The following is a 113332-nucleotide window of genomic DNA, read 5'->3' as shown; positions in this document are numbered from 1 at the left end:
GGCCGAGTCCGACGTCGTCGCGGCGTGGCGCCTCAACGCGCTGGCCCCGGCGATCCTGGCGGCCGCGACCGCCGCCAAGCGAATCCCGCTGGTGCACGTCTCGACCGACTACGTCTTCGCCGGGACCAAGCCCGACGGGGCCTACGCGCCCGACGCGCCGATCGACCCGCAGAGCGTCTACGGTGCCAGCAAGGCCGCCGGCGAGCTGGCGGTGCGCACCGGCAACCCGCGCCACGCCATCGTGCGGACCGCCTGGGTGGTGAGCCCGCACCGGGGCAACTTCGTCAAGACGATGCTGCGGCTCGCGGCGGAGCGCGACGCGCTGACCGTGGTGAACGACCAGCACGGCTGCCCGACCTCGGCCGCCGACCTCGCCGCGGCCCTCGCGACGATCGCGCAGGCCATGGCCGCGGATCCGGAGGCGCCGACCGGCACGTTCCACTGCGTGAACCGGGGCGACACCACGTGGTGCGGCTTCGCCGAGGCGATCGTGGCGGGCTCGGCCCGGCGCGGCGGGCGCTCCGTGCCGGTCAAGGGCATCCCGACCTCCGCCTACCCGACACCGGCCCGGCGGCCGGCCAATTCGCGCCTGTCCACCGACAGCCTCACGGCCGCCTACGGCATCGCGCCGCGGCCCTGGCAGGCGGCGCTCGACAACATCCTGGACCGGCTCGTCGGGCCGGTCTCAGAGGGAGTTTCCAAGCCATGAAGGGCATCGTTCTGGCCGGCGGATCCGGCACGCGCCTGCACCCGGCCACGCTGTCGATCAACAAGCAGCTCCTGCCGGTCTACGACAAGCCGATGATCTACTACCCGGTCTCGGTGCTGATGCTCGCCGGCATTCGCGAGATCCTGATCATCTCGTCGCCGGAGCACCTCGACAACTACAAGCGCCTGTTCGGCACCGGCGAGCAGTTCGGCCTCAAGTTCTCCTACGCCCTGCAGCCGCGGCCGGAGGGCCTCGCCCAGGCCTTCGTGATCGGGCGCGACTTCGTCGGCGACGACGACGTGGCGCTGATCCTCGGCGACAACCTGTTCTTCGGCGCCGGCATGGGCGAGCTCCTGGAGCGCGCGTCGAGCCGCAAGCAGGGCGCGACCGTCTTCGCCTACCACGTCGACAACCCCCAGGCCTACGGCGTCGTCAACCTCGACAAGTCGGGGCGGCCGACGAAGATCGTCGAGAAGCCGCAGAACCCGGAATCGACCTGGGCGGTGACCGGCCTGTACTTCTACGACAACCAAGTGCTCGACATCGCCGCCGACGTGAAGCCCTCGGCCCGGGGCGAGCTGGAGATCACCAGCGTCAACGAGGCCTACCTGCAGCGCGGCCAGCTGCACGTGGAACGCATGTCGCGCGGCTACGCGTGGCTCGACACCGGGACCCACGACAGCCTGCTGGAGGCGAGCGAGTTCGTCCGCACCCTGCAGAACCGGCAGGGCCTGCAGGTGGCGTGTCTGGAGGAGATCGCCTACCTGCAGAAGTTCATCAACCGCGACCAGCTCGTGGCCCGCGGCGAGATGTTCGCCAAGACCGCCTACGGGCAGAACCTGCTGCGCCTCTCCCGCGAGAGCGAGGACGACCTGCGCCTGCGCCGCGGCAAGTAGCGCCGCCGGCGGCGCGGGGTCGCCGCCCCGTCGCTGCCCCCTTATCGGGGGGCGCAGCCGATGCAGATGCCGCGCATGAGCTTGTCGTTCTCCGCCTCGCGCGGCGTCCGCACGCGCCGGTCGTCCGGCGTCTCGGCACCGGCGCCGCGGCTCGGCGGCATGACGCGGCCGACCGACGAGGTGTTGGGGGCGGTCGCCGTGGAGGCGGGGCCGCCGCCGGTGCCGGTCTGGGCCTGAGCCAGCGCGGGGCCGGTCGCCAGGACCGGCAGGAGGAGCGCGAGGCCGAGGGCGGTGAGGGGGCGGGTCATGGGTGCGGAACTCCGTGCCGGGCCATAACGCGGGTGTGACCGTCCGGTTCGATCGGGCCGCGCGATCCCCACCTTTGTTCGCCTTTGCAGACGCGATGCGGCGCCGTATCAGGGGCCGCGTTCCCGCCGCCGCCATCCTGAAGCGTCGAAACTCGGAGCCGCCGCGACGATGCGGGACCCCAACGCGATCGACTTCTGGCGCGGCTTCGCCCTGATCACGATCTTCATCAACCACATCCCGGGCAACACCTTCGAGCGCTACACCTTCTCGCAGTACGGCATCTCGGACGCGGCCGAGCTGTTCGTGTTCCTGGCGGGCTGGTCGATCGGGATCGCCACCCGCGGGCGCGACGGCAACCCGGAGCCGCCGGGCCGGAGCGTCGTGCGGCTCCTCGCCCGCACCGTCGAGGTCTACCGGGCGCAGCTCACCGTGATGCTGCTGGCGCTCGCGATCATCGCGGGCGCGGCGCTGCTGCTCGACAACCCGCTGATCCTCGAGTGGCACAATGCCGGCAATTTCTTCGCGGACCCGATCCAGTCGGTCTGCGGGATGGCGCTGCTGACCTACCAGCTCGGCTACTTCAACATCCTGCCGCTCTACGTGCTGCTGATCGGCATCGCGCCCGTCTTCGTCCTGGTCGGCCGCTTCAGCCTGCTCGGGGCCCTGGGCCTGTCCGTGAGCGTCTATCTCGCGAGCCTCGTCTTCGGGTGGAACGTCCCCTCCTGGCCGGGCGAGGGCGACTGGTTCTTCGATCCGCTCTGCTGGCAGCTCCTGCTCGTCCTGGGCTTCGTCCTGCAGGGCTGGAACCTCCGCTCCGACGCCCTGCGCCGCTGGTCGCGGCGCCTGATCCCGGCGGGCGTCGTGATCGTTCTCCTCGGGATCGTGCTCGCCGTGACGGAGATCCGCCCGGATCCGATGCTCGTTCCGGAGCCGCGCCTGCTGTTCACGTTCGAGAAGACTTACCTGACCCCGGCGCGACTGGTTCATTTCCTGGGGGTATTGTTAGCGTTTGCACCGCTTTACGCGGTGCTCGCCCCCCGAATCGGCCGCGTCGTCGGTTATCTGAGTCAGATGGGCCGGAATTCACTGGCTGTCTTCTCGATGGGCTCGATCCTGAGCCTGATCGGACAGCTCGTGCGTTTCCAGACGGGCGGCGGCGCGCTGATCGATATGCTGGTCGCCGGCTCGGGCCTGGTCGGGCTGGGGTTTACGGCATGGTTCGTCGAATGGCGCAGCCGCAGCAGATCGTCGCGACCCCGCGCATGACGCGGGCCCGGCTCGCCGCGGCGCTGGCCGTGCTCCTGCTGTCGGGCCCTTCCGGCGGCGCGGCCGCGGCCGAGCAGGCCGCCGGCCCCGTGGCGGACGATCCGGCCCTGTCGCAGGAATGCCGGGTCCCGGGGGCGCAGCTCTACAGCGTCGCCCAGCTCGGCGCCGTCAAGGCCGCGCTGGCGGAGAACCGTCCGCTCAAGATCCTGGCGATCGGCGGCAGTGCGGCGCCGGGCGCCTCGGCCTCCTACCCGGCCAAGCTCGAGGCCGCCCTGGAACACGCCCTGCCGAAGGTCGACGTGGTGATCGACCACCGCGGCCTGCCGGGCGAGATCGCCTCCGGGGCCGCCGAGCGCCTGCGCACCATGGTGGCCGAGGCCGAGCCCGACCTCGTCGTCTGGCAGGTCGGCACCCACGACGCCATCGCCCGCGTCGACGTGGACGCCTTCGCGAGCGCGCTGGCCGAGGCCGTGGGCTGGATGCGGTCGCACGGGATCGACGTGGTGCTGGTCGACCCGATCTACACGGCCAGCATGGCGGCCGACGTCGACTACAACCGAATCGTCGAGGCCGTCCGGAGCGTCGCGACCCAGCAGGGCGTGCCGCTGGTCCGGCGCTACGAGGCCCTGCAGTACCTGTCGCGCCGCAGCGACAAGGGCGAGGGTCACATGCTCGGCCGCCAATTCCGGCTCAACGACCTCGGCCTGCGCTGCATGGCTGAGCACGTGGCGCTGACGATCGCCACCTCGCTGATGCGGACGGAGGCGCCCAAGGAGCCCAAGGCGGCCCCGGCCCAGCCGCCCTTAACCGAGCCGCAACGCGCCCCGGGCTAGACCGGGCGGCCAGAGATCGGCCTCCCGCCGAGTTCGGGACCGGCGCGGAGCGTGTAGTGTCAGCCACGGCCCTCCCTGTCCTCGCGCTCCGGCACCTCCGGGCGCTGCGCAGCGGCCCGCAGCGGGCGGCCCTGACGGTCTTCGCGATCCGCGTGGGGTCGGCCGGCTTCGCCTACGGCGCCCAGGTTCTCGCGGCGCGGCTGATGGGCTGGGACGCCTACGGGATCTTCGCGTCGGTCTGGGTCTGGACCGCGATGCTGGGCCACACCCTGACCCTCGGCCTCTCGCAGGGCGCGTGCCGGTTCGTGCCGGGCGACCAGGCGCAGGGCGACCTCGACCTCGCGCGCGGCTACATCCGGGCCGGCGCCCTCGTGACCGGCGGGGCGGCGCTCGCCGTCGCCTGCCTCGGCGCGGCGCTGCTCGTGCTCGAGCCGGACCTGTTCGGCCCCGCCTACAGGGCACCGATCCTGGTCGCGCTCTGCGTGATGCCGCTCTTCGCGCTCCAGGACTACCTCGAGGGTGTGGCGCGCAGCCAGAACTGGGTCGGGCTCGCCATCGCGCCGCCCTACCTGCTGCGCCAGACTCTGATGATGGCCTGCATGGTCGCGGCGATCCTGCTCGGCGCGCCGCCCCGGGCCGAGGTCGCGATGGCCTGCATGCTGGTCGCCGCCGCGGTCGCGATCGCCCTGCAGGCCGCCCTCCTCGCCGCGCGGCTCCGGCGGGAGCTGCCGGCCGGGCCGCACCGCTACCGGTGGCGCACGTGGCTCGGCACGGGCCTGCCGATCGCCGCGATCGACCTCGCCAATGCCGGCTTCACCTTCGTCGACGTGATCGTCCTCGGCGCCCTGGTGAGCCCGGCCGAGGTCGGGATCTACTTCGCGGCGACCCGCATCCAGCAATTCGTGGTGTTCGTGCACTACGCGGTCAGCGCGGCGACGCTCCAGCGCTACAGCGCCGCCCAGGCGCAGGCCAACCGCTTCCTCCTCGCAGAGCTGGTCCGGCGCCAGGGCCGCCTGACGGCGGCCGCGACGCTCGTGGTCGGCGGCGCGATCCTGGCCGTCAGCCCCCTGCTGCTGGCCATGTTCGGGCCGGGTCTGGGCGACAGCGTGCCGATCCTGTGCATCCTGATCGCCGGCAGCGTCGGGGCGAGCCTGTTCGGCCCGGGCGAGGATCTGCTGACCATGCTGGGCGGGGAGCGGCTCTGCGCCGGCATCACGGCGGGGAGTCTCCTCGCCGCCGCCGGCCTGTGCCTCGCCCTGGTCCCGGCGCTCGGGACGCTCGGCGCGGCCGTGGCGGTCGCGGTGGCGAGCGTGGGCCGGGCCGCCCTGCTGGCGCGCGCCGCGGGGCGGATCCACGGGCTGCCGACCCCGGTCTGGGCCGCCGGAGCGGTCCGATGATCGCCGCGAGCCCCCTACGCGCGCCGTCCGGAGCCGTCGTCACCCTCGGCGACGCGCCGGAGCCGGAGGCCTGGGACGCGCTGGTCGCGGCGGGCGCCGCGGCGCACCCGCACTTCTCCCGGCACGTCATCGAGGCCCATCGGACCGCCGGGCTGCTGCCGGCGGCCCTCCGCTACGTCACGGTCCGCGCGGGCGACCGTCTCGTCGGGCTGCTCCCGTACCGTGAGGCCCGGGACCTGACGGGCCTCGGCGGCCGGGTCCTGCGGCCCTTCCTCTCGCCTTACGTGACCGCCACGGCCCCCCTGGTCGCCGACGGTCCGGACCGGGCCGCGCACGCGCTGGCCCTGGTGGCCGGCCTCGAGGCCGCCTCCGGCGGATGCCCCTGGCGCTGGCCGCTGCTGCCGACCGGGGAGGGCGCCGTTCCGGAGATGCTCGCGGCGATGCGCGCGCGCGGCTGGGCCATCGGCACGGTGGCGGGCTTCGACCGCCCGGTCATGGACCGGCGCGCCGACCACGCGGCGTTCCTCGCCGACCATCCCGGCCGGGCGCGCTTCAAGGATCTGCGCCGCCGGGCGCGCCGCCTGTCGGAGACCGGAACCGTCGCCCACGCGTGCGCCACGGGCGGATCGGACCTCGCCCGCCTCGTCGCGGCCTTCCTCGACCTGGAGCGCGCCGGCTGGAAGGGGCAGGCCGGCACCGCCATGGCCTGCCGGCCCGAAGGCGCCGCGCTGGCCAGGGCGCTGTTCACCGCGGTTCCGGGCCCGGTCGCCGTCCGGGCCGACGCGCTGACCCTCGACGGCCGGCCTGTCGCCGTCAGCCTCGCCCTGGTCAGCGGCGGCACCGCGACCCTGCTGAAGACCGCCTACGACGAGGATCTGCGCGGCCACGCCCCGGGCCTGCTGCTCGAGGCCGAGATCGTGCGGGCCTGCCACGAGACCGGCTTCGCCGACCGGCTCGACTCGGCGACGCTGGAAGGATCGGCGCTGGAAGGTCTCTACCGCGACCGGGTTCCGGTCGCCGAGATCATCGCGGTCCCGCCCGGTCGACAGGTGATCTCGCTGGAGCGGCGCCTCCGGCTCGCCCGGTTCGAGCGGGACGCGCGCGCGGCCGCGAAGCGGGCCCTGCGGCGGCGCTAGGGCCGGTCCCGGTCGGGTTCGAGAGCCTGGACGGAGCCGCTGATCCCGGTCGAGACATCCGTGCCGTACTTCCTCTCCATCACGGGATAGGGTCGGGGTGAGGGATCGAGTCTTCCTGGAGAGGTCTTACCCCTCAAGCTGTTCCTCTCCCGCACGCGAGAGGGGACCCACGCCTCGCTCGGCACCGACCCGATCATCGCCGCCGTCGCGCATCGGGCGTGAGCGGGACTACCGGCCCCGGTACAGACCGTCGCCCTGCACCCGATCGTAGACGCCGTGCCCGGTTCGGGCACGATAGGCGCGGCCGGCGATCGCGCCCGGGGTCGGCGGCGTGCCGGGCTGCGCGAAGCTCGTCTCGGGCCGGTAGGCCGGCCCCCAGCCGATCTCCTCGTCGCCCGCGGGATCCTTGCCCGGGAAACCCGTGACGTAGCCCGTGCTCTGCGCGAGCGCGGGCCCGGCGGCGAGCCCGAGCAGGAGCGCCAGCGTGCAGCGGTACGTTGTCCTGGATCGCATCGGCCGTATCCTCCAGTCCGGTCCGCCGGGCGGACCACCTGCGGCGCAAACCCGGATCCGGAACGGAGGGTTTTCCGGCGTGTACTCATGCCGCGGGCGAGACGGCGGGCGGGCTGTTGGGAATTCCGGCCGGCCGCGGGGGCGGGCGATGATCGCGGAGGCGGGCGTCATGGACGACTGGAAGGCGGGGCTCCGGGCGGAAATGCGGGCCATCGACATCGCCACGGGCGAGGCAGCCTCGGCGCAGCTGCCGGACCTGCTGCGACGCCTGAGCCGGCATCAGGCCGGTCTCGGCGGCAACCCGGTCCTGTCGCTGTACCGGCGCTGGCGCATCCGGCGCCTGGCACGCGCCGTCGCAGACGCGCGCTGGCACGCGGAACAGGGCCGCCTCGCACGCCGCGGCGGGCTCGATCCGCGTCCGTGAACGGTCCCGCTCAGGCGGCGGAACGGCCCGCCCGCGGCGCCTCGCGCCTGACAATCGTGGAATCGGCCGTCGCGGAAGGGGCCGAGCCGGCCGGTACGACGGCCTCCGGGCGCTCGGCCGGCGTGGCCGGCAGGCGGACGAGCACGATGGTGCCCACCGTCTCCTCGGAGCGGATCCGGAGCGAGCCGCCGTGGAGCTCGACCATCGATCGGGTGATGGCGAGGCCCAGGCCCGAACCCTTGTGGCACCGGGTCATCTGCCGCTCGACCTGCGTGAAGGGCCGGCCGAGGCGGGCGAGGTCGGAGGTCGGGATGCCGATGCCGTTGTCCTCGATATAGAGGTGGGTGCACGCGCCGGCACGGCGGCCCCGGACGGCGACGCGGCCGCCGGCGGGCGTGAACTTCACGGCGTTCTGCACGAGGTTGGCGAGGATCTGCCGGATCGCCTGCGGATCGGCCAGCAGCTCGAGGCCGGGCACGACGTCGACGCTGACGGTGATCGCCTTCTCGCGGGCGGCCGCCTCGACGGGCGCGAGGGCCGCGCTGATCGCGGTCTCGGCGGAGATCGCCCTGGGGCTCAGGCGCACGCGCCGGGCCTCCAGCCGGGCCATGTCGAGGATGTCGTCGATCATGGACAGCAGGTGCGAACCGCTCTCGCGGATGTCGCGGCAATACTCGGTGTAGCGCGGGGTGCCGAGCGGCCCGAGAACCGCGTTCTCCATCACGTCGGCGAAGCCGATGATGGCGTTGAGTGGGGTGCGCAGCTCGTGGCTCATATTGGCCAGGAACTCCGCCTTGGCCTGGTTGGCCGCCTCGGCGGCCGCCTTCTGGTCGAGGTAGCGCTCGGCGAGATCCGCGAGCTGCTGGGTCTGGAGTTCGAGGGTGCGGCGGGACCGTTTGAGGTCCTTGACGGTCTCGATCAGCTCGCGCTCGGAGGCGAGGAGCTGCTCCTGGTTGCGCTTCAGGCTGGTGATGTCGGTCCCGACCGACACGTAGCCCCCGTCCTTCGTGCGCCGCTCGCTGATCTGCAGCCAGCGGCCGTCGGCGAGTTCCGCCTCGAAGGTGCGGGCCGCCATGTCGGTCAGCGCCATCCCGGCCTCGGGCGATTCCCGCCGGACCTGGGGCAGCACGCCGCGTCCCATCACGTCCGTGTAGCTCCGGCCCGCCTGCGCATCCTCGGGGCTCAGGGCGTGGAGGTGGCGGAATTTCGAATTGCACAGGACCAGGCGGTTGCCGGTATCCCAGAGCACGAAGGCCTCCGAGATCGCCTCGACGGCGTCGCGCAGGCGCATGTCGGCCGCGGCGTTGGTCTCCTCCAGGGCCCGCTGCTCGCTGATGTCGTTGGCGATGCCGACGAGGTGGCGGCCGCCGTCGGCGGCGTCCGCCACGACCTCCGCGCGGGCGCGCAGCCAGACGTAGGCCCCGTCGGCGCCGCGCATGCGGAAGGCGTGGTCGATATGCGTCTGGTTGGCCGCGAGCCCCCGGGCGAGGCTGTACAGGTCGCCGTCGTCGGGATGGACGAGGCCGTTGACGTCGCCGAACGAGAGGTACTCGTGCTGCCGCCTGTAGCCGAGCAGCGTGTACATCGAATCGGACCAGTAGATCCGGCCGCGCGCGATGTCCCAGTCCCACAACCCGCAGGCGCCCCGGCGCAGGGCGGTCTCCAGGCGGCCGCGGATCTGCTCGCGGGCCCGGTCGGCGCGGGCGGCCTGGCGAGTCTGCAGGCCGTAGGCCAGTCCGACTCCGACGATCACGATCGCGGCGGCGGCGATCAGGACGATCTGGTCGCGGGTCCGGGCGCTCCAGCCGCGCAGCAGCGGCTCGATGGGCTGGAGCACCGCCACCTGTCCCGCGCCGCCGGGCAGGCTGTGCACCGCGGCGAGCACGCTCTCGCCGCCGGGAAGCTCGAGGGCCATCGCGCCGGCGCGCTCGCCGAGGCCGGAGAGCGGCTCACTCTCGCCGAGCACCGCCGAGAGGGTCGTGCGGTCGGCCGGCAGCGGCGGATGGGCGGCGACGATGCGGGTGTCGGGGCGGACCACCAGCAGGCGGCGGCCGGGATGCCGCTCGCTCTCGGGCATCAGGGCGCGCAGGTCCTCCGCCACGGTGCCGGCCGGATCCACCGCCCGCGCGGCCAGACGGGCGAAGCCTTCGACCTCGGCCTTCGCGCCCGCCAGGATCTCGGCACGCTGGCCCTGGATATGGAGGGTGGCGAGCCCGACGAGGCAGGCCAGGAACACCGCGAGCGTTCCCGGCACGGCGTAGCGCAGCCAGCGCTCGGCCTGGCCGAGCCGCGGATCCCGGCTCCGCATGGGCCACGAGATCGTGAGACTCGAATCCGCACGCGCGGAGAAGGAAGCGGAAGCCGCCTCCGGCATGGCCGAACCTCGCCCGTGGGAACTGTGATCCGGTGTGGGCACCCGGCCCCCGAAGGCCCCCCGAATCTGACTGAATACAATCACTTCGGGGGGCAGTTTGTCCACGGATTTTTTACCATAAGGGCTTGACGGAACCCAGGTGTTGCCTGGGAGCCCGAGAATCGATTTCTACCGCAGGTTCAGACGGTTAGCCGCCTCCGAGGGTGCGCGCGAGGATGTCGGCTGTGTCCCGGGAAAGCCCCGGGATCGCCTTGATCCCATTCAGCATTTCGACCGCTTTGGCGCCGCGTGATTTTTCCAGCCGGCGCCAGGATCCGAAGGCCGTGAGGAGCCGTGCGGCCACCTGTGGGTTGGTCGAATCGAGCGCCGCGACCGTCTCGGTCACGCGGGCGAATCCCGCCCCGTCCCGCCGGGCGAACTGGGTCTGGTTGCCGAACGCGAAGCTCCCGATCAGCGCCCGCACGCGGTTCGGGTTGGTCATGGTGAAGGCCGGGTGTTCCTGCAGCCGCGCGATCCGGTCGAGGGTGCCGGGCTCCGGGATCTGGGCCTGGAGGGCGAACCACTTGTCGAGGACCAGGGGCTCGTCGGCGTAGCGGGCCGCGAACTCCGCGAAGGCGGCCTCGCGGGTCTCCCCCGGGATCAGCGCCAGCGTGCCGAGGGCGGCGAGCCGGTCGGTCATGTTGGTGGCCTCGGCCAGCCGCGCGGCGGCGCGGGCGGCCCCCTCCCGGGGATCGCCGGCGGCGACCAGGTCGAGGGCCGCGTTGCGGAGCGACCGGCGCCCCGCCGAGGCGGCGTCGGGGCTGTAGGGCGCACCGGCCACCGGCGCGAGCGCCGCGTCGATCGATTCGAGCCGCGGCCGCAGGGCCTGGCCCAGACGCGCCCGCAGGTTGAATCGCGCCCGGTGGATCGCGTCGGGATCCACGTCGGCCGGCACCGCGTCGGCGGCCTCGCCCTCGCTCGGCAGCGCCAGGACCAGGGCCGCGAAGGCCGGGTCGGCCAGGGCTTCGTCTTCGAGGAACTGGCCGAGTGCCGCGGCGAACGCCTCCGTCCGATCGGCGTCTGGCTCGAGGATCAGCCGCAAAGCGACGTCCTGCGCGGCCTGCCAGCGGTTGAAAGGGTCGCTGTCCTGCGCGAGGAGCCGCATCCGCTCCGCGTCGGTCAGGGTGAGGTCGAGCCGCACCGGGGCGGAGAAGTCGCGCAGGAGCGAGGGGACCGGCTCCTCGGCGACCGCGTCGAACACGATCTCGGCCTCGGGGCGGTCGAGCACGTAGACGCCGTCCCGCACGTCCGGGCAGGTCGCGCCCGTCAGCGGCCCGGACGCCCCGACGAGACCGAGGGCCACGGGGATCACCAGGGGCGGCCCGTCGGACTCCGCGCCGCCGCCGGGCAGGCTCTGGGCGAACCGGAGGGTGTAGCGGGCGGCGGCCGGATCGTACGCGGCCGTGACGGCGAGGCGGGGGGTGCCGGGACGCTCGTACCAGCGGGCGAAGGCGCCGAGATCGCGCCCGGTCACCGCCGCGAAGGCCGCCAGGAAGTCCTCGACGGTGGCGGCGCGGCCGTCATTGTCGGCGTAGTACCGGTCCATGCCGGCCCGGAAGGCCTCGGGACCGATCAGCGTCCGCAGCATCCGGACGATCTCGGCGCCCTTGTCGTAGACGGTCGCCGTGTAGAAGTTGTTGATCTCCGCGTAGGCCCGCGGCCGCACCGGGTGCCGCAGCGGCCCGGCATCCTCGGGGAACTGGCGCGCCCGCAGGGAGCGCACCTCGGCGATGCGGTGCACCGGCCGGGAGCGCATGTCGGAGGAGAATTCCTGGTCGCGGAAGACCGTGAGACCCTCCTTCAGACAGAGCTGGAACCAGTCCCGGCACGTGACGCGGTTGCCGGACCAGTTGTGGAAGTACTCGTGCGCGATGATCGCCTCGATCGCCGCGTAGTCGCCGTCGGTCGCGGTCTCGGGACTCGCCAGGACGTATTTGTCGTTGAAGATGTTGAGGCCCTTGTTCTCCATGGCGCCCATGTTGAAGTCGGACACCGCGACGACGTTGAACACGTCGAGGTCGTAGGCGCGGCCGAAGGCGGTCTCGTCCCAGGCCATGGAGCGGATGACGGCGTCGAGGGCGTAGCCCGCCCGGTCCTCCTTGCCGGGCTCGACGTAGACCGCGCAGGTGACGGGGCGGCCCTCCATCGTGGTGAAGCGCGTCTCGACCTTCCCGAGCCGACCGCCCACGAGGGCGAACAGGTAGGCGGGCTTCGGGTGGGGATCGTGCCAGATCGCGAAGTGGCGGTCCGGCCCGGCCGCGCCGGTCTCGACGGGATTGCCGTTGCCGAGCAGGACCGGCGCCTCGGCCCGGTCGGCCTCGATGCGCGTGGTGTAGACCGACAGCACGTCCGGCCGATCGAGGAAGTAGGTGATCCGGCGGAAGCCGTCCGCCTCGCACTGGGTGCAGTAGACGCCGTTCGACCGGTAGAGGCCCATCAGCTTCGTGTTGGCGGTCGGATCCACCTCCGTGACGAGACGCAGCGCGAAGGGCCGCTGCGGCGGATCGCGGAGGATGAGGCCGGACGGCGTCGCCGCGTAGGCGTCGGGCGCCAGCGGCGCGCCGTCGAGCGCGACCGAGACCAGCCGGAGATCGTCGCCGTCGAGGGTGAGCGGCGCCGCCGGCACGCCGGCCGGGTTCGGCCGCAGCGTCAGCGTCGCGTCGACGCGGGTCGCGTGCGGGTCGAGACGGATGTCGAGGTCGACGCGATCGATCAGGTAGTCGCTGGGCCGGTATTCCTCGAGGCGGATCAGCGGCGGCGTCTCGGTGCGCATTCGGCTCACTCCGGGTGCGGGGCGGGCCCGTTCTGGTCCCTCGGAGCGCGCGGCGCAACGATCGGAGCCGTCGAAACGGCCGGCGTGGCGCGGTCCTCGCCCGGCTCAGAGCCCCGGGGCGGGCCGGCCCTCCGCGCGGAGCGGCCGCTCGAGGCCGACCCTGTCGAGCGTGGCGGACAGGCGGGCGCGGACGAACGGCTCGGCCCAGCGCATCACGGCGTAGCTCAGCAGGAGCATGGCGCAGCACGCGGCCACGAGCGCCGCGTAGGGCGGAACCCCGCCGCCGACGAGGCGGTGGATCAGGGCGGCTCCGTTGACGTTGTGCAGGAGGTAGAGCGGGTAGGTCATCAGTCCGAGCCGTCGGGCCAGCGCGCAGCCCCGCTCGCCGAGCCGCGCGCGGAGCCACGCGTTGCCGCGCACGCTGGCCACGATCATCAGGACGCAGCCCGCGAAGACGAGGCGCGGGAGGAGCGGATCCTCGCTGCGGCCCATCTGGAACAGGAACGACCCGGCCGCGTCACCGATCTCGACGAGCGCCCCGACGGCGCAGACGGCGATCACGCAGAGCCGACCGGCCGTCGGCCCCTTGACGAGCGACAACCACAGGAAGACGCCGAGCGCGAAGAAGCAGCCGTGGCGCAGGAGCGTCAGCTCGGCCACGCGGTTCGCCGCCAGGGCGGGGAGGTTCGGCACGGCCAAGGTCGCGACCCAGAAGAGGGTGCTCACACCGCCGACCACGGCGCAGACCGGGCCGATGCTCCGGAATCGCCCGAGCCGCAGCAGCGCGAAGACGAGTGCGTAGAAGGCGATCTCCACGCCGAGGGTCCAGTAGACGCCGTCCAGCCACGGCTCGACCGGAACGAACAGGACGCAGTCGAGATAGGCCCGCAGCACGTGCCGACCGGACCCCATGCGGCCGATGGCGAGCGAGACCAGGGCGGTGAGCGTGGCGCAGATCCAGACCGCCGGCACGAGGCGCAGGATGCGGCTGCGCAGGAAGGCGCGCGCGGTGGCGTGCTCGGCCGAGTAGGCGATCACGAAGCCCGAGATGACGAAGAACAGCTCGACCCCGATCCATCCGAACCACGTCCAGGCGAACAGGCCGGGGTAAGCTGCGGCGGAGTCGAAGGCGCGCCCGGCCGTCGAGAGCGGCGCCTGCCACGCGTAGGCGCCGAGATGAAAGACCATGACCAGCATTGCGGCTAGGAATCGTGCCGTATCGAGACCGATCATCTGTGCATCATGCCTGCCGCCCTCGGATCCCTGCGTCCTCATCACGGCCCCCGACGTTCGAAACCGCTCTCATCATCCCACCGAGTAAGACCAATCCGTCGCAGCTGGGCTACATCTTGCTGGGTGACGCGCCCATACTTTCGGCCGAAGGGTCTCTCCTCCGGCGGATCGGGAGTTCGCGGCGGGGCCGACGGGACGCACGCGGCGCGAGGCCCGCCGCCGGGCCGACGATGTCGGGGGCTGCCGAAACGCCCGCCCGGTCGGCTCGACGGGGTCCGACCGCGCGAACGCCCGGGCCCGATTGTCCCGAGTCTGTATCGGACGGCCTTCTCACCGCCGGACCGGCCGCTAGCTAGCGGGGCGAGTCAGCCGGAGCGGGCCGGTGGTCCGTCTTCGAAGAGAACAGGACAGGATCCGATGGAATTTCTGCACACCATGGTCCGGGTCGCCGACCTCGACCGGGCACTCGCCTTCTACGTCGACACGTTCGGCCTGAAGGAGGTGCGCCGCGTCGAGAACGAGAAGGGCCGCTTCACCCTCGTCTTCCTCGCCGCGCCCGGCGATGTCGAGCGGGCCTCAGCGACCAAGTCGCCCCTGATCGAGCTCACCTACAACTGGGATCCGGAAACCTACTCGGGCGGGCGCAATTTTGGCCATCTCGCTTATCAGGTCGACGACATCTACGGCTTCTGCGCCAAATTGCAGGAGAAGGGCGTCACCATCAACCGGCCGCCGCGCGACGGCTACATGGCCTTCGTGAAGTCGCCGGACGGCATCTCCATCGAGATCCTCCAGAAGGGCGGCGCCAAGGAGCCGCAGGAGCCGTGGAAGTCCATGGAGAACACCGGCACCTGGTAGCGGGCCCGCGCCCTTGACCCGGACGGCCCCGCGGGCGCATCTGCCCGCGGATCAGCCGGCCGGGCGGCCGCTCCGGACGCGCGAGCGTTCGGGGAGGAAAGTCCGGGCTCCATGGAGAGACGGTGCCGGATAACCTCCGGCGGGGGCGACCCCAGGGACAGTGCCACAGAGAGCAGACCGCCCCGGATCCGTCCGGGGTCAGGGTGAAAGGGTGCGGTAAGAGCGCACCGCGGACGCGGCAACGCGGACGGCACGGCAAACCCCACCGGGAGCAAGACCGAATAGGGGCGGCGCGCCCTTCGCGAGAAGGGCAGGCCGGCTCTCCAGGCCAGTCGCCCGGGTTGGTTGCTCGAGGCGATCGGCGACGATCGTCCCAGAGGAATGGCTGCCACGCCGGCGCGCGCGAGCGCTCCGGCCCTACAGAACCCGGCTTACAGGCCGGCTGATCCACTTCCCGATAAGACTTGCACCTGCAGGGCTTTATCGCCTCGCCGGCGTTCCCGCGCGGGCGGCCGGCGCGCCGAAGATTCCGCGGCGGCAAAAACCTTCGGTTAACCTTGCCGGGTTCAGATCGGTCCGCGCGGCAGTGCCAAGCTTGTGCGTTGACGATCCTCCGAGGCCCATGATACCCGGCATCCTCCCGTCAACGGCGTGTATCGGATCGCCGGGCGCACCCTGCCAGCGCGCAGGTCCCGTCCGTGCGCGGCGTCTTGCGCGCTCCGCATCCGGTGCCGTTCCCGTCACGCGCGCCGCGCTCGCGCGGCCCGGCACAGGGCACCATGAGACGCACGAGCCGCATCCGCGCCCGGGTTTCCGGGACGCGCCGACAATCCGCCCATCCGCGCGCGCCACGGCGCGCCGGCGCGTCGAGGCGGCCATGAGCCGGTGCCGCTCCTCTCCCGAGAGTTCGCCCCGCCACGGCGGCGATGCGGCGGCTGAACCGCACGTCCCCGTCCTCCTCGCGGAAGTCGTCGACGCGCTCGGCACCGCGGGCGGGATCGCGGTCGACGGCACGTTCGGTGCCGGCGGCTACACCCGCGCGCTCCTCGCGGCGGATCCGGCCCTGCAGGTCGTCGCGATCGATCGTGACCCCACGGCCATCGCGGGCGGACAGGCGCTCGTCGCGGAGTCCGGCGGGCGCCTGCGCCTCCTCTCCGGCCGCTTCGGCGACCTCGACAGCCTCCTCGCGGAGGCCGGCATCGCGCAGGTCGACCGGGTCGTCCTCGATATCGGCGTCTCGTCGATGCAGCTCGACGCGCCGGAGCGGGGCTTCTCGTTCCGCAGCGACGGCCCCCTCGACATGCGCATGGCCTGCGACGGGCCGAGCGCCTCCGACCTCGTGAACGAGGCCGACGAGACCGTTCTGGCCGACATCATCTACCATTTCGGCGAGGAGCGGCGCTCGCGCGTGGTCGCCCGGACCATCCTCGAGGCGCGGCGCCGCGGGCGGATCGAGACCACCGCGCAGCTGGCCGAACTCGTCGCCGGCGTGGTCCGGACCGAGCCCGGCAGCCACATCCACCCGGCGACGCGGACCTTCCAGGGCCTGCGGATCGCCGTGAACGACGAGCTCGGCGAGCTGGTCCGTGCCCTGCACGCGGCCGAGCGCGTGCTCAGGCCCGGCGGCCGGCTCGCCGTCGTGACGTTCCACTCGCTCGAGGACCGCATCGTCAAGCAGTTCTTCGCGGCGCGCAGCGGCCGCTCCGCGCAGGGCTCCCGCCATCTGCCCGGGGGCCCGGTCGAGACCGTCCGCAGCTTCCGTCCCGTCACGAAGGGCCCGGTCCTGCCGGGCGAGGCCGAGACCGCCCGCAACCCGCGCGCGCGCTCGGCCAAGCTCCGGGCCGCGGAGCGCACCGAATCCGACGTTCCCGAGCCGCTGGCCGCGCTGACCGCGCTGGCGAGCCTGCCCGACGCGGCCCGCGGAGGCCATCGCCGATGATCCGCCTCCTGAACCTGCTGGCGGTGGCCGGCCTCGTCGCCTCGGCGATCTACGCCTACTCGATCAAGTACGACACGCTCTACCAGGGCGGTCAGGTCTCGAAGCTCCAGACCGCCCTGCACAAGGAGCGGCAGGCGATCGCCGTGCTGCGCGCCGAGTGGCAGCTCCTGACGCGGCCCGACCGGCTCCAGGCGGCCGTCGACAAGCATCTCGCCCTGGAGCCGATCGGCACCAGCCACTTGGCGCGCCTCTCGGATCTGCCCGCCCGGCCGGAGCGCGGCGACGAGATCGGCCGTCTGCTCGCCGCCACGGCGACGCCCAAGGACAAGGGCGCGATCGAGCCGCGCACGACCGGCTCGATCACCCGCACCGTCACCACGACCCGCACCCCGACGACGGCTTCGAGGTAAACCCCCGTGTCCGATCACGCCGACGAGACCCTAGACCCGGCGGTCGAGCCCGCCGTGTCGGACCACGAGGCGGCGCTGCTCGAAGCCGCCGCGCTGGCGCATGCCGCCGGCGCGCCGCGCCCCCTGGAGGAGGAGGCGCGCGAGCCCGAGCCGCGCGCCGACCGCGCCAAGGCGCTCCTGCGCAGCATGTTCCGGCTGGCGATCGAGCGCTCGCACCTGCGGGTCGCGATGGTCGGGCTGGTCTTCGTCGGCGTGTTCGGGACGATCTCGGCCAAGCTCCTGATGATGGCGATCTTCGGGGAGCCGCCCAGCCAGGAGCACCGGGTCGCGGCCGCGTCCTCAACCGCCTTCCGGCCCGACATCATCGACCGCAACGGCGAGATCCTGGCCACCGACATCCGCACGGTCTCGGTCTTCGCCGAGCCGGGCAACATCTACGACAAGGACGAGGCGGTCGAGCTGCTCACCGCCGTCCTGCCGGAACTCAACGCCTCCGAGCTGCGCGCCAAGCTGACGCAACGCAAGGACAAGAAGGGCGCGGGCTTCGTCTGGGTGAAGCGCGAGCTGACCCCGAAACAGCAGGCCGAGGTCCACCGGCTCGGCATCCCCGGCATCGGCTTCCTACCCGACCACAAGCGGGTCTACCCGAACGGCGTCGCGGCCGCCCACATCCTGGGCGCGACGAACCTCGACGGCATCGGCATCGCCGGTATGGAGAAGTACATCGACTCCACCGGGCTGCAGGCCCTCAACAGCTTCGGGCTGATCAACAAGCAGGCCGACCTGAAGCCGGTGCAGCTCTCGCTCGACCTGCGCGCGCAGTTCGCCGTGCGCGACGAGCTGGCCTGGGGCATCGACCACTTCAAGGCCAAGGCCGGCGCCTCGATGATCCTCGACGTGAAGACCGGCGAGGTCATCGCGCTCGTCTCCATGCCGGATTTCGACCCGAACGACCCCAAGGACGCGCTCTCGCCCGACCGCATCAACCGGATGAATGTCGGCGTCTACGAGATGGGCTCGACCTTCAAGGCGATGACCCTCGCCATGGCGCTCGATTCCGGCAAGTACAACGTCAACTCGACCTTCGACACCCGGGGCGGCGTGCTCAACTGGGGCCGGCAGAAGATCCACGAGTACCACGGCACGAACCGCGTCATCACCATGCCGGAGGTGTTCACCCACTCCTCCAACATCGGCTCCGCCAAGATGGCGCTCGGCGTCGGCGTGCCCGGCCACAAGGCCTTCCTGAAGAAGATGGGCCTGCTCGACCGGCTGCGCACCGAGCTGCCGGAGAGCGCGGCGCCGATCGTCCCGTCGCGCTGGACCGAGATCAACACCATCACCATCGCGTTCGGCCACGGCATCGCGGTGGCGCCGATCCAGGCCGCGGCCGCGGTGGCGGCCATCGCCAACGGCGGCGACCTGATGACGCCGACCTTCCTCAAGACGACGCCCGAGGCGGCGCGGGCGCGGGCCACGCACGTCCTCTCGGGCCAGACCTCCGAGGCGATGCGCTACATCATGCGGCTCAACGCCGCCGAGGGCTCGGCCAAGAAGGCGGCGGTCCCGTACTACTTCGTCGGCGGCAAGACCGGCACCGCCGAGAAGGTCATCGGCGGCCGCTACATCCACAACCGCCTGTTCACGACCTTCATGGCCGCCGCGCCGATGAACGATCCGAAGTACCTGTTCGTCACCATCATGGACGAGCCGCAGGGCCTGCCGGAATCGGGCGGCTACGCCACGGCGGCCTGGAATTCCGGCGTGGTCACCGGCAAGGTGATCGAGCGCGTCGCGCCGATCCTCGGCCTGCCGCCGCAGTTCGAGCCGCCGGTGAGGCCGTTCCCGCAGATGGTCAAGCTCAACGCCTACCACGTCAACCAGCTGGGCGGCCCGTGAGATCGGATCGATGAGGGTGCAGCGATGAGCGCGCGGCTCGCCGACCTCTTCCCCGAGGCTGCTGGCCCCGCCGCGGACCTGACCGTCTCGGACCTCACGGCCGACAGCCGGCAGGTCGCGACCGGCACGGTGTTCGTCGCCGTTCCCGGCTCGAAGGCCGACGGCCGACGTTTCGCCGCGCAGGCCGCGCAGCGCGGCGCCGCCGCGGTCGCCGGGGAGGGGACTCGTCCCGCCGACCTGCCCGACGCGGTCGCCTGGATCCCGGTCGCCGACGCGCGCCGGTCGCTCGCCCTCGCGGCGGCCCGCCTCGCGGGCCCGCAGCCCGAGACCGTGGTGGCGGTCACCGGCACCGCCGGGAAGAGCTCGGTGGCCGACTTCGTCCGACAGATCCTGGCGCGTCTCGGCCGCGACTCCGCGAGCCTCGGCACCGTCGGCATCGTCACCAACCGCGGCGCGCAGTACGGCTCCCTCACGACCCCGGACCCCGTGACGCTGCACCGGACGCTGGCGCAACTCGCCGCGGACGGCGTCACCGACCTCGCCATGGAGGCCTCCTCCCACGGGATCGAGCAGCGCCGGCTCGACGGCGTGCGCCTCGACGCGGCCGGCTTCACCAATCTCGGCCGGGACCATCTCGACTACCACGCGAGCATCGAGGAGTACCTCGCGGCCAAGCTGCGGCTGTTCACCGAGCTGCTGCCGCCGGGCCGCCCGGCCATCGTCAATGCCGACGGCGCTTACGCCGAGCGCGTCATCGCGGCCGCCGAGGCCGCTGGCCGGCCGGTCCGCACGGTCGGGCGGGGCGGCCGGGACCTGCGGGTCGAGGCGGTCCGCACGGAGGGGTTCGCGCAGGTCGCCCGGATCCTGTTCGCGGGCCGGGTCCGGGAACTGCGCCTGCCGCTCGTCGGCGAGTTCCAGGTCGAGAATGCCCTGGTGGCGGCCGGCCTCGCACTGGCTACCCCGGCGGGGGCGGCCGATCCCGACGGCGTCCTGGCGGCCCTCGACCATCTCACCGGCGTCCCCGGCCGCATGGAGCGGATCGGCGAGGCGCGGGGCGGCCTCTGCCTCGTCGACTACGCGCATAAGCCCGAGGCCCTGGAGAGCGTGCTCGCCGCGCTCCGCCCCTTCGCGTCGGGCCGGCTGATCGCGGTGTTCGGCTGCGGCGGCGACCGCGACCGGGGCAAGCGGCCGCTGATGGGCGCCATCGCGCAGCGGCTCGCCGACGTCGTCATCGTCACGGACGACAACCCGCGCACCGAGGACGCGGCCGCCATCCGCCGGGCCATCCTGGACGCGGCGCCGGGCGCCGAGGAGATCGGCGACCGGTCGGAGGCGATTCACAGCGCCGTCGACCGGCTCGGGCCGGGCGACGTGCTGGTCGTGGCCGGCAAGGGTCATGAAACCGGCCAGATCGTGGGAGATCGCACGCTGCCGTTCTCGGACCACGCGGTCCTGCGCGCCGCGATCGCCGCGGCGGCCTGAGGACGACGGGGGACCGACGATGACCGCACTCTGGACGCGGGAGGAGCTGGAATCCGCGACGGGCGGCCGGTTGGCCGGCGCCGGGCGCGCGATCGGCGGCGCCTCGATCGACACCCGCACGCTCCAGCCCGGCGACCTGTTCTTCGCGATCCGCGGCGACACCCGCGACGGCCACGACTTCGTCCCCGACGCCCTGGGGCGCGGCGCCGGCGCCGCCGTGGTGAGCGCCGCGCGCGCCGAGGCGCTCGCGGTCCACGGCCCCGTCCTGGCGGTGCCCGAGGGGGGCGCCGACCCGGTTCTCACCGCGATGGTGCGCCTCGGTGCCGCCGCCCGGGACCGGACGCGCGCGCAGGTCGTGGCGGTCACGGGCTCGGTCGGCAAGACCGGGACCAAGGAGGCCCTGCGCCACGTCCTGTCCGAGCAGGGCGAGACCCACGCCTCGGCGGCCTCCTACAACAACCACTGGGGCGTGCCCCTGACCCTGACCCGGATGCCGCGCTCCGCGCGCTACGGCGTGTTCGAGATCGGCATGAACCACGGCGCCGAGATCGTGCCGCTGACCGCGCAGGTCCGGCCGGACATCGCGCTGATCACCACGATCGCGCCCGCCCATATCGAGCATTTCGCCTCGCTGGCCGCGATCGCGGACGCGAAGGGCGAGATCTTCTCCGGGCTCCAGCCCGGCGGCGTCGCCATCCTGAACCGCGACGCCCCGCATTTCGACCGCCTGGCCGCCCACGCCCAGGCCTCCCGGGCGGGCCGGGTGGTTACCTTCGGCGAGCACGCGGATGCCGACGTCCGCGCCCTGAGGATCGTGCTGCGGCCCGACCTGTCGGTGATCGACGCGGTGGTGATGGGCCAGCCCGTCACTTACAAGCTCGGCACCGCCGGCCGGCACGCGGCGCTGAACTCGCTGGGCGTCATGGCGGTGGTCCACAGCCTCGGGGCCGACCTCGCCCGCGCGGCCCTGTCGCTGGGCGGGCTGACGCCGCCGGCGGGACGCGGCGAGCGCACCGCCCTCGAGATCGGCGGCGGCACCGCCTACCTCGTGGACGAGAGCTACAACGCCAATCCCGTCGCCGTCCGCGCGGCGCTGGCGACCCTGGCGGGGATCGAGACCGGGCCCCGCGGCCGCCGGATCGCGGTGCTGGGCGACATGCTCGAGCTCGGCGCCGCCGCGCCCGACCTGCATCGCGGCCTGGCGGAGGCGATCGAGGCGGCCCGGGTCGACCTCGTCTTCACGGCCGGTCCGCTGATGCGCCACCTGTTCGAGGCCCTGCCGGTGAGCCGCCGCGGCGCGGTGGCCGACACTGCGGCCGACCTGCTCGAGCCGCTCGCCCGGACCCTGCGGTCCGGCGACGCCGTCATGGTGAAGGGATCGAACGGCAGCCGCATGGGCCGGATTGTCGAGGCGCTGAAAGCCCGCTACGCGGTCGATCCGACCCGGCGGACCCAGGCCGTCCCGTGACCGGCACGCCTGCGCGTGCGGCGCCGTCCCCCGAAACCTGAGCCTGAACAAGGGGGCCGAGCGCCCGGATGCTGTACCTTCTCTCGGACCTGAGCAGCAGCTTCACGCCGCTCAACGTGTTCCGCTACATCACCTTCCGCACCGGCGGCGCGCTGTTCACGGCGGGCCTGTTCGTGTTCTGGTTCGGGCCCTGGATCATCTCGCTGCTGCGGATCCGCCAGGGCAAGGGCCAGCCGATCCGCGAGGACGGGCCGCAGACCCATCTGCTGACCAAGCGCGGCACGCCGACCATGGGCGGCCTGATGATCCTGGCCGGCGCCGTCGTGGCGATCCTGCTCTGGGCCAACCCGCGCAACCACTACGTCTGGGTGACGCTGACCGTCACCCTCGGCTTCGGCGCGATCGGCTTCTACGACGACTACCTCAAGGTCACGAAGCAGTCGCACAAGGGCTTCTCGGGCAAGTTCCGCCTCGCCCTCGAGGCGGTGATCGCCATGGCGGCCTGCGTGACCATCGCGGTCTACTCGCCCGCCGCGCTCCAGAACCAGCTCGCCTTCCCGGTATTCAAGGACGCGCTCCTGAACCTCGGCTGGTTCTACCCGCTGTTCGGCGCCTTCGTGATCGTCGGGGCGGGCAATTCCGTGAACATGACCGACGGCCTCGACGGCCTCGCGATCGTGCCGGTGATGATCGCCTGCGGCACGTTCGGCTTCATCGCGTACCTCGTCGGCAACTCGTTCACCGCCAGCTACCTGCAGGTGAACTACGTCCGCGACACGGGCGAGCTCGCCGTCGTCTGCGGCGCGGTCATCGGCGCCGGGCTCGGCTTCCTCTGGTTCAACGCACCGCCGGCCCAGATCTTCATGGGCGATACCGGCTCCCTGGCGCTGGGCGGCCTGCTGGGCTCCATCGCGGTGGCGACGAAGCACGAGATCGTCCTGGCGATCGTCGGCGGCCTCTTCGTGCTGGAGATGATGTCGGTGATCATCCAGGTCGCGTCGTTCAAGCTCACGGGCAAGCGCGTGTTCCGCATGGCGCCGATCCACCACCATTTCGAGCAGAAGGGCTGGAAGGAGCCGCAGGTCGTGATCCGCTTCTGGATCATCGCGGTGATCCTGGCGATGGCCGGCCTGGCGACGCTGAAGCTGCGCTGAGAAATCGTGCTAGACGGGCGGCCTGAGAGGTCGATCCGATCCTCGCCCTCGTCCTGAGGCGCGGCCGCGGAGGGGAGCCTCGAAGGAGGCTTCCGGCCGGCCGCGCGATCCCGGGAGCTCGCCTTCGGGGTCGCCGATGCGGGGCGCCCGGGAGGAGGGTTCGGTTCGGGTCGGCCGGGTCCGGTCGCCGCATCCAGAGTTCCGCATGACACCCGTCACCGTCTTCCAGGACAAGACCGTCGCCCTGTTCGGGCTCGGCGGCTCGGGGCTCGCCACGGCGCTGGCGCTGAAGGCCGGTGGCGCGGGCGTGCAGGCCTGGGACGACAATGCCGACAGCCTCGCCCGCGCGCGGAAGGCCGGCATCGAGACGCGGGACCTGCGCGCGGCCGACTGGTCCGCGTTCGCCGCCTTCGTGCTGAGCCCGGGCGTGCCGCTGACCCATCCCGAGCCGCACTGGAGCGTCCGGCTCGCCCGGGATGCCGGCGTCGAGATCATCGGCGACATCGAGCTGTTCTGCCGGGAGCGGCGGGCGCAGGCGCCGGGGGCGCCGTTCGTGGCGATCACCGGGACCAACGGCAAGTCGACCACCACGGCGCTGATCGCCCACGTGCTCGCGCAGGGGGGCCGCGACGTGCAGATGGGCGGCAACATCGGCACCGCGATCCTGTCGCTGGAGCCGCCGGCCGCCGACCGCGTCCACGTGATCGAGATGTCGTCGTTCCAGATCGACCTGACGCCGAGCCTCGACCCGAGCGTCGGCGTGCTGATGAACATCACGCCGGACCATCTCGACCGGCACGGCACGATGGAGCAGTACGCGGCCATCAAGGAGCGTCTGATCCAGGGCGCCGGCCTCGCGGTGGTCGGCGTCGACGACGCCCCGAGCCGCGCCATCGCGGACCGCCGCGGCGCCGACCTCGTGCGTGTCCACGTGCCCCACGGCGACGTGCTGTGCGCCGACGCGCTGACGGTGCGCGACGGGATCGTCCGGGAGCCGGACGGGACGGCCCTCGCCGACGTCAACGGGATCGGCTCGCTCCGGGGGGCGCATAACTGGCAGAACGCCGCGGTGGCGGTGGCCGTCGCGCGGGCCCTCGACCTGTCGCCGGAGCAGATCCAGGCCGGCCTGACCTCGTTCCCGGGCCTGCCGCACCGGATGGAGGAGGTCGGGCGGCGCGGCCACGTGCTGTTCGTCAACGATTCCAAGGCGACGAACGCGGATTCCACCGAGAAGGCCCTCAACGCCTTCCGGGACATCCACTGGATCCTCGGCGGCAAGGCCAAGGAGGGCGGGATCTTCCCGCTGGTGCCGTATTTCGAGCGGGTCGCGCACGCCTACCTGATCGGCGCGGCGTCGGACGCCTTCGCGGCGACCCTGGAGGGCGCCGTGCCCTACACGCGCTGCGAGACCCTCGAGAACGCCGTCCCGAAGGCCGCCGAGAACGCCGCCGCCTCGGGCGCACCGGAGCCGGTGGTGCTCCTGTCGCCGGCCTGCGCGTCCTACGACCAGTTCCGGAACTTCGAGATCCGCGGCAACCGCTTCCGCGAGCTGGTTCAGGCGCTGCCCTGAGGCAGCGCCACTTCAGCGCGCCAGAACCTCAGCGCGCCAGAACCTCAGCGCGCCAGAACCTTGGCGGCGTCGCGGGTGGTGTCGACCGCATGCGAGACGTTGGCCACCGACTGGACGATCGCCCCGATGTTGCCTGTGATCTCCGTGACGGCCCCCGCGGCGCTCTGCATGCTCTCGGCCAGATCCCGGGTCACGGCACTCTGCTCCTCGATGGCGGCCGCGGTGGCCACCACGGTCTCGCGCATCACCGAGACCGAGGACCCGATCGAGCTGAGAGCCTGCACGACCTCCTGCGAGACGCGCTGCACGCTGGCGATCTCGCCGTTGATCTGACCGGTGGCGCGCGCCGCCTGGTCGGCCAGCGCCTTAACCTCGGAGGCGACGACCGCGAAGCCGCGGCCCGCCGCGCCCGCGCGGGCGGCCTCGATGGTGGCGTTCAGCGCCAGCAGGTTGATCTGGCCGGCGATGTCCTGGATCAGGCCGACGATGCCGGTCATGGCGGTGGCGGTCTCGGCCAGCCGCTTGGTGTGGCCGTCCGCGTCCTGAACGCAGGCATAGGCGGTGTCGGTGGCGCTCTGGGAGCGCACGATGCTCTGGGACATCTCCGCCACCGAGGCCGCCAGCTCCTCGGCGGCGGCCGCCACGGTCTGGACGTTCCCGGAGGTCGAGTCCGCCGCCGACGAGGCCAGCGAGGCCGCCGTGGTCGAGTGCGTCACCGCCTGCTCGATCTCGCCGAAGTTCTGATCGATCAGGGTCCGCAGGTTGGCGAACAGCCGGACCTGGTCGCTGATGTCGGTGGCGAATTTCACCACCTTGTAGGGCCGGCCGGCGGCGTCGAGGATCGGGTTGTAGGAGGCCTGGATCCAGACTTCGCGCCCGTCCTTGCCGATCCGCCGGAACTGGGCCGCCTGATAGGTGCCGTTCCGCAGGGCCGCCCAGAAGGCCCGGTAGGCCTCGCACTCCCGGTAGGCGGGCTCCACGAACAGGCTGTGATGCTGCCCGAGCACCTCGGCGCGGCTGTAGCCCATCGCGGCGAGGAAATTGTCGTTCACCGCGATCACCGTGCCGTCGAGGTCGAAGGCGATGACCGCCTGCACCTTGTCGATCGCGGCGATCTGCCCGGCGCGGTCGGCCTCCTCGGTGCGCTGCTGCGTGATGTCGGTGGCGAACTTCACCACCTTGTAGGGCCGGCCGCGGACGTCGAGCATCGGGTTGTAGGAGGCCTGGATCCAGATCGACCGGCCGCCCCGGCCGACCCGCTGGAACTGGCCCGACTCGAAGGTGCCGGAGCGCAGGCGTTCCCAGAAGGCCCGGTAGTCCGGCGCGTCCCGCTGGGCGGGCTCCATGAACATGCTGTGGTGCTGGCCGACGATCTCCGGCAGCGTGTACCCGACGACGTCGAGGAAATTCCGGTTCGCCGACAGGATCCGCCCCGCTAGGTCGAACTCGATCACGCCCTGAACCCGGTCGAGGGCCGCGAGCTTGGCATGCGCTTCACGGACGTTCAGGGCAGAGAACATGGCGCGTCGGCTTCCGCTGGGCGGATCGGGCGCGGCGCACCGCGACCCGCCGGGTCGATACATCCGAAAGTTGCAATGGGAAGATTAACATAGAGTGTCTTTTTACTAGTATTGCGCGGTCCTAATACAGCATCCCAGGGGCCGCCGGCTGCGTGGCCGGCGCGTCCCGACGCGTCCTGACGTGCCCCGACGCGCCCCGACCCGTCGGTCATAAGGCTCCGTTTACCATTCCTGCCGAGGATCCCGGCCGACCCGCGCGGATCGGCATCCGCGCGGCCTGGAGTCGTTGCCCGGCATGATGTCACGCGCGGAACGCACCCCCCTGACGGACTGGTGGTGGACGGTGGACCGCGGCCTGCTCGCGGCGCTGTTCGCGCTGATGGTCGCGGGCCTCGTCTTCCTGATGGGCGGCGGCCCGCCCGTGGCCGAGCGGATCGGCCTGCCGACCTTCTACTTCCTCAACCGGCAGGCGATGTACCTCGCGCCGACCATCCTGCTGATCTGCGCGGTCTCGTTCCTGTCGCTGCGCGGCATCCGGCGGCTCGCGCTCGTCACGTGGATCCTGGGCGTCATCCTGTGCCTGCTCGCCGGCAAGTTCGGGCCCGAAATCAAGGGCGCACATCGCTGGATCCAGTTCGGCTCCTTCGGCCTGCAGCCCTCGGAGTTCGTGAAGCCGGCCTTCGTGGTCGTCGCCGCCTGGGCCTTCTCGGAGGGCGCCCAGCGCCGCGACATGCCGGGCGGCATCCTGGCGCTGCTGCTCCTGCCGATCACCATCGTGCCGCTGCTGCTCCAGCCCGATTTCGGCCAGACCATGCTGATTACCATGGTGTGGTGCGCGCTGTTCTTCGTGGCCGGCCTCCACCTGATCTGGGTGGCCGTCCTCGGCGTGCTGGGCCTCGGAGGTGTGTTCGCTGCCTACCTGTTCTTCCACCACGTCCGCGAGCGCTTCAACAAGTTCCTCGACCGGGATTCCGGCGGCGGCTTCCAGGATTTCTGGTCGCGCGAATCGTTCCGCTCGGGCGGCTGGTTCGGCACCGGGCCGGGGGAGGGCGTGGCCAAGCGCCACCTGCCGGACGCGCATACCGACTTCATCTTCTCGGTCACCGGCGAGGAGTTCGGCGTGATCGTCTGCCTCTGCCTCGTGGCGCTGTTCGCCTTCATCGTCCTGCGCGGCCTCAAGCTCGCGCGGCGCACCGACGACACCTTCTCGCGGCTGGCGATCACCGGCCTGACCACGCTGTTCGGCCTGCAGGCCTGCATCAACATGGCGGTGAACACCCAGCTGATGCCCGCCAAGGGCATGACGCTGCCGTTCGTCTCCTACGGCGGCTCCTCGCTGATCTCGCTGGCGCTCGGCACCGGCTTCCTCGTCGCCCTGACCCGCAAGCGGCCCCGCACCGTCATGCTCAGCCAGAAGCCCCCCGGCACCGCGCCCGCCACCGTCGCCGGGGTGATGCGGTGACCGTCTTCACGCCCACGATCCTGCTCTGCGCGGGCGGCACCGGCGGCCACCTATTCCCGGCCGAGAGCCTCGCCCACGCCCTGCGGGCCCGCGGCATCCGGGTGGCGCTCGCCACCGACGCCCGGGTCGATGCCATCGCGTCCGAGTTCCCGGCCTCCGAGGTGGTGACCATCGCCTCGGCGACGCCGTCCGGCCGCTCGCCGCTGAAGCGGGCCGGCGCCGTGCTGACCCTCGGCCGGGGCTTCGGCGTGGCCGCGAAGGAGATCCGCCGGATCAACCCGGCCGCCATCGTGGGCTTCGGCGGCTACCCGACCGTGCCGCCGGTGCTCGCCGGCCAGATCCTGCGCGTGCCGACGATCCTGCACGAGCAGAACGCCGTGATGGGCCGGGCCAACGCCTTCCTGGCGCGGGGCGCCCGCACCATCGCCACCGGCTTCAAGGTCGTGCGCGGCGTGCCCGACAAGGCCAAGGCCCCGCGGATCCACACCGGCAATCCGCTCCGCCCGGCGGTGATCGAGGCGGCCAAGGTCCCGTATCCCGCTTTCGGCGAGGGCGACGCCCTGCGGCTCCTGGTGTTCGGCGGCAGCCAGGGCGCGCGCGTGATGGGCGAGGTCGTGCCGGAGGCGATCGCCCGCCTGCCCGACGCGCTGCGCGCCCGCCTGCACCTCGTCCAGCAGGTCCGCCCCGAGGACCTGACGGCCGTTCAGAACCGCTACCTCGCCATGGGGCTCGCCGGGATCGAGGCGGCGCCGTTCTTCAAGGACTTGCCCGCCCGCATGGCCGCGAGCCACCTCGTGGTCTCGCGCTCGGGCGCCTCGACGGTCTCGGAACTCGCGGCGATCGGCCGCCCGTCGATCCTCGTGCCGCTGCCGGGCTCCCTCGACCAGGACCAGGCCGCCAACGCCGCGACTCTCGACGCCATCGGCGCGGCGCTGGCGGTGAAGCAGCCGGAATTCACGCCCGAACGCCTCGCCGCGGAGCTGACCGCCTGCTTCGAGACGCCGGCAAAATTGACCGCGGCGGCCGATGCGGCCAGAAGCGCGGGCATCCACGACGCCGCCGAGCGGCTGGCCGAGGTCGTCGTCGAGACGGCCGCCCGCACCTGATTTCTTGAGGGATTCCGCACCGGCGGTCCCGCCACCAGACGGTTCGACCCATGAAGCTGCCCGACAAGCTCGGCCCCATCCACTTCATCGGCATCGGCGGCATCGGCATGTCCGGCATCGCCGAGGTGATGCACAACCTCGGCTACACGGTGCAGGGCTCGGACGCCTCCGACAACGCCAATGTCCGCCGTCTCGCTGAGAAGGGCATGCGCACCTTCGTGGGCCACGATGCCAAGAACGTCGAGGAGGCCGCCCTCGTCGTCGTCTCGACCGCGATCCGGCGCGACAACCCCGAGCTGCAGGCCGCCCGCGAGCGACGCCTGCCCGTGGTGCGACGGGCCGAGATGCTGGCGGAGCTGATGCGCTTCAAGTCCTGCGTGGCGATCGCCGGCACGCACGGCAAGACCACGACCACGTCGCTCGTCGCCACGCTGCTCGACGCCGGCAACCTCGACCCGACCGTGATCAACGGCGGCATCATCAACGCCTACGGCACCAACGCCCGCATGGGGGCGGGCGAGTGGATGGTGGTGGAGGCCGACGAGTCCGACGGCACCTTCCTGAAGCTGCCGGCCGACGTCGCGATCGTCACCAACATCGATCCCGAGCATCTCGACCATTTCGGCTCGTTCGACGCGATCAAGGACGCGTTCCGGCGCTTCATCGACAACATCCCGTTCTACGGCTTCGCGGTGATGTGCATCGACCACCCGGTGGTCCAGGATCTCGTCGGCCATATCGAGGACCGGCGGATCATCACCTACGGCGAGAACCCGCAGGCCGACGTGCGCCTGATCGACGTGGACCTGCGCGGCGGCCAGAGCCGCTTCCGGGTGATGATCCGCGACCGCCGCCCCGGCTACCGGATGGAGATGGAGGATCTGGTCCTCCCGATGCCCGGCAAGCACAACGCCCTCAACGCCACGGCGGCCCTCGCCGTCGCGCACGAGCTCGGCGTGAAGCCGGACGCGATCCGCCAGGCGCTCGCGGGCTTCGGCGGCGTGAAGCGGCGCTTCACCCGCACCGGCGAGTGGAACGGCGCGACGATCTTCGACGATTACGGACACCATCCGGTGGAGATCAAGGCGGTGCTCAAGGCCGCCCGCGCCTCGACCGAGCACGGCGTCGTCGCCATCGTGCAGCCGCACCGCTACACCCGGCTGCAGTCGCTGTTCGACGATTTCTGCACCTGCTTCAACGATGCCGACACGGTCATCGTCGCGCCGGTCTACGCGGCCGGCGAGCAACCGATCGAGGGCTTCGACCGCGACAGCCTCGTGGCCGGCCTGCGCTCCCGCGGTCACCGCGACGCCCGGGCCCTGGAGCGGCCGGAGGAACTCGCGGGTATCATCGCGGACCTCGCCAAGCCCGGCGACTACGTGGTGTGCCTCGGCGCCGGCACGATCACCCAGTGGGCCTACGCTCTGCCGGACGAACTCGCCGCGCGGGGACGGTAGGCGCGGTGCGCGCGCCCGCCCCGGGAGGCCTCTCGGGTCGGCGGCACCCTCGACCGCCCACACTGGGCTGCGCTCCGAGGATGAACCCGGCGGTGACTCTCCGGACCCCGGCCTCGCAGCGTCCGCTGCCACCCCGATGCGACGACACCAGGATCACCGCATCCCTCTCCCCGCGGGCGGGGCGAGGGGAGACACACAGATGACCGCCTCTCTGCACGATCGCATCCGGGCCGCCGCGCCCGACCTCCGCGGGCGCCTGCTCGCCGACCAGCCGCTCGCCGACCTCACCTGGTTCCGGGTCGGCGGACCGGCCGAGGTGCTGTTCACCCCGGCCGACGAGGAGGATCTCGCCCGCCTCCTCGCCGCTCTCGATCCGGACGTGCCGGTCACGGTGATCGGGCTCGGCTCGAACCTGATCGTGCGGGACGGCGGCGTGCCGGGCGTGGTCGTGCGCCTCGGCGGCAAGGCCTTCGGCAGCATCGCGGTCGACGGCGACGCGCTGACCGTCGGCACCGCGGTCCCGGACATGCGCCTCGCCAAGGCGGCCGCCGAGGCCGGGCTCGACGGGCTCGCCTTCTACCGGGGCATCCCCGGCTCGATCGGCGGGGCGCTGCGCATGAACGCGGGCGCGCATGGTGGCGAGACCACCGACGTGCTGGTCGAGGCCCGCGGCATCGATCGCGGGGGCGCGCTGCGCACCTTCAGCCACGCCGACATGGGCTTCTCCTACCGGCACTCGGACGCCCCGGAGGACGTGATCTTCACGCGCGCCGTCTTCCGCGGACGGCCCGGCGACCGGGTCGCCATCGAGGCCGAGATGGAGCGGGTCACCGCCGCCCGCGAGGCCGCGCAGCCGATCCGCGAGCGGACCGGCGGCTCGACCTTCGCCAACCCGGACGGCGGCAAGGCGTGGCAGCTCGTCGACGCCGCCGGCTGCCGCGGATTGAGGCGGGGCGGCGCCCAGGTCAGCGAGATGCACTGCAACTTCCTGATCAATACCGGTACTGCGAGCGCGGCCGATATCGAGGAGCTCGGCGAGGAGGTCCGCCGCCGCGTCCGGGAGACCAGCGGGGTCGCATTGCGCTGGGAGATCCGGCGCATCGGCCAGCCCGCCGGCACAACGTAAGAGCGGTGTTCCGGACGGACCGGTGCGCTCAGATCCTGATTGAAGCCGACCTATTCGAGGTGCCCTGATGTCCAAGCACGTCGCCGTCCTGCTGGGCGGCACCTCCGCCGAGCGCGAGGTCTCCCTCAGTTCCGGCAAGGCCTGCGCCGACGCGCTCGAAGGGGAGGGCTACCGGGTCACCCGGGTCGATGTCGGCCCCGACATCGCCGCGGTGCTGACGGCGCTCCGGCCGGACGTGGCCTTCAACGCGCTCCACGGGCCGGACGGCGAGGACGGCACCATCCAGGGCCTGCTGGAGATCCTCAAGATCCCCTACACCCATTCCGGCGTCCTCGCGTCGGCGCTCGCCATGAACAAGGAGCGGGCCAAGACCGTCATGCGCGCCGCCGGCGTCGACGTGCCCGAGGGCCGGATCGTTAACCGTCGTGAGGCCGCCAGGACACACCCTCTGCCGCCACCCTACGTCGTGAAACCGATCGCGGAAGGCTCATCGGTGGGTGTGATCATCGTGCGCGACGGCCGCTCGCACCCGCCCCAGATCCTCGCCTCCGAGGAGTGGACGTTCGGCGAGCAAGTCCTTGCAGAACCTTACATTGCTGGCCGCGAACTCACCTGCGGTGTGATGGGCGACAAGGCCCTCGGGGTGATCGAGGTGAAGGCCGCCACGGGCGATTGGTACGATTACGACGCCAAGTACGCCCCGGGGGGCTCGGTGCACGTGCTCCCGGCCGAACTTAAACCAAATGTTTACCAGCGTGTCCAAGAACTGTCGTTAACGGCGCATCAAGCACTGGGCTGTCGGGGCGTCAGCCGTGCCGACCTTCGCTACGACGACACACCGGGTGGAACCGGTCTGCTCGTGGTGCTGGAGGTCAACACGCAACCCGGCATGACCCAGACGAGCCTTGTGCCGGAGATGGCGGCCCATGCGGGCCTGAGTTTCGGTGAGCTCGTCCGATGGATGGTGGAGGACGCTTCCCTGAATCGCTGAGCGGCGACGCCGCCGGCCGGAGCGGTCCCGCGCGCCTCGCCGGCGCGATCCTGGGCCGGCTCACCGGCCGCGGCACGTCCCGGTCGCTCTCGGTTCGTCGGGCCCGCCCGAGTCAGCGCCTGAGCGAGCGCCTGCCCCGGGGCGCCGGGATCGTGGCGGTCTCCGTCTCCGCCGCCGCCGTGGCGCTCGCCGGTTTCGTGGCGAGCGGCCGCTACGACGCGTTCGTGGCCGAGCAGGGCCGCCCACTCGACATCGCCGCGCGCGTCGCCGGCTTCGGCGTCGAGCGCGTCACCATCTCGGGCATCTCCCGCATGTACGAGCGCGAGGTCCTGGCGGCCGCCGGGATCGACTGGCGCTCCTCGGTTCCCTTCCTCGACGTCGCCGACGTGCGCGAGCGGCTGCTCCGCGTGCCGCTGATCGCGCAGGCCTCGGTCCGGAAGATCTACCCCAACGAGATCGCCATCACCCAGGTGGAGCGCGAGCCCGCGGCCCTCTGGCAGAAGAACGGCGAGATCAGCGTGATCGCCGCCGACGGCACCGTCATCGACGCCATGCGCGACGACCGCTACGCCAGCCTGCCCCTGGTGGTCGGCGAGGACGCCAACACCAAGCTTCCGGAATACCTCGCCCTCATCGCCGCCGCGGGGCCGCTCGCCGAGCGGATCAAGGCCGGCACCTACGTGTCCGGCCGGCGCTGGACCCTCAAGTTCGACGGCATCGACGTGCGCCTGCCCGAGGTCGATCCGGCCGCGGCGCTCGCCCGCCTCGTCCGGTTCGAGCGCGAGGCCCACCTGCTCGAGAAGGACGTCATCGCGGTGGACCTGCGCATGCCGGACCGCCTGGTGGTGCGCCTGACCGAGGAGGCCGCCGCCGCCCGCGCGGAAGCCCAGAAGGCGAAGAAGAAGGGCGCGGCCAGCTGATGCCCTTCCTGTCGATCTCCGCCCGTCCCGCATCCCGCGCCCGGTAGCGTCAATGCACAGCCAACACGGCCTCACGCCGCGCTTGAAGCCGCTCTCCGCCCGGCGCTCGACCACCCTCTCGGTGCTCGACATCGGCACGAGCAAGGTGGTCTGCCTCATCGCCGAGCTGCAGCCCGCCGAAGCGCTCACGACGCTCCGCGGCCGCACGCACCTCGCGCGCATCATCGGCATCGGCCACCAGCGCTCCCTGGGCCTGAAGGGCGGCGCCATCGTCGATCTCGCCGCGGCCGAGAGCGCGATCCGGCAGGCGGTCCACGCCGCCGAGCGGATGGCCAAGGTCGAGGTCCAGTCGGTCATCGTCAACATGTCGGGCGGCCGGCTCGCCTCGCAGCATTTCCAGGCGCGGGTGAACGTCCGCTCGGGCACCGTCACGGGCAGCGACGTCGAGCGGGTGCTCGAGACCGCCAGCGCCCACGGCGTCAGCCCCGGCCGGGCCGTGCTGCACGCGCTGCCCACCGGCTATGCCCTCGACGGACAGGGCGCCGTCATCGACCCGTCGGGCATGATCGGGGAGGCGCTCAGCGTCGACCTGCACGTCGTCACCAGCGAGCTCGCGGCCGCCCGCAACGTCATGCTGGCGGTGGAGCACTGCCACCTCGGCGTCGAGGCGGTGATCGCCACGCCCTACGCGGCCGGCCTCTCGGCGCTGGTCGACGACGAGGCCGAGATGGGCGTCTGCGTCGTCGACATGGGCGGCGGCACGACCAGCGTCGGCGTGTTCTCCGGCGGCCACCTCGTCCATGTGGACGCCCTCGCGGTCGGCGGCCACCACGTCACCATGGACATCGCCCGCGGCCTCTCCACCCGCATGGCGGCGGCCGAGCGGCTGAAGACCCTCTACGGCTCGGCCCTCTCCACCCCCTCCGACGACCGCGACATGATCGCCGTGCACGGCGTCGGCGAGGACGAGGGCGAGGCGCCGGCCCACATCCCGCGCTCGCAGCTCGTGCGGATCATCAAGCCGCGCGTCGAGGAGGTGGTCGAGCTGGTGCGGGACCGCCTGCGCGACGCGGGCTTCGCCGCCCAGGCCGGACGGCGCGTCGTCCTCACCGGCGGCGCCAGCCAGCTCGTCGGTCTGCCCGAGGTCGCCCGCCGCGTCCTCCAGGGTCAGGTGCGGATCGGACGGCCCCTCGGCATCCGGGGCCTGCCGGAAGCCGCCAAGGGTCCGGCCTTCTCGGCGGCGGTCGGCCTGCTCGTCTACCCGCAGGTCGCCCATGCCGAACATTTCGAGCCGCGGGGGCACGGCGCCTTCGCGGCGACCGGGACCGACAACTACCTGAACCGGGTCGGCCGCTGGCTCCGGGACAGCTTCTAGGTTTCACGCCCGCCCGCTCGCGCGGGGGGATCGAAGGGATCCGGCGCCCAGGCGTCGCACGGACAGCACAGTTAGCGAGAGGCTCGACACCATGGCCATCACCCTCCAGGCGCCGGACATCCGGGAACTGAAGCCCCGCATCACCGTCTTCGGCGTCGGCGGCGCCGGCGGCAACGCCGTCAACAACATGATCGAGTCGGGCCTGCTGGGCTGCGAGTTCGTCGTGGCCAACACCGACGCGCAGGCGCTCACCTCCTCGAAGGCCGAGCGGGTGATCCAGATGGGCCTGGGCGTCACCCAGGGCCTCGGCGCCGGCTCGCACCCGGAGGTCGGCTCGGCCGCCGCCGACGAGGTGATCGACGAGATCCGCGACCAGCTCTCCGGCGCCCACATGTGCTTCATCACCGCCGGCATGGGCGGCGGCACCGGCACCGGCGCCGCGCCGGTCATCGCCCGGGCGGCCCGCGACATGGGCATCCTGACGGTCGGCGTCGTGACCAAGCCGTTCCAGTTCGAGGGCATGCGCCGCATGCGGACCGCCGAGTCCGGCATCCAGGAGCTGCAGGCCGCGGTCGACACCCTGATCGTGATCCCGAACCAGAACCTGTTCCGGGTCGCCAACGAGAAGACCACCTTCGCGGACGCCTTCGCGATGGCCGACCAGGTGCTCTACTCGGGCGTCGCCTGCATCACCGACCTGATGGTGAAGGAGGGCCTCATCAACCTCGACTTCGCCGACGTCCGGGCGATCATGCGCGGCATGGGCAAGGCCATGATGGGCACCGGCGAGGCGTCCGGCGAGAAGCGCGCCAACCGCGCCGCCGAGGCCGCCATCGCCAACCCGCTGCTCGACGACGTCTCGATGAAGGGCGCCCGCGGCCTGCTGATCTCGATCACCGGCGGCTCCGACTTGACCCTCTACGAGCTCGACGAGGCCGCCACCCGCATCCGCGAGGAGGTCGACCAGGACGCCAACATCATCCTGGGCGCCACCTTCGACGAGAGCCTCGACGGCATCATCCGCGTGTCGGTGGTCGCCACCGGCATCGAGCCGGCGCTGATCTCGGCGAACTCGCCCAACAACCCGGCCATCGCCGAGACCGAGCAGCGCATCGCCGAGGTTGCCGAGCGCCTGCGCGCCGAGGCCCGCTCGCGCGCCGCCTCGCCGGTGCCGAGTATCCGCACCGAGTCGGTCGCCCCGGCGCCGATGCCCGCCCCGGCCCCCGCGCCGCTCGCGGCCCCCGAGATGCGCCCCGAGTCGCGGATCGACAGCCGCATCGAGGCCGCCGCGCCGATGACCCGCGACGACGTCGTGCTCGCCCCGGTCCAGGCGCGCGCCGCGGCGCCGTTCGTCCCGGCCCCCGCGCCGCAGCGCGTCGAGGCGGCGCCCGCCGTCGAGGCCGGCCCGTTCGTGCCGCCGCGTCCGGCCGCCCCGACGGGCACGCCGCTCGCCCGCGCCCCGCGCATGCCGCAGATCCACGAGCTGCCGCCGATCGCCCAGACGCAGATCATGGCGAACCGCGCTGCCGAGGAGGCCGCCCCGGAATCCAAGCGGACCTCGCTGCTGCGCCGGCTCGCGACGGTGGGCTTCGGCGGCCGCCGCGAGGACATGGACGGCGCCCCGGCGGCCCGGCCGGCCTCGCCCGCCGCCCCGCAGCCGCATATGGCCCAGTCGCACATGGCCCAGTCGCACATGGCGCAGCCCCACATGGCCCAGCCCCACGTGCCGCCGGCCCCGCGCGCTCCGGCCGCCCCCGCGGTCCCGCAGTACCGCCCGGCCCAGGGCAACCTCGACGGTCAGGGCCGGGCCGCGCCCCAGCCGCGGATGATGGACGACGATCAGCTCGAGATCCCGGCCTTCCTCCGCCGTCAGGCGAACTGACCGGGCCGGGTCTCCGGCACGGCCCGGGGCTGGCGGGAAACCGCCGGCCCCTTCGCGCTGCAGCAAAGCAACTCATGGTTGTTGCGGTGAGAAATAGGGCTCGACGAGGCTGTGCGCCGCGGCTCTCGAGCCGTGCCGCATGGTGCATCCGCGCCACAGAACGGCCGCGGGTTAGTCACGCATTAACCAACCTTTAAGCCTTTGGTGGAGCAGCGCTTTGTGGTGACGAACCGCTAAGCGTGTCTGTAACAGACCGTAAGAATCCGTGATTTGGCTGCCCTGTGCGGCGCAGCTATAGAAACCATGTGATCGAGACGACACGCAGCGGGACACAACCTGATCGCGTGGGCTAGGGCATCAAGCAGCGGACGGATCAGTCAGTTTCTCCTCACCCCCAGTCGGGGTGGCGGAAATGATCGCGCCCGGGGGCTAAGGAATGCGAACGCATAAACAGACGACCCTCAAAGGGCCGGCGACTCTCTCGGGGATCGGAGTTCACTCCGGCAACCCCGCCGAGATCACCATCCGACCCGCTCCGGCCAATCACGGCATCGCCTTCCTCCGCACCGGCACCACCCACGGCAACGACCGCCTGATCAAGGCGCATCACGCCCTCGTCTCCGCCACCGAACTCTGCACCGTCCTGGGTGACGTCGAGACCGGCGCGGTCGCCACCGTCGAGCACCTGATGTCCGCCCTGTACGGGCTGGGCGTCGACAACGCTCTGGTCGAGATCGACGGCCCCGAGATGCCGATCCTCGACGGGTCCGCGCTCCCCTTCGTCCAGGCGATCGACCAGATTGGCATCGCCACCTGCGACACGCCGCGGCGCTGGCTCAAGATCCTCCGCCACGTCCGCATCGAGACCGGGACATCCTTCGCGGAACTTCGCCCGATCGACCGCGGCTTCCGCCTCGACGTCGAGATCGACTTCGAGAGCCCGGTGATCGGCCGTTCCCGCAAGGCGATGGACCTGTCGCCCGCGACCTACCGCCGCGAGATCGCCGGCGCCCGCACCTTCGGGATGATGCGCGACGTGGAGCGCTACTGGAAGGCGGGCTTCGCCCTCGGCGCCTCGCTGGAGAACACCGTGGCGGTCGGCGAGACCGCGGTGGTGAATCCCGAGGGTCTGCGCTTCCAGGACGAGTTCGTCCGCCACAAGATCCTCGACGCCATCGGAGACCTCGCCCTGGCCGGCCTGCCGATCCAGGGGGCCTACCGCTCCTATTGCGGCGGCCACCGGATGAATGTCGGGGTGCTGTCGGCCCTGTTCGCCGACCGAGCGAACTACGCCATCGTCGAGGCGCAGGGCTCGCGCCGCGAGACCGTGCTGTCCGAACTCGGCGCCGGCCTGGGCCTCGCCGCCTTCGCGGGCGACCTGTAGCCCCTGTGACCGACGGGCCACAGCCCGCAACCGATCCTGACTGCCGCAGCCTTGCCGCTTTCGTGCCCGAATCGAACGGCACGGTTTAACGGTCCGTGAACGGCGGGCACGGCCCGGGGCGGGCCGGATCCACCCACGCGATGGCATGACGGCGCGCAACGGCGCCGGTTCCGGGAAAGAGCGCCAGATGCCTGTCACCATTCGTCATCGCCGGGCAGCGGCCTTCGCGGCGCCCCTCGTGGCCGTCCTCGGCCTGGGCCTCGGCGGCTGCGACTTCGACCCGATGAGCATCTTCGCCGAGAAGTACAAGCCCGAGGTCGTGCCGGACGTTCCGGCCGACAAGCTGTACAGCGACGGCCTCGCCAAGCTCGAGGACAGCGACTACGAGGGCGCGGTCAAGAAATTCGACAGCCTCGACAAGCAGTACCAGTACTCCGATTGGTCCCGGAAGGCGCTGCTGATGACGGCCTACGCGAATTACGAGGGCCAGAAGTACGACGACGCGATCAGCGCCTCGAAGCGCTACCTGCAGCGCCATCCGGCCAGCAAGGATGCGGCCTACGCGCAGTACCTGATGGCGATGTCGAACTATAAGCAGATCCCGGACGTCACCCGCGATCAGGAGCGCTCCGAGAAGGCCCTCGTCGCGCTGCAGGAGCTGGTGCAGAAGTACCCGACCTCCGAATACGCCGCGGACGCGAAGGCGAAGATCCAGATCACCCGCGATCAGCTCGCCGGCAAGGAGATGGAGATCGGCCGCTTCTACCTCGAGAAGCGCAATTTCCCGGCGGCGATCAACCGCTTCCGCGACGTGGTCGCCAAGTATCAGACCACCCGGCACGCCGAGGAGGCGCTCGAGCGCCTGACCGAGGCCTACTGGGCGCTCGGCATCACCCAGGAGGCGCAGAACGCCGCCGCGGTGCTCGGCCACAATTTCCCGGAGAGCCCCTGGTACAAGGACGCCCACGCGCTGCTGGCGCAGGGCGGTCTCGAGCCCCGCGAGGAGAAGAGCTCGTTCCTCTCGAAGATCTACCGGACCGTCACGGGCAAGACCGCCTCGGCCCAGTAAGCCGCCGCGCCCGCGCGGGGACCGCCCACGAAACCTCGAGGCCCGGAGCCGCCGCTCCGGGCCTTTCCCATTGCGGCGCCCGGCGCGTTGCACCAACCGCGCGGTGCGACGCATTTTTGGGGTGAATCCGCGCCGCGGCGGCCTTATGTCTGCGGTCCCATCCTGAGGAATCCCCGTCGCCGCATGCTGGCGCAGCTCGCGATCCGCGACATCGTCCTGATCGACAGGCTCGAACTGAATTTCCGATCGGGGCTCAGCGTCCTGACCGGGGAGACAGGCGCGGGCAAATCGATCCTGCTCGACGCCTTCGCCCTGGCGCTCGGCGGCCGCGGCGACGGCCGCCTCGTCCGCCACGGCGAGGCGCAGGGCGCGGTCACGGCGGTGTTCGATCTGCCCCTCGACCATCCGGCGCGCCGGATCGCGGCCGAGGCCGAGATCGACACCGAGGGCGACCTGATCCTGCGCCGGACCCAGATGGCGGACGGCCGGACCCGCGCCTTCGTCAACGACCAGCCGGTGGGCGTTCAGGTCCTGCGGGCGATCGGCGCGGCTCTCGTGGAGATCCACGGTCAGCACGATGACCGGGCGCTGGCCGACCCCGCCTCGCACCGGGCGATCCTCGATGCCTTCGGCGGCCTCCAGACCCAGCTCGCGAAGGTCGCCGCCGCGTCGCGGACCGTGCGGCATGCCCGCACCGAACTCGCCGAGCACCGCGCCCGCGTGGAGGCGGCCCGCAAGGAATCCGACTTCCTGCGCCACGCCGTGGAGGAGCTCGCCGCACTGGCGCCGCTCGCCGGTGAGGAGGCCCAGCTCGCCGAGCGCCGCACGATCATGCAGCAATCCGAGAAGGTCGCGCGCGAGCTCAACGAGGCGCTCGAGGCCGTCGGCGGCCCCCATTCCGGCGTGCCGCACCTCTCGGCCGCCCTGCGCAAGCTGGAGCGGCGCGCCGCGCAGCTGCCGGCCCTGGTGGACCCGTGCGTGAACGTCCTCGACGCCGCGATGGTCGCCCTCGACGAAGCCCGCGCGGTCCTCGAGGCGGCGGTGGCCGAGACGGAGTTCGACCCCCGCGACCTGGAGCGCGTCGAGGAGCGACTCTTCGCCCTGCGCGCCGCCTCGCGCAAGTACGATGTCCCGGCCGACGACCTCGCCGCCCTGGCGGAGCGCTACGCCGGCGACGTGGCGGCGATCGATGCCGGCGAGGCGGCGCTGGCCGGGCTGGAGCAGGCGCTCGCGACGGCGGAGGCCGCCTACGCCGAGGCGGCCGAGAAGCTCAGCGCCGGGCGGCGCCGGGCGGCCAAGCAGCTCGACGCGGCCGTGAAGGCCGAGCTGCCGCCGCTCAAGCTGGAGCGCGCCCGCTTCATCACCGAGATCGCCACGGACCCGGATTCCCGCGACCCGGCCGGCACCGACCGGGTCGAGTTCTGGGCCCAGACCAATCCCGGGACCAAGCCCGGCCCGATGATGAAGGTCGCCTCGGGCGGCGAGCTGTCGCGCTTCATGCTGGCGCTGAAGGTCGTGCTGGCCGACAAGGGCTCGGCCCCGACGCTCATCTTCGACGAGATCGATACCGGCGTGGGCGGCGCGGTGGCGGACGCCATCGGGATGCGGCTCGCCCGGCTGGCGGCGACCGTCCAGGTGGTCGCGGTCACCCACGCGCCCCAGGTCGCCGCGCGGGCGGAGACGCATTTCCTGATCGCCAAGGCCCCCGTGAAAGGGGCCGGCCGCGTCGCCACGCGGGTGGCGAGCCTGCCGGTCGCCGAGCGCCGCGAGGAGATCGCCCGGATGCTGGCGGGCGCCACCGTCACCGACGAGGCCCGGGCGGCGGCCGCGCGACTCCTCCAGGGTGCCGACGCGTGAACCGGCGTCAACCTTAACCGTTGGTTGAAGGTAACAATTCGTTAACTATTCATCGTGAGAATGCTGTCATCCCGGTACCGCGGCAGGGTTGGGCGGTCGAAGGGCGGGAGGAGCCATGAAGCCGTCAGTCGTCGACTCCGATGGGTCTCTGCCCGCGGGACAGCCCCTGAAGCGGGCGGTCGACACCCGCCAGCTCGGCCTCACGCTCCGCACGGTCTACGAGGGCAGCGTCGACACGCAGCCGATCACCGACACGCATGTCGAGCTGCTCCTGCGCCTGCGCCAGAAGGAGCGGGAGCTGCGCCGGGCGGTCTGACCCGGGGCGGCGGCCTCACCAGCGGCGCGCCCCCGGCCGGCGACGGTACTCGGCCGCACGAATCAGTGTCAGCACGCGGTCGAGGCTCACCAGCAGCTCCGCCTCCTCGACGCGCGCCGCGGAGGCCGCGTCCGGGTCGGGGCTGAATTTCTGCCGGGCCTGCGCCAGCGCGAGCGCCCGCTCCACGGCCTCCCGCTCGGCGTGCAGGGCCAGCCAGGCCGGATCGGATTCCGTCGCCGCATCCACCTCGTCGCCGCCCACGATCCGCGCGTCCTTCTGCTGCCGGCTGCCGCTCCTGGCAGAGAGGAACGCGCGAGAGGCCGGAACCGTGCCGCGCCCGGCCGACGCGCGGTGTCGTCCCCCGTGTCGTCCCCCCCGTCATCCCCCGTGTCATCCCGGTGTCATCTACTTGTCGTAACCGCCCGGCCATCGGGCGGCCGGCGCTGGGTCTCTTCGGAAGATCGGCCGCAGGGCTCTGCCGCGGGCACGGGCCCGCCGGCGGGGCAGCGCAGGCTCTAGCCCGACGGCAACGGAGATTCCTTTGAGACCCTTCGCTTACGCGCTCGCCGTCGGCCTCGCGACGGTTCAGCTGGCGTCCGCGGCGCTCGCCGCCGATATCACCGGCGCCGGCGCCACCTTCCCGTTCCCGGTCTACTCGAAGTGGGCCGAGGCCTATCGCAAGGAGACCGGCTCGGGCCTCAACTACCAGTCGATCGGCTCCGGCGGCGGCATCAAGCAGATCCAGGCCAAGACGGTCGATTTCGGCGCCACCGACGCGCCCCTGAAGCCCGAGCAGCTGGCCAAGGACGGCCTCGTCCAGTTCCCGACCGTGATGGGCGGCGTCGTGCCGGTGGTGAACATCCCCGGGATCGAGCCCGGCAAGCTGAAGCTCACCGGCGACGTGCTGGCCGACATCTACGCCGGCAAGATCGCGAAGTGGAGCGATCCGCGCATCGCCAAGCTCAATGACGGGCTGAAGCTGCCCGACGCCAACATCACCCCGGTCTACCGCTCCGACGCGTCGGGCACGACCAACATCTTCACCACCTACCTGTCCCAGGTCTCCGAGCCCTGGAAGAAGGAGTACGGCGCGGCCACGACGATCTCCTGGCCGGTCGGTCAGGGCGGCAAGGGCAACGAGGGCGTGACCGCCACCGTCAAGCAGGTTCCGAACGCGATCGGCTACGTCGAGTCGGCCTACGCCAAGCAGAACAAGCTCTCCTACGCCCTGCTGCAGAACAAGGCCGGCCAGTACCCGCAGCCCGACGACAAGGCGTTCCAGGCCGCGGCGGCGAGCGCCGACTGGAAGGCGACCCCGGGCTTCGGCATCTCGCTGACCAACCAGCCGGGCGAGGCGGCGTGGCCGATCACGGCGGCGACCTTCATCCTGGTCCACAAGGACGCCGCCGACCCGGCCAAGTCCGCCGCCGTGCTCAAGTTCTTCGACTGGGCCTACAAGAACGGCGACACGCTCGCCACCGACCTCGACTACGTCCCGCTGCCGGACAACGTCGTCGAACTGATCCACCAGGAGTGGAAGGACGTGAAGGGCAAGGACGGCAAGCCTGTCCTCAACATGTGAGCGTGGCGGGGAGGGGGTGAGAACCTCCTCCCTCGCTTCCGGGAACGCACCGCGCTACCACGCCCCCCTTCGCAGAGAACCGCGGATGCCCGCTTTGACCGAATCGATCGCCCTCGGCCGAACCCGTTCCGCGACCGCGCGGAAGGCGCCGAGCCGGAGCCTCGACACGCTGTTCCGGACCTGCTCGTACGGCGCGGCCCTGCTGGTGCTGCTCGTGCTCGCCGGCATCCTCGGCTCGATCCTGTACGGCGGCTGGCCCGCCTTCCGCGAGTTCGGCTTCGGCTTCCTGACCTCCAGCGCCTGGAACGTCGGGACCGAGCAGTACGGCGCCCTGGTCGCGGTGATCGGGACCGTCGCCTCCGCCTTCCTGGCCCTGCTGATCGGCGTGCCCGTCTCGCTGGGCATCGCGGTCTACCTCACCCAGCTCTGTCCGGGCTGGGCCCGCAAGCCGGTCGCCATGACGATCGAGCTGCTCGCGGCCGTGCCGAGCATCATCTACGGCATGTGGGGCCTGTTCGTGTTCGCGCCGCTCCTGGCGCGCTACGTCCAGATCCCGGTCTCGAACCTCGTGGAGGGCATGCCGATCGTCGGCACGCTGTTCTACGCCCGGGTGCCGTCGGGCGTCGGCGTGTTCACCGCCGGGATCATCCTGGCGATCATGATCGTGCCGTTCATCGCCTCGATCGCCCGGGACATGCTCGACCAGATCCCGACCGTGCTGCGCGAGAGCGCCTACGGGATCGGCTGCACCACCTGGGAGGTTGTGCGCCACGTGCTGGTGCCGCAGGCGGCCGTCTCGATCATCGGCGCGATCATGCTCGGCCTCGGCCGGGCGCTCGGCGAGACGATGGCGGTGACCTTCGTGGTCGGCAACGCCAACCGGCTCTCGGCCTCGATCTTCGACCCCAGCTCGACCATCGCGTCGCGCATCGCCAACGAGTTCAACGAGGCGGACGGCCTCCAGCTGAACGCGCTGATGGCGCTGGGCTGCATCCTGTTCGTGATCACCTTCGTGGTGCTCATCATCGCCCGGCTGCTGACGCGCCGCGTCCAGTCCGCCTGAGGAGCACGCGCGATGGTTTCCTCCAGCACGATCGCCCCGGCCGCCCAGCGCCGCCCCGGCCGCGTCCGTCAGGGACGCCGCGTCGCCGACCGGACCCTGCGCGTCGCCTGCGCCGCCGCGACGGTGGTCGGCGCCCTGGTTCTCGGCTCGATCCTGGTGATGCTGATCGTCCAGGGCGTGCGCGGCTTCACGCCGACCCTGTTCACCAACCCGACCCCGGGCCCGGGCTCGGAGGGCGGCGGCATCGCCAACGCCATCCTGGGCAGCCTTGTTCTGACCGGGATCGGCATCCTGATCGCGACGCCGGTCGGCGTCATGGCCGGGACCTTCCTGGCCGAGTACGGGCGCGGCTCGAAACTGGCCGCCCTGATCCGCTTCCTCAACGACGTCCTGCTCTCTGCGCCGTCGATCCTGATCGGCCTGTTCGTCTACACGCTGATGGTGCGGCCGATGGGCACCTACTCGGGCTGGGCCGGCGGCGTGGCGCTGGCGATCATCGCCGTGCCGGTGATCGTGCGCACCACCGAGGACATGCTGCGCCTCGTGCCCGGCACCCTGCGGGAGGCCGGCGCGGCGCTCGGCGCGCCGCCCTCGACGGTGATCATGAGCGTGACCTGGCGGGCGGCCTCGGCCGGCATCGTCACCGGCATCATCCTGGCCCTCGCCCGCATCGCCGGCGAGACCGCACCGCTGCTGTTCACCGCGCTCAACAACAATTCCTGGTTCTCAGCCAACCTGATGGGCGGCGTCGCGAACCTGCCGGTGATGATCTACCAGTTCGCCCTCTCGCCCTACCCGAACTGGCAGGGCCTGGCCTGGGCGGGCGCGCTCCTGATCACCACCACCATCCTGGCGCTGTCGATCATCGCGCGCCTCGTGATCAAGCCGCAGGCCTCGCGCTAAGCCCCCTTTCGAGGACACGACGATGAACGCCGCCTCCGCGATCCCCACGGTCGAGCTGAACCGCAACCGCGCCGAAGAGGGCGGCCCCGTGCGGATCGCCGTCAAGGACCTGAACTTCTACTACGGCAGCTTCCACGGGCTGAAGGACGTCAACCTCAACTTCCACGACCGGCAGGTGACGGCGCTGATCGGCCCTTCCGGCTGCGGCAAGTCCACCCTGCTGCGCTGCTTCAACCGGATCTACAGCCTCTACCCGGAGCAGCGCGCGGAGGGCGAGATCCTGCTCGACGGCGAGAACATCCTCAGCCCCTCCTTCGACCTGAACGAGCTGCGCTCGCGCATCGGCATGGTGTTCCAGAAGCCGACGCCGTTCCCGATGTCGATCTACGACAACGTGGCCTTCGGCCTGCGCCTCTACGAGAAGCTGCCGAAATCCGAGCTCGACGGCCGGATCGAGGAATCCCTTCGCAAGGCCGCCCTCTGGGACGAGGTGAAGGACAAGCTCCGGCAGCCCGGGACCGGCCTGTCGGGCGGCCAGCAGCAGCGTCTGTGCATCGCCCGGACGGTGGCGCAGAAGCCGGAGGTGATCCTGTTCGACGAGCCGACCTCGGCGCTCGACCCGATCTCGACCGGCCGCATCGAGGAGCTGATCGAGCAGCTGCGCGACGAGTTCACCATCGTGATCGTCACCCACAACATGCAGCAGGCGGCGCGCATCTCGCAGTTTACCGCCTTCATGTATCTGGGGCAGCTCGTCGAGTTCGGTCCGACCAACCGGATGTTCATGAACCCGACGGAACGCCGCACGCAGGACTACATCACCGGCCGCTTCGGCTAGTCTGCCGGGCCGCTCCGGTCCCGGGACCGCCGCTCGCGTCTCCGGCGCGCCGGCGGATCCCGCAAGCCTCCCGGAGGGCCGTCCCCGGGACCCCATCGAAGGATCCGCCATGCCCGGCCATATCGTCACCTCCTACGACACCGACCTGGAGAACCTGCGTCGCTCGATCTCGGAGATGGGCGGCGTCGCCGAGAAGATGACCGCGGAGGCGACCGACGCCCTCGTGCGCCGGGACGACACGCTCGCCCAGGCGGTGATCCTCGCCGACAAGCGCCTCGACGCGCTGCAGCGGGACATCGAGGAGCGCGCCGTGCTGCTGATCGCCCGGCGCCAGCCCCTGGCGATCGACCTGCGCGAGACCATCTCGGCGATCCGCGTCTCCGGCGATCTGGAGCGGATCGGCGACCTCGCCAAGAACGTCGCCAAGCGCGTAGTGGCGATCTCCGACCAGGCGCCGGCCCAGAAGATCGTGCTCGGCGTGCGCCACATGAGCGACCTCGCCGAGGGTCAGCTGAAGGACGTGCTCGACGCCTACGGGAGCCGCGACGTCCAGGCGGCCCACGACGTCTGGGAGCGCGACGGCGAGATCGACGCCCTGTACAATTCCCTGTTCCGCGAGCTCCTGACCTACATGATGGAGGATCCGCGCAACATCTCGTTCTGCACGCATCTCCTGTTCTGCGCGAAGAACGTCGAGCGCATCGGCGACCACACCACCAACATCGCCGAGACGATCCACTACCTCGCCACGGGCGAGACGCTGGCGGGTGACCGGCCGAAGAACGACGCGTCGAACTACGCGACCGTGGACGGCGTGCAGGCGCCGTGAGGCGCCGACCCCGGCGCCTTCCTGTGGGCGCGGCCGGGGTCACTCTCCGTGCGGGTTGAGGCGGGGCGGCGCCTCCTGCACCATCCGGGGACCGCCCGCAGAACGAGTCTTCGAACGTGAGCATGCAAGTCCTGATCGTCGAGGACGAGGAGGCCCTGAGCACGCTGCTCCGCTACAACCTGGAGGCCGAGGGCTTCCTGGTGGATTCGGCAGCGCGCGGCGACGACGCCGAGCTGCTCCTGGCGGAGCGGATCCCGGACCTCGTCCTGCTCGACTGGATGCTGCCCGGCCTCTCGGGGATCGAGCTGTGCCGCCGGATCCGGGCGCGCCGGGAGACCGAGCGCCTGCCGGTGATCATGCTCACCGCCCGCGGCGAGGAGGGCGACCGCGTCCGCGGGCTCGGCACGGGCGCCGACGACTACATCGTCAAGCCGTTCTCGGTCCCGGAGCTGCTCGCCCGGATCCGCGCGCTCCTGCGCCGGGCCAAGCCCGCCCACGTCTCGGACCGGCTGGCGGCGGGCGACCTGGAACTCGACCGCACCGGCCACCGCGTCCGCCGCGGCGGCGAGGAGCTGCATCTGGGCCCCACGGAGTTCCGGCTCCTGGAATTCCTGATGCTGGCGCCGGGCCGGGTCTTCTCCCGCGAGCAGCTCCTGGACGGGGTGTGGGGCCACGACGTCTACATCGACGAGCGCACCGTCGACGTCCATGTCGGGCGGCTGCGCAAGGCGCTGAACGGCCCGCGCCAGACCGACCCGATCCGCACGGTCCGGGGCTCGGGCTACGCCTTCGACGAGACCTTCTCGCTGGAGGCCTGAGGCGGCTCGAAGGGCTGTCGGAGCGCCTCACCGCTCCGGCGCACCGTCATCGCGAGCGGAGCGAGCGACCCAGGGCGGCGGGACGCCGGTGCGCGCGGCGCTGCTGGGTTGCTTCGCTCCGCTCGCAAAGACGATGGGACGGGCCCGCGAAGATTCACGCGTCCCGGCCTCCAGGGACTCAGCGCGCCAGCGCCGCGCTCCGGCCCGAGGCGGCCGGCACCGCCTCCAGCGCCGCCAGGACCGTCCCTTCGGTGAGGATCTGCGGCAGCACCTGGGGCTCTCCCGTCCCGGTATAGAGCAGGTAGAGCGGGACGCCGCTGCGCCCGTGCTTCTCCAGGAGGCGGGTGATCTCGGGGTTCTGGTTGGTCCAGTCGCCCTTCATGTAGGTCACGCCGCGCTCGGCCATCGCGGCCCGCACGGCCTTCGTGTTGAGCGAGGTCGCCTCGTTGACCGCGCAGGTGATGCACCACGCGGCGGTCATGTCCACGAAGACGGGGCGGTGCGCGTCGACCAGGGCGTCGAGGCGCGCCTGCGTGAACGGCTCGATCCCGTCGGCGGCGGCCTGCGCGGCCGGCGCGGCGCGGTCCCGGGGCAGGGTGACGGCGAGGGCCCCGACGGCGATCAGCGCCAGCGCCGCGGCGGCCTGCGCGACCCGGCCGGCCCGCGGCGGGGCGGCGCGGCCGTGCTCCCAGGCCCAGGCGGCGAAGCCCACGAGGACGAGGCCGATCAGCGCCGCCAGCAGCCCGCGCGGGTCGACCTGCTGCGCCAGCACCCAGATCAGCCATGCCACGGTGGCGTAGACCGGGAAGGCCAGCACCTGCTTGAGGGTCTCCATCCAGGCGCCCGGCCGTGGCAGCGCCCGCAGGGCCGGCGGCCAGAGGGTCAGGAGCAGGAAGGGCAGGGCGAGGCCGAGGCCGAGGCTCGCGAAGACGGCGAGCGCCACGCCGGCGCTCTGGGTCAGCGCGAAGCCCACCGCCGAGCCCATGAACGGCGCCGTGCAAGGCGTCGCCACCAAGGTCGCGAGCACGCCGGTGAAGAACGAGCCGCTCAGGCCGCCGCGCCGGGTGAGGCCGTCGCCGAGGCCGGCGAGCCGGCCGCCGACATGGACCGCGCCCGAGAGGCTCAGGCCCATCGCGAACAGCAGGTAGGCGAGCCCCGCCACGATGGCGGGCGACTGGAGCTGGAACCCCCAGCCGATCGCGGCCCCGCCGCTCTTCAGGCCGATCAGCGCGGCGGCGAGCGCCAGGAAGCTCGCCAGGACGCCGGCCGTGTAGGCGAGGCCGTGGAGCCGGAGCCGGGCCGGCCCCTCGCCCGCGTGCCGCACGAGGCCGAGCACCTTGATCGACAGGACCGGGAAGACGCAGGGCATCAGGTTGAGAATCAGGCCGCCGAGGAAGGCGAAGGCCGCGGCGGTCGCCAGCGTCAGCGCGTCGAAGTCGGCGGCGGCCGGCGCGGTCGCGGGCGGCGCGGTCGCGGCCGGCGCCGCGGCGGCCGGGAGCACCGGCTCGTCGCCGTACGCGAAGGCGAGCCGGCGGGTCCCGGCGGCGTCGACCGCCTCGACCGTCAGGACGCCGGGCAGCGCGGCGGGCACCGGGTCGGTCGGGCTGCTCCGGGCGAGGGTCAGGTGCAGGCCGGTCCCGTCGACGCTCATCACCTGCGCGGCGGCGTTGTCGATCGCCGTCTCGGCGTAGGGGAAGTACGCGGCGTTCCGGACCGCCTCGGGCTTGAGGCCGGCCGCGGCGAAATCGAGGCGCAGGGTGTCGCCCTGGCTCGACAGGCTCAAGGGCCAGAGCGCCGGCACGGGGAGCGCGGCGCGGGCGCGCGCGAACAGCGCGGCGTTGGCTTGGTCCGGCTCGGCCTTGCCGACCGGCAGGGTCAGGGCGAGATCGGCCGAGCCGGGCACGCACTCGGTCTCGCAGACGAGGTAAGTCAGCTTGGCCTGGATCCGCACCGGGTCGGCCGGGTCGAGGCTCGGCGGCGGCGTCACCGGGACGAGGAGCGTGACCTCGCCCTCGTAGCCGTAGTTCATGAGGGTCGCGATCGGGATGCGCTCCGGCGCCGGCCACCGGATCGCGCCGGCGCTGAAGCCGGCCGGCAGGGTCCAGGTCACCTCCGGGGGCAGGCCGGAATCGCCCGGGTTGCGCCAGTAGACGTGCCAGCCGGGCTTGACCTGCATCCGCACCGCCAGCGTGAAGGGCTGCGCGCCGGCAACGGCGGCGGGCTCGGCCACGAGGCTCGCGCGCACGAGGTCCGCGGGCGTGCGGAACCCCTGTGCCGCGGCGGCCGAGAGGCTCGCGGCGAGGGCCAGGATCAGGAGGGCGAGGCGGCGGATCATGCTGTCCCTTCGCGCGCGGGGCGGTCGCGGTTTCACGCGCGGCGTGTCGGGCTCGGCGCGGGCGTTTCCATGGCGTCCGGTCTTACCATGGCGTCGGGTCTTACCACGGACCGCGTTCGGGATCCCCTGCGGCCGGCTCACTCCTCGAGCGGCGCCGTCGCCCGCTCGAGCCAGTCGCGCGTCGCGGTGTCGAGCCCGGGCGCCAGGGTCTCGCGGACCCTCGCATGATAGGCGTCGATCCAGGCCCGCTCCCCGGGTTCGAGCAGGTCCGGCCGGATCAGCCGGCGGTCGTAGGGAGCGAGCGTCAGCGTCTCGAAGCCGAGCATCGGGCGCTCCCCGCCCGCGATCGCGCGGGCCTCGACCAGGACGAGGTTCTCGATCCGGATGCCGTAGGCGCCGCGGGCGTAGTAGCCCGGCTCGTTCGACAGGATCATGCCGGGCTCGAGCGCCACCGTGCCGGTCTTGGCGATCCGCTGCGGCCCCTCGTGCACCGACAGGAAGGCGCCGACGCCGTGACCGGTGCCGTGGTCGAAGTCGAGGCCCGCCTGCCAGAGCGGTGCCCGCGCGAAGGCGTCGATCTGGGCGCCGGTCGTGCCGACCGGGAACACCGCCCGGGCGATGGCGACGTGCCCCTTCAGCACCCGCGTGAACCGGTCGCGCATCTCCGGGCTCGGCGCGCCGACCGCGACCGTCCGGGTGATGTCGGTAGTGCCGTCCGGGTACTGCGCTCCCGAATCGATCAGGAACAGCTCGCCCGACTGGACCGCCCGGTCCGTGGCGCGGCTCACCCGGTAGTGGACGATCGCGCCGTTCGGTCCGGAACCCGAGATCGTGGGGAACGAGACCTCGCGCAGGTCGCCGCCGGCGGCCCGGAAATCTTCTAGGGCCTCGACGGCGGCGATCTCGGTGAGGCCGCCGGCCACGGCCGCACCGTCGAGCCAGGCGAGGAAGCGCGCGACGCTCGCCCCGTCCCGGACATGGGCGGCGCGGGCGCCCGCGATCTCGGCGGCGTTCTTGACCGCCTTCATGCCGGTTATCGGGTCCTTGCCGACATCGGCCGTGCCGCCGGCGGCCTCGATCTTCTCCTTCAGGGCGACGGCGCCGGTCGCGGCGTCGAGGCGGACGCGCACGCCCGCCAGGGATGCCAGCCCGTCGTCCAGGTCCGCTCGCGGCAGGATCTCGGCGATCGGCGCGAGCTCCGCCCGCAGGGCCGGATCGATGTTCGGAGAGACGAGGTACAGCCGGGCCCGTCCCTCGCGCGGCAGGATGGCGTAACCCAGCGCCAGGGGCGTGTGGGCGACGTCGGACCCGCGCAGGTTGAAGGCCCAGGCCAGGTTGTGCGGGTCGGAGATCACCAGGGCATCGCAGCCGCCCTCGGCGAGCGCCGCCCGGATTCGGCCGAGCTTGTCGGCGGCCCCCTCGCCGCACAGCGCGTCGGGATGGACCACCACCGGACCGGCCGGCGACCGCGGCCGACCGGCCCAGACCGCGTCGACGAGGTTCGGCACCGCCCGCACGGTCCCGCCGGCGCGGGTCACGGCCCGCTCGAGGCGCGCCAGACCGTCCGGGGTGTGCAGCCAGGGATCGTAGCCGAGCACCTGATCCCGCCGCAGGTTGGCCCCGACCCAGGCCTCCGGCGTCGATTCGGCGAGCGGCACCACCGTGACGAGGCCGGTATCGACCTGCTCGGGCGCCTGCAGGGTGTAGCGCCCGTCGACGACCAGCGCCGCGGACTCCATCAGGATCACGGCCGTGCCGGCCGAGCCGGTAAAGCCCGTGAGCCAGGCCAGCCGCTCGGCGTCGGCGGGAACGTATTCCGACTGGTGCTCGTCGGCCCGCGGCACGACGAAGCCGTCGAGTCCGGTCTCGCGCAGCGCCGCCCGGAGGGCCTCGATCCGCTCGGCGCCCTTCCGGTGGCTCGGGTCGTCGAAGCTCTGGAAGCGCTGGCGCTGTCGGGACGGACGGGTCTCGGTCATGTGGCGAGCCTAGCGCCCGCCGCTCCCGCGTCGCAACACCCTGTTGTCATGAGAAAGAGGTTGGTGGGAGGTCGGTTGCGGTGCTTAAAGATCGTTAGCAATCTTATCACGCCGCGGATTCTCGCTTATTACTCAGACATGCCACGCCGCGTTTACTACCGGATCAGCGACAGACCCGACGGCCGCTTCGACGCCGTCGTGACGATCGAGCCCGACACGGTCGTCCGCCGCGACGGCTTCGATTCGCTCGCCGAACTCGAAGAGTGGATCGACGGCCTGCGCGCGCTGATGGCGGCGCTCGGCGCGCCGGTGTCGCAGGCGGACGCACCGGGGTCGCCGGCCGAGACCGCGGGCGCGCCGGACCGGCCGGGCCGGCTGCGCACCGCGCGCTGATCAGCCGTTCGTGATCGGCAGGTCCGGCGCCCGGTCCGCCTGCGCCCCGTCGTAGCCCTCGAGCCAGGCCCGGCGCGCGGGCGAGTCGGCCGGATAGGGGCAGGCATCCTTGGGCCGCCCCTGCGCCCGGGCGCGGGCGCCCTCGTTGATGGGGTCAGCGGGCGGATCGTGGAGCGACGTCTGGCTCATGGCCGGACAACACGCCGGCGCGCGGGGAGTTCGGGGCGATGCCGCGCGGGTCAGCGCCGCGGACGCTGCGCCGCACCGCCGCGCCTCAGGACCAGGGCGACCCACCCCTCGATCACGCCGCGCCGCACGAGGGAGAAGCCCTGGAGACGGTAGGCGGAGAGCACGCCCGGCACGTCGCGCTCGATCAGGCCGGACAGGACGAGCACGCCCTCGGTGGCGACGACCCGCGCCAGGGTCGGGGCGAGGAGCCTGAGCGGCCGGGCCAGGATGTTGGCGAAGACGAGATCGAAGTGGCGCGGCCGGTCGGCGAGGCGGTGGCGGACCCCGGGCCCCTCGTAGAGCTTGAGATAGGGGCCGAGCCCGTTGGCGCGGGCGTTCTCGCGGGCCGTGCGCACGGCCTCCGCGTCCAGGTCGCCGGCCACCACGGGCTGCCGCAGGGCCTTGGCGGCCGCGAAGGCGAGGATCCCGGTTCCCGTGCCGACATCGAGGACGTGGACCGGGCGCCGGCGCTTGAGTTCCGAGACCAGGGCGCGGAGGCAGCCCAGCGTCGTTCCGTGATGCCCGGTCCCGAAGGCGAGGGCGGCCTCGATCTCGATGGCCAGATCGTTGCCCCGGACCGAATCGCGGTCGTGCGAGCCGTGGACGAGGAACCGGCCGGCCCGGACCGGCTTCAGGCCCTCCAGCGACGCGCGCACCCAGTCCTGCTGGTCGATCGTGCGGAACTCCGCCGCGTCGGCCGCGTCGCCGATGACCGGGCGGATCAGCTCGCGGACGTACTCCTCGTCGGGGGCGTCCGCGAAGTAGGCCTCCAGGCGCCACGTGCGCCCGTCCTCGTCCTCGAAGGCCGCCACCGCGGTCTCCGTGGGATCGAACATCTCGCCGAGGAGGTCGGTCATCGCGCGGGCCGAGCGTTCGTCGGTCAGCAGACGCAGGACGTGGGACGGGCGATGGGGCGGCAGGCCTTCGAGCATGGTGCCCGGCTGTAACGCCGGGGCGCGCCGCAGCCCAGGGGCTGGCGCGAAAAAATCCGGGCCCGGCAAGGGTGGGGCCGCGGGGAAGGGCGGCGGAGCGGACCGGCGGCCCCGCCCGTTGTTGCCTGACGGTCACAAGCGCCAATACTTATCTTCTGCGCGACTCAAACCAGTGTCCACAGCCATCGCGTGTGCTTAAACAATCTCGGCTTACCCAAGGCCGGACCCTCAACTCGGGCGCGCCGCACTTCCCGGAGCGGCGCGCCTGTTTTGACAGACGATCGTGCTGCCATGACCGCGCCTCTCCTCATCAGCGTCGCCTTCGCGGCCGTGACCGCGGGCGCCGCCACGCTCTGGGCCTTGCTGGTCGCGAACGGCATGAACGGCATGCCGGAGGCGCGCCCGACCGAGCGGCACGACATCCGGACCTGGTGACGGCGCGACACCGATTCGCGCGAGCGGGCGCCCAGGAATGAGGCAGGTTGTTCGCGCGTTAACCAAATGATGTACGGCAGTTGCGGAACTGGCCGACTTGCGCGGCGTTTTTGCCGGCTTTTTACGTGAATCACGATTGAGCAGGGTGCGTACAGCGTGACCAAGTCCCGGCGTTCCGGCCCCCGCGGGCCCGTGGTCGTCAACGGTGCGGCCGTGCCTGCCCGACCACGCGAGCGGATCTTCGGCGGTCCCGCACCGGACGGGCCGCTCCCGGGCCATCTCCTCGTCCTGCTGAGCCGCCTCCACCGCGCCGAGGCCGAGCCCAAGGACCGGCCGGAGGCCAAGCTCGGCTGACGCGCGGTCACCCGGGTGGCCGGGCCTTGGCCGACCGCCCGCGCGCGCCTATGATCCCCGTCGTTCCCCGCCGTATATAGCGGGTCGCGACCGGAGAGATCTGCGTGATGCCCCTGACTCGACGGATCCTGGTCGCCTGCGCGCTCGCGGCGCTGATCCTCGCGCCGACCGACAGGGCAGCGCGGGCGGACGAGCCGGTCGTCGTGTTCGCGGCCGCGAGCCTCAAGAACGCCCTCGACGACGCCGCGGCAGCCTGGACGAAGGCGACCGGCAAGACCGCGCGGATCTCCTACGCCGGCTCGAACGCCCTCGCGAAGCAGATCGAGGCGGGGGCGCCGGCAGACCTGTTCATCTCGGCCGACCTCGCGTGGATGGATTACGTCGACCGGGCCGGGCTGCTGAAGGCCGGCTCGCGGATCGACCTCCTGCGCAACGCCCTGGTGCTGATCGCCCCGGGGCCGAAGGACAGCGCGGCGGATCCGCAGGTGGCCCTGGCGCCGAACCTCGGCACCACGCTGACGCGGATCCTCGGCGGCGGGCGGCTGGCGATGGCGACGATCGACGCCGTTCCCGCCGGCAAGTACGGCAAGGCCGCCCTGGAGAAGCTCGGCGCCTGGGACGCCGTGAAGGGGCAGGTCGCCCAGGCCGAGAACGTGCGCGCCGCCCTCCTGCTGGTCGCCCGGGGCGAGGCGCCGCTCGGCATCGTCTACGCCACCGACGCGGCCGCGGACCCGAGCGTCCACGTTGTGGCGACCTTCCCGGCCGACAGCCACCCGCCGATCGTCTATCCGGCGGCGGTGACCCGGGAGTCGCGCAACCCGGATGCCGGGACGCTGCTCGGCTACCTGCGCGGCCCGGAGGCCCGGGGCTCCTTCGAGCGCCAGGGCTTCACGGTGGTCGCGCAGCCCGGCGCCAGCCAGTAGCGGCGCGCCGCCCCCTTGCTCGGGCTCACGCCGGACGAGTGGACCGCCGTCGGCCTGAGCCTGCGGGTGGCGACGGTGGCGACGCTCGCGAGCCTCGTGCCCGGGCTCGCCGTGGCGTGGCTGCTGGCGCGGCGCCGGTTCCCCGGCCGCGCCCTGCTGGACGGGCTGGTCCACCTGCCGCTGATCCTGCCCCCGGTCGTGACCGGCTACCTGCTGCTGCTGGCCTTCGGCCGGCGCGGCCCGCTCGGCGCGCCCCTCGCCGAGATCGGCGTGGTCTTCTCCTTCCGCTGGACCGGGGCGGCGCTGGCCTGCGCGGTGATGGGCTTCCCGCTCATGGTGCGGGCGATGCGGCTGTCGATCGAGGCCGTGGACCGGCGCCTGGAGCAGGCGGCCGGGACGCTGGGCGCGAACCCCTTCGCGGTGTTCCTGACGATCACGCTGCCGCTCAGCCTGCCCGGGTGCCTCGCGGGCGCCGTGCTGGCCTTCGCCAAGGCGATGGGGGAGTTCGGCGCGACCATCACGTTCGTCTCGAACATCCCCGGCGAGACCCAGACCCTGCCGTCGGCGATCTACACGCTGACGCAGGTTCCCGGCGGGGAGGGGCCGGCCCTGCGCCTCACCCTGATCTCGATCGCGCTGTCGGTCGCGGCGCTGCTGGTGTCGGAATTCCTGGCGCGGCGGGCCGGTCGACGCCTGGGGGCGGGCTGAATGGCGGCCGATCCGGGGCGGGACGCCCGCTCAGGCATACGCGTAGGGTCCGCCCTGCTGCAGCGCCCTCTGGTAGGCCGGACGGGCATGGATGCGCGCGAGCCAGTCCGCGACGCGCGGGCCCGCGCCCGTGCCGCGCGCCGCGAAGGCCTCCAGCGGGAAGCTCATCAGGATGTCGGCCGCGGTGAAATCGGCGCCGCAGAAATACGGGCGGCCGGCGAGTTCCGTCTCCCAGAAGGCCGCGTGCCGGCGCAGGTCCGGATCGACGAAGCCCCGCAGCACCGTGTCGGCGATCCGCCGGACGAGGGGCCGCAGCGGCCAGGGACTGCCCGGCGCCAGCCGCCCGAAGACCAGCTTCAGCAGCAGCGGCGGCATCGCCGAGCCCTCGGCGTAGTGCGACCAGTAGACGTAGCGCCGCCGCTCCTCCGTCCCGGGCCCGGGCACCAGCCGCGCGCCGGCCAGATCCGTCAGGTAGGCGACGATCGCGCCGGTCTCGGCGACCACCGTCCCGCCGTCGGTGATCACCGGCGCCTTGCCCAGCGGGTGGACGGCCAGGAGCTCGGCGGGCGCGCGCAGGGTCCGCGGGTCGCGGGCGTGGCGGATCACGCGGTAGGGCAGCTCCAGTTCCTCCAGCAGCCAGAGCACGCGCTGCGAGCGGCTGTTCTCGAGGTGGTGGACCGTGATCATCGCGGGCAAGTCCGGGCCGGCGCCGGGACGCGCCGGGGCTCCTGTTACGCGAGTCTGTCCGCGTGAGCATCCAGGTCGACGTCCAGCTCCGGCGCGGCGCCTTCGCGCTCGCGGCCGCCTTCGAGGCCGGGCCGGGGCTGACCGCCCTGTTCGGACGCTCGGGCTCGGGGAAGACCACGCTGATCGACCTGATCGCCGGCCTCGCGCGGCCGGACCGGGGCCGGATCGTCGTCGGCGGCACCCCGTGGGTCGACACCGCGTCCGGCCTGGTCCTGCCGTCGCACCGGCGCCAGGTCGGCGTGGTGTTCCAGGACGCGCGGCTGTTCCCGCATCTCAGCGTCCGGACCAATCTCGGCTACGGCCGGGTCTTCGCGCGGCACCGCGCCGACCCGGCGGCCTTCGCGGCCGTGACCGACATGCTCGGCATCGACCATCTCCTCGACCGGCGGCCCGCCGGTCTCTCGGGCGGCGAGCGCCAGCGGGTGGCGATCGGCCGAGCGCTGCTGGCGAGGCCGCGCCTCCTGCTGATGGACGAGCCCCTCGCGGCCCTGGACGAGGCCCGCAAGGCCGAGATCCTTCCCTACATCGAGCGCCTGCGCGACGAGGCCGGCGTGCCGATCCTCTACGTCAGCCACGCCGTCTCCGAGGTGGCCCGGCTCGCCAACACGGTGATCGTGCTGGAGGCCGGGCGGGTGGCCGCCGCCGGCCCCGCGGAGACGATCCTGCGCCGCGCCGATCTCGTGCCGATCCACGAGGCCGAGGCCGGCGCGCTCCTCGACATGGTCGTCGAGGCCCTCGACGCCGCCACCGGGCTCACGCGCCTGACGGGCGCCGCCGGGAGCCTGCTGGTGCCGGGCCTGTCGCGCCCGGCCGGGACGCGGCTGCGGGTGCGCATCCCCGCCCGCGACGTGCTCGTCGCCACCGAGCCTCCCCGCGGCCTCAGCGCCCGCAACGTGCTGGCCGGCCGGATCTGCGGCCTGACGGCCGCGGGCGCCGAGACGGCGGTGGAGATCGACTGCAACGGCGCCCGTCTCGTGGCGCGCGTGACCGGCGCGGCCGTCCGCGAACTCGGCCTCGCCCCGGGGCGCGAGGTCCACGCCATCGTCAAGAGCGCGTCCTTCGATCCGGCGGGGATCGGCCTGCTGCGGCCTCCGCGGGCGATCTGAGACCGCGACGCGGCTCGGTGCGACGAGCCGGTCGAGCCCGGGAGGCGCACCCGGGGCGCAGACCACTCGCTTTGGTTGTAAAATTGAGCATTAAAACAACCATTAGTTAGAACATCGCCGCCACGATGGATCGTGCAGTGGTCGTGCTGCGCGAGTCGCGGAGGGCGATGCGATGGGCATGCGGCGCTTGCGCCGGCGGAGTGCGCCGAACGGGTGGACCTGCCGGCGCGGCAGTTCCGCGGTGGAGTTCGCCCTCGTGGCGCCCGTGCTGTTCCTGCTCTTCGCCGGGATCGCGGTGTTCGGGATCTGCCTCGGCGCGGCCCACAACCTCCGCCAGATCGCCGCCGAGGCGGCCCGCGCCTCCGTGGCCGGCGTCACGGATGCCGAGCGCGCGAATCTCGCCCAGTCCATGGTGAACCGGAGCCTGAGCGCCGGCGCGATGTTCCGGCCGGGCAGCATCGTCGTGCAGGTCGGGCCGGATCCCAGCGACGCGACGGTGTACACGGTCACCGTCACCCTCGACGCCAACACGCTCGGCATCAACGCCTTCGCGCGCCTGCTGCCGATGCTCCCGACCGTGCTGCGCAGCACCGTCAGCGTCCGGAAGGGCGGCCTGTGATCGGCCGGGGCGGGCGCCTGCGCCGCTTCGGGGCCGCGCGCGGCGGCAACGTCGCGATCCTGGTGGCGCTCGGCAGCGCGATGCTGATGGGGGCGGGCGCGGTCGGGATCGATCTCGGCCTGGTCTTCCAGGCGCGGCGCAAGGCGCAGGGGGCGGTGGACATCGCCGCCATGCTGGCGGCCGTCGATCCGAGCCAGGCCGACACGGTCGCCCGCCGCTCCCTCGGCGACAACGGCTACGGCGCGGCGACCGCCACGGTCGCGCCCGGCAGCTACGACGCGAGCACCAAGGGCGTCGCCCCGGGCGGCCGGTTCAGCGCCGGCGGCAGCCCGGCGAACGCGGTGCGGGTCGGCCTCGCGACCTCGGTCCCGGTGACCTTCGGCCGGGCGATCGGCCTGCCCGCCGCGGTGCCGCTGCGGGTGACCGGCACCGCCGCGAGCGCGCAATTCGCCGCCTTCACGATCGGGTCCGGCACGCTGAAGCTCGACGGCGGCATCGCCAACGCCCTGCTCGGCGCGCTGCTCGGGGCCAAGCTGTCGCTCAGCGTCAGCGACTACGATGCCCTGGCCAGCGCACGCGTCGACGGGCTGCGCGTCCTCGACGCCCTCGGGGCGAGCCTCAACATGCAGGCCGCGAACTACACCGACATCGTTCAGGCGAATGCCAGCGTCGGTCAGATGCTGATGGCGCTCCGGGTCGCCGCGGCGGACAACGGCAGCGCGGTGTCGGCCCTGTCGGGGATCCTCAACGCCCTGCCGAATGCCGGAAACCTCGTCGCGATCGGCCAGGTGGACGGGCTCGGCGACGCCGCCGCGCTGGCGCCGCCGCGGGGCTTCGCCGGCCCCTCGCTCAACGTGCTGAACCTGCTGGGCGCGGCCGCCTCTCTGGCGAACGGCCAGAATCAGGTGGCGATCGATCTCGGAGCCACGGTGCCCGGCCTGCTCTCGACCCGCCTGACCCTGGCGATCGGAGAGCGCAAGCGCAGCTCGGGCTGGGTCCGGCCGGGCAGCCGGAACGCCACCGTGCAGACGGCGCAGACCCGGCTGCTGATCGAGACCACCGTCACGGCGCTCGGGCTCGGAACCATCACCCTGCCGGTCTACGCGGAGGTGGCACCGGCGCAGGCGACCCTGCGGTCGCTCAGCTGCGCCGGGTCCGGCGGACGCAAGGTCACCCTCGACGCGCAGACGGGACTGGCGACGCTGGCGATCGCGCAGGTGCCGCGCACCGCGATCAACGGGGGCAGCGCGAGCCCCGACCTGTCGCAGCCTGCGCCCCTGGTCACGGTGCTCGGGATCACCGTCTCCGGGCGCGCCCTGGCGACGCTCGGCACCGGGTCGCAGACCCTCGTGTTCTCGGACGCGGACATCGCCAACCACACGGTGCGCACGGTCGCCTCGGGCAACCTGACCCAGTCGCTCACCGGCAGCCTGCTGCGCAATCTCGTGCTGAGCGTCGGCGACGTCGGCGTGCCGCCGCTGATCCAGTCGACCCTGACGACCGCCCTGGGCACCGTGACGCCGGGTGTCGACCTCGTGCTCGACACCGTCCTGCGCAGCCTCGGCCTGCGTCTGGGCTACGCCGACCTCGAGGTCGACGGCACCCTCTGCAACCAGGCCGTGCTGGTGCAGTGAGCCGGGCCGGACGGCCCGGCAGAGCCCCGACAGGACGCGGCAGCCCCGCTCAGTGGCCGCCGCGGCGCGCACCGGTCGTGGAGGCCTTGGCGATGCGCCGTCCGAGGTGCAGCAGCAGCATGTCGATCAGGAGTTGAAGCTCGGAATCCGTCACCCCCTCCAGGGCGTCGCGGCATTCGAGAGCGCGGTCGACCGCCTGGGTGAGCGCGTCCGCGGGCTCGGGCATCGCGCGCGTCGCCGACGGCTCGTCGGTCACGTCGATGATGACACCGTGCCCGAGGCGCCGGCTCGAGGCGCCCGGCGGGATCCGGCCGCGATCGAGGATCCGGCGGACCTGCCCCGAGGGCGACAGCGTCCGGTACTCGGCCACGAACAGGCCGCCGCGCTCGCGCAGAGCCTTGAACTGCCGCACCACGGCCGGCCGATCCTCGGGATGGACGCAGGCCTTGGCGACCGAGAGCGGGAGGGGGCGCCCGGCGAGTCCGGCATCCCCGGCCAGCACCTCGGCGGCGCCGGCATCGAGGACGCACCGCTCGGCGCGCGGCGACCACGACCACGCGCCGATGATCCCGGAGGCGTCGAGGGCGGCCGAGAGGTCGACCGGCCGAGGGCGGGGGCCCTGGATTGCGTCGGCCATCATGGGCGAACTCCGGTTCCAGCGCGCACCGTGCCCGCCTTCGTCGGAGACATACAACCGTTGATGGAATTAATGAGCAGTTAACTCAACTCGATAGCCCGTGAAGCATCAACGGCATTCCCCTGCGCGGACGGCGGAATCCCGATCGTCGGGCCGCCGGGCCGCACCGATCGGGGCCGGGATCGACCCGCTCAGGTTGCAATCGCGGTCGCGCCTCAGCCGAGCTGCGTGAGCAGCGCGAAGGCGCCGAAAATCAGGACCGCCCCCACCGAGGCGGCGAGCAGGATGAGCGCCGCGCGCGATTCCCGCATCTCCGGTGACATGGCGCCCTCCCTTCGCGGCCCGCGTTGGCTCGCGGGCGAGTTCCGTCAGGATTCGCACCGGCCGGCCGCGCTGTCGACGGCCGAACGGGCTCGCGCGGCGACATCGCCCGCCATCCGGAAAGTCCCGGAGGGCGGGGACGGCGCCCGGCGTCAGGCCGCGGTGCGGCGCTCGACCATCCGCGCCAGGAAGGCGCTGCCGATCGGGATGATCGAGTCGTCGAAGTTGTAGCCGGCATTGTGCAGGCCGGGCCCCGGATTGGCGCCGAGCCAGACATAGGCGCCGGGGACCGCCATGGTCATGTCGGCGAAGTCCTCGCTGCCCATCTTGGGCACGACGTTCGACTCGACCTTGTCGGCGCCCAGGAGCTCGGTGGCGACCTCCGTGGCGGCGGCCGCCTGCGCGGGGGCGTTCTCCAGGACGGAGAACACGTCCTGCAGGTCGACCGTGACCTCGGCGCCGTAGGCCGCGCCGAAGCCGGCCGCCAGCTCGCGCATGCGGGTTCCAGCGAGCGCCCGGATCTCCTTGTCGAAGGTGCGGATCGTGCCGGCGAGGTGGGCAGTCTCGGGGATCACGTTGTAGGCGGAGCCCGCCTCGATCCGGGTGATCGACAGCACGATGGACTTCAGCGGGTCGGCGTTGCGCGACACGATCGACTGGAGCGCCTGGGCGAGGCCGGTGGCGATGATGATCGGGTCGACGCCCCGGTGCGGCTGGGCGGCGTGGATGCCCTTGCCGCGGATGTGGATGTCGAAGAAGTCCGCCGCCGCCATGATCGGCCCCGGCCGCAGCTTGATCATGCCGTGGCCGCCGCCGGGCTGGTTGTGCAGGCCGTAGATCTCGTCGCAGGGGAAGCGCTCGAACAGGCCGTCCTTCAGCATGGCCCGGGCGCCGCCGCGGCCCTCCTCGGCCGGCTGGAACACGAACACCGCGGTGCCGTCGAAATCGCGGGTCTCGGCGAGGTAGCGCGCCGCCCCCAGCAGCATCGTGGTGTGCCCGTCATGGCCGCAGGCGTGCATCTTGCCCGCGTAAGTCGAGCGATAGGGGAGGTTGGTCTCCTCCTCGATGGGCAGGGCGTCCATGTCGGCGCGCAGGCCGATGCGCTTGCCGTTGTCGGTGCGGCCCTTGAGCAGGCCCACCACCCCGGTGCCGCCGACGCCGCGATGCACCTCGCAGCCGAACGTCTCGAGGAGGTCGGCCACGATGCCGGCGGTGCGCACCTCCTCGAAGCCGAGCTCCGGATGGGCGTGCAGGTCGCGGCGCAGGGCCGTCAGCTCGTCGGCGTAGGTCTTGATGCGGTCGATCGGGCTCATGGCTCGGAACTCTCGGGGGGGGAGGTGTTGGGGGACGAGGCGTCGGGGGGCGTCGCGCAGGCGTCGCCCGCGTCCGCGCGCCGGAACGGCGTCAGCGTGTCGAGGACGTCGACCGCCTCGGCGACGTGGGCGCGCTCCCGCTGCAAGTAATCGGCCACCGCGCGGCGCAGCGCCGGGTCGGCGATGTCGTGGGCCGAGTGCATCAGGACCGGCCGGTAGCCGCGGGCGAGCTTGTGCTCGCCCTGGGCACCCGCCTCGACCCGCTTCAGGCCCCGGGCGATCGCGAAGTCGATCGCCTGATAGTAGCAGATCTCGAAATGCAGGAAGGGGTGGTCCTCGATGCAGCCCCAGTTGCGCCCGTAGAGCGCGGTATCGCCGATGAGGTTGATCGCCCCCGCGATGTAGGCGTCCCCGCGCTTCGCCATCACGAGGAGCACCCGGTCGGCCATGCGCTCGGACAGGAGCGAGAAGAACCGGCGGTTGAGGTAGGGCCGCCCCCACTTTCGCGAGCCCGTGTCCATGTAGAAGGCGTAGAACGCGTCCCAGTGGGCCTCGGTGATGGCCGCGCCGGTCAGGTGCTCCACGGTGATGCCCGGCGCCAGGGCGTCGCGGCGCTCCTTGCGGATGGTCTTGCGCTTGCGGGAGGCGAGGGCGGACAGGAAGTCGTCGAAGGTCGCGTAGCCGTCGTTCTGCCAGTGGAACTGCTGGTCGGTGCGCTGCAGGAAGCCGGCCGCGCCGGCCCGCTCCCACTCCGCCTCGCGCATGAAGGTGACGTGGATCGAGGAGGCCTTGGTCTCGCCCCGCAGCGCCCGCAGGCCCGCGACGAGGCCGGCCGTGGCCTCGTCGGGATCGGCCCCCGGGGCGATCAGGAAGCGCGGCCCGGTCACCGGCGTAAACGGCACGCTGACCTGGAGCTTGGGGTAATAGGCGCCGCCGGCCCGCTCGTAGGCGTCGGCCCAGCCGTGGTCGAAGACGTACTCGCCCTGGCTGTGCGATTTCAGGTAGCAGGGCGCGACGCCGAGGCGGACGCCGTCGCGCTCGACCGAGACGTGGAGCGGCAGCCAGCCGGTCCTGCGCGAGACGCAGCCCGAATCCTCCAGCGCCGACAGGAAAGCGTGCGACAGGAAGGGGTTGTGGGTCTCGTCGCCCGCCGCCAGGGTCTCGGGCGAGAAGGCGCAGGCATCCCATTCCGCCGCGCCGATCTCCTTCAATCCGGGAAGCGCCCGCACGGTCAGTGCGGCGGTCTCCGGCGTCGGCCCGGGTGCTTGCTTCATGGGCCGGACTCTAGCCCCTGACCGGCCGGGGGCAAGCGGGCGGATGCGCGCGGCGACCATGGCAGCGTTGTCAGACGGCCGCCGACGTCACCCGCCCCGCGCTTTCGCGCGGCCTCCAGGACGGCGTGCGGCGACGCGCGCGCTCCGAACCGGACGGCGCCTTCGCGGCCCGCGCTCACTCGCCGAGGCGGCCGACGCACGACACGTCGTCCGCCTTGCAGTCGAGGTATCCCTTCAGGACCTTGATCCGCGCGTCGGTCAGCCCCTTCAGGCAGCCGTTGTACTCCATCGCGTAGGCCGAGCCCCCGTCGAGGCCCATGGTCTCGAGGAAGCAGGTCGCGTCCCGGTACGACAGCCAGGCCTTCTGGGCGCCCCGCAGGGCGTCCTTCGTCTTCGGGCCGATCTTCTTCATCAGCTGCCCGTAGACGGCGTTCAGCGCCGTGTCGGCGGCCCGGTAATCGGCAGCCGCGCAGGCGTTGAGATCCGCCTGGGTCGTGCCCGCGCACGGGTCGGCCGCCGAAGCGGGCGCCGGGCAGAGCAGGGTCGCGGCGAGGGCGAGGCCCCCGCAGAGCCGCGCGAAGCGGGCGCGGGCGTCACTCGAAGCGGTCATGGCGATTTTGGTCGGACAGAATCGGACAGGGCGTAGGAAAATTTACGGCACGAAGCCCTCGAACACCATCTGGTCCGCGTGCGCGGCCGCGCGGGCGCGCTGCTCCGCATTCCGGACCGTCCAGGTCATGACGGGGATCTGACCGAGCAGCCGGCAGAGGTAGGTCGGCGCGCAGGGCAGGTCGTCCACCCGCCAGGACAGGAAGTCGGGCCGCGTCTCGGCGAGGTGCAGCAGGTCGGAGAGGGACCGGCGGAGCGAGGGGGTCAGCGCCGCATAGACCGGGTCGTCCTGCGTCGTTTCCGCCACGATGCCCCGCGGGATCGCGGCGGGGCAGAGGTCGCGCAGGGCCGCGACCACCTGCGGGTCGAAGGATTTCAGCGCCACCGGCCCGTCATAGGCGGCGGCCACTTCGGCGGCGCGGGTCGCGAGCCGCAGGTCGCCGTCGTAGCGGGACTTCACCTCGATCACCACCGGCACCGCCCCGGCCACCGCCGCCAGGAAGGCCGGCAGCGTCGGGATCGTCTCCGCGGACCCGGCGACGGCGAGCGTCCCGAGTTCGGCGGCCGACCGGTCGGCCAGAGCCGCGCTCGCCCCGGTCAGGCGCCCGAGCGCGGCGTCGTGGAAGACCATCGCCTCGCCGTCGGCGCTGAGCTGGACGTCGCACTCGATGGCGAAGCCGCCCGCGACGGCCGCCCGGGCCGCCGCCAGCGTGTTCTCCGGCCGGCCCGCCGCGCGGTCGTGCAGGCCGCGATGGGCGATCGGCCGCGCGGTGAGCCAGTCGGGGGCGGCCACCGTCAGCGGACCTCGAACATCGCCTCGACCTCGACGGCGGCGTCGAGGGGCAGCTCGGCCACGCCGACGGTGGAGCGCGCGTGACGCCCGCGGTCGGCGAGGAGCTCGACCATCAGGTCGGAAGCACCGTTCATCACCCCGGCCACGGCCGAGAAGCCCGGCGCCGCGTTGATGAAGCCGCCGAGCCGCACGCACTGGACCACCGCGCGGTCGAGGTCGCCCACCGCGGCCTCGAGCTGGGCGAGCACGTTGAGGGCGCAGAGGCGCGCGGCCGCCTTGCCGGCCTCGGCCGAGACGTTGCCGCCGACCTTGCCCTTGTGCTCGGCCGCGATGGCGCCGTCCGCGCCGAAGCAGACCTGGCCGGAGATCACCACGAGGTTGCCGGCGCGCACGAACGGCACGTAGTTGGCGACCGGCGCCGCCGCCTTCGGCAGCGTCAGGCCCAGCGCCGCCAGGCGTTCCTTGATCGAGCTCATCGGGTTCTCCCAGGTTCCTGCGAATCCGCGGGAGCAGGAGCACGGCCGCCCCCCGCGGCGCAAGGGCCGCCACCGCGAAGGCCGGGATCGCGGCCCCGCGATTCTCCGGTGATCCGGGACGGGCCCGCCGCAGATTCGCCGTCAGGATCGGCTCTATCGGTGCCGCGCGCAGGGCTGCCCGTCGGGCCCGCCGGGCACTGAAACGTTGACAGGCGCCGGCTCTTTCATAGTAATCGCGCGCGTGCCGCCCAGGACTGAGGCGGCACTTTCATTTGGAGCCGGCTCAACGCTCGCTCCGGGATCCTGCGTGAAACGGAGATGGGACCCGTGACGTCAGCCCTTCTGCCGACCTACGTCCGCGCGCCGCTCGCTTTCGAGCGCGGCGAGGGCGCCTGGCTCGTGACGGAGGGTGGGGAGCGATATCTCGACTTCGGCGCCGGCATCGCGGTGAACGGCCTCGGCCACGCGCACCCGCACCTCGTCGGCGCGCTGACCGAGCAGGCGGGCAAGATCTGGCACACCTCGAACCTGTTCCAGATCCCGGGCGGCGAGCGCCTCGGGCAGCGCCTCGTCGACGCGACCTTCGCGGACGTGGTGTTCTTCTGCAACTCGGGCGCGGAGGCGAACGAGGCGGCGATCAAGATCGCCCGCAAGTACCACGCGGCCGGCGGGCAGCCGGAGCGCTACCGGATCGTCACCTTCGCGGGCGCCTTCCACGGGCGGACGCTGGCGACGCTCGCGGCCGGCGGCCAGCAGAAGTACATCGAGGGTTTCGGTCCGAAGGTCGAGGGCTTCGACCAGGTCCCGGCCGGCGACTGGGCGGCGCTGGAGGCGGTGATCGGGCCGGAGACGGCGGCGCTGATGATCGAGCCGATCCAGGGCGAGGGCGGCGTGCGGGAGATCCCCCACGCGGACCTGCGCCGGCTGCGCGAGATCTGCGACGCCAACGGCCTCCTGCTGATCATGGACGAGGTCCAGACCGGCGTCGGCCGCACCGGGCGGCTGTTCGCGCACGAATGGTCCGGCATCACCCCGGACATCATGAGCGTCGCCAAGGGCATCGGCGGCGGCTTCCCGCTGGGCGCCTGCCTCGCGACCCGCGAGGCCGCGCGCGGCATGACGGCCGGCACGCACGGCACCACCTTCGGCGGCAACCCGCTCGCCATGGCGGTGGGCAACGCCGTGCTGGACGTCGTGCTGGAGGAGGGCTTCCTCGCGCGCGTCGCCCGCTCCGGCCTGCTGCTCAAGCAGAAGCTCGCGGCCCTGCGCGACCGCCACCCGCACGTCATCCAGGAGATCCGCGGCGAGGGGCTGATGCTCGGCCTCAAGCTCGGCGTGCCGAATACCGACTTCGCCGCCGCCGCGCGGGACGCGCACCTGCTGGTGATCCCGGCGGGCGACAACATCGTCCGCCTGCTGCCGCCGCTGACCATCGGCGAGGCCGAGATCGACGAGGCGGTCCGCCGCCTGGACGCGGCGGCGTCCGGCTTCGAGGCCGTGCGCGGCGCGGCCGAGTAGGATCGATCCGCGCGATTGAGAACACCGCCCCCCGGACCCCGGAGGGCGGCCCGAAGCATTTCCGGGCGCGGTCGATCCCGCCGCGCGTGACGGAGATGCCCCTGCCAGGAGGTAGAGTGCGGTTCATGATCAGGTGATCGGTGAGCAGACTCTAGTGATTGTGACGCGATGAAAGCCCAGATTGACGGCCGGGCACAGGCCCCGGCCAGGCACCTGAACGGTGCCGGCCCTCGTCATTTCCTCGACCTCAAGGATTTCTCCGGTGCGGAGCTGCGCCGGGTCCTCGATGCCAGCGCCGCCATCAAGGCGCGCCGCCGCAAGGGCGAGCTGGCGGCCGAGCGCCCGCTCACCGGCAAGACCCTCGCTATGGTGTTCGACCGGCCCTCGACCCGCACCCGTGTCTCCTTCGACGTGGCGATGCGCGAGCTCGGCGGCGAGACCCTGATGCTCACCGGCTCCGAGATGCAGCTCGGCCGCGGCGAGACCATCGGCGACACCGCGCAGGTGCTCTCGCGCTTCGTCGACGCGATCATGATCCGCATCCTCGACCACGGTCAGATGCTGGAGCTGGCCGAGTACGCCACCGTCCCGGTGATCAACGCCCTGACCAAGGTCTCGCACCCGTGCCAGATCATGGCCGACGTGCTGACCTTCGAGGAGCATCGCGGGCCGATCCGCGGCCGCAAGGTCGCGTGGTCGGGCGACGCGAACAACGTGCTGGCGAGCTGGGTCCACGCCGCCGCCCGGTTCGACTTCACCCTGAACATCGCGAGCCCGCCGGAGCTCGCGCCGCCGCCGGCGCTCCTCGCCTGGGCGCAGCAGGAGGGCGCCGACGTCCACGTCACCACCGACGCCTTCGCGGCGGTGGACGGCGTCGATGCCGTCGTCACCGATTGCTGGGTGTCGATGGGCGACGACGACGAGGCGCACCGCCACAACCTGCTCAGCCCCTATCAGGTCAACGACAAGCTGATGGCGGCGGCCAATCCGGGCGCGATCTTCATGCACTGCCTCCCGGCCCACCGCGGCGAGGAGGTGACGGCCGAGGTGATGGACGGCCCACGCTCCGTGGTGTTCGACGAGGCCGAGAACCGCCTGCACGCGCAGAAGGGCATCCTGGCCTGGTGCCTCGGCGCCAGCGGGCTCTGATCCCGCCGGCACATTGTCCGGCCTCGCGCTCGCGGGATCGGCGCACCATATAGGCGTGAGCGGGCGGCCCGTGCTGCCCGTCTCCCCATCACGGCCGCCGGAAGGCGGCATCCCGGCGACGAACGGAGCGCGCTGCGCCGCCGCTCCCGCTCCGGGCTGGACGGGGTGAGGGATCCGATCGCTCCGCCAAGGTCATCGCCTCACGCCGCCCGGCCCCCGGGAGGACGGATCCCCGCTTTGCCGGCACGCGCCGCCGGACGCATCGATCGGAGAGGGCATGACCTCAGGAACGCAGTCGCACCCCCAGTCGCCATCCCAGCCCCAGAATGCCGGCAACGGCCATGCCGGCGCGGACGACGCCGTCCTGCCCTTCGCCGTCGAGGCGCTGGACGTCCGCGGCCGCGTCGTCCGGCTCGGCCCGGCCGTCGACACGATCCTGCGCCGCCACGGCTACCCGGACCCGGTGGCGCGCCTCCTCGGCGAGGCCGCGGCGCTGACGGTGCTGCTCGGCTCCTCGCTCAAGTTCGAGGGCCGGTTCCAGCTCCAGACCAAGACCGACGGTCCGGTCGCGATGATCGTGGTCGATTTCGAGGCCCCGGACCGGCTGCGCGCCACCGCGCGGTTCGAGCCGGAGCGGGTCGCGGCCCTCGGGACTGGGCCGCTCAAGGATGCCGAGCTGATCGGCACCGGGCATCTCGCCATGACCATCGACCAGGGCACAGCGGCGAGCCGCTACCAGGGCGTCGTCGCCCTCGAGGGCCAGAGCCTGGAGGAGGCCGCGCACCAGTACTTCCGCCAGTCGGAGCAGATCCCCACGCAGGTGCGCCTCGCCGTAGCCGAGGCCGTGGAGGAGGGAGCCGGGCGCTGGCGGGCCGGAGGGCTGCTCGTGCAGTTCCTGCCCCAGTCGGTGGACCGGGCGCGCCTCGCCGACCTGCCCCCGGGCGATATCCCGGAGGGGCACGCGCACCTCTCGGGGGAGGCGCCGGAGGACGATGCCTGGGTCGAGGCCCGCTCGCTGGTCGCGACCATCGAGGATCACGAGCTGGTCGACCCGAACGTGTCGAGCGAGCGGCTGCTCTACCGGCTGTTCCACGAGAGCGGGGTGCGGGTGTTCGACCGCCAGCCGGTTCAGGAGACCTGCCGCTGCTCGCGGGAGCGGGTGATGGGCATGATCCGCTCGTTCACGCCGCAGGAGCGGCACGAGATGGTGGCGGATGACGGGCGCATCGTCATCACCTGCGAGTTCTGCTCCCGGCGCTACGACCTCGATCCCCAGGAGGTCGAGGCCGAGATCGCCGGACAGCCCGGCCAGTAGAGCGCAGGACAGCGGGCCTGCGGACCAGCATGCCCGCGTCTACGGCCAAGCTTTTCCGCGCGAAACGCACGAAGATCGGTATTCGTTGCGTAAATTTTTGATCCCTCCAGGCTGAACCGTTTCGCGACCTTTGACGTTGCGTCGCAGATTCAACATTGGAGGGTACGCCATGCGGAAATTATCGATCGGATTGGCCGCGCTGCTGATCAGCACCTCGGCCTACGCCCAGCAGGGTAGCGCCGATCGCGGCGCCGGGATGGGCGGTCGCGGCGGTCAGGGTGGCGCCGAGTCCGGCATGAAGGCCGGCGGCGGCGAGCGCGGCGGCATGCAGGCCGGCGCCCAGGGTGGCATGCAGGGTGACATGAAGGGCGGCCGCCAGGCGGCGTCCGAGCGCTCCGGTGCCGAGGCAGGCCGGTCCGCGCAGGGCCGCGAGGCCGGCGGCGAGGGCCGCACGGGTCAGGATCGCATGGCTCAGGACAAGGACCGGGCCGGCGCCGAGCGGGGCGACCGCCGCGGTGATCGCGCCGACCGCGACGAGCGCGGGGATCGCGACGGCGCGCGTGCCGATCGCGGCGACCGCCGCGGTGACCGCCGCGCCGACCGGACCGATTTCCGCGGCCGGACCGACGTGAGCCGGACGGATGTCCGGTCCGAGCGGGTCGAGGGCGGCTTCCGCCGCGAGGGCCGCTACGTGTTCATCGGCGGCCGCCGGGTCGTGTACGGCTCGCCGGAGTATCGCCGCCTGATCGTCACCGAGAATCGCGGCCCGCGCGCGCGCTACGTCGTGATCCGCGGCCAGCGCGTGCTCTACGGTTCGCCCGAGTACCGCCGCCTGGTCAGCGTCCGCGAGACCGGCCCGCGCGAGCGCTACGTCGTCATCCGCGGCCAGCGCGTGGTGTACGGCTCCCCCGAGTACCGCCGCCTCGTCTCCGTCCAGGAGGACCGCTTCGTGACGATCCGCGGCCAGCGGGTGCGCTACGGCTCCGCCGAGTACCGGCGCCTGAGCGGCGGCGGTGCGGTCAGCGCGAGCTTCCGCTCCGAGCAGCGCGCCGGCGCGCGCTTCGACAACCGCGGCGAGCGCGACGGCATCCGCAACGCGTCGCGGAACGAGGGCCGCAACGCAGGCCGGATGGACCGGAACGACCGCGGCCAGGATCGCGGGATGGACAAGGCCTCCCGTCAGCAGGAAGGCAAGAACGACGGCATGCGCAACAGCGACATGCGCGGCGGCCAGCAGGACGGCATCCGCAACGCGTCGGACCGCGGCGGCCAGCAGGGCGGCATGAAGGCCGGCGCCGAGGGCGGCCGGACGGGCGGCGCGGAGCGCGGCGGCATGAGCGGCAATGCGGGCGGCAACGCGGGCGGCAACGGTGCCATGGGCGGCGCCCAGGGTGCCGGCCGGACCGGCGGCCAGACGGGCGGTGCCGGCCGCAACTGAGCGGCGTGAGCGCGGGGGAGGGGCCGACGGGCTCCGCCCCCGCGTCGTTTCGAGCTCGTCCGTCGCCCGTCGGCGGCGGACGAGACCCGGTTCAGACCTTCAGGACGGGCTCGGCGATGTCGCCGCCTCCGCCGCGGGCCCTCAGGTAGTCCGGCTGGAACAGGCACATCCGCACGGCGTCGCGGTAGCGCCCGTTCACGAAGAACTCGTCCTTCAGCACGCCCTCGGGGTGGAAGCCGCAGCGCTCGTAGATCCGCACGGCCCGGGCATTGTCCCGGTCGACGTGCAGGTAGAGCTTGTGGATGTTGAGCACGCTGAACGCGTAATCCATGGCGATCCGGGTGGCCTGCCACGCGTAGCCGCGGCCCTGGAAGCTCGGGTGGATCGCGATCTGGAACTCGCAGCGCCGGTGGAGGTGGTTGATCTCGACGAGCTCGATCAGCCCGGCCGGCTCCCCGCTCGGATCGGCCACGATGAAGCGCCGCTCGGTCTGATTGTGGATGTTGCGCTCGTAGAGTTGCTGCAGCTCGGCGAAGGACTCGTAGGCCTCCTCGAACCAGTAGCGCATGATGCTGTCGTTGTTGTTGAGCTGGTGGACGAAGCGCAGGTCCTCCCGCTCCAGCGGACGCAGCTTGATGGTGATACCGGTCACCGCATTCATGACGCACTGGCCTCGATCAGCTCGCGCAGGAAAAGCTCACCCTGGCCCAGGGCATCCAGGGTGATGAACTCGTCGGGCTGGTGCGCCTGGGCGATGTCGCCGGGGCCGCAGACCACCGTCGGGAGACCGGCCGCCTGGAAGCGCCCGGCCTCGGTGGCGTAGGGGACCGCGACGGTGTGGTTGCGTCCGGCGAGGCGCAGGCAGAGGCGCTCGGCCGCCGAGCCCGGCTCCGGGGCGAGGCCGGGGATGTCGACCTCCTCCAGCGTCTCGATCCGCCCGAACGCGCCGTAGCGGTTGAGGCGCTCGCGGGTGACCCGCTCGACCTCGGCCGCGAAGAGCCGCGGGATCTCGGCCGGGTCGAGATCCGGCAGGCCGCGATACTCCCAGAGGAAACGGCACTCCTTGGCGAGGATGTTGCGGGCGGTGCCACCCTGGATCGTCCCGACATGGACCGTGGTCGAGGCCGGGTCGAACCGCCCGGACGGGTCGCCGCGCTCGATCATCAGGTCGGCGATCCGGTTGAGGCCGGCGACGAGGTCGCAGGCGGCCGATACGGCGTTCGCGCCGAGGGCGGGGCGGGCGGAATGGGCCTCGTGGCCGTGGACCGTGGTGAGGCAGGTGACGATGCTCTTGTGGGCGTCCGCCACCTCCATCCCGGTGGGCTCGCCGACGATCACCGCGGCCGGCCGCGGCAGGCCGTCGCCGAACCGCGCGATCCCGTCCATCGAGCCGAGGCAGGTCGTCTCCTCGTCGTAGGAGAGCAGGATGTGGATCGGCCGCTTCAGGCCGGCGGCGAGCATGTCGGGCACGAGCGCCAGGGCCAGCGCGTCGAAGCCCTTCATGTCGACCGCGCCCCGTCCGTAGGCCCGGCCGTCGGCGACGCGCAGGGTGAACGGGTCGCCGGTCCAGGCCTGGCCCGCCACCGGCACCACGTCGGTGTGTCCGGACAGGACGGTGCCGCCGTCGACCATCGGGCCGACCGTGGCGAGGATGGCGGCCTTGTCGCCCGCCGCGTTCGGGAGGCGCAGGTACGGGACGTCCCAGCCGTCGAGATAGGCGCAGACGGCGTCGATCAGGGCGAGGTTGGACTTGTCGCTCTCCGTATCGAAGGACACGAGGCGGGCGAGCATGTCGAGCGGGCTCAGCCGCTCGCCGGTCGCGGACATGGATTCCTCCGGGGCGAGGCCCCGGGCCGGGACCTCAGTGCAGGCTGCGGCGGACGTGCGGGCTGTCGAGGGAGAAGGCGGGGATCTCGGCCTCGAAGCTCTCGCCGGCCACCGTCGCCATGGTGTAGCTGCCGGCCATCAACCCGTCGGGCGTGTTGAGCGGACAGCCGCTGGTGTAGCAGAAGGACTCGCCCGGCTCCAGCACCGGCTGCTTGCCGACCACGCCGGTGCCGCGCACTTCCTGGCAGGCCCCGTGCCCGTCGATGATCCGCCAGTGGCGCGAGCGCAGCTGGACCTGCTCGCTGCCGTTGTTCACGATCTCGACCGTGTAGGCGAAGAAGTACCGGCTCTCGGTCGGCGAGGACTCCTCCTCGACGAAACGAGACTGGACCGTCACACTTATTCCCCGCGTCTCGGCCTTGTACATCGCCCTAATTGGCCCTTCTTCGGACGGTACGACTCGCTGAAGCCGAATGGAACGCGCTTCCCGGCCGGTGGTAGTGGGCGGCGGAATCGCCGTCAATTGCGGCGGACTACCTCGCGCGGCGCGGCGGGCCGCCGGTCGCGGCGCCGGCCTCACGAGGCCTCCGGACGCGGTTAAGCCCGCGTTAGCGGGTCCCGGCGGACAACGCTGCTCGGCGTGACGCGGACCGGCCGGGGCGCGCGAGGGAGTCAGGGGCGCGATGAACGCGGGCGCAGCCACGGGAGCCGCCGAGACGAGCGCGGACGGCCGATCCGGCATCCTGCCGGCCCAGGCGATCGCCGCCCTCGCGCGGGCGGGCGGCATCCGGAACGCGAGCCCCTTCGCGGCCGATCAGATCCAGCCCGCGAGCCTCGACCTGCGCCTGGGCGCCAGGGCCTACCGGGTGCGGACGAGCTTCCTGCCCGGCTCGGGACGGACGGTCCAGGCCTGCGTCGACCGGCTGTCGCTGCACGCCGTCGACCTGCGCCCGGGCGCCGTCCTGGAGACGGGCTGCGTCTACATCGCGGAGCTTCAGGAGAGCCTCACCCTGCCGGCCGATCTCGCGGCGGCCGCGAACCCGAAGAGCTCGACCGGGCGCATCGACGTCTTCACCCGCGTGATCACCGACCGGGGCGAGGCCTTCGACCAGGTCGAGCCCGGCTACGACGGGCCGCTCTACGCGGAGATCTCGCCGCGCACCTTCCCGGTCCTCGTGCGCAGCGGCTCGCGGCTGTCGCAGATCCGCTTCCGCCGCGGGGCGCCGCGGCTGACCGAGGCCGAGCTCGGCCTGCTGCACGCCCGCTCGGCCCTGGTCGACGCCGGCAGCCCGTCCTTCCAGGGCGGCGTGGCGGTCTCGGTCGACCTCGCCGGCTTCGACGGCCTCGTCGGCTACCGGGCCAAGCGCCACACCGGCCTCGTCGACGTCGACGCCCCCGGCCGCCACCGGGCCGCGGATTTCTGGGAACCCCTCGCCGCCGACGGATCGGGCAGCCTGATCCTCGATCCCGGCCAGTTCTACATCCTGGCCTCCAAGGAGGCCGTGCAGGTCCCGCCGGACCACGCCGCCGAGATGGTGCCGTTCGATCCCCTCGTGGGCGAGTTCCGCGTCCACTACGCGGGCTTCTTCGACCCGGGCTTCGGCTATGCCGGGGCCGGCGGGGCGGGCGCGCGGGCCGTGCTGGAGGTCCGCTCCCGCGACGTGCCCTTCCTTCTGGAGGACGGGCAGATCGTCGGCCGCCTCGTCTACGAGCGGATGCTCGACCTGCCGGAGACGCTCTACGGGGCGGGGGCCGGCTCGAACTACCAGGCCCAGGGGCTCAAGCTCTCGAAGCACTTCGCCCTGTAGTCCGGCCCGGACGCGCCGACGGGAGCATCGATCGCATGGACGCCGTGGACCGGAAGATCCTCGATCTCCTCCAGCAGGACGCGACGCTCCCGGTGGCCGAACTCGCCGAGCAGGTCGGCATCAGCGCGGCGCCGTGCTGGCGGCGGGTGAAGAAGCTGGAGGCCTCCGGGGTGATCCGCCGCCGGGTCGCCCTGGTCGACCGCCGCAAGGTCAACGTCCCCACCACGGTGTTCGTGGCCGTGAAGGCGCCGCGCCACGCCGCAGACTGGTCGGACGCGTTCCGGCGGGTGGTCGCCGGCTTCCCGGAGATCGTCGAGGCGTGGCGCCTGACCGGCGAGATCGACTACCTGCTGCGGATCGTGGTGCCCGATATCGAGGCCTACGACGCGGTCTACCAGCGCCTCATCGCCAAGCTCGACTTCTCGAACCTGTCCTCGTCCATCGCCATGGAGGAGATGAAGTACACGACTGCCGTCCCGACGATCTACGTGGCGTGACCCGACCGCGCCGCGGCGGGGCTCAGCCCGCCGCCACCGCGTAGGTCCGATGGATCGACGAATCCTGCGCCCGGTGGTCGTAGCCGTAGACGTGGATCGAGACGGCCGCCTCCGGCCCGTCATTGGCGATCCGGTGCAGGTTCGGCCCCGTGGGCATCATGCAGGCGACGAAGCCGGGCATGCGGACGGCGTCCATGGTCGCCACCGCGTGGGTCTCGCTGATCGGACGGTACCACGTCTCCCGGAGGCTGCCGCGCAGCAGGCCGAAGCAGCACGAGCAGTGGTGGTCGTGGACCGGCGTGACCGTGCCGGGCGCCCAGACCATCGCCCAGACGCTGATCGCCTCGGTGCCGAACAGGAGGTTCCGGCTCAGGCCGGGCCCCCGGCCGACCAGCCGCGACGGATCGAGCAGATCCGGCTGGGCCAGCAGGCGCACGAGGGTCGCCCGGGCCGAGGCCAGATAGGCGTCCGGCGAGCGGCTCGCGGAGCGCGCGAGGTTCGCCAGCATCGCCTCGACGTCGGTCGGGGTGGTGGTCTGCGGCATCGGCAGGTCTCCTTCGGTGCCCTTTCACGAGGCTGCACGAAGGATACCCAGAGGCTGGCGATGACGGGTTGCGTTCTCGAACGTCATCTCGTGCGACGGGGCAATGCCATTGCCCGGCGACGCCTCGGCAGGAAATGGTGTTGCGCGCGCCCGATCATTCCCGCGCGACTGACGCCGGCGCGGCGGGTTCAGCCGGCCGCGGCCTCGTCGAGCAGCCACGCCACGGCGCCCGCGCTGGTTACGCGGCCGGCCGGCAGGGTCTCGCCGGCGGCCAGCCGGGCCAGCGGGGCCCGCTTGCCGGCCCCGGTGACGAGGAACAGCACGTGCCGGGACGACGCCAGCGCCGGCAGCGTCAGGCTGATCCGGGGGACGAACGGCTCCAGCCCGGCCTCCGGCACGGCGACGACGAGCCGCCGGGTCTCGTCGACGCCGGGCTTGCCGGGAAACAGCGAGGCGGTGTGGCCGTCCTCGCCGAGGCCGAGCAGCACGAGGTCGAAGAGCGGCCGGGCCGGGTCGAGGTGCTCGGGCCCGTAGAAGTCGAGGAGCGTCCGCTCGTAGGCGCGGGCGCCCGCCTCCGGGCCTTCGTCCGACGGGATGAAGTGGAGATGCGTCGGCGGGATCCGGGACCCGTGCCCGAACGCCTCCCGAACCATCCGGACATTGCTGCGCGGATCGTCCCACGGCACGGCGCGGTCATCGCCGAAGAACCAGTGGATCCGCTCCCACGGCACCCGGGCCGCGTAGTCCGGCCCGGCCAGCAGGCCGTACAGCACCTTGGGCGTCGAGCCGCCCGAGAGGCAGAGCGCGATCCGGTCGGACCGGCTCTCGCCGCAGGCCACGATGATCCGCTCGGCCGCCTCGCGGGCGACCGCCTCCGGATCCTTCAGGACGTGGGTTCCGACGGGAAGGCTCATGGGTTCGGGCCCTGCGGCTTCGGGGGTCGGACAGGTCGGCCGGCGGGCGTCCCGCTCAGCCCTTCGGCTCCTGGTGGCCGCCGAAGCCCTTGCGCATCGCCGAGAGCAGCTTGTCGGCGTAGCTCGCGTGCTCGCGGGAGCGGAAGCGGCGGTAGAGCGCGGCGGAGAGCACCGTCGCCGGGACGCCCTCCTCGACGGCGGCGTTGATGGTCCAGCGGCCCTCGCCCGAATCCTCGACGTAGCCGGAGAAGTCGGTGAGCTGCTCGTCGCCCGCGAGTGCCTGGGCGGTCAGGTCGAGCAGCCAGGACGAGACGACGCTGCCGCGGCGCCAGACCTCGGCGATGTCGCCCATGTTGAGATCGAAGCGGCGCTCGGCCGGCAGGTCGGACGCGTTGGCGTGGCGGAGGATGTCGAAGCCCTCCGCGTAGGCCTGCATCAGGCCGTACTCGATGCCGTTATGGACCATCTTGACGAAGTGGCCGGCGCCGGTCGGGCCCGCGTGGATGTAGCCCTGCTCGGCGCGGGGGTCGCGCCCGTCGCGGTTCGGCGTCTTCGGGATGTCGCCGATGCCGGGCGCCAGGGTCTTGAAGATCGGGTCGAGGCGGTCGACGGCCTCCTTGTCCCCGCCGATCATCATGCAGTAGCCGCGCTCCAGGCCCCAGACGCCGCCCGAAGTGCCGACATCCACGTAGTGCAGGCCCTTCTCCTTCAGGGCGGCCCCGCGGCGGACATCGTCGCCGTAGAAGGAGTTGCCGCCGTCGATGACGCAGTCGTCCGCCTGCATCAGCCCCGAGAGCGCCTGGACGGTCTGCTCGGTGATCGCCCCGGCCGGCAGCATCACCCAGGCCGCGCGCGGCACCTCGAGCTTCGAGACCAGGTCCTCCAGGCTCGACGCGCCGACCGCGCCGGCCTCGACCAGGGCGGCGACGGCCGCCGGGTTCTGGTCGAACACCACGGCTGTGTGCCCGTCGCGCAGGAGACGCCGGACGATGTTGCCGCCCATCCGGCCGAGGCCGATCATGCCGAGTTGCATTGCTGCCCTTCCTTACCGATTGCCCCCGCGCGGCGAGGGTCAGGCCCCTACGGCTTCACCGACGTCACAGGCGATCCGCCGCGGCGGACCGGCGGCGGGCCGGGAAGCCCCCCGCCGGCGGTCCGGGGCGGCTAGACGACCGCCATCTTCAGGGCCGCCGCGACCCGGACGAGGCCGGCCTTCGTGTCGCCGCCCTTGAGGTGGACGCGCAGCGCCCGCCGGCCGCGCTCGGCGAGGACGGCGAAGTCGCCCCGTGCCTGCGCCGCGACGACGGTGCTGAACCCGAGCTTCCGGCCCGGGATCGGCAGGTCCTCGGCAGCGTCCGCAGTGATCTGCAGGAACACGCCGGTGTCCGGGCCGCCCTTGTAGGCTTGGCCGGTCGAGTGGAGGAACCGCGGCCCGAACTCCACGCAGGTCGCGACCTTGCGGGCGTCGCGCACGGCGATCCGCGGCTCCTGCAGGATCGCGGCGGCCTCGGCGTCGCGCGGGACGTAGGCCAGGAGCCCCAGGTAATCGCCGTCCTTCAGGCGGCCGATCTGCGCCTTGATCGCGGCCTCGAGCCCCTCGGCGGCCGGCTTGAGGGCGTCGGCGTTCCGCGGATCGGCGTAGAGCGCGACCCAGTCGTCCTCGTAGAGCGGCGTCTCGGCGGGGAGGGCGCCCTTCGCCTCGGCCTCGGCGAACAGCTTCTTCGTCTCGACCTTGCTGGCCTCGACGTCGGGCTGGTCGAACGGGTTGATCCCGATCACCGCACCGGCCACCGCGGTCGCCATCTCCAGACGGTAGAATTCCTGCGGCAGCTGCTCGATCGAGTCGAGGGTGATGCGGGCGATCGGGTGGCCGTCCCGCTCCAGGGCGCGCAGGGCCTCGTCCTGCGCGGCCTCGGCGTTGCCGTCGAGGCGCAGGTAGATGAAGAACCGGTCGTGGCCGTAGACCGCCGGAACGCCGACCGGCTCGCCGTCCACCGGCACGAGGCCCTTGCCCTGCTTGCCGGTCGATTCCGCGATCAGCTGCTCGGCCCAGGCGCCGAAGCTCGCGATCGCCGGCGAGGCGACGATCGTCACCTTGTCGCGGCCGGCGAGCGCCGCGGCGCCGATGGCCGTGCCGAGCAGGACGCCCGGGTTCACGGCCGGCGGCACGGCCGGGCCGCAGGAGCGGACCATGATGCGGGCGGTCTCGAGGAGCGCCTTCACGTCGAGGCCCATGGCGGCGGCCGGCACGAGGCCGAAGGCCGAGAGCACCGAGTAGCGCCCGCCGATCTGCTTCACGCCGTAGAAGATCTTTTTGAACCCATCCGCCTTCGCGGCGCGCTCCATGTCGGAGCCCGGATCGGTCACCGCCACGAAGTGGTCGCCGGCCTTCTCGCCGAGCACGTCCTTGGCGCGGGCCAGGAAGTAGTCGCGGAAGACGTTCGGCTCCAGGGTCGAGCCGGACTTGGACGCGACGATGAACAGCGTCTTGCCGAGGTCGATGCTCGCCTCCAGGGCGCGCACCTGATCCGGGTGGGTCGAGTCAAGGATCTGGAGCTTCGGGAAACCCTCGCGCTGACCGTAGGTCAGGCTGAGGACCTCCGGTCCGAGGCTCGACCCGCCCATGCCCAGCACCACGGCGTCGGTGAAGCCCTGCGCCTTCACCCAGTCGGAGAAGGCGGCGTAGTCGGCGGCCTTCTCCAGCTCCTCCTCGACGATGTGCAGCCAGCCGAGCCAGTGCGCCTCGTCGTGGCCGGACCAGACCGAGGCGTCGCCCGCCCAGAGCCGGCGGATCGACCCGCTGGCGCGCCAGGATTCGACGGCCTTCTTGGCCTCGGCCGCCAGGGTGTCGTCCATGGCGAGGCTCTGCCCGTCCAGACGGTGCCCCAGCAGCGCGACGCGCTTGCCGGCGACGGCGCCCAGCAGGTTGTCGGCGGCGTCGATGAAGAGCTGCACGCCCTCCTTCACCAGCTGCTCGGCGACCGCCTCGATGTCGATCCCGGCCCGGGCGAGGCGGTTCATCACCGCCTCGGCGCCGGGCACGTCCTCCTCGATCGTGGCCCGCACCACGCCGTGGTCGCGGAACGCGTCCATGGTGGCCGGCGGCATCGTGTTGACGGTGTTCGGTCCGATCAGCTCCTCGACGTAGAGGACGTCGGAATAGGCCTTGTTCTTCACGCCCGTGGAGGCCCAGAGCAGACGCTGCGCCTTGGCGCCCTTCTCGGCCAGCGCGGTCCACTTGGATTCGGCGAAGATCGTCTTGTAGCGCTGGTAGGCGAGCTTTGCGTTGGCGATCGCCACCTTGCCCTTCAGCTGCTCCAGGGCGAACTTCTCGTCCGGGTCGTTGGCCTGCGCGATCTTCTCGTCGAGGAGCTTGTCGACCAGGACGTCGATGCGGCTGATGAAGAAGCTCGCCACGCTGGCGATCCGCGAGACGTCGTGGCCGGCCTTCGCGCGCGCGTCGAGACCGTCGATGAAGGCGCGCGCCACGGCCTCGTAGGCCTCCTGCGAGAACAGCAGGGTGACGTTGATCGAGATGCCCTCGCTCGTCAGCTGCCGGATCGCCGGGATGCCCTGCGGCGTGGCCGGCACCTTGACCATCAGGTTGTCGCGCGACACCGCCTTGTGCAGGCGCCGCGCTTCCGCGAGGGTCTCCTCGGTGTCGAGGGCGAGGTAGGGTGAGACCTCCAGGCTGACGTAGCCGTCGGCACCGTCGCTCGCCTCGTAGACCGGGCGGAGCACGTCGGCGGCCGCCTGGATGTCGGCGATGGCGAGCCCCTCGTAGAGGTCGATGACGCGGCTGTCGCCGGTCGCCTGCACGGCCTTCAGGCTGTCGTCGTACTCGTCCGAGTGGCCGATCGCCTTCTCGAAGATCGACGGGTTGGAGGTGACGCCCCGCAGGCCGTCGCGCTCCACGAGCTGCTTCAGCTCGCCCTTCTCGATGAATCCGCGGGCCACGAAGTCGAGCCAGACCGCTTGATCCTGTTCGTCGTGCAGGGCCTTGAGCGCGTTCATGTCGGTTCCTCGCCTCGCGTACCGCGTACTCTCGCCCGAACGCACCCTCCCGCCCGGACCGGGCGGGAGAGCAGGCCCCCGGGCTACTTCCTGTGCTTGGCCACCTGCGCCTTCGCGGCGTCCAGGACCTTCTCGGGGGTAAAACCGAACTTGGTCTGGAGATCCTTGATCGGCGCCGAGGCGCCGAAGGTGTGCATGCCGATGATCGCGCCCTCGGAACCGGCGTAGCGGTCCCAGCCGATGACGCTGCCCTGCTCGACGGCCACCCGGGCCTTGACGGCGGGGGGCAGCACCGAGTCGCGGTAGGCCTCGTCCTGGCGCTCGAACAGGTCCCAGGACGGCATCGACACGACCCGGGCCTTCACCCCCTCGGCCTTCAGGGCCTCGTAGGCACCGACGCAGAGCTGCACCTCGGAGCCCGAGGCGAGCAGGATCACGTCGGGCGTGCCCTCGCTGTCGGCCAGCACGTAGCCGCCCTTGGCGGTGCCGGAGGCGGCCCCGTACTTCGCGCGGTCGAGGGTCGGCAGCGGCTGGCGCGAGAGGGCGAGAACCGCCGGCTGGTTCTTCAGCGTGAAGATCACCCGGTAGGCCTCGGCGACCTCGTTGGCGTCGGCGGGGCGCAGGGTCACGAGGCCCGGGATGCAGCGCAGCGACAGGAGCTGCTCCACCGGCTGGTGGGTCGGCCCGTCCTCGCCCACGCCGATCGAGTCGTGGGTGAAGATGTGGAAGACCGGCAGCTCCATGAGCGAGGCGAGCCGGATCGGCGGCCGCATGTAGTCGGCGAAGACCAGGAAGGTCGCGCCGTAGGCCCGCAGCCCGGAGAGGCCGAGCCCGTTCACGATCGAGCCCATGGCGTGCTCGCGGACGCCGAAATGCAGGTTGCGGCCGCCCGGCGAGAACGGGCCGAACGAGCCCGCGCCCTCGAAGGTCAGGTTGGACTTGTTGGACGGCGCCAGATCGGCCGAGCCGCCGAGCAGGAACGGCACGTGCTGGGCGATGGCGTTCAGCACCTTGCCGGAGGATTCGCGGGTGGCGAGGCCCTTGGCGTCCGGCTCGAAGACCGGGATGTCCTTGTCCCAGCCCTCCGGCAGGCGGCCTTCCAGGAAGGCGTTCAGGTCCTCGGCGTGGGCGGCGTCCGCCTCCTTCGCCTTGGCGAGCAGGCCCTGCCACGAATCGTAGAGGCCGGCGCCGCGCTTGCCGATGCCGTTCCGGAAGTTCTCCTGCACGCCGTCCGGCACGAGGAACTGCGCGTCCTCCGGCCAGCCGTAGGCGCGCTTGGCGCCCTTCACCTCGTCCTCGCCGAGCGCATCGGAGTGCGCCTTGGAGGTGCCCTGCTTCTTCGGGGCGCCGTAGCCGATCACCGACTTGACGATGATGAGCGTCGGGCGGTCGTTGGTGGCCAGGAAGGTCTCGATCGAGCCCGCCAGCGCGTGCACGTCGTTGGCGTCGGCGACGCGCAGCACCTGCCAGCCGTAGGCCAGGAAGCGGGTCGCGACCTCCTCGCCGAAGGCCAGCTCCGTGTGGCCCTCGATGGTGACGGTGTTGTCGTCGTAGATCCAGCAGAGGTTGGCGAGCCGCAGGTGGCCGGCGAGCGAGGCGGCCTCCGAGGCGACGCCCTCCATCAGGTCGCCATCCGAGCAGACGGCGTAGACGTTGTAGTCGAACAGCGGCAGGTTCGGCCGGTTCAGGTGCTGGCCGAGGAAGCGGCTGCCCATGGCCATGCCGACCGAGTTGGCGACGCCCTGGCCGAGCGGGCCCGTGGTGGTCTCGACGCCGGTGGTGAAGTGGTATTCCGGGTGGCCCGGGGTCCGGCTGTCGAGCTGCCGGAACTTCTTGATGTCCTCCAGCGACACCGCCGGGGCATTGCCGCCGTCGCTCTCGGCGACGCCCGCGAGGTGCAGCAGCCCGTAGAGCAGCATCGAGGCGTGGCCGCAGGACAGCACGAACCGGTCGCGGTTCGGCCAGTGCGGATGCGCCGGGTCGTAGCGCAGGTAGCGGTTCCACAGCGTGTAGGCGACCGGCGCCAGCGCCATGGGCGCGCCGGCATGGCCCGAATTGGCCTTCTGCACCGCGTCGATCGCGAGCGTCCGGATCGTGTTGATGCTGAGCGTATCGATCTCAGCGAGGGCCGCCTTGGCGGGAGTGTCAGCACCGCTCATGATGTCGCGTCTTCCAGTTCGCCTCGCGCGGTCCGCTTCGCGGCTTCGCGCTGCCGTAGGACGGCGGGAGGAGCTCCGTTGGCCTTACCACCCTGCCGATCCGCCGGCCCTTCGCCGCGCGTATAGCTGAGGAGCGTGTTGACGAGGGCGACGTGGGTGAACGCCTGAGGGAAGTTACCCACAAGACGCTTGGCTTGCACGTCGTATTCCTCGCTGACGAGGCCGAGATCGGTGCAGATGCCGATCAGGCGCTCGATCAGTACCCCGGCCTCGTCGCGCCGCCCCAGGCCGATGAGGTTGTCCACGTACCAGAAGGTGCAGGGCAGGAAAGCCCCCTCGGAGCCGGTCAGCCCGTCGGTGGTCTGCCCCTCGGTCTCGTAGCGGAGGATGAAGCCGTCCCGCATCAGCCCCTTGCCGATCGCCTCCACGGTGCCGACCACCCGGGGATCGTGCTGCGGCAGGAAGCCGGTATGGGCGATGAGCAGGAGGCTCGCGTCCAGGGCCTTCGCGCCGTAGGACTGGACGAAGCTGTTGAGGGCGGGGTCGAAGCCCTTCTCGCAGACCTCGGCGTGGATCTCGTCCTTGACGGCGCGCCAGCGCTCGGCCTGCTCCTGCGTGGCGCCGTTCTCGTGCATCTCGTGCATGCGCAATGCCCGGTCGAACGCCACCCAGGCCATGACCTTCGAGTGCGTGAAGTGGCGACGCCCGCCGCGCACCTCCCAGATCCCCTCGTCGGGCTCGCGCCACGCGGTCTCCAGGTGGTTCAGGATCGCGAGGCCGACCCGCAGGCCGTCCTTGCTCACCGGCAGGCCGCGGGCATGGGCCTGGTAGAGCGCGTCGAACAGCTCGCCGTAGACGTCGAGCTGGAACTGGCTGGCGGCGGCGTTGCCGATGCGGACGGGCCGCGAGTTCTCGTAGCCCGGCAGCCAGTCCAGCTCGATCTCGGGCAGCAGCCGCTCGCCCGCGATGCCGTAGAGGATGTGCGCCTGCTCGGGATTGCCCGCCACGGCCCGCAGCAGCCAGCCCAGCCAGTCGCGCGCCTCGTCGATGTAGCCCCCGTCCATCAGGGCGATCAGCGTCAGGGTCGAGTCGCGCAGCCAGCAGAACCGGTAATCCCAGTTCCGGATCCCGCCGAGCCCCTCCGGCAGGGAGGCCGTGGGCGCCGCCACGATGCCGCCGGTGGGCTCGTAGATCAGCGCCTTGAGGGTCAGCAGGGAGCGCTGGAGCATCCGGTCCCAGCCCGTGCCGCCGGCGCAGCGCGACGACCATTCGCGCCAGTGCTGGTCGGTGGCCTCGAGGACCTTGCGCGGCTCGATCGGGGGCGGGTCGTCCTCGTGGGAGGCGCCGTAGCTCAGGACGAACCGGTGCTTGTCACCGGCATGGACGGTGAACTCGGACACCGTCGTCTGCGCGTCCGATCCCTTGAGATGGACGTCGGTGCGCAGCACGACCTTGTGCGGGCCCGAGACGGCGCGCAGGTCGCCCAGCTCCGAGCGGGAGACCCAGGGCACGGCCGAGCCGTAATCGAACCGGACCGCCATCTCCATCCGCATGGCGACGCGCCCGTGCACGCCCTCGACGAGCCGCACCAGATGGGACCCGTCGCCGACCGGCATGAAATCCGTGACCAGGACCTCGCCCTGCCGCGTGGTGTGGCGGGTTTCCAGCACGAGGCTGCCCGGCCGGTAGGACCAGCGCGTCTCGACGTGCTCGGCCTCGGGGAAGATCTTCCAGAAGCCGTGCGCCTCGGTTCCCAGGAGGCTGGTGAACAGGGCGGCCGCGTCGAAGCGCGGCCAGCACAACCAGTCGACGCTGCCCTGACGGCTGATCAGCGCCGCGCTCCGGCAATCCCCGACGAGCGCGTAATCCTCGATGCGTGCAGCCATCCGGCCCCGGCCCCGGTCCGCGGCCGGCAGTCCGGGCCGTCCGCTGCGACGCACCTAGGACGTCCGGTCACGAGATCCAGAGGTCGGAGTGCCCGCTGCCCGACGCGGTCAGCGCAGGCAGTCGGCCACCGCCAGGGCCACCGTGCCCTGGACCGCCCTCGCGCTGCTGCGCACGAGGTTCGCCGCGTCGCCGACGGCCCGCGCGGCCGGAACCAGGGTCTCCACCACCGAGGCCGCGAAGGGCATGGCCTGCGCCGGGAGCAGGGCGTCCTCGGCCTCATCGGCCGCCCCGCGGGCGGGCGCCATGGGATCGGTGTTGCTGCGGGGCGTCTCGGGGCAGCGCCGGCCGGGGCAGGCGCGCCGGCCCGCGGCCGCGACGTGGGCGTTCGCCCGTGCGGCCACGGCCGGACGGGCGGGCAGGGACCCCGTCCGCGCGATCACGGCGTCGAGCGGGTACTGCTCGGCGAACGCGATCACGGCGGGCGGGCGGCCCGGCGCCGCGACGGCGGCGATCGGCGCGAAATCCGTGGGTCCGGGCGCGGCGGACACGCCCGCTTCGACCCGGGCGCCGGGCTGCCCCGGCTTCGAGGTCGGGCAGTAGAGCGAGGCCACGCCCAGGATTGCCACGACGGCCAGCGTCGGCAGGAAGGGCATGGACACGCGGCCGTGGGCGGCGGCCGTCAGGGCGGGCTGATCTGGCCTGCGCATCCGAATCACCGATCTCCTTGACCGCCGCGAGGCCTGTACAGTGCGGCCAGCATTGCGGCGGAAGCTGGACCGTTTCTTTGCGCAGCGGTTACTGGTGCCGCAAGGTGGGATTCCGCGGAAACGGGCGCCGCGGGCCCAGCACGGGCACGGGCCTTGCTTAGCTCGCGGCGGCCCGCGCCGGGCCGGCCTCGAGAAGAAGACCCGCCCCGTACCGGGCCACGATGACTGAAACCAATCTCACCGTCGCCGTGATCGACCCGAGCCGCGCCCGCGCGGCCATCCTGGAAGAGGGCCTGCGCGCCGCCGGGATCGGGCGCGTGGTCGTGATTCCCGACACCGCCGACCTCATGGAGCGCGTTGCCGCGCTCAAGCCCGACGTGGTGGTGATCCATCTGGAGAGCCCGAGCCGGGACATCCTGGAGCAGATGTCGGGTGTCTCCCGGCAGGTCGAGCGGCCCGTGGCGATGTTCGTCGACCGCTCGGACTCGACCATGATGCAGGCCGCCGTCGATGCCGGGATCTCCGCCTACGTGGTGGACGGGCTGCGGGCGGAACGGATCAAGTCGATCCTCGACATCGCGATCCTGCGCTTCAACGCCTTCGCGCGCCTCCAGCGCGAGCTGACGGAGGCGCGGGGCGAACTCGCCGACCGCAAGCTGATCGAGCGGGCGAAGGGCATCCTGATGACCATGAAAGGTCTCTCCGAGGACGAGGCGTACAAGCAGCTGCGCCGCAAGGCCATGAACGAGAAGCGCAAGATCGCCGACATCGCCCGGGCGATCGTCACCACCGCGGACCTGCTCGGATGAGGCTCCAGCTCGGCTACGTTCCGCTCTGCGACGCGGCGCCCCTGATCGCGGCCCACGAACTCGGCTTCGCCCGGGCCGAGGGGCTCGACCTCGACCTCACCGCCGAGCCCTCGTGGGCGACGCTGCGCGACCGGCTGGCGCTGGGCCATCTCGACGGCGCGCACATGCTGGCGCCGCTGGCGCTGGCGAGCCGGCTCGCCCTGTCGGGGCCGCCCTCCGACCTGATCGTGCCGCTCCAGCTCAGCACCGACGGCAACGCCGTCACGCTGTCCAACACCCTCTGGGCCGCGATGGACCCGGCCAGCGAGGCCCTGGCGGATGTCGCCCGCGCCTTCGCGGGCGTGGCGGAGGCCCGGCACCGCGCCGGCACCCCGCTGACCCTGGGCACGGTGCACCCCTTCTCGTGCCACAGCTACCAAGTGCGGCTGTTCGCCGAGGCCGGCGGCCTCGACGCGGCGGCGTTCCGCACCGTCGTGGTCCCGCCGCAGCACTGCGTGGAGGCGCTGGCGCGCGGCCTGGTCGACGGGTTCTGCGCGGGCGCGCCCTGGAACGACGTGGCGGTCGCGGCCGGCCACGGGCGTGTGGCGGTCCACGGCAGCGCCCTCGCGCCGAATGCGATCGAGAAGGTGCTGGCCGTCTCCGCGCGGCTCGACGGCGCGATCCTGCCGCTGGTGCGGGCGGTCGCCCGGGCCGGACGCTGGTGCGCGGATCCGGAGAACCGGACCGAACTGATCCATCGCCTCGCCCGCCGGACCTATCTCGATCTCGATCCCGCCCTGGTCGGCCGGGCCTTCGGCGATCCGGACCCGTCCGCCGGGCCCGGCACGCGCATCCGCTTCGGCGCGGCGGTCGAGGAGCCGCGCGCCGCGCAGGCCCGGTGGCTGCTGGAGCAGATGCGGGCGTCGCAGCAGGTGCCCGCGCAGTTCGACATCGCGGCGGCGATCGCGACCGTCTACAGGGCGGATCTGTACCGGGCGGCGATGGCGGATCTCTGACGACGGCGACACTTCGCGCGGTTCGTCACCGGCCCGCGGAATCGCGGCGAACAGCGGCGGAACGCGGGGCACGCTCGCCCGTTGTGCTTGAGCCATGCCCGGATGCCGCAAACTCGAAACTGGATCGTTGATCTCGCATCCGCGCGGGCGGGTCGAGCTTCGACGCTACGTCACGCGGGGCGGCCGCGTGCCCCGCGCCTGCAACGACAACCGTCGGGCGGGATCGCACCACGCCTGGTACTGGGTCCTGGCCGCCGGCGCGATGCCGACGCTGGGGCTCCTGGCGATGCTGTCGACACTCCTTTAATGGACGCGACGTCGATGAGGGCGCGTTACAGGCGCCGGCATTGCACGTCTGCGACTCTATACCTCGAGAATCGGTCCGACTCGCGGCGATATAGTCGCGAGAACTGACGTAATACGTTCATCATAATCTGAAGCTGCGCGTTGCCGGTCAGCCCATCCGGGCCGACGCGGCGATCGCCTGCGCGCGGTAGCCCCCCGTCGACGCGCCTCCGGAAATTTCCCGACCTTCCTGTCGCTGCCGGAAAGCCCGGTCCGCCCGTGATCGCTTTTGCGACGGGTCGCACAGTTTTTGTGCAGTGCCGAAGCCGACGCCTCGACGGCCGAAACGTCCCGGCCGCCCCACCGATCCTGCGGGTCCGCGCGGCGCTCGCGGACCGCGCGGCGTCTGGCACGGAACCTGCAAACCTCCCCCCGTCCGTCAACGGCGACGGACAGCGCCGTCAGCGAGGCCGCTGATCCGGTTCTCCCTGGGGCTGAAGCCTGCCGGGAGACGACCGGCAGCGGCTTTTTCGTGGGCGGTCCGCCAACGACCCTGCACTCGAGGTTTCAGACGCGATCGAGCGATGGCGACATCCCCCATGGACACACGCGGACACGACGCGGGCGCCGGGAACGGCCCGCCGCGCGAGAGGCTGGTCGTCGTCGGCAACGGCATGGCCTCGCTGCGCTTCCTGGAGCGGCTGACCGAGGCCGCGCCCGGCCGCTACGACATCACCTGCATCGGGGCCGAGCCCACGGCCGCCTACAACCGGGTCCTGCTCTCCTCGCTGCTCGGCGGCGAGGTCGACGAGGCGGCCTGCGCCTTCCGGGGCCTCGACTGGTACGCGGATCACGGCATCCGCCTGATCACCGGCGCGCCGGCGACGCGGATCGACCGGGAGAACGGGCTCGTCATCGTGGGCGAGACACACGTCCTGCCCTTCGACAGGCTGGTCCTCGCGGTCGGCTCCCTGCCGATCCGCCTGCCCAAGCCCGGCATGGACCTCCCGGGCGTCATCACCTTCCGCGACCTCGCCGACGTGGCGGCGATCCGCCGTGCCGCCGTGCAGCACGCGAAGGCGATCGTCATCGGCGGCGGCCTCCTGGGCCTCGAGGCGGCGGTCGGGCTCGCGCGCCTCGGCGTCGAGACCACGCTGCTCCACGTCATGGACCGGCTGATGGAGCGCCAGCTCGATCACCACGCCGCCGGGCTGGTGAAGCGCGCCATGGAGGCGCGGGGCGTGCGCGTCATCCTCAAGGCCGACACCGCCCGGATCGAGGGCGCGTCCCGGGTCGAGCGCCTCGTGCTGGCGGACGGCACCGCGCTCCCGGCCGACCTCGTGGTGATGTCGGTGGGCGTGCGCCCCTCGGTGGCGCTGGCGCAGGAAGCGGGGCTGGCGATCGGCCGGGGCATCACGGTCGACGACCGGATGACCACCTCGGACCCGCGGATCTTCGCGCTCGGCGAGTGCGCCGAGCACCGCGGCCAGATCTACGGTCTGGTCGAGCCCGCCTACGAGCACGCCGACACGCTCGCCCGCCACCTCTCGGGCGAGCCGGCCGAGTACCGGGGCACGGCCCTGTCCACGAGCCTGAAGGTTTCGGGCCTGCCGGTCTTCTCGGCCGGGATCGTGGACACGCCCGACGACGCGGAGGCGATCGTGCTCTCCGACCCCGGCGCCGGCCTCTACCGCAAGCTGCTGGTGCGCGGCGGCCGGCTGATCGGCGCGGTGTTCGTCGGCGACATCGCCGAGCAGGGCGCCTGCAAGGGGCTGATCCGCTCCGGCGACCCGATCGAGAACGTGGACGACTTGATGTTCGGGCGCCCCGCGCCCGAGCCCCTGGCTGCTTGAGGAGGCGCGGATGTCCGAGACCACCACCCAGACCGCCGCGGGCGCGTTCGAGGCCGAGCAGAAGCGCTACCTCGAGGGTTTCGCCTCCGGCATCGCCGCCGTCCGCCTGACCGGCGGCCTCGCCGCGGGCGGGGCGGGGGCGGCCGCGCCGCCGGCCGAGCCGACGGGCCCGGACGCGATCCACATCAAGGCGCAGGACCGGACCGTCAAGGACGGCGGCAAGCTCTGCGACCAGGAGAAATGGAAGCGCGCCGAGAACCCGTTCGACGGCCACAACCGCCTCATCCAGGAGGCCGCCGCCGGCAAGCAGCCGAAGCCCGAGGACAATTTCCGCTGGCGCTACCACGGGATGTTCTGGGTGGCGCCGAACCAGGTCTCGTACATGTGCCGGCTGCGGATCCCGAACGGGATCCTGCACCACTGGCAGTTCGCCGGCATCGCCGACCTCGCCGACCAGCACGGCGGCGGCTACGTCCACGTGACCACCCGGGCGAACCTGCAGGTGCGGGAGATCGATCCCGAGCACGCCCAGCCCTTCCTCGACGGGCTCACCGATATCGGTCTCACGGCCCGGGGGGCGGGCGCCGACAACATCCGCAACGTCACCGGCTCCTCGACCGCCGGCATCGACGTCCAGGAGCTTCTGGACACGCGCCCGCTCGCCAAGTCCTGGCACAACTGGATCCTGAACGACCGCTCGCTCTACGGCCTGCCGCGCAAGTTCAACGTTGCCTTCGACGGCAGCGGCGTGATGCCGACGCTCGAGGAGACCAACGACATCGGCTTCCAGGCCGTGGAAGTGCTGGACGGCGCCGCCGTGCCGCCCGGCATCTACATGCGCCTCGTGCTCGGCGGCATCTCGGGCCACCGGGACCTCGCCCGCGACACCGGCATCGTGCTGAAGCCGGAGGACTGCAACGCCGTCGCCGACGCGATCATCCGGGTGTTCATCGAGAACGGCGACCGGACGAACCGCAACAAGAGCCGGATGAAGTACGTCCTCGACGCCTGGGGCTTCGACAAGTACCTCGCGGCCGTCGAGGACAAGCTCGGCCGCAAGCTCGACCGGGTCGCCCCGGAGCAGGTCGCGCCGCGGAAGGCCACCGACCGGTTCGCCCATGTCGGCGTCCACGCCCAGAAGCAGCCCGGCCTCAACTGGATCGGAGTGGTCCTGCCGGTCGGCAAGATGACCAGCGATCAGGTCCGGGCGCTCGCCAAGATCGCCGCCGAGTGCGGCGACGGCCAGATCCGCCTGACCGTCTGGCAGAACTTCATCTTCTCCGGGGTTCCGGACGCGAAGGTCGCCGAGGTTGAGCAGCGGGTGCTCGATCTCGGCCTCACCACCAAGGCGGCGGGCATCCGCTCCGGTCTCGTGGCCTGCACGGGGGCGAAGGGCTGCAAGTTCGCGGCCTCCAACACCAAGGGCCACGCGCTGATCATCGCCGACCACGTCGAGACGGCCCTGCCGAACCTCGACGTGCCGGTGAACGTCCACCTCACCGGCTGCCATCACAGCTGCGCCCAGCACTACATCGGCGATATCGGGCTGATCGGCGCCAAGGTCGTCGTCTCGGAGGAGGGCGACACCGTCGAGGGCTACGACGTCGTGGTCGGCGGCGGTTTCGCCGAGAACCCGAAGATCGGCACCGAGATCTGGAAGGCCGTGAAGGCCGAGGATGCGCCCGCCCGCGTCGAGGCGCTGCTGCGCGCCTACCTCGCCCTCCGCCAGGGCCCCGAGGAGAGCTTCCAGGCCTTCACCAGCCGCACCGGCGCGGAGGCGCTCCGCGACGCCGCCGAGGACCAGCCCGCCCTGAAGGCCGCCGCATGACCCAGCACGTCTCGCCCCCCCTCGTCCTGATCCCCGAGACCGCGCCCTTCAACGAGGACCAGCGCGCCTGGCTCTCGGGCTACTTCGCGGCCCTGCTCGGCCCCGCCGTCGCGGGCGCGACGGCGCTCGCGCCCGGCGAGGGCCCCGCCACGGGCCCCAAACTCGCCGACAACGACGACGCCCCCTGGCACGACCCATCCGTGCCGATCGCCGACCGGATGGCGATGGCCAAGGACCGGCCCGAACCGCAGAAGCTGATGGCCGCCATGGCCCAGCAGGATTGCGGCCAGTGCGGCTACAACTGCGCCGACTACGCCAACGCCATCTTCCTCAAGAACGAGGCGCGCCTGAACCTTTGCCAGCCCGGCGGCAAAGAGACCCTGCGCATGCTCAAGAAGCTGGACGAGGAGTTCGGCGCCGCAGGCGGCGTCCCCGCGGCGCCGAAGGCGGAGGACGACGCCCCGAAGGCGGCGGCCGATCTCGGCCCGCTCGGCTACTGCCGCGAGAACCCGGTCGAGGCGCTGTTCCTGTCCCGTCGACGCCTCAACGATCCGGGCGGCGAGAAGGAGACGTGGCACATCGAGATCGGGCTCGACGGCACGCCGATCCAGTACGAGGTCGGCGACTCGCTGGGCCTGTTCCCCGCCAACGCCCCGGCACTGGTGGATGCGGTGATCGCGGAACTCGGCGCCCGGCCCGAGCGGGTGATCGGGGAAAGGACCCTGCGCGAGCACCTGCTGATCAACTACGCGCTCGGCGCGGCGCCCGACAATCTGTACCAGCTCCTGTCGCTGCTCACCTCCGGGGCGGCGCGCAAGAAGGCGCAGGCGCTCGCCTCCGGCGAGGATCCGGACGGCGACGCCGCCTATCTCGACGTGCTCGGCGCGCTGCACAAGTTCCCGGGCGCGCGGCCCGACGCCGAGGTCTTCCTGGAGGCCTTGGACGAGCTGCAGCCGCGGCTCTACTCGATCTCGTCCTCGCCCAAGATGGATGTCGGCCGCGTGTCGCTGACCGTGGACGCGGTGCGCTACAACCACCGCTCGCGGCTGCGGCTGGGCGTGGCCTCGACGCACCTCGGTGAGCGCCTTCCGGAGCAGACCAGGGTGAAGGTCTACCTCCAGAAGGCGCACGGGTTCGGACTGCCGGCCGACCTGTCGAAGGACGTGATCATGTGCGGCCCCGGCACCGGCATCGCGCCGTTCCGGGCCTTCCTGCGCGAGCGCGCCGCCACGCGGGCGCCGGGCCGCAACTGGCTGTTCTACGGCCACCAGCGGCAGGCCTCGGACTTTTTCTACAAGGACGAGCTGAACAGCCTGAAGGACGACAAGGTGCTCACCCGCCTGTCCCTGGCTTGGTCGCGGGACGGGACGGAGAAGACCTACGTCCAGGACCGGATGCGCGAGAACGGCGCCGAGCTGTGGAAGTGGCTCGAGGGCGGCGCGCATTTCTACGTCTGCGGCGACGCCAAGCGCATGGCCAAGGACGTCGAGCGGGCGATCATCGACGTGGCGGCGCAGTTCGGCGGCAAGAGCCCCGAGGACGCGGTGGCCTATCTCGCCGCGCTCAAGAAGGCCGGGCGGTATCAGGCCGACGTGTACTGAACCGCAACTTGCTCTCCTCCCCCCTGTGGGGAGGAGCCGGAGGTGGGGGTGGCGCAGGATGGGGCTCGGGCGGTGCCTTCTGCACCACCCCCACCCCTGACCCCTCCCCACAGGGGGGAGGGGAACGGCGGCGCGAAGCTTGCTCCCGCCCAGGACGACCCTGCGAGGATTGAGCCATGACCCAGCCAGTGGCGGCGCCGACGGTGCGGACCACCTGCCCCTATTGCGGGGTCGGGTGCGGCGTGCTCGCGACCCCGGACGGGCAGGGCGGCGCCACCATCGCGGGCGATTCCGAGCACCCGGCCAATTTCGGCCGCCTGTGCTCGAAGGGCTCGGCGCTGGGCGAGACCCTGTCGCTCGAGAACCGCCTGCTCCACCCGCAGGTCGACGGCGCCCAGGTCTCGTGGGATGCCGCGCTCGACACGGTCGCGGGCAGACTCCGCGCGGTGGCGGACGAGCACGGGCCGGACGCGATCGCCTTCTACCTCTCGGGCCAGCTCCTCACCGAGGATTACTACGTCGCCAACAAGCTCGCGAAGGGCTTCATCGGCACGCCGCACGTGGACACCAACTCGCGGCTCTGCATGTCGAGCGCGGTCGCGGCCCACCGCCGGGCCTTCGGCTCCGACACGGTCCCGGGCTGCTACGAGGATCTCGACGAGGCCGACCTGATCGTGCTGGTCGGCTCCAACACCGCGTGGTGCCACCCGGTCCTGTTCCGCCGCATGGCCGACGCCAAGGAGCGCCGCGGCACCAAGTTCGTGGTCATCGACCCGCGCCGGACCCAGACCGCGCAGGAATGCGACCTGTTCCTCGGCATCCGGCCGGGCACCGACACCGCCCTGTTCTCGGGCCTGCTGGTCTACCTGTCGGACAACGGTTTCCGCGACCGCGCCTTCATCGATTCCCACACGGCCGGCCTGGACGGCGCCCTCGACCGCGCCCGCCAGATCGCGCCGGACCTCGCGGCTGTCGCCGCCGTCACCGGCGTGACCGAGGCCGACATCGCGGCCTTCTACGCCCTGTTCGCCGGCACCCGCCGGGTGGTCACGGCCTTCTCGCAGGGGGTGAACCAGTCGGCGCAGGGGACCGACAAGGGCAACAGCATCATCAACTGTCACCTCGTCACCGGCCGGATCGGCGAGACCGGGATGGGGCCGTTCTCGCTGACCGGCCAGCCGAACGCCATGGGCGGGCGCGAGGTCGGGGGGCTCGCCAACATGCTGGCCGCCCACATGCACTTCACCCCCGAGGAGGTGGACCGGGTGCGCCGCTACTGGGGCGCCCCGCGGATCATCACCGGCGAGGGCATGAAGGCGGTGGCGCTGTTCGAGGCGATCGGCCGGGGCAAGATCAAGGCGCTGTGGGTGATGGGCACCAACCCGCTGGTCTCGATGCCGCGGGCCGACGCGATCCGGGACTCGCTCGCCGGCCTCGACCTCTACGTGGTGTCCGAGGCGGTGGCGGATTCCGACACCGCGCGGGGGCAGGCCAAGACCACCGTGCTTCTCCCCGCCCAGGCCTGGGGCGAGAAGGACGGCACGGTCACCAATTCAGAGCGCCGGATCTCGCGCCAGCGCCGCTTCCTCGCGAGCCCCGGCGAGGCCAGGCCGGACTGGGCGGCGCTGGCGGATGTCGGGCGCCGCCTCGGCCACGGGCGGGCCTTCGCGTTCGATTCCGCCGCCGCGATCTTCCGCGAGCATGCCGGGCTCTCGGCCTACGAGAACAACGGCACCCGCGATTTCGACCTCGGCGCGCTCGCGGACATCGGCGACGCCGCCTACGAGGCGGCCCTGCCGGTGCAGTGGCCGATCCCGAAGCGCTCCGGCTTCCGGGGCGCCCCGCAGGGGAAGGCGAGGCTGTTCGGCGACGGCCGGTTCTACACCTTCGACCGGCGCGCCCGCTTCGTCGCGGTGCAGCCGCCGGCCCTCGCGCTCGCGGCCTCGGCGGCGTTCCCGCTCATGCTCAACACCGGCCGGGTCCGCGACCACTGGCACACGATGACGCGCACCGGGAAGAGCCAGCGGCTCTCCGCGCACCGGGCCGTGCCGTTCGTCGAGGTCCATCCGGACGACGCGGCGGTCCACGGCCTCGCGGAGGGCGACATCGCCCGGCTCACGACCGCGCACGGCGCGGCCGAGCTGGAGGTGACGGTCACCGACACGGTGGTGCCGGGCAGCCTGTTCATGCCGATGCACTGGGGCGGCGCCTTCGCGTCGCGGGCCCGGGTCGGCGCGCTGGTGCGGGGCATGACCGACCCGGTCTCGGGTCAGCCCGAGCTCAAGGCGACCCCCGCGGCGATCGAGTCCGTCGGCTACCGCGCCCGCGGCTTCCTGCTGACGCGCCGACAGGTGGCGCTGCCCGAGGGCTGGTGGTGGGCGCGCGCCGCGATCACCGGCGGCTGGGGCGCGCAGTTCGCCACCGCCGACAGCTCCCGCGCCGTGGCGCTGATGGTGCGCGGGCTGATCCAGAGCGAAGCGCTGCCGGGCGGCGAGCTGGCGGAATACGCCGACCACGCCCGCGATCGCTACCGCTGCGCGGTCTACGACGGCGACCGCCTCGTCGCCTGCCTCGCCTACGCCCCCGCCGCCGAGCGGCCGGACTGGGAGGCCGCCAAGGTCCTGTTCACCGCCGAGGCGCCCGACGCCGCCGAGCGGCGGGCGCTGCTCTCGGGCCGCGCGGCGACCGCCTCGGCGGGTCCGGTGGTCTGCGCCTGTCACGGCGTCGGCGCGGACATTATCGCCGCGACCATTGCCGGAGGCGCCGGCTCCGCGGAGGCGGTGGGCGCCGCCTGCAAGGCCGGGACGAATTGCGGCTCGTGCATACCGGAGATCCGCAAGATGCTGGCCGGGCAGACCGCATGCGCCGCGTGATTTTCTGATACACTCGCCGGCGAGGATGGATCGGCTTCTCCTGTCAGATCACCTCATCCTGAGGTGCCCGCGTCGGCGGTCCTCGAAGAAGAGCTCCAGGGATCGCGGCCGACTGGAGCCTCCTTCGAGGCTTCCGCTGCGGTACCCGAGGATGAGGGGGCAGTCGGGACCGGCCGGATCAGGACGATTCAGGACAGGCCCGTGACCGAGACCCCCCTGCGCGCAGCCCGCGCGCCCCGCGAGACCAAGGCTTCCGGCCTGGAGCCGCTGGCGGTGCTGCCCGTCTTCGTCCCCCTGCGCGGCAAGCGGGTGGTGCTCGCCGGCTCGTCCGGCGGCGCCCCCTGGAAGGTGAAGGTGCTGGCCGCCGCCGGCGCCCATGTCGACGTCTACGCGCCCGAGCCCGGCGAGGAGCTGCGCGCCGTGCCGGGCGAGATCGTCGACGGGCAGGTGGTCCTGCACGAACGCCCCTGGAGCCCGGACGATCTCTGGGGCGCGGCCTTCTGCATCGGCGCGATGGAGGACGAGGCCGAGTGCGTCGCCTTCGTGGCGGCCGCCCGCGGCGCCGGCGCCATCGTCAACGCGGTGGACCGGCCACACCTCTGCGACGTGAAGTTCGGCGCCATCGTCAACCGCTCGCCGCTCGTGGTCGGCATCTCGACCGAGGGCGCGGCCCCGGTCTTCGGGCAGACCGTGCGCGCCCGGATTGAGGCGATGCTGCCCCGCGGGTTCAGTCGCTGGGTCGCGGCCGCCCGCGACTGGCGCGACGGCGTCACGGCCCGCTTCCACGGCTTCGCCGACCGGCGGTTCTTCTGGGAGCGCTTCACCGACCGGGCCTTCGCGGAGCCCGACCGGGCGCCGTCGGACCGGGATCTCGCCGAGCTGCTCGGCGAGACCGAGACCGCCCCGAAGGGCGGCGCCGTGACGCTGGTCGGGGCCGGCCCCGGCGACGCGGAGCTGCTCACGCTCAAGGCGCTGCGGGCGCTGCGCAACGCCGACGTCATCCTCTACGACGACCTCGTCGCGCCCGAGATCCTGGACTACGCCCGCCGCGAGGCCCGCACCATGCTGGTGGGCAAGACCGGCCACGGCCCGTCCTGCCGCCAGGACGACATCAACGCGCTGATGGTGCAGCTCGCCCGCTCCGGCAAGCAGGTGGTGCGGCTGAAATCCGGCGACCCGCTGGTCTTCGGCCGGGCCGGCGAGGAGATCGAGGCCTGCCGGGCCGCCGGCATCCCGGTGACCGTGGTGCCGGGCGTCTCGGCCGCGCAGGGTGCGGCGGCGTCCCTCGGCCTGTCCCTGACCCATCGCGACGCCGCGCGCCGGCTCCAGTTCGTCACCGGCCACGACCGCCGCGGGGCGCTGCCGGACGACCTGAACTGGGGCGCTCTCGCCGATCCGAGCGTCACCACGGTCGTCTACATGCCGAAGCGGACCCTGCGGGCATTGCTGGCGCGCGCCGTGGAGGAGGGGCTGGCGCCCACGACGCCGGCGCTGCTGGTGTTCAACGCCACCCGCCCGAACCAGCAGGCCCTGCGCGGCACGGCCGCCGACCTCGCCGACCGGGTCGAGGCGGCGGGCCTCGACGGTCCGGCGCTGCTGATGGTGGGAGAGGCCTTCTCGGAGATGCGGGGCGCGCTCCCGGCCCAGGCGGAGCAGGCCCGCGTGGCGGTCTGAGGCCGATGGCGCGGGCGCGGCGGGGGAGCTGCAGGTCAGCGGCTCCGGCGCGTCCGGCTGATCCGGATCAGGTCTCGCCGGCCACGAAGGCGCGCATCAGGTAGTTGGCGATCGCCATGGGCGGCGGCGCCAGGATCCCCTCGGGATGCGTTCCCGCCAGCATAGCCGCGACGTCGGCCCGGTTGAACCAGCGCGCATCCTCCAGCTCGCTGGGATCGGTCACGATAACCTCGTCGAGCGCCTCGGCGGCGCAGCCCATCATCAGCGACGACGGGAACGGCCAGGGCTGCGACGTCCGGTAGGTGACGGCGCCGACGCGGATCTGCGTCTCCTCGAACACCTCGCGGCGCACCGCGTCCTCGATCGTCTCGCCGGGTTCCAGGAAGCCCGCGAGGCAGGAATACATGTGCGGGCGGAAATGCGGACCCCGGCCGAGCAGGCAGGTGTCGCCCCGGCGCACCAGCATGATCACCACCGGGTCGACCCGGGGGAAATGGTGGGCATTGCAACTCGGGCATTCCCGGCGGAAGCCGCCGGCCTTCGAGACGGTGGCGGTGCCGCAATTGGCGCAGAAGCCGTGGCGGGCGTGCCAGTCGAGCATGGACTTGGCCACGGCGAGCAGGCCGAGCTCCTCGGCCTCCACGGCGGAGTCGGTGGCGATCGACCTCAGGTCGAGGGTACGGGTCGGCCCCTCGGAGAAGCGCTCCGCGGCCTCGGCCGGCGCGGCGGCGGCGAAGACGGGCTGCCCGTCCCGGTGCCCGAGGAAGATGCGCATCTCGCCGGCGAGGTCCGCCGCCTCCGCGACCGCGATCAGTGCGGTCTCCCCGCGCAGCACGATCCGGTCGCCGCAGATCAGCACGAGGCGGGCTTCGGGCGTGTCGAAGGCGGGCACCGCCTCCTCGGGCTGCTCGGCCGAGTGCCGGTCGAGGCGGTTTCGGACGAAGCCGAGGGTATCGCGGGGATCGGTCATGCGAGGGTCAGGCCGCGGAGAAGAGGGCGCCGGCGCGCTCGAGGAGCTGGGCGCGGGCGTGGGGCGGGTAGGGCTTGCGGGTCTCGAACCCCCAGACCGGCCCCGGCCAGGCGGGATCCGACCGGAAGCGGCCGACCACGTGGACGTGGAGCTGCGACACTACGTTGCCCAGGGCGCCGACATTCACCTTGTCGGGCTTGGACAGGGCCTGCATCACCCCCGTGGTGAGGCGGATCTCCTTCCAGAGCGCCGCGGCATCGGTCTCGGAGAGGTCGGTGATCTCGGTGAGGTTCGGGCGGCGCGGCACTAGGATCAGCCACGGGAACCGGGCATCGTCCATCAGCAGCACGCGGCACAGGGCGAGGTCGCCCACTTCGGCGGTGTCAGCCGACAGGCGCGGGTCGAGGGTGAAGGCGGGCTCGGTCATCGCCGACCGGTGTAGCGCAGCTTCCGCGTCGGCGCGCGGGTTTGCTGCGCAGTCGGTGACGCAGCGGCCCGATCGGCTCAGAGACCCGGCACGACGCCCTGGCGGCCCACCGCGATCGTCCCCGCCATCAGCCCGCCGTCCTCGTCCGGGCGCGCGAAGATCGTCACGGCGGCGCCCCGCTGGAGCATCGCCTTCTCACCAGGCGAGAACTGCGTCACCGGCGTGTCGTCGGGGATCGCGAAGGACGATTGGCCGCCGTTATAGGCGAGGGTCAGACGCATCGGCGCGCCCCGCTGCACGTCGGCCACCCAGCCGGCGGTGAGGCGCGCGCCCTGCGCGGTGTCCCAGGGCTGGCTGCCGGCCTCGAACCCGCGCTCGGACGGAGAGTACAGGGTCACGGCGGTCGCCTGCCGCGGCTCGGAATCGGACGCACCGAGGACGCTGACGTAGCTCTCCGGCTTGATCGCCCGCAGGCTGGCGCCGTTCACCGCGTAGATGCGGGTCCGGGGGCCCATCCGCACGGCCAGGGTGCTGCCGCTGGTGCGGCGGATCTCCACGCGCTCCGAATCGGCCTGGACCACGGTGCCGCGGAACCGGACGGTCGCCGGCTCAGCGCGGGCGGCGGGGATGGTCGCGATCGCCAGAAGGCCGGCGAGGAAGAGACGTCTCACGGGGCTCTTCACGGGGCTCCTTTCCGAGCGTGTGGACAATGGGCGTGCCGTCCGGCTGCGGGACCCGAACGCCGGGGACCGGGCAGGGTTCCCGGCGCCGAAGGACGTGCGGTGCCACAATCCGTCGGCCGGGCTCGCGGAGCGCTCAATGCGCCATCAGCACCGGCATGTCGGCGTGGGCGAGAACGTGGCTGGTGACGCCGCCGAAGATCATCTGGCGCAGGCGGCTCTGGGTGTAGGCGCCCTTGATGAGAAGATCGCAGCCGAACGCCTTCGCCTCCGCCAGAAAGGTCTCGCCGGGCACGCGCCGGCCGGCCGGCAGGGCCCGGTGCGACGCGTCCACACCCTCGCAGGCCAGGGCCTGGGCGAGGTCCTGCGCGGTCGGGCCCGGCACCATGCCGCCCTCGACGCTGAGCACGAGCACCCGCTCGGCCCGCCGCAGGAACGGCATCGCGAAAGCCACCGCCCGGGCGGTCTCGGTCGACCCGTTCCAGGCGATGACCACGGCGTCACCGAGGCTGGCCGGTGCCGTAGGCGGCGCCAGCAGGATCGGGCGGCCGCTCTCGAACAGGGCCGTCTCGAACGTGGTCATGCGCGGGGCGTTGTCGGTGGTGCCGGGACGCCCGACCACCGTTGCCGAGAACAGCCGCGCGTACTGCCCGAGGAACGCGTCGCCGGTGGGGACGTCCTGTCGCCAGCGGTAGCGCGGTCCGGCATCCGGCACCCGGTCCGGTATGCAGAGCCCGTCGCGGGCGTGCCGCGGGATGCCGGCGCCGTCCATGAAGGCCACGAAGCGGCCGCCCGCCTCCTCGGCCTCGGCCCGGTCGGCCTCCTCGTCGCGCAGCCACGTCATGCCGCCGACCATGTCGACCGGCACGTACTCGGCCAGCGCCGGGCGCAGGGACACGCCCTCGATCAGACTGCCGAAGCGCGTGGCCGCCAGCCGGGTCGTCTCGAAGACGGAGGGCAGGGCGTCGTGCATCGCGACGGGAACGAGCAGGGTCTTCATGCTGGCCTTCTCCTCGGGCAGGCGAGGCTAATCCTCCCGGCCGCGCGGTGGAACCGGGGCCGGCACGGCGCGCACACGGTTTTGCGGCGCGCCCGGATCGAGCCGCCTCCGGAGGGCCCGGGTCAGGGGCCGCTCGACGAGGCGGTGGACCGCGAGCGCGGCCGCGGCGCTGCCCGCGAGCATCAGCGCCATGCCGGCCCAGGGATGCAGGGCGGGGGCAAGGCCGAGCCGGAGCAGCGCCTCGCGCACGAGGCGCAGCGCGAACGGGTGCAGGAGGTAGAGGGCGTAGGACGCGTCGCCGAGCGCGACGAGCCCGCGCACGGTGGACGGCAGCCGCGCGACCGCGGCCGCGTCGCGGGGCGGCCCGAGGGCGGCCGCCACCAGCAGGACGGCCGGCCCGCCGACGAGGAGCGGGCGCAGGAACCCGTCGGCCTCGCCGAGACCCGCGAGCACCCGCGCGGCCAGGATCAGCCCCAGCACGCCCAGCACCGCGAGCCCGACCCGCAGGGGGAGGGCCGGCCGGAACCCCGCGCCCCAGGCGAGGGCGAGACCGGCGCCGGCGGCGAATTCGAGTACGATCGGATCCGACCAGAAGCGCAGCGGCACCGGCAGGCCCGGCACGAGGGCGCCGACCGCCACGAGGACGGCCAAGCTCCCGCACAGCCACGCGACGGCGCCGCGCCGCCCGAAGCCGAGACCCGCGGCGAAGAGTGCGTAGAAGGCCGCCTCGTAGTTCAGGGTCCAGCCGAGGCCGTAGAGCGGCTGGACGGTGCCGTCGGGGCGGGCCGCCGGCCAGAACAGGAAGCTCGCCGCGAGGGCGACCGGGTCGCGCACCAGCGCGGCGGCCTCGCCCAGGAGGTCCGGCCGCGCGAGCGCCAGGACGAGGTAGAGCAGGCTCACCAGCCAGTAGAGGGGCACCACCCGGGCGACCCGGTGGGCGAGGAAGCGGGCGCGGCCGCCCGACCGGCCCGCGAGCCGGCCGCCGGCATGGACGATGACGAAGCCGGAGATCACGAAGAACAGGTCGACCCCGCCCCACCAGGGCAGCAGCGTCGCGGGATCGAGCGCCGGGCCGGCGCCCCGGTCAGCGAGGAGGCCCGCCTCGTGCCGCGCGTGGTGCCATGCCACCATGAGGGCGGCGGCGGCGCGGAGGATCTGGACGGCGACGACGATCACGGGCTGCCCGCGCGCGTCGCGCTTCGAGCCCTGCCCGGAGGTGCGGCCGGAAGGACCCACCCGCCGAGGCCACCGTCCCGGACGAGCGCGATCGGCATCCTGCGGGATCCACCGAGAGGGCACGCGCGCCGGATTAGATCCGCTCGGGAACCGTATTGTCCGATGCGAAAACGGCAGGAACCATAAGCCGATAGCCTCGTTGACGGACCAATTCGCGAACCCGCCGGCTCCGAGTTGCCTGCGACGTCGTATGCCGAGGCGTCCGTGCTGCACATGCGGCGTCCTTCCGCGGTTCGCGTGCCCATCTCGAACAGAGGTCCCGATGCTGAAGAACTACGCTGCCGCGTCCGCGCTCGTCCTGGCGCTGTCGACCCCGGCCATGGCCCAGAGCGCCAACGACTTCCGCATGCAGTCGATGCAGGCGAACGCCTTCGAGATCCAGTCCTCGCAGATCGCCCTGTCCAAGTCGCGCAACCCGCGCATCCGCTCCTACGCCCAGGAGGTGCTCCGTGACCACCGCGCCGCCAACGTCGCCCTGGCCGGCGGCCAGATGAACGGCGTCGCCGGCGATCCGGGCCTCGGTGGCCTGGTCACCGCCCCGATCGCGGTGGCGGGCAGCGCCGTGGGCGCCGGCGTCGGCGCGGCGACCGGCGTGGTCGGCGGCACCCTGGCGGGCGGCCCGGTCGGCGGCCTCGAGGGCGCGGGTGCCGGCGCGGCGCGCGGCGCCGCGGCGGGTGGCCAGATCGGCCGCGGCGACGTGATGGCGACCGGCGCCTCGACGATCGTCCCGCCGAACCCGGAGCAGCAGGCGATGCTGGCCCAGCTCTCGGCCGCCCCGGCCGGCGCGCGCTTCGACCGCCTGTACGCGTCGCAGCAGATCCAGGCCCATCAGATGACCATCGCGATGACCCAGGCCTACGCTCAGGGCGGCCCGAACCCGGCCCTGCGCAACTACGCCCAGCAGGCCCTGCCGGCCCTGCAGATGCACCTGCAGCAGGCCGAGCGTCTCCCGGGCGCCATGTAAGCGGCACGGACTTCGGCGGCACGGCCTCGGCCGGGCCGAACGAGAAGGCGGCGGGCGCGAGCCCGCCGCCTTTCTCATGTCGATGGCTGTTCGAGCCAGGATGATCGCCGGCCGACCGCGGCGAACGACCTTCGCGGACGCGCCGTGCCGGCGCGTCCCAGCATCATCGGATCCGGGACCGGCCGACCGGTCCCGGATCTCAGCGCCCGCGCCGTTCGCTCACTCGCACGCGATGGCGGCGACGGAACGGACCGACTGGCCGGTCGTGTCGATCGGCGGCTTGAACTCGCCGGACTGCGGATCGCGCACCAGCAGGGAGCCGCTGGCCACGCCGAAATGCGCGCCGTGGATTTCGAGGCGGCCGTCGTCGACCCGCTCCTTCACGAACGGGAAGGTCAGCAGGTTCTCCATGCTCTGGACGACCACGGCATGTTCCAGCTTGGTCAGGTAGTTCGGCGCGGCGGGATCGCCGGCCTTGTCCTCGGCCTGACCCACGAGCGAGACCCACTTGCCGATGAAGTCGCCGGGCGAGAGCGGCTTCGCCTTGTTGGCCCAGGCCTTGATGCCGCCGCAGGTGGCATGCCCGAGGACGACGATGTGCTTCACCTCCAGGGCCTGGACGGCGAATTCCAGGGCCGCCGAGGTGCCGTGATACTGGCCGTCCGGCTGGTAGACCGGCACGAGGTTGGCGACGTTGCGGATCGTGAACAGCTCGCCCGGGCCGGCATTGAAGATCGCGCTGGGCGAGACCCGGCTGTCGCAGCAGCTGATGACCAGGATCTCCGGATTCTGCGTCGAGGCGAGCTGCGCGAAGCGCCGACGCTCGGTCGGGAAGCGGTCGAGGAGGAAGGACCGGTAGCCTTCGGTCAGGTAGACGGGGAACATAAAGTCGTCTCCAGTTAGACAAATCCGCGACAGCGGGAGTGAAATCAAAGTCCTCGCCAAGCAAGAACGCGCGGCTGGGCCGGAATAGTCCCGCGCGCGAGGTCCGACGCCAGATCCGCGAGACCGGCCGGCTCGACGTGCTCACCGCTAGCGCGCAACTCGTCGAGCGGCCACCAGCGCGTCCCGATCAGCGGGTTGTCCTCGGTCTCGGCGAGCCGGCTCGTGTCGACCCGGTCGTCGGGCAGGCGGACGAGGAAGTAGCGCTCCCGGGCGTCCCGTGCCTGACGGAACAGGTGGAACGGGCCGTCGCAGGCCGCGACCTGCGGGCCGATCGCGGCGTCGCCCCGGCCGATCTCCTCCTCGAGTTCCCGCCGGCAGGCGGTGACGTGGTCCTCGCCGGGCTCAAGGCCGCCGCCGGGCATGAACCAGAACCGGAGCGGCGCCCCGTCCGGCCCCCTCGCGTGGACCGACGTGTAGGCGATGAGCAGGATCCGGTCCCGCGGATCGAGGACGATCGCGCGGGCGATGTGTCGGACGGGCAGGGGGTTCGCGGCGCTCATGCAGCCAGAGCTAGAGCGCGCGCCGGGGACGGACACCGGCCGCGCGCGGGCCTGCGTGCAAAACAGCACGTTGCGGTCGCCGACGCGCCCGGCGGAGGTGCGGGGCGCCGGTTCAGGACGGCGGGCTTGGCGCCGGTGCCCAGATCACGACGGGGAGCCCGAAGGCGTCGCGCTCGGGCGGATCCGGCAGCGGCACGGCCTGTCCGAGGCTTATGTCGCGGGCCACCACGAGGGCGGCCAGCGCGTCGAGATGGTCGTCCTCCGGAACGCCCTTGACCCGGGACCCGATCAGCGCGTCCGGCAGGCCCGCCGCTGCGAGGAGCGCCCGCCGGAGGTCCAGCCCCTCGCGGGCGCGCCTGCCCTTCTTGGGCAGGCCGAGTGGCCGGCCGCCGTTGAGGGCGTGGAAGGCCACCTCGGGATGCACCTCGTAGACCCGCGCGCGCGCCTCCGGGCACTCCCGCAGGAGCGTGTCGACCGCGCGGACGTAGCGGAAGATGTTGTAGCCCTGGATGGACGGTGCGAAGGGCGGGTCGCTCGCGGCCCGCGAGGCGGCCTTCGCGGCGGCGTAGTCGGGGGCGTAGACCGCGCTCCGCGGCGGCATCGGGAACACCGAGGCCCGCGCCGGCCCGAGCCGGGCGCGCGCGGCCCGGTCGGCGCCGCGGCCGCCGCCGGTGATCCGGTCGGGCAGCCCGATCGGCACGTCGATCCCGACGATGCCGGGCCGCTCCGGCGCGTCGAGGAGCGCGGCGACGTCGGGGAACAGGGCGCAGCGGTGCCGATCGGGGTCGTCCAGGTCGAGGAGCGCGCCCGCCCAGGCGCCGCGGCAGCCGTCCAGTCCCGCGATCCAGCGCGCCATGCCATTCCCCCGCCGCGGTGCGTGCGGCCGCCGTTCCGACCCGCGTTCTTGCCGGGATGCGCGCGGAAAGCTATCCGCGTCGCCGAGGGCGCCGCCGGCCCGGGAGAAGCGTGATGAGCGAGATCCGTCCCCGTCGCAGCGTGCTGGCGATGCCGGGCTCCAACGCCCGGGCGTTGGAGAAGGCGCGGTCGCTCCCCGCCGACGTGATCCTGATCGACCTCGAGGACGGCACCGCCCCCGCCGCGAAGGCGGCGGCCCGCGCCCAGGTCGCCGCCGCGGTCGCCGCGCGGGGCTTCGGCCCGCGCGAGGTCGTGGTCCGCATCAACCCGCCGGAGACCGAGGACGGCGAGGCCGACCTCGTGGCGCTCGCGCCGGCCGCCCCGGACGCGATCCTGGTGCCGAAGGTCCGGACCTCCGACGCGCTGATCGCCGTGGGCTCCCGCCTGCGCCGCCTCGGCGCGCCCCTGGCGACGCGGGTCTGGGCGATGATCGAGACGCCGATGGCGGTGGTGAACGCCGCCGAGATCGCGGGCGCGGCCCGGGACGTGGACGGCCGGCTCGGCGCCCTGGTGATCGGCCCGAACGACCTGCTGAAGGCGTCGCGGATCCGGCCGCCGGGGCGGGCCGCCCTGCTGCCCTGGCTGATGAACGTCCTGGCCGCCGCCCGGGCCTACGAGATCGAGGCGATCGACGGCGTGTTCACCGACCTCAAGGACGCGACCGGGTTCGAGGCCGAGTGCGCGCAGGGCCGCGACCTCGGCTTCGACGGCAAGATGCTGATCCACCCGAGCCAGATCGGCCCGGCCAACGCCGCCTTCGGGCCGAATGCCGAGGAGATCGCGCAGGCCCGCCGGCTGATGGACGTGTTCGACGCGCCGGAGAACCGCGAGCGCGGGGTCATCGCGGTAGACGGCAAGATGGTCGAGCGCCTCCACGTCGAGGCCGCCCGGCGGACGCTCGCCATGGCCGAGGCGATCGCGCGGATGACCGCGTGAGCGACCTGCCGGAGGTCGGGCTGCGGCTGCTCGACCCGCGCCTGCCGGGCTGGGGCTTCCCGCGCTGGGGTTCGTCGGCCGCGGCCGGCCTCGACCTGCACGCCTGCCTCGACGCGCCCCTGGACCTGCAGCCTCGGGGGAAGGCGGTCCTGATCCCGGCGGGGTTCAGCGTGCTGATCCGCGATCCCGCCTGGTGCGGGCTGATCTTCCCGCGCTCGGGCCGCGGACACCGGGACGGTCTGGTGCTCGGCAACGGCACCGGCGTGATCGACGCGGATTACGAGGGTCCGCTGCTGGTCTCCGCCTGGAATCGCGACGCATCCGAGCCCGTGCGGATCGAGCCGGGCGAGCGGATCGCGCAGCTCGTCTTCACGCGGATCACGCGGCCGGCGCTGACTGTGCTGGAGGGCGCGCCCGGCCCCGGCTCGGAGCGGGGCGCGGGCGGGTTCGGGTCGAGCGGGCGCTAGCGCGCCCTCCGTCATCACGAGCGGAGCGAAGCGACCCAGGGCAGCGCGACATTGCCAGGCGTGGCGCTGCCTGGATTGCTTCGCTCCGCTCGCAAAGACGGCGGGGCCGACGCCATCAGCCAGGGCGCGGATGACGACGAGAGCTCGGCGCCGCCCCTCAGTCCAGCGTCTTGCCGAGCCGCCCGGCCAGGTCTTGAATGAACTGGAACGCGGTCCGGCCCGAGCGCGAGCCGCGGGTGGTGGCCCATTCCAGGGATTCGGCGCGCAGCTGGTCCGGCGCCACGGCGAGGCCGTAGCGGTCGGCGTAGGCGCGGATCATCGCCAGGTACTCGTCCTGGCTGCACTTGTGGAAACCGAGCCAGAGGCCGAACCGGTCCGAGAGCGAGACCTTCTCCTCCACCGCCTCACCGGGGTTGATGGCGGTCGAGCGCTCGTTCTCCACCATGTCGCGGGCGAGCAGGTGGCGGCGGTTCGATGTGGCGTAGAACAGCACGTTCCCCGGCCGCCCCTCGATGCCGCCGTCGAGCGCCGTCTTGAGCGACTTGTACGAGGTGTCGTCGGCGTCGAAGGAGAGGTCGTCGCAGTAGACGAGCCAGCGGTGCGGGTCCGGCCGCAGCAGGGCCATCAGGTCGGGCAGCGCCTCGATGTCCTCGCGGTGGATCTCGACGAGCTTCATCGGCAGGCTGCCGGCGGGCCGGCGAGCGTTGATCTCGGCGTGGGCCGCCTTGACCAGCGAGGATTTGCCCATGCCGCGGGCGCCCCACAGCAGGGCGTTGTTGGCCGGCAGGCCGCGGGCGAAGCGCTCGGTGTTCTCCACCAGGGTGTCGCGCGCCCGGTCGATGCCGGTGAGCAGCCCCATCTCCACCCGGGCCACCTGCGGCACCGGGGTCAGCCGGCGCTCGGGCCCCCACAGGAACGCGTCGGCAGCGCTCGGGTCGAACGCTGGCGGGACGGCGGGCGCGGTCCGCTCCAGCGCGGTGGCGATGCGCTCCAGGAGCGGCATCAGGGTGTCGAGGGTCGCGGGGCTCGTCATCGGATCGGGGGGTTCGCGTGCGGGTCGGTCGGGCGGCCGGTTCTACGGGGAAGAACCGGGGAAATCATCCGTGTCCGGACGCATGGCGCGGTCCTCCCGAACGCGAACCGGGATCGAGCGTTGGTATACCCGGCCGGTCGCGCCGAAACGTCCTCCGGGGAGTATCGATGGAAGCGGAACCGACGATCCGGATCACCCAGGTCGCGGATTACGTCTTCACGGTCGATTTCAGCGCGGCCCTCCCGGCGCTGCGCACCGACGAGGCGCCCCCGATCGGCGGCGGGACCGGGCCGTTTCCCGAGCAGCTCCTGATCTCCGGCGTCGCGAACTGCCTCTGCGCCAGCCTCGTCTTCGCCCTGGGCAAGTTCCGCCAGGACGCGCGCGGCGTCGCGGCCGAGGCGTCCTGCCGGGTGGAGCGCAACGCCGAAGGGCGGCTGCGCCTCACCGGGATCGGCGTCCACATCCAGCTCGGCGCCGCCGCCGCCGACATGCCGCGGATCGACCGAGTGCTGGAGCAGTTCGAGCGGTTCTGCACCGTCTCGGAGAGCGTGAAGGCCGGGATTCCGGTCGCCGTGTCGGTGGCCGACCGCCACGGCATGCGCCTGAAATGACGCGCGTCGGGGAAAGATCGGCCGCCCGGCGCATTGCCGCAGCACCGAACGGCCGCGATGGCCGCGATGGCCGCAATGCCCGGAGTGAGGAGACGCCATGACGGACCAGACGCGAGAGCCCGCCCGCGCCCCCGAGGCGCTCGCCGCCCTGTTCAATCAGCGCGCCAATGCCGGCGACGTCGAGGGCCTCGTCGCCCTCTACGAGCCCGACGCGGTGCTGGCGGCGGGTCGCGTCGTCGCCACGGGCCACGCCGAGATCCGGACCTTCTACGCCGACCTGCTGGTGCGCAAATCCGACTTCCCGGCGCCGGAAACGCCGCCGCCGCTGCGCAATGGCGCGCTGGCCATGACCTTCGCGCGGCTGCCCAACGGCGCGTTCTCGGTGGAGGTCGCCCGCGAGCAGGCGGACGGCACGTGGCTCTGGGCGATCGACCAGCTGAAGCTCGCGCCGCCGAAGGGCTGACGGCCGGCTCGGACGCTCCCGCGCGCTTGTCCCACCGGACGCGATGCGGCAAAGCGGGACCCGCGCGCTCGACGCCGCGCAGAAGACCCGAGCCGACTCGATGCACGACATCCGCGCCATCCGGGAGAACCCGGACGCCTTCGACCGCGACCTCCAGCGCCGGGGCCTCGCGCCGCTCTCGGCCGAGCTGATCGCCCTCGACGAGGCGCGGAAATCGTCGGTCTCGGCCGCGCAGGCCAACCAAGAGCGGCGCAACGCGCTGGCCAAGGAGATCGGCGGCGCCAAGAAGGCCAAGGACGAGGAGCGCGCCGCCGCCCTGATGGCCGAGGTCGCGGCCCTGAAGGGCGCCGAGCCGCAGCTGAAGGCGGCGCAGGACGCGGCCGACAAGACCCTGGCAGACCGCCTCGCCGCGATCCCGAACCGGCCGAAGCCCGATGTCCCCGAGGGCGCGGACGAGCACGGCAACGTCCTCTACCGCAGCCACGCCGCGACCCGCGAGCGGCTGACCGAGGGCAAGGAGCATTTCGAGATCGGCGAGGCCGCGGGCCTGATGGATTTCGAGGCGGCGGCCAAGCTGTCCGGCTCGCGCTTCGTGGTGCTGAAGGGCCAGCTCGCGCGGCTGGAGCGGGCGCTCGGCCAGTTCATGCTCGACCTGCACACGCAGGAGCACGGCTACCTGGAGGTGGCGCCGCCGGTGCTGGTGCGCGACGCCGCCATGTTCGGCACCGCGCAGCTGCCGAAGTTCGAGGACGACCAGTTCTCGGTCTTCAAGGGCCTCGATTACGTCAGGTCGCTGCAGGGGCAGGCGGGCGCGGATGCCGCGCCGGTCAGCGACGAGCATTTCTGGCTCGTGCCCACCGCCGAGGTGCCGCTGACGAACCTCGTGCGCGAGGCGATCCTCCGCGAGGAGGAGCTGCCCCTGCGCTTCACCGCCCTGACGCCCTGCTTCCGGGCCGAGGCCGGGGCGGCCGGGCGCGACACCCGCGGCATGCTGCGCCAGCACCAGTTCAGCAAGGTTGAGCTGGTCTCGATCACGACGCCGGAGGAATCCGCCAACGAGCACGAGCGGATGCTGACCAGCGCCGAGGCGGTCCTGAAGAAGCTGGATCTGCCCTACCGGGTGATGACGCTCTGCACCGGCGACATGGGCTTCGCCAGCCAGAAGACCTACGACATCGAGGTCTGGGTGCCCGGCCAGCGCACCCACCGCGAGATCTCGTCCTGCTCGGTCTGCGGCGACTTCCAGGCCCGGCGGATGAACGCCCGCTACCGGGGCAAGGACGGCAAGCCGGCCTATGTCCACACGCTCAACGGCTCGGGCGTCGCGGTCGGCCGCGCGCTCATCGCCGTGATGGAGAACTACCAGAACCCGGACGGGAGCATCACCATCCCGTCGGTGCTCCACCCCTACATGGGCGGGCTCAACCGGATCGAGGGCACCCGCTGATGCGCATCCTGGTCACCAACGACGACGGCATCCACGCGCCGGGGCTCAGTACCCTGGAGGAGATCGCCAAAGAGCTCTCGGACGACGTCTGGGTCGTGGCGCCGGAGAGCGACCAGTCCGGCGTGTCGCACTCGCTCTCGCTCAACGACCCGCTGCGGCTGCGGCAGGTCTCGGAGCAGCGCTTCGCCGTGAAGGGCACGCCGTCGGACTGCGTGATCCTGGGCGTGCGCCACATCCTGGGCGATCACGGGCCGGACCTCGTCCTGTCGGGGGTCAATCGCGGCCAGAACGTCGCCGAGGACGTGACCTATTCGGGCACGATCGCGGCCGCCATGGAGGGGACGATCCTCGGCATCCGCTCCATCGCCATGAGCCAGGCCTACGGCGCCGGCGGGCGCGGCGCGCTCAAGTGGGACTGCGCCCGGACGCACGGCGCGAAGGTCGTCCGGAAGATCCTGGAGACCGGGATCGAGCCCGGCATCCTGGTCAACGTGAACTTCCCGGACTGCGAGCCGGCCGAGGTGCAGGGCGTCGCGGTGGCGGCGCAGGGCTTCCGCAACCAGGCGCTGCTGTCGATCGACGCGCGTGTCGACGGGCGCGGCAACCCGTACTTCTGGCTGGCCTTCGCCAAGGCCCGGTTCGAGCCGGGCCACGGCTCGGATCTGAAGGCCATCGCCGAGAAGCGGATCTCGGTGACGCCCCTGCGCCTCGACCTCACGGACGAGCCGACGCTGACGCGCTTCGCGCAGGCTTTCGCCGAGTGATCGATCTGGGCAGCCTGGAGGAGGCTGCCGGCAACGCGGCCTTCGTGATGGCGCTCCGGGGCCGCGGCCTGCGCGATACCGCGGTGCTGCGGGCCATGGAGCAGGTCCCGCGGGACACCTTCGCGCCGCCGGCGCATCGGGAGCACGCGCGGCGCGACATCGCCCTGCCGCTGTCGTGCGGCGCCTCGATGACGGCGCCGTCGACGGTGGCGCTGATGCTGGCGCAGCTGCGGCTCGAGCCCGGCCAGCGCGTCCTGGAGATCGGCACCGGCTCGGGCTACGTGACCGCGCTGCTCGCCCAGCTGGGCGCCGGGGCGGTGCTCAGCCTGGAGCGCTACACATCGCTGGCCGGGGCGGCGACGCGGCGGCTCGCGGCCCTGTCCGAGGTGCATGTGGTCCGGGCGGACGGCCTGGCTCCGGACCTGCCGGACGGCGGCTTCGACCGGATCCTCGTCCACGGCAGCGTCCCGACGATCCCATCGCACTGGCGCGCGGCCCTGGAACCGGGCGGACGGCTGGTGACGGGCCTGCGCGGCGACGGCGGCTGCCGGGTGGCGGTGCTGGCGACGCCGGAGGCCTTGCCGGAACTCGGCGCGCCGGTGCGCCTGGCAGCCCTGGTGCCGGGACTGGCGCAGGTGCTCTGACAACCCTCCGTCATCGCGAGCGCAGCGAAGCGACCCGTGGCCGCGCGCCCTCCGCAGGCGTGGCGCCGCTGGATTGCTTCGCCCCGCTCGCAAAGACGCCGCCGCTATCCGACGCGCCGCGCCCCCCACCACAGGCGCCACAGCCGGCGCCAGCGCGGCAGCTCGACGGGCGTGTTGAGCGGGTCGTAGGAGGCCCGCTCCATGGCGGCGAGGTAGGGCTCCACCAGGGCCGTGGGCAGGAAGGCGGCGCCCGCCGAGGGCGCGATGGTCGGGCGCGCCGCCTCGAAGGCCTTGAGGTGCTGCCGGGCGAGGTCGCGCAGGTCGGCGCAGGCGCGGCGCAGGCCCGGCCCGCCGCGGCCCGTCACGATGTCCTCGCGCGTCACGCCGTAGCGGCCGAGGATGTCGGCCGGCAGGTAGACCTGCCCCGCGCGGGCATGCCAGGGCAGGGCGCGCAGGAGCCCGGTGATGCCGTACGCCACGCCGGCATGCCCGGCCGCGCCCGCGCCGCCCGGTTCGGTGCCGTTGCCGATCACGAGGCTCGCCAGCCGGAACAGCGCCGAGGCGGTCTCGCCGCAATAGCCCTCTAGGTCGTTCACCCGGGGCATCGGATCCTCGTAGAGGTCGAAGACGCGGGCGTCGATCAGGTCGACGAAGGGCTGGCGGCCGAGGCGGTTCACCCGGATCGCCTCCTCCAGGGCCGCCGCCACCGGGTTGGCGCGCACGTCACCGCGCGCCTCGCCCTGCAGGGCGTCGCGCCACCATTGCAGGCGGATCTCGCCGGCCATCGGGTTCGAGACGGCCTCGCGCACCCGCGCGATGGTCAACGAGAAGGCGTAGAGGGCGAAGAGGTGCGGGCGTGCGGCGGCCGGGGCGAACAGGGTCGCGTAGTAGCGGTCCGGGTCGCCGGCCCGCACGAGGCCCTCGCAGTGGGACTGCGCGAAGGCGAGCCCGGTCTCGGCGGTCTGGCCGTCGACCTCCGGCATCAGGCCACCGCGATCAGCGCGGCGGCGACCTTGCGGTTCTCGGCCACCAGGATGTTGTAGGTCCGGGCGGCGGCGCCGGTCTGCATCAGGTCGAGGCCGACGCCGAGATCCTTCAGCCAGCCCCGGAGCGCGGGATCGATCGCCGCGATGTCGAGGCCGGTCCCGACGAGCAGCAGCTCGATGCCGCCGGCCTCGGCCTGGACCGGGCGCAGGGCCGTGCGGTCGATGGCCCGCGGCTCCGTCACCTCCCAGGCACGGACCCCGGAGGGCAGCAGCAGGATCGAGCCGCGATGCGACATCCCGGCGAAGCGGAAGCCGCCGTTGCCGTAGGTGTCGATGATGTGCCGCCCCGGCACGAAGCCGGAGTCGAAGTTCTTCGGACTTGGCTGATCGGCCATCTGGGAAAAGGGACTACTCCGCCGGTTGCGGGACGCCGGACCGCTCCGAGGCCGCGCGGGCGCCCGAGAGCATCAGGCCCAGATAGATCAACACCGGCGTCGAGACGAAGATCGCCGAGTAGGTGCAGATCAGGACGCCGCAGAGCATCACGACGGCGAAGCCCTTGATCGCCTCGCCGCCGAACAGCACCAGCGCCAGCAGCGACAGCGCCGACGAGATCGACGTCATCACCGTGCGCGACATGGTCGAGTTGATCGACAGGTTGAGCAGGTCGACGGTCGGAATGGTCTTGTAGCGGCGCATGAGCTCGCGGGTCCGGTCGAACACCACCACGGTCTCGTTCAGCGAGTAACCGACGATCGTCAGGATCGCGGCGATCGAGGTCATGTTGAACTCGATGCGGCTGATGATGAAGACGCCGACGGTCAGCACGATGTCGTGGAGGGTGCCCACGATGGCGCCGAGCGCCAGCTCCCGCTCGAACCGGAACCAGAGGTAGAGCAGCACCGCCACGACGGAGAGCACGACGCCGAGCGTGCCGGACTGGACGAGCTCGCCGGAGACGCGCGGACCGACGGTCTCGGTGCGGCGGAAATCGTAATCCTTGTCGAAGGCGGCGTGCGCCTTGTTCATCACCGCGGTCTGGCCCTGCTCGCCGGGCTGGAGCGGCAGGCGGACCAGCACGGTGCCCTGGTTGCCGAGTTCCTGCACCTCCGGCTCGCCGAAGCCGAAGCCCGCGGCCGTGTGCCGGATCGACGCCACGTCCGCGGTGCCGGACTTCGCCTGCAGCTCCACCAGGGTGCCGCCCTTGAAATCGATGCCGAAATTCAGCCCGATCGTCAGGAACAGCGCCACGGTCGCGAGCGACAGCACCGCCGAGAGCGGGAAGGTGAAGCGCCGGAATCGCATGAAGTCGAAATGCGATTCATCGGGCCAGAGGCGGAGCAGGCGCATGGTCGGTACTCTATTCGCGGACATCGCGACGGAGGACGGTCGAGGCGCGGGTCCCCTCTCCCGTGCGGGACAGGGGGGTCACGTCGCGCCGCCCGCGCTCCCTCGATGGCCTCCCAGACTAATCAGAACGGCAGGGTCTTCGGCCGGAACGTGTTGTACCACACCGCGATCATCATCCGGGTCAGCGTCACCGCGGTGATGACCGTGGTGAGGATGCCGAGGATGAAGACCACGGCGAAGCCCTTCACCGGGCCCGAGCCGAGGAAGAACAGGATCAGGGCGGCGATCGCCATGGTCGAGTTCGAG

Annotated in this window: 104 protein-coding genes and 1 other RNA gene (2 of these 105 only partly in view); 64 read left to right on the top strand and 41 right to left on the bottom strand. The window is 72.3% G+C overall.

From position 1 onward, the window contains the following. Both rfbD and rfbA read left to right on the top strand, forming a co-directional pair. Positions 1-709, top strand: the 3' portion of a protein-coding gene (rfbD, locus tag BM419_RS17010; RefSeq protein ID WP_091927111.1) for a dTDP-4-dehydrorhamnose reductase. 197 nt of this gene lie to the left of the window's left edge; the window shows 709 of its 906 coding nt (coding positions 198-906); its start codon lies beyond the left edge, outside the window; it ends in the stop codon at positions 707-709. Continuing rightward, positions 706-1605 (top strand): glucose-1-phosphate thymidylyltransferase RfbA, encoded by a 900-nt coding sequence (gene rfbA / locus BM419_RS17005; RefSeq protein WP_091927110.1) that lies wholly within the window; start codon positions 706-708, stop codon positions 1603-1605. Before rfbD ends, rfbA begins: the two co-directional genes overlap by 4 nt. 41 nt (positions 1606-1646) lie before the next feature. Here the strand turns inward: rfbA and BM419_RS17000 are convergent, their stop codons facing one another. After that, positions 1647-1913, bottom strand: a complete 267-nt coding sequence (locus tag BM419_RS17000; RefSeq protein WP_020094108.1) for a hypothetical protein — start codon at positions 1911-1913, stop codon at positions 1647-1649. Between the two features lie 169 nt (positions 1914-2082). On the opposite strand from BM419_RS17000, the gene BM419_RS16995 reads away from it, so the two are divergent. The 4 genes from BM419_RS16995 to BM419_RS16980 are packed head-to-tail and all read left to right on the top strand — an operon-like array spanning position 2083 to position 6546. Further along, the gene (locus BM419_RS16995; protein ID WP_042672499.1) at positions 2083-3180 is read left to right on the top strand and encodes an OpgC family protein; all 1098 of its coding nucleotides are present in this window, start codon (positions 2083-2085) and stop codon (positions 3178-3180) included. Further along, positions 3141-4013 (top strand): SGNH/GDSL hydrolase family protein, encoded by an 873-nt coding sequence (locus tag BM419_RS16990; protein ID WP_091927109.1) that lies wholly within the window; start codon positions 3141-3143, stop codon positions 4011-4013. The genes BM419_RS16995 and BM419_RS16990 overlap by 40 nt, the downstream gene beginning before the upstream one ends. A 56-nt stretch (positions 4014-4069) precedes the next feature. Beyond that, positions 4070-5410 (top strand): lipopolysaccharide biosynthesis protein, encoded by a 1341-nt coding sequence (locus BM419_RS16985; RefSeq protein ID WP_091927108.1) that lies wholly within the window; start codon positions 4070-4072, stop codon positions 5408-5410. Beyond that, positions 5407-6546 (top strand): GNAT family N-acetyltransferase, encoded by a 1140-nt coding sequence (locus tag BM419_RS16980; protein ID WP_091927107.1) that lies wholly within the window; start codon positions 5407-5409, stop codon positions 6544-6546. Before BM419_RS16985 ends, BM419_RS16980 begins: the two co-directional genes overlap by 4 nt. Positions 6547-6774: 228 nt before the next feature. Here the strand turns inward: BM419_RS16980 and BM419_RS16975 are convergent, their stop codons facing one another. After that, positions 6775-7059 carry a hypothetical protein gene (locus BM419_RS16975; protein ID WP_020094113.1) on the bottom strand — a complete coding sequence of 95 codons (285 nt, stop codon included), beginning with the start codon at positions 7057-7059 and terminating at the stop codon, positions 6775-6777. A gap of 148 nt (positions 7060-7207) precedes the next feature. Between BM419_RS16975 and BM419_RS16970 the strand changes: the two genes are divergently transcribed. Next, the gene (locus BM419_RS16970) at positions 7208-7483 is read left to right on the top strand and encodes a hypothetical protein (protein ID WP_020094114.1); all 276 of its coding nucleotides are present in this window, start codon (positions 7208-7210) and stop codon (positions 7481-7483) included. A gap of 10 nt (positions 7484-7493) precedes the next feature. Here BM419_RS16970 and BM419_RS16965 read toward each other — a convergent pair whose 3' ends face one another. The 3 genes from BM419_RS16965 to BM419_RS16955 all read right to left on the bottom strand — a co-directional run bounded on the left by BM419_RS16965 (position 7494) and on the right by BM419_RS16955 (position 13902). Continuing rightward, the gene (locus BM419_RS16965; protein ID WP_244540790.1) at positions 7494-9791 is read right to left on the bottom strand and encodes a PAS domain-containing sensor histidine kinase; all 2298 of its coding nucleotides are present in this window, start codon (positions 9789-9791) and stop codon (positions 7494-7496) included. A gap of 253 nt (positions 9792-10044) precedes the next feature. Next, positions 10045-12669, bottom strand: coding sequence for an aminopeptidase N (gene pepN / locus BM419_RS16960; RefSeq protein WP_091927105.1), 2625 nt, complete (start codon positions 12667-12669; stop codon positions 10045-10047). 105 nt (positions 12670-12774) lie between these two features. Next, positions 12775-13902 (bottom strand): acyltransferase family protein, encoded by a 1128-nt coding sequence (locus BM419_RS16955; protein ID WP_244540789.1) that lies wholly within the window; start codon positions 13900-13902, stop codon positions 12775-12777. 417 nt (positions 13903-14319) lie between these two features. Here BM419_RS16955 and BM419_RS16950 point away from each other — a divergent pair, with 417 nt between their 5' ends. From BM419_RS16950 to murD, 9 genes are all read left to right on the top strand, one after another. Further along, entirely contained in the window at positions 14320-14760 is a 441-nt protein-coding gene (locus tag BM419_RS16950; RefSeq protein WP_056534063.1) for a VOC family protein, read from the top strand. A gap of 51 nt (positions 14761-14811) precedes the next feature. Next, an RNA gene (gene rnpB / locus BM419_RS16945) (RNase P RNA component class A) lies at positions 14812-15210 on the top strand. A gap of 427 nt (positions 15211-15637) precedes the next feature. After that, complete coding sequence (rsmH, locus tag BM419_RS16940; RefSeq protein WP_091927103.1) at positions 15638-16699, top strand: 16S rRNA (cytosine(1402)-N(4))-methyltransferase RsmH; 1062 nt, start codon at positions 15638-15640, stop codon at positions 16697-16699. After that, the gene (locus tag BM419_RS16935) at positions 16696-17109 is read left to right on the top strand and encodes a cell division protein FtsL (protein ID WP_012319332.1); all 414 of its coding nucleotides are present in this window, start codon (positions 16696-16698) and stop codon (positions 17107-17109) included. Before rsmH ends, BM419_RS16935 begins: the two co-directional genes overlap by 4 nt. A gap of 6 nt (positions 17110-17115) precedes the next feature. Beyond that, the gene (locus tag BM419_RS16930; RefSeq protein ID WP_020094120.1) at positions 17116-19008 is read left to right on the top strand and encodes a peptidoglycan D,D-transpeptidase FtsI family protein; all 1893 of its coding nucleotides are present in this window, start codon (positions 17116-17118) and stop codon (positions 19006-19008) included. A 24-nt stretch (positions 19009-19032) separates the two neighbouring features. Continuing rightward, on the top strand, positions 19033-20490 hold the full coding sequence (locus BM419_RS16925) for a UDP-N-acetylmuramoyl-L-alanyl-D-glutamate--2,6-diaminopimelate ligase (RefSeq protein WP_091927102.1): 1458 nt from the start codon (positions 19033-19035) through the stop codon (positions 20488-20490). Between the two features lie 19 nt (positions 20491-20509). Beyond that, entirely contained in the window at positions 20510-21958 is a 1449-nt protein-coding gene (locus BM419_RS16920; protein ID WP_091927101.1) for a UDP-N-acetylmuramoylalanyl-D-glutamyl-2,6-diaminopimelate--D-alanyl-D-alanine ligase, read from the top strand. 68 nt (positions 21959-22026) lie between these two features. Further along, complete coding sequence (gene mraY, locus BM419_RS16915) at positions 22027-23112, top strand: phospho-N-acetylmuramoyl-pentapeptide-transferase (RefSeq protein ID WP_012319328.1); 1086 nt, start codon at positions 22027-22029, stop codon at positions 23110-23112. Positions 23113-23317: 205 nt separating this feature from the next. After that, positions 23318-24682, top strand: a complete 1365-nt coding sequence (murD, locus tag BM419_RS16910; RefSeq protein ID WP_091927100.1) for a UDP-N-acetylmuramoyl-L-alanine--D-glutamate ligase — start codon at positions 23318-23320, stop codon at positions 24680-24682. Between the two features lie 44 nt (positions 24683-24726). Here murD and BM419_RS16905 read toward each other — a convergent pair whose 3' ends face one another. After that, the gene (locus tag BM419_RS16905; RefSeq protein ID WP_091927099.1) at positions 24727-26202 is read right to left on the bottom strand and encodes a methyl-accepting chemotaxis protein; all 1476 of its coding nucleotides are present in this window, start codon (positions 26200-26202) and stop codon (positions 24727-24729) included. Positions 26203-26497: 295 nt separating this feature from the next. On the opposite strand from BM419_RS16905, the gene BM419_RS16900 reads away from it, so the two are divergent. The 12 genes from BM419_RS16900 (at position 26498) to BM419_RS16845 (ending at position 41147) form a co-directional block, all read left to right on the top strand. After that, a complete protein-coding gene (locus BM419_RS16900) occupies positions 26498-27664 on the top strand; it encodes an FtsW/RodA/SpoVE family cell cycle protein (RefSeq protein ID WP_020094126.1) in 1167 nt (388 codons plus the stop codon). Continuing rightward, entirely contained in the window at positions 27661-28770 is a 1110-nt protein-coding gene (gene murG / locus BM419_RS16895; RefSeq protein ID WP_091927098.1) for an undecaprenyldiphospho-muramoylpentapeptide beta-N-acetylglucosaminyltransferase, read from the top strand. The genes BM419_RS16900 and murG overlap by 4 nt, the downstream gene beginning before the upstream one ends. A gap of 50 nt (positions 28771-28820) precedes the next feature. Then, a complete protein-coding gene (murC, locus tag BM419_RS16890; protein ID WP_091927097.1) occupies positions 28821-30227 on the top strand; it encodes a UDP-N-acetylmuramate--L-alanine ligase in 1407 nt (468 codons plus the stop codon). Between the two features lie 199 nt (positions 30228-30426). Beyond that, positions 30427-31353 (top strand): UDP-N-acetylmuramate dehydrogenase, encoded by a 927-nt coding sequence (gene murB, locus BM419_RS16885; RefSeq protein WP_091927096.1) that lies wholly within the window; start codon positions 30427-30429, stop codon positions 31351-31353. A gap of 67 nt (positions 31354-31420) precedes the next feature. Further along, complete coding sequence (locus BM419_RS16880; protein WP_020094130.1) at positions 31421-32344, top strand: D-alanine--D-alanine ligase; 924 nt, start codon at positions 31421-31423, stop codon at positions 32342-32344. Continuing rightward, on the top strand, positions 32311-33264 hold the full coding sequence (locus tag BM419_RS16875) for a cell division protein FtsQ/DivIB (protein ID WP_091927095.1): 954 nt from the start codon (positions 32311-32313) through the stop codon (positions 33262-33264). The genes BM419_RS16880 and BM419_RS16875 overlap by 34 nt, the downstream gene beginning before the upstream one ends. 52 nt (positions 33265-33316) lie before the next feature. Further along, positions 33317-34639 (top strand): cell division protein FtsA, encoded by a 1323-nt coding sequence (gene ftsA, locus BM419_RS16870; RefSeq protein WP_012319319.1) that lies wholly within the window; start codon positions 33317-33319, stop codon positions 34637-34639. 91 nt (positions 34640-34730) lie between these two features. Continuing rightward, positions 34731-36521: a cell division protein FtsZ gene (gene ftsZ, locus BM419_RS16865; protein ID WP_020094132.1), complete on the top strand. Its 1791-nt coding sequence runs from the start codon at positions 34731-34733 to the stop codon at positions 36519-36521. 436 nt (positions 36522-36957) lie between these two features. Beyond that, a complete protein-coding gene (lpxC, locus tag BM419_RS16860; RefSeq protein ID WP_091927094.1) occupies positions 36958-37905 on the top strand; it encodes a UDP-3-O-acyl-N-acetylglucosamine deacetylase in 948 nt (315 codons plus the stop codon). Between the two features lie 187 nt (positions 37906-38092). Next, positions 38093-38974 carry an outer membrane protein assembly factor BamD gene (locus tag BM419_RS16855; protein WP_091927125.1) on the top strand — a complete coding sequence of 294 codons (882 nt, stop codon included), beginning with the start codon at positions 38093-38095 and terminating at the stop codon, positions 38972-38974. A 183-nt stretch (positions 38975-39157) separates the two neighbouring features. Continuing rightward, a complete protein-coding gene (gene recN / locus BM419_RS16850) occupies positions 39158-40831 on the top strand; it encodes a DNA repair protein RecN (RefSeq protein WP_020094135.1) in 1674 nt (557 codons plus the stop codon). A 115-nt stretch (positions 40832-40946) separates the two neighbouring features. Continuing rightward, positions 40947-41147 carry a hypothetical protein gene (locus tag BM419_RS16845; protein ID WP_020094136.1) on the top strand — a complete coding sequence of 67 codons (201 nt, stop codon included), beginning with the start codon at positions 40947-40949 and terminating at the stop codon, positions 41145-41147. A 15-nt stretch (positions 41148-41162) separates the two neighbouring features. Here BM419_RS16845 and BM419_RS16840 read toward each other — a convergent pair whose 3' ends face one another. Beyond that, on the bottom strand, positions 41163-41408 hold the full coding sequence (locus BM419_RS16840) for a hypothetical protein (protein WP_020094137.1): 246 nt from the start codon (positions 41406-41408) through the stop codon (positions 41163-41165). Positions 41409-41688: 280 nt separating this feature from the next. On the opposite strand from BM419_RS16840, the gene pstS reads away from it, so the two are divergent. From pstS to phoB, 6 genes are all read left to right on the top strand, one after another. Continuing rightward, the gene (gene pstS / locus BM419_RS16835) at positions 41689-42729 is read left to right on the top strand and encodes a phosphate ABC transporter substrate-binding protein PstS (protein WP_020094138.1); all 1041 of its coding nucleotides are present in this window, start codon (positions 41689-41691) and stop codon (positions 42727-42729) included. 85 nt (positions 42730-42814) lie between these two features. Next, entirely contained in the window at positions 42815-43792 is a 978-nt protein-coding gene (gene pstC / locus BM419_RS16830) for a phosphate ABC transporter permease subunit PstC (protein WP_091927093.1), read from the top strand. A gap of 12 nt (positions 43793-43804) precedes the next feature. Further along, a complete protein-coding gene (pstA, locus tag BM419_RS16825) occupies positions 43805-44695 on the top strand; it encodes a phosphate ABC transporter permease PstA (RefSeq protein ID WP_091927092.1) in 891 nt (296 codons plus the stop codon). 22 nt (positions 44696-44717) lie between these two features. Beyond that, positions 44718-45533, top strand: coding sequence for a phosphate ABC transporter ATP-binding protein PstB (gene pstB / locus BM419_RS16820; protein WP_091927091.1), 816 nt, complete (start codon positions 44718-44720; stop codon positions 45531-45533). A 109-nt stretch (positions 45534-45642) separates the two neighbouring features. Then, positions 45643-46362 carry a phosphate signaling complex protein PhoU gene (gene phoU, locus BM419_RS16815; protein ID WP_020094142.1) on the top strand — a complete coding sequence of 240 codons (720 nt, stop codon included), beginning with the start codon at positions 45643-45645 and terminating at the stop codon, positions 46360-46362. Between the two features lie 122 nt (positions 46363-46484). Then, a complete protein-coding gene (gene phoB / locus BM419_RS16810; protein WP_042671704.1) occupies positions 46485-47180 on the top strand; it encodes a phosphate regulon transcriptional regulator PhoB in 696 nt (231 codons plus the stop codon). Positions 47181-47358: 178 nt separating this feature from the next. Here phoB and BM419_RS16805 read toward each other — a convergent pair whose 3' ends face one another. Together BM419_RS16805 and BM419_RS16800 are read right to left on the bottom strand one after the other, a co-directional pair. Continuing rightward, a complete protein-coding gene (locus BM419_RS16805) occupies positions 47359-49515 on the bottom strand; it encodes a protein-disulfide reductase DsbD family protein (RefSeq protein WP_175556318.1) in 2157 nt (718 codons plus the stop codon). Positions 49516-49652: 137 nt separating this feature from the next. Continuing rightward, positions 49653-51491: an aminopeptidase P family protein gene (locus tag BM419_RS16800; protein WP_020094145.1), complete on the bottom strand. Its 1839-nt coding sequence runs from the start codon at positions 51489-51491 to the stop codon at positions 49653-49655. A gap of 138 nt (positions 51492-51629) precedes the next feature. Between BM419_RS16800 and BM419_RS16795 the strand changes: the two genes are divergently transcribed. After that, a complete protein-coding gene (locus tag BM419_RS16795) occupies positions 51630-51884 on the top strand; it encodes a hypothetical protein (RefSeq protein WP_056534027.1) in 255 nt (84 codons plus the stop codon). Here the strand turns inward: BM419_RS16795 and BM419_RS16790 are convergent, their stop codons facing one another. Further along, positions 51885-52073: a ribosome modulation factor gene (locus BM419_RS16790; RefSeq protein WP_091927090.1), complete on the bottom strand. Its 189-nt coding sequence runs from the start codon at positions 52071-52073 to the stop codon at positions 51885-51887. Positions 52074-52123: 50 nt separating this feature from the next. Then, complete coding sequence (locus BM419_RS16785) at positions 52124-53044, bottom strand: 50S ribosomal protein L11 methyltransferase (RefSeq protein WP_091927089.1); 921 nt, start codon at positions 53042-53044, stop codon at positions 52124-52126. A 291-nt stretch (positions 53045-53335) separates the two neighbouring features. Here BM419_RS16785 and BM419_RS32420 point away from each other — a divergent pair, with 291 nt between their 5' ends. The 4 genes from BM419_RS32420 (at position 53336) to modB (ending at position 55464) form a co-directional block, all read left to right on the top strand. Then, on the top strand, positions 53336-53479 hold the full coding sequence (locus tag BM419_RS32420) for a hypothetical protein (RefSeq protein ID WP_020094149.1): 144 nt from the start codon (positions 53336-53338) through the stop codon (positions 53477-53479). A 213-nt stretch (positions 53480-53692) separates the two neighbouring features. Next, positions 53693-53833, top strand: coding sequence for a hypothetical protein (locus tag BM419_RS16780; protein ID WP_234082796.1), 141 nt, complete (start codon positions 53693-53695; stop codon positions 53831-53833). Between the two features lie 107 nt (positions 53834-53940). Next, positions 53941-54756, top strand: coding sequence for a molybdate ABC transporter substrate-binding protein (gene modA / locus BM419_RS16775; protein WP_091927088.1), 816 nt, complete (start codon positions 53941-53943; stop codon positions 54754-54756). 15 nt (positions 54757-54771) lie between these two features. After that, positions 54772-55464 (top strand): molybdate ABC transporter permease subunit, encoded by a 693-nt coding sequence (gene modB / locus BM419_RS16770; RefSeq protein WP_020094152.1) that lies wholly within the window; start codon positions 54772-54774, stop codon positions 55462-55464. Between the two features lie 30 nt (positions 55465-55494). Here modB and BM419_RS16765 read toward each other — a convergent pair whose 3' ends face one another. Beyond that, the gene (locus BM419_RS16765; RefSeq protein WP_091927087.1) at positions 55495-56151 is read right to left on the bottom strand and encodes a glutathione S-transferase; all 657 of its coding nucleotides are present in this window, start codon (positions 56149-56151) and stop codon (positions 55495-55497) included. A gap of 62 nt (positions 56152-56213) precedes the next feature. Here BM419_RS16765 and modC point away from each other — a divergent pair, with 62 nt between their 5' ends. The 3 genes from modC to BM419_RS16750 all read left to right on the top strand — a co-directional run bounded on the left by modC (position 56214) and on the right by BM419_RS16750 (position 59570). Further along, positions 56214-57317, top strand: coding sequence for a molybdenum ABC transporter ATP-binding protein (gene modC / locus BM419_RS16760; RefSeq protein WP_091927086.1), 1104 nt, complete (start codon positions 56214-56216; stop codon positions 57315-57317). Between the two features lie 241 nt (positions 57318-57558). Then, positions 57559-57936 (top strand): TadE/TadG family type IV pilus assembly protein, encoded by a 378-nt coding sequence (locus tag BM419_RS16755; protein WP_244539964.1) that lies wholly within the window; start codon positions 57559-57561, stop codon positions 57934-57936. Further along, positions 57933-59570, top strand: a complete 1638-nt coding sequence (locus tag BM419_RS16750) for a TadG family pilus assembly protein (protein WP_091927085.1) — start codon at positions 57933-57935, stop codon at positions 59568-59570. Before BM419_RS16755 ends, BM419_RS16750 begins: the two co-directional genes overlap by 4 nt. A gap of 49 nt (positions 59571-59619) precedes the next feature. Here BM419_RS16750 and BM419_RS16745 read toward each other — a convergent pair whose 3' ends face one another. The 6 genes from BM419_RS16745 to BM419_RS16720 form a co-directional block, all read right to left on the bottom strand. Next, positions 59620-60210: a PAS domain-containing protein gene (locus tag BM419_RS16745; protein ID WP_091927084.1), complete on the bottom strand. Its 591-nt coding sequence runs from the start codon at positions 60208-60210 to the stop codon at positions 59620-59622. Positions 60211-60680: 470 nt separating this feature from the next. After that, on the bottom strand, positions 60681-61841 hold the full coding sequence (locus BM419_RS16740; protein WP_091927083.1) for a M20 aminoacylase family protein: 1161 nt from the start codon (positions 61839-61841) through the stop codon (positions 60681-60683). Further along, positions 61838-63115 carry a GNAT family N-acetyltransferase gene (locus BM419_RS16735; RefSeq protein WP_091927082.1) on the bottom strand — a complete coding sequence of 426 codons (1278 nt, stop codon included), beginning with the start codon at positions 63113-63115 and terminating at the stop codon, positions 61838-61840. The genes BM419_RS16740 and BM419_RS16735 overlap by 4 nt, the downstream gene beginning before the upstream one ends. A 175-nt stretch (positions 63116-63290) precedes the next feature. After that, positions 63291-63725, bottom strand: coding sequence for a lysozyme inhibitor LprI family protein (locus BM419_RS16730; protein WP_091927081.1), 435 nt, complete (start codon positions 63723-63725; stop codon positions 63291-63293). Positions 63726-63767: 42 nt separating this feature from the next. Then, positions 63768-64517 carry a glycerophosphodiester phosphodiesterase family protein gene (locus BM419_RS16725; RefSeq protein ID WP_091927080.1) on the bottom strand — a complete coding sequence of 250 codons (750 nt, stop codon included), beginning with the start codon at positions 64515-64517 and terminating at the stop codon, positions 63768-63770. 2 nt (positions 64518-64519) lie between these two features. Further along, the gene (locus BM419_RS16720) at positions 64520-64993 is read right to left on the bottom strand and encodes a RidA family protein (RefSeq protein WP_020094162.1); all 474 of its coding nucleotides are present in this window, start codon (positions 64991-64993) and stop codon (positions 64520-64522) included. A 327-nt stretch (positions 64994-65320) separates the two neighbouring features. Here BM419_RS16720 and BM419_RS16715 point away from each other — a divergent pair, with 327 nt between their 5' ends. The 4 genes from BM419_RS16715 (at position 65321) to BM419_RS16700 (ending at position 70413) form a co-directional block, all read left to right on the top strand. Continuing rightward, positions 65321-66511 carry an aspartate aminotransferase family protein gene (locus tag BM419_RS16715; protein WP_026605084.1) on the top strand — a complete coding sequence of 397 codons (1191 nt, stop codon included), beginning with the start codon at positions 65321-65323 and terminating at the stop codon, positions 66509-66511. A 168-nt stretch (positions 66512-66679) separates the two neighbouring features. Next, positions 66680-67660: an ornithine carbamoyltransferase gene (gene argF, locus BM419_RS16710; RefSeq protein WP_091927079.1), complete on the top strand. Its 981-nt coding sequence runs from the start codon at positions 66680-66682 to the stop codon at positions 67658-67660. A gap of 277 nt (positions 67661-67937) precedes the next feature. After that, complete coding sequence (locus BM419_RS16705; RefSeq protein ID WP_091927078.1) at positions 67938-68975, top strand: Hsp33 family molecular chaperone; 1038 nt, start codon at positions 67938-67940, stop codon at positions 68973-68975. Between the two features lie 169 nt (positions 68976-69144). Then, positions 69145-70413: a hypothetical protein gene (locus BM419_RS16700; protein WP_091927077.1), complete on the top strand. Its 1269-nt coding sequence runs from the start codon at positions 69145-69147 to the stop codon at positions 70411-70413. Between the two features lie 91 nt (positions 70414-70504). On the opposite strand, the gene speG is transcribed toward BM419_RS16700, so the two are convergent. Genes speG through apaG form a run of 3 tightly spaced genes read right to left on the bottom strand, consistent with a single transcriptional unit; the run spans position 70505 to position 72667 of the window. Beyond that, positions 70505-71056, bottom strand: a complete 552-nt coding sequence (speG, locus tag BM419_RS16695; RefSeq protein ID WP_026605087.1) for a spermidine N1-acetyltransferase — start codon at positions 71054-71056, stop codon at positions 70505-70507. Between the two features lie 14 nt (positions 71057-71070). Next, positions 71071-72240 (bottom strand): acetylornithine deacetylase, encoded by a 1170-nt coding sequence (gene argE, locus BM419_RS16690; protein WP_091927076.1) that lies wholly within the window; start codon positions 72238-72240, stop codon positions 71071-71073. A 34-nt stretch (positions 72241-72274) separates the two neighbouring features. Next, positions 72275-72667: a Co2+/Mg2+ efflux protein ApaG gene (gene apaG / locus BM419_RS16685; RefSeq protein ID WP_012319280.1), complete on the bottom strand. Its 393-nt coding sequence runs from the start codon at positions 72665-72667 to the stop codon at positions 72275-72277. Positions 72668-72923: 256 nt separating this feature from the next. On the opposite strand from apaG, the gene BM419_RS16680 reads away from it, so the two are divergent. Both BM419_RS16680 and BM419_RS16675 read left to right on the top strand, forming a co-directional pair. Continuing rightward, the gene (locus tag BM419_RS16680) at positions 72924-74048 is read left to right on the top strand and encodes a 2'-deoxycytidine 5'-triphosphate deaminase (RefSeq protein ID WP_091927075.1); all 1125 of its coding nucleotides are present in this window, start codon (positions 72924-72926) and stop codon (positions 74046-74048) included. Positions 74049-74083: 35 nt separating this feature from the next. Beyond that, on the top strand, positions 74084-74545 hold the full coding sequence (locus BM419_RS16675) for an Lrp/AsnC family transcriptional regulator (protein WP_012319278.1): 462 nt from the start codon (positions 74084-74086) through the stop codon (positions 74543-74545). 22 nt (positions 74546-74567) lie between these two features. Here BM419_RS16675 and BM419_RS16670 read toward each other — a convergent pair whose 3' ends face one another. The 7 genes from BM419_RS16670 to BM419_RS16640 all read right to left on the bottom strand — a co-directional run bounded on the left by BM419_RS16670 (position 74568) and on the right by BM419_RS16640 (position 84770). Beyond that, positions 74568-75089 (bottom strand): cysteine dioxygenase family protein, encoded by a 522-nt coding sequence (locus BM419_RS16670; RefSeq protein ID WP_091927074.1) that lies wholly within the window; start codon positions 75087-75089, stop codon positions 74568-74570. 188 nt (positions 75090-75277) lie between these two features. Further along, positions 75278-76003 (bottom strand): 6-phosphogluconolactonase, encoded by a 726-nt coding sequence (pgl, locus tag BM419_RS16665; RefSeq protein ID WP_091927073.1) that lies wholly within the window; start codon positions 76001-76003, stop codon positions 75278-75280. Positions 76004-76058: 55 nt separating this feature from the next. Next, complete coding sequence (gnd, locus tag BM419_RS16660) at positions 76059-77036, bottom strand: phosphogluconate dehydrogenase (NAD(+)-dependent, decarboxylating) (RefSeq protein ID WP_091927072.1); 978 nt, start codon at positions 77034-77036, stop codon at positions 76059-76061. Between the two features lie 131 nt (positions 77037-77167). Continuing rightward, the gene (locus BM419_RS16655) at positions 77168-80017 is read right to left on the bottom strand and encodes a bifunctional transaldolase/phosoglucose isomerase (RefSeq protein ID WP_091927071.1); all 2850 of its coding nucleotides are present in this window, start codon (positions 80015-80017) and stop codon (positions 77168-77170) included. An 83-nt stretch (positions 80018-80100) separates the two neighbouring features. Beyond that, positions 80101-82176, bottom strand: coding sequence for a transketolase (tkt, locus tag BM419_RS16650; protein WP_091681140.1), 2076 nt, complete (start codon positions 82174-82176; stop codon positions 80101-80103). After that, positions 82173-84062 (bottom strand): glycoside hydrolase family 15 protein, encoded by a 1890-nt coding sequence (locus BM419_RS16645; protein WP_091927070.1) that lies wholly within the window; start codon positions 84060-84062, stop codon positions 82173-82175. The genes tkt and BM419_RS16645 overlap by 4 nt, the downstream gene beginning before the upstream one ends. A gap of 108 nt (positions 84063-84170) precedes the next feature. Next, positions 84171-84770 (bottom strand): hypothetical protein, encoded by a 600-nt coding sequence (locus BM419_RS16640; RefSeq protein WP_091927069.1) that lies wholly within the window; start codon positions 84768-84770, stop codon positions 84171-84173. Between the two features lie 221 nt (positions 84771-84991). Between BM419_RS16640 and BM419_RS16635 the strand changes: the two genes are divergently transcribed. The 8 genes from BM419_RS16635 to cysG all read left to right on the top strand — a co-directional run bounded on the left by BM419_RS16635 (position 84992) and on the right by cysG (position 96688). Continuing rightward, positions 84992-85579 (top strand): ANTAR domain-containing response regulator, encoded by a 588-nt coding sequence (locus BM419_RS16635; protein WP_026605088.1) that lies wholly within the window; start codon positions 84992-84994, stop codon positions 85577-85579. Then, the gene (locus tag BM419_RS16630; RefSeq protein ID WP_091927068.1) at positions 85576-86574 is read left to right on the top strand and encodes a CmpA/NrtA family ABC transporter substrate-binding protein; all 999 of its coding nucleotides are present in this window, start codon (positions 85576-85578) and stop codon (positions 86572-86574) included. Before BM419_RS16635 ends, BM419_RS16630 begins: the two co-directional genes overlap by 4 nt. Before the next feature lie 127 nt (positions 86575-86701). Then, a complete protein-coding gene (locus BM419_RS16625; RefSeq protein ID WP_020094181.1) occupies positions 86702-86881 on the top strand; it encodes a hypothetical protein in 180 nt (59 codons plus the stop codon). A 562-nt stretch (positions 86882-87443) separates the two neighbouring features. Then, complete coding sequence (locus tag BM419_RS16620) at positions 87444-88712, top strand: NAD(P)/FAD-dependent oxidoreductase (RefSeq protein WP_085986811.1); 1269 nt, start codon at positions 87444-87446, stop codon at positions 88710-88712. A gap of 10 nt (positions 88713-88722) precedes the next feature. After that, on the top strand, positions 88723-90540 hold the full coding sequence (locus BM419_RS16615) for a NirA family protein (RefSeq protein ID WP_091927067.1): 1818 nt from the start codon (positions 88723-88725) through the stop codon (positions 90538-90540). Further along, complete coding sequence (locus BM419_RS16610) at positions 90537-92141, top strand: sulfite reductase subunit alpha (protein ID WP_091927066.1); 1605 nt, start codon at positions 90537-90539, stop codon at positions 92139-92141. The genes BM419_RS16615 and BM419_RS16610 overlap by 4 nt, the downstream gene beginning before the upstream one ends. A 176-nt stretch (positions 92142-92317) precedes the next feature. Continuing rightward, positions 92318-95014 carry a nitrate reductase gene (locus BM419_RS16605; protein ID WP_091927065.1) on the top strand — a complete coding sequence of 899 codons (2697 nt, stop codon included), beginning with the start codon at positions 92318-92320 and terminating at the stop codon, positions 95012-95014. A 201-nt stretch (positions 95015-95215) separates the two neighbouring features. Beyond that, positions 95216-96688 carry a siroheme synthase CysG gene (gene cysG, locus BM419_RS16600; protein WP_091927064.1) on the top strand — a complete coding sequence of 491 codons (1473 nt, stop codon included), beginning with the start codon at positions 95216-95218 and terminating at the stop codon, positions 96686-96688. Between the two features lie 67 nt (positions 96689-96755). Here cysG and nudC read toward each other — a convergent pair whose 3' ends face one another. From nudC to BM419_RS16575, 5 genes are all read right to left on the bottom strand, one after another. Continuing rightward, positions 96756-97658 carry an NAD(+) diphosphatase gene (gene nudC / locus BM419_RS16595; protein ID WP_091927063.1) on the bottom strand — a complete coding sequence of 301 codons (903 nt, stop codon included), beginning with the start codon at positions 97656-97658 and terminating at the stop codon, positions 96756-96758. 7 nt (positions 97659-97665) lie between these two features. Further along, positions 97666-98085 carry an HIT domain-containing protein gene (locus tag BM419_RS16590; RefSeq protein WP_020094188.1) on the bottom strand — a complete coding sequence of 140 codons (420 nt, stop codon included), beginning with the start codon at positions 98083-98085 and terminating at the stop codon, positions 97666-97668. 77 nt (positions 98086-98162) lie between these two features. Next, positions 98163-98756 carry a hypothetical protein gene (locus BM419_RS16585; RefSeq protein ID WP_244492333.1) on the bottom strand — a complete coding sequence of 198 codons (594 nt, stop codon included), beginning with the start codon at positions 98754-98756 and terminating at the stop codon, positions 98163-98165. Positions 98757-98901: 145 nt separating this feature from the next. After that, positions 98902-99765, bottom strand: a complete 864-nt coding sequence (locus BM419_RS16580; RefSeq protein ID WP_020094190.1) for a universal stress protein — start codon at positions 99763-99765, stop codon at positions 98902-98904. A 27-nt stretch (positions 99766-99792) separates the two neighbouring features. Further along, complete coding sequence (locus tag BM419_RS16575) at positions 99793-100941, bottom strand: acyltransferase family protein (RefSeq protein ID WP_091927123.1); 1149 nt, start codon at positions 100939-100941, stop codon at positions 99793-99795. A gap of 322 nt (positions 100942-101263) precedes the next feature. Between BM419_RS16575 and BM419_RS16570 the strand changes: the two genes are divergently transcribed. Further along, positions 101264-101965 (top strand): DUF4142 domain-containing protein, encoded by a 702-nt coding sequence (locus BM419_RS16570; RefSeq protein ID WP_020094192.1) that lies wholly within the window; start codon positions 101264-101266, stop codon positions 101963-101965. Positions 101966-102184: 219 nt separating this feature from the next. Here the strand turns inward: BM419_RS16570 and BM419_RS16565 are convergent, their stop codons facing one another. The 3 genes from BM419_RS16565 to BM419_RS16555 form a co-directional block, all read right to left on the bottom strand. Continuing rightward, complete coding sequence (locus tag BM419_RS16565; RefSeq protein WP_020094193.1) at positions 102185-102850, bottom strand: carbonic anhydrase; 666 nt, start codon at positions 102848-102850, stop codon at positions 102185-102187. A gap of 44 nt (positions 102851-102894) precedes the next feature. After that, a complete protein-coding gene (locus tag BM419_RS16560) occupies positions 102895-103410 on the bottom strand; it encodes an NUDIX hydrolase (protein WP_020094194.1) in 516 nt (171 codons plus the stop codon). Positions 103411-103522: 112 nt separating this feature from the next. Continuing rightward, on the bottom strand, positions 103523-104266 hold the full coding sequence (locus BM419_RS16555; protein WP_091927062.1) for a DUF429 domain-containing protein: 744 nt from the start codon (positions 104264-104266) through the stop codon (positions 103523-103525). 113 nt (positions 104267-104379) lie between these two features. Between BM419_RS16555 and BM419_RS16550 the strand changes: the two genes are divergently transcribed. Then, positions 104380-105261 carry an HpcH/HpaI aldolase/citrate lyase family protein gene (locus tag BM419_RS16550; protein ID WP_091927061.1) on the top strand — a complete coding sequence of 294 codons (882 nt, stop codon included), beginning with the start codon at positions 104380-104382 and terminating at the stop codon, positions 105259-105261. Further along, on the top strand, positions 105258-105728 hold the full coding sequence (gene dut / locus BM419_RS16545; protein WP_091927060.1) for a dUTP diphosphatase: 471 nt from the start codon (positions 105258-105260) through the stop codon (positions 105726-105728). Before BM419_RS16550 ends, dut begins: the two co-directional genes overlap by 4 nt. A 157-nt stretch (positions 105729-105885) precedes the next feature. On the opposite strand, the gene BM419_RS16540 is transcribed toward dut, so the two are convergent. Beyond that, positions 105886-106761 carry an ATP-binding protein gene (locus tag BM419_RS16540; RefSeq protein WP_020094198.1) on the bottom strand — a complete coding sequence of 292 codons (876 nt, stop codon included), beginning with the start codon at positions 106759-106761 and terminating at the stop codon, positions 105886-105888. Positions 106762-106928: 167 nt separating this feature from the next. Here BM419_RS16540 and BM419_RS16535 point away from each other — a divergent pair, with 167 nt between their 5' ends. The 5 genes from BM419_RS16535 (at position 106929) to BM419_RS16515 (ending at position 110690) form a co-directional block, all read left to right on the top strand. Continuing rightward, positions 106929-107372 carry an OsmC family protein gene (locus BM419_RS16535; RefSeq protein ID WP_091927059.1) on the top strand — a complete coding sequence of 148 codons (444 nt, stop codon included), beginning with the start codon at positions 106929-106931 and terminating at the stop codon, positions 107370-107372. 97 nt (positions 107373-107469) lie between these two features. Then, positions 107470-107835 carry a YybH family protein gene (locus BM419_RS16530; RefSeq protein ID WP_091927058.1) on the top strand — a complete coding sequence of 122 codons (366 nt, stop codon included), beginning with the start codon at positions 107470-107472 and terminating at the stop codon, positions 107833-107835. 100 nt (positions 107836-107935) lie between these two features. Continuing rightward, the gene (gene serS / locus BM419_RS16525; RefSeq protein ID WP_091927122.1) at positions 107936-109282 is read left to right on the top strand and encodes a serine--tRNA ligase; all 1347 of its coding nucleotides are present in this window, start codon (positions 107936-107938) and stop codon (positions 109280-109282) included. After that, entirely contained in the window at positions 109282-110046 is a 765-nt protein-coding gene (gene surE, locus BM419_RS16520) for a 5'/3'-nucleotidase SurE (RefSeq protein ID WP_091681163.1), read from the top strand. Before serS ends, surE begins: the two co-directional genes overlap by 1 nt. Continuing rightward, entirely contained in the window at positions 110043-110690 is a 648-nt protein-coding gene (locus BM419_RS16515) for a protein-L-isoaspartate O-methyltransferase family protein (protein ID WP_091927057.1), read from the top strand. Before surE ends, BM419_RS16515 begins: the two co-directional genes overlap by 4 nt. 104 nt (positions 110691-110794) lie before the next feature. On the opposite strand, the gene BM419_RS16510 is transcribed toward BM419_RS16515, so the two are convergent. The 4 genes from BM419_RS16510 to secD all read right to left on the bottom strand — a co-directional run. Next, positions 110795-111673 carry a phytoene/squalene synthase family protein gene (locus BM419_RS16510; RefSeq protein WP_091927056.1) on the bottom strand — a complete coding sequence of 293 codons (879 nt, stop codon included), beginning with the start codon at positions 111671-111673 and terminating at the stop codon, positions 110795-110797. Next, a complete protein-coding gene (locus tag BM419_RS16505; RefSeq protein WP_091927055.1) occupies positions 111673-112071 on the bottom strand; it encodes an Mth938-like domain-containing protein in 399 nt (132 codons plus the stop codon). The genes BM419_RS16510 and BM419_RS16505 overlap by 1 nt, the downstream gene beginning before the upstream one ends. Before the next feature lie 13 nt (positions 112072-112084). Beyond that, on the bottom strand, positions 112085-113026 hold the full coding sequence (gene secF / locus BM419_RS16500; protein ID WP_012319245.1) for a protein translocase subunit SecF: 942 nt from the start codon (positions 113024-113026) through the stop codon (positions 112085-112087). A gap of 122 nt (positions 113027-113148) precedes the next feature. Continuing rightward, positions 113149-113332, bottom strand: partial view of a protein translocase subunit SecD gene (gene secD, locus BM419_RS16495; RefSeq protein ID WP_091927054.1) — the 3' portion only. It continues 1421 nt past the right edge of the window; 184 of the gene's 1605 nt are visible here — the last part of the coding sequence; the start codon falls outside the window, past its right edge; its stop codon occupies positions 113149-113151.

It is taken from the genome of Methylobacterium sp. yr668 (assembly GCF_900116245.1).
GTDB lineage: Bacteria > Pseudomonadota > Alphaproteobacteria > Rhizobiales > Beijerinckiaceae > Methylobacterium.
This window is presented reverse-complemented; position numbering and strand designations above follow the sequence as displayed.

Coding starts and splice junctions, on each gene's coding strand:
- rfbA (WP_091927110.1), top strand. CDS start 706: ATGAAGGGCATCGTTCTGGCCGGCGGATCCGGCACGCGCCTGCACCCG.
- BM419_RS17000 (WP_020094108.1), bottom strand. CDS start 1,913: ATGACCCGCCCCCTCACCGCCCTCGGCCTCGCGCTCCTCCTGCCGGTC.
- BM419_RS16995 (WP_042672499.1), top strand. CDS start 2,083: ATGCGGGACCCCAACGCGATCGACTTCTGGCGCGGCTTCGCCCTGATC.
- BM419_RS16990 (WP_091927109.1), top strand. CDS start 3,141: ATGGCGCAGCCGCAGCAGATCGTCGCGACCCCGCGCATGACGCGGGCC.
- BM419_RS16980 (WP_091927107.1), top strand. CDS start 5,407: ATGATCGCCGCGAGCCCCCTACGCGCGCCGTCCGGAGCCGTCGTCACC.
- BM419_RS16975 (WP_020094113.1), bottom strand. CDS start 7,059: ATGCGATCCAGGACAACGTACCGCTGCACGCTGGCGCTCCTGCTCGGG.
- BM419_RS16970 (WP_020094114.1), top strand. CDS start 7,208: ATGATCGCGGAGGCGGGCGTCATGGACGACTGGAAGGCGGGGCTCCGG.
- BM419_RS16965 (WP_244540790.1), bottom strand. CDS start 9,791: ATGCGGAGCCGGGATCCGCGGCTCGGCCAGGCCGAGCGCTGGCTGCGC.
- pepN (WP_091927105.1), bottom strand. CDS start 12,669: ATGCGCACCGAGACGCCGCCGCTGATCCGCCTCGAGGAATACCGGCCC.
- BM419_RS16955 (WP_244540789.1), bottom strand. CDS start 13,902: ATGATCGGTCTCGATACGGCACGATTCCTAGCCGCAATGCTGGTCATG.
- BM419_RS16950 (WP_056534063.1), top strand. CDS start 14,320: ATGGAATTTCTGCACACCATGGTCCGGGTCGCCGACCTCGACCGGGCA.
- rsmH (WP_091927103.1), top strand. CDS start 15,638: ATGAGCCGGTGCCGCTCCTCTCCCGAGAGTTCGCCCCGCCACGGCGGC.
- BM419_RS16935 (WP_012319332.1), top strand. CDS start 16,696: ATGATCCGCCTCCTGAACCTGCTGGCGGTGGCCGGCCTCGTCGCCTCG.
- BM419_RS16925 (WP_091927102.1), top strand. CDS start 19,033: ATGAGCGCGCGGCTCGCCGACCTCTTCCCCGAGGCTGCTGGCCCCGCC.
- BM419_RS16920 (WP_091927101.1), top strand. CDS start 20,510: ATGACCGCACTCTGGACGCGGGAGGAGCTGGAATCCGCGACGGGCGGC.
- mraY (WP_012319328.1), top strand. CDS start 22,027: ATGCTGTACCTTCTCTCGGACCTGAGCAGCAGCTTCACGCCGCTCAAC.
- murD (WP_091927100.1), top strand. CDS start 23,318: ATGACACCCGTCACCGTCTTCCAGGACAAGACCGTCGCCCTGTTCGGG.
- BM419_RS16905 (WP_091927099.1), bottom strand. CDS start 26,202: ATGTTCTCTGCCCTGAACGTCCGTGAAGCGCATGCCAAGCTCGCGGCC.
- BM419_RS16900 (WP_020094126.1), top strand. CDS start 26,498: ATGATGTCACGCGCGGAACGCACCCCCCTGACGGACTGGTGGTGGACG.
- murC (WP_091927097.1), top strand. CDS start 28,821: ATGAAGCTGCCCGACAAGCTCGGCCCCATCCACTTCATCGGCATCGGC.
- murB (WP_091927096.1), top strand. CDS start 30,427: ATGACCGCCTCTCTGCACGATCGCATCCGGGCCGCCGCGCCCGACCTC.
- BM419_RS16880 (WP_020094130.1), top strand. CDS start 31,421: ATGTCCAAGCACGTCGCCGTCCTGCTGGGCGGCACCTCCGCCGAGCGC.
- BM419_RS16875 (WP_091927095.1), top strand. CDS start 32,311: ATGGATGGTGGAGGACGCTTCCCTGAATCGCTGAGCGGCGACGCCGCC.
- ftsA (WP_012319319.1), top strand. CDS start 33,317: ATGCACAGCCAACACGGCCTCACGCCGCGCTTGAAGCCGCTCTCCGCC.
- ftsZ (WP_020094132.1), top strand. CDS start 34,731: ATGGCCATCACCCTCCAGGCGCCGGACATCCGGGAACTGAAGCCCCGC.
- lpxC (WP_091927094.1), top strand. CDS start 36,958: ATGCGAACGCATAAACAGACGACCCTCAAAGGGCCGGCGACTCTCTCG.
- BM419_RS16855 (WP_091927125.1), top strand. CDS start 38,093: ATGCCTGTCACCATTCGTCATCGCCGGGCAGCGGCCTTCGCGGCGCCC.
- recN (WP_020094135.1), top strand. CDS start 39,158: ATGCTGGCGCAGCTCGCGATCCGCGACATCGTCCTGATCGACAGGCTC.
- BM419_RS16845 (WP_020094136.1), top strand. CDS start 40,947: ATGAAGCCGTCAGTCGTCGACTCCGATGGGTCTCTGCCCGCGGGACAG.
- pstC (WP_091927093.1), top strand. CDS start 42,815: ATGCCCGCTTTGACCGAATCGATCGCCCTCGGCCGAACCCGTTCCGCG.
- pstA (WP_091927092.1), top strand. CDS start 43,805: ATGGTTTCCTCCAGCACGATCGCCCCGGCCGCCCAGCGCCGCCCCGGC.
- pstB (WP_091927091.1), top strand. CDS start 44,718: ATGAACGCCGCCTCCGCGATCCCCACGGTCGAGCTGAACCGCAACCGC.
- phoU (WP_020094142.1), top strand. CDS start 45,643: ATGCCCGGCCATATCGTCACCTCCTACGACACCGACCTGGAGAACCTG.
- phoB (WP_042671704.1), top strand. CDS start 46,485: ATGCAAGTCCTGATCGTCGAGGACGAGGAGGCCCTGAGCACGCTGCTC.
- BM419_RS16805 (WP_175556318.1), bottom strand. CDS start 49,515: ATGATCCGCCGCCTCGCCCTCCTGATCCTGGCCCTCGCCGCGAGCCTC.
- BM419_RS16800 (WP_020094145.1), bottom strand. CDS start 51,491: ATGACCGAGACCCGTCCGTCCCGACAGCGCCAGCGCTTCCAGAGCTTC.
- BM419_RS16795 (WP_056534027.1), top strand. CDS start 51,630: ATGCCACGCCGCGTTTACTACCGGATCAGCGACAGACCCGACGGCCGC.
- BM419_RS16790 (WP_091927090.1), bottom strand. CDS start 52,073: ATGAGCCAGACGTCGCTCCACGATCCGCCCGCTGACCCCATCAACGAG.
- BM419_RS16785 (WP_091927089.1), bottom strand. CDS start 53,044: ATGCTCGAAGGCCTGCCGCCCCATCGCCCGTCCCACGTCCTGCGTCTG.
- BM419_RS32420 (WP_020094149.1), top strand. CDS start 53,336: ATGACCGCGCCTCTCCTCATCAGCGTCGCCTTCGCGGCCGTGACCGCG.
- modA (WP_091927088.1), top strand. CDS start 53,941: ATGCCCCTGACTCGACGGATCCTGGTCGCCTGCGCGCTCGCGGCGCTG.
- BM419_RS16765 (WP_091927087.1), bottom strand. CDS start 56,151: ATGATCACGGTCCACCACCTCGAGAACAGCCGCTCGCAGCGCGTGCTC.
- BM419_RS16745 (WP_091927084.1), bottom strand. CDS start 60,210: ATGATGGCCGACGCAATCCAGGGCCCCCGCCCTCGGCCGGTCGACCTC.
- BM419_RS16740 (WP_091927083.1), bottom strand. CDS start 61,841: ATGAGCCCGATCGACCGCATCAAGACCTACGCCGACGAGCTGACGGCC.
- BM419_RS16735 (WP_091927082.1), bottom strand. CDS start 63,115: ATGAAGCAAGCACCCGGGCCGACGCCGGAGACCGCCGCACTGACCGTG.
- BM419_RS16730 (WP_091927081.1), bottom strand. CDS start 63,725: ATGACCGCTTCGAGTGACGCCCGCGCCCGCTTCGCGCGGCTCTGCGGG.
- BM419_RS16720 (WP_020094162.1), bottom strand. CDS start 64,993: ATGAGCTCGATCAAGGAACGCCTGGCGGCGCTGGGCCTGACGCTGCCG.
- argF (WP_091927079.1), top strand. CDS start 66,680: ATGAAAGCCCAGATTGACGGCCGGGCACAGGCCCCGGCCAGGCACCTG.
- BM419_RS16705 (WP_091927078.1), top strand. CDS start 67,938: ATGACCTCAGGAACGCAGTCGCACCCCCAGTCGCCATCCCAGCCCCAG.
- BM419_RS16700 (WP_091927077.1), top strand. CDS start 69,145: ATGCGGAAATTATCGATCGGATTGGCCGCGCTGCTGATCAGCACCTCG.
- argE (WP_091927076.1), bottom strand. CDS start 72,240: ATGTCCGCGACCGGCGAGCGGCTGAGCCCGCTCGACATGCTCGCCCGC.
- apaG (WP_012319280.1), bottom strand. CDS start 72,667: ATGTACAAGGCCGAGACGCGGGGAATAAGTGTGACGGTCCAGTCTCGT.
- BM419_RS16680 (WP_091927075.1), top strand. CDS start 72,924: ATGAACGCGGGCGCAGCCACGGGAGCCGCCGAGACGAGCGCGGACGGC.
- BM419_RS16675 (WP_012319278.1), top strand. CDS start 74,084: ATGGACGCCGTGGACCGGAAGATCCTCGATCTCCTCCAGCAGGACGCG.
- BM419_RS16670 (WP_091927074.1), bottom strand. CDS start 75,089: ATGCCGCAGACCACCACCCCGACCGACGTCGAGGCGATGCTGGCGAAC.
- pgl (WP_091927073.1), bottom strand. CDS start 76,003: ATGAGCCTTCCCGTCGGAACCCACGTCCTGAAGGATCCGGAGGCGGTC.
- gnd (WP_091927072.1), bottom strand. CDS start 77,036: ATGCAACTCGGCATGATCGGCCTCGGCCGGATGGGCGGCAACATCGTC.
- BM419_RS16655 (WP_091927071.1), bottom strand. CDS start 80,017: ATGAACGCGCTCAAGGCCCTGCACGACGAACAGGATCAAGCGGTCTGG.
- tkt (WP_091681140.1), bottom strand. CDS start 82,176: ATGAGCGGTGCTGACACTCCCGCCAAGGCGGCCCTCGCTGAGATCGAT.
- BM419_RS16645 (WP_091927070.1), bottom strand. CDS start 84,062: ATGGCTGCACGCATCGAGGATTACGCGCTCGTCGGGGATTGCCGGAGC.
- BM419_RS16640 (WP_091927069.1), bottom strand. CDS start 84,770: ATGCGCAGGCCAGATCAGCCCGCCCTGACGGCCGCCGCCCACGGCCGC.
- BM419_RS16635 (WP_026605088.1), top strand. CDS start 84,992: ATGACTGAAACCAATCTCACCGTCGCCGTGATCGACCCGAGCCGCGCC.
- BM419_RS16630 (WP_091927068.1), top strand. CDS start 85,576: ATGAGGCTCCAGCTCGGCTACGTTCCGCTCTGCGACGCGGCGCCCCTG.
- BM419_RS16620 (WP_085986811.1), top strand. CDS start 87,444: ATGGCGACATCCCCCATGGACACACGCGGACACGACGCGGGCGCCGGG.
- BM419_RS16615 (WP_091927067.1), top strand. CDS start 88,723: ATGTCCGAGACCACCACCCAGACCGCCGCGGGCGCGTTCGAGGCCGAG.
- BM419_RS16610 (WP_091927066.1), top strand. CDS start 90,537: ATGACCCAGCACGTCTCGCCCCCCCTCGTCCTGATCCCCGAGACCGCG.
- BM419_RS16605 (WP_091927065.1), top strand. CDS start 92,318: ATGACCCAGCCAGTGGCGGCGCCGACGGTGCGGACCACCTGCCCCTAT.
- nudC (WP_091927063.1), bottom strand. CDS start 97,658: ATGACCGATCCCCGCGATACCCTCGGCTTCGTCCGAAACCGCCTCGAC.
- BM419_RS16590 (WP_020094188.1), bottom strand. CDS start 98,085: ATGACCGAGCCCGCCTTCACCCTCGACCCGCGCCTGTCGGCTGACACC.
- BM419_RS16580 (WP_020094190.1), bottom strand. CDS start 99,765: ATGAAGACCCTGCTCGTTCCCGTCGCGATGCACGACGCCCTGCCCTCC.
- BM419_RS16570 (WP_020094192.1), top strand. CDS start 101,264: ATGCTGAAGAACTACGCTGCCGCGTCCGCGCTCGTCCTGGCGCTGTCG.
- BM419_RS16565 (WP_020094193.1), bottom strand. CDS start 102,850: ATGTTCCCCGTCTACCTGACCGAAGGCTACCGGTCCTTCCTCCTCGAC.
- BM419_RS16560 (WP_020094194.1), bottom strand. CDS start 103,410: ATGAGCGCCGCGAACCCCCTGCCCGTCCGACACATCGCCCGCGCGATC.
- BM419_RS16555 (WP_091927062.1), bottom strand. CDS start 104,266: ATGGCGCGCTGGATCGCGGGACTGGACGGCTGCCGCGGCGCCTGGGCG.
- BM419_RS16550 (WP_091927061.1), top strand. CDS start 104,380: ATGAGCGAGATCCGTCCCCGTCGCAGCGTGCTGGCGATGCCGGGCTCC.
- BM419_RS16540 (WP_020094198.1), bottom strand. CDS start 106,761: ATGACGAGCCCCGCGACCCTCGACACCCTGATGCCGCTCCTGGAGCGC.
- BM419_RS16535 (WP_091927059.1), top strand. CDS start 106,929: ATGGAAGCGGAACCGACGATCCGGATCACCCAGGTCGCGGATTACGTC.
- BM419_RS16530 (WP_091927058.1), top strand. CDS start 107,470: ATGACGGACCAGACGCGAGAGCCCGCCCGCGCCCCCGAGGCGCTCGCC.
- serS (WP_091927122.1), top strand. CDS start 107,936: ATGCACGACATCCGCGCCATCCGGGAGAACCCGGACGCCTTCGACCGC.
- surE (WP_091681163.1), top strand. CDS start 109,282: ATGCGCATCCTGGTCACCAACGACGACGGCATCCACGCGCCGGGGCTC.
- BM419_RS16510 (WP_091927056.1), bottom strand. CDS start 111,673: ATGCCGGAGGTCGACGGCCAGACCGCCGAGACCGGGCTCGCCTTCGCG.
- BM419_RS16505 (WP_091927055.1), bottom strand. CDS start 112,071: ATGGCCGATCAGCCAAGTCCGAAGAACTTCGACTCCGGCTTCGTGCCG.
- secF (WP_012319245.1), bottom strand. CDS start 113,026: ATGCGCCTGCTCCGCCTCTGGCCCGATGAATCGCATTTCGACTTCATG.